Origin of the sequence: Lysobacter sp. GCM10012299 (assembly GCF_042649405.1) — a bacterium.
Classification (GTDB): domain Bacteria; phylum Pseudomonadota; class Gammaproteobacteria; order Xanthomonadales; family Xanthomonadaceae; genus Lysobacter_J.
In genome coordinates this window covers 57,672-171,520 of the sequence record NZ_JBHRZC010000005.1, presented here as the reverse complement: position 1 = coordinate 171,520, position 113,849 = coordinate 57,672, and the positions used below count along the sequence as shown (strand labels likewise).

Genomic DNA, 113,849 nt, shown 5'->3' with positions numbered 1-113,849 from the left:
CGACATCACCGAGTTCGTGCCGATCTCCTCGATCGACCCGGTCTATTTCGACCGGGCCTACTTCCTGGCCCCCGACAAGGGCGGCGCGAAGCCATACGCACTGTTCGCCAAGGCCCTGCGCGAATCCAAGCGCTGTGCGGTCGGCACCTGGGCCTCGCACGGCAAGCAGCACATCGTGATGATCCGCCCCGTCGACGACGGACTGGTCATGCAGCAGCTGCTGTATGCCAACGAGGTCCGCTCCATCGGCGACCTCGACATTCCCAAGACCGACGTCCGCGATGCCGAACTCAAGCTGGCCCAGCAGCTGATCGACCAGCAGGCCTCCAGCCGATTCGACCCGAGCGCCTACAAGGACGAAGTCAGCGAGCGCGTCGAAGCGGCGATCCAGCGCAAGGTCGAAGGCGAGCAGATCACCGTGGCCGAAGAGCCCGGCGGCGGCGCGCAGATCATCGACCTGATGGAAGCGCTGCGCGCCAGCCTCGAGAAGAAGGGCGCGGCAGCACCCGCGGCCAAGGGCAAGGCCGCAACGCAGTCGGCGACGCGGGCGCGCAAGCCGCCGAAGCAGGCCGAGGAAGAGGCGACACCGGCCAGGCGCAAGGCTGCCAAGAAGGCGAAGTAGCCGCACATGCACCACTACGGCATGCGCGATGTCGAAAAACTGCTCCGCCTGCCACGCAGTGCCATCCGTTCGCTGGTCACGGCGGGATTTGTCACGCCAATGCGTGGCCCGCGCAATGCCTGGTTGTTCTCGTTCCAGGACCTGATCGTGCTGCGCACCGCGCAGGCACTGGCCGCGGCCAACGTGCCGCAGCGGCGGATCCTGCGCTCGCTGAAGGAACTGCGCAGCCGCCTGCCCGAGGAGATGCCGCTGTCGGGCCTGAGCATCGGCGCGATCGCCGACCACGTGGTCGTGCGCGAAGGCGGCAGCCGCTGGCATGCCGAATCGGGGCAGTACCTGCTCGCCTTTGAAGGCGATCCCGCGCAGGGTTCGCTGCGGGTGATCGAAGCGGTTCCCGCCGCATCCGCCCTGCCCGCTGCGGATGCTGGCGCACACATCCAACCAGACGATGCCGAAGGTTCCCACCAGGCCGCCATCGATGCGTACCGGCGTGCCATCGCGGCCGAGCCGGCGCGCCAGGACGCGCGGATCAACCTCGGTCGCCTGCTGCACGAACTGGGGCGGTTCGAGGACGCCGAGCGCGTCTACCGCGACGCGGTCGCCCACGGCGGGGACGATCCGTTGCTGTTCTACAACCTGGGCGTCCTCCTCGACGACATGGACCGCAAGCACGAAGCGATCCAGGCCTACGAAGCAGCACTGACGCAAGACCCGGCACTGGCCGACTGCCACTACAACCTGGCCTTGCTGCACGAAGCGCTCGAGCAGCCGCGGCAGGCCATCCGCCACATGTCGCAGTACCGGCGCCTGACGTCCTCCCGCGACTAGCGTGCCGTTGCAGGGAACGTGCCAGCGGGCCTACACATTTCCTCGGCGTGATCGCCCCTAAGGTGCATGCGTTGTTGCGCATGCCACCCCCACCGGAGCGAGCAGGATCATGGCCATCTTCACCACGAAAGAAAACGTCGAGATCTACTACAAGGACTGGGGCAGCGGCCCGGTCGTCGTCTTCAGCCACGGCTGGCCGCTCAACGCCGACAGCTGGGAGTCGCAGATGTACCACCTGGCGAACAACGGCTTCCGCTGCATCGCCCATGACCGTCGCGGCCACGGACGCTCGAGCCAGCCCTGGGACGGCAACGACATGGACCACTACGCCGATGACCTGGCGCAGCTGCTCGACCATCTCGACGTCAAGGACATCACCATCTTCGGCTTCTCCACCGGTGGCGGCGAAGTGGCCCGCTACATCGGTCGTCATGGCACGAAGCGGGTCAAGAAGGCAGGCCTCATCTCGGCCGTGCCGCCGCTGATGGTCAAGACGGACGCCAATCCCGGTGGCCTGCCCATCAGTGTGTTCGACGGCATCCGCGCCGGCCTTATCGCCAATCGGTCGCAGCTCTTCATCGACATCCCCAGTGGCCCGTTCTTCGGCTACAACCGGCCGGGCGCAACGCCCTCCCAGGGCGTGATCTACGCCTGGTGGATGCAGGGAATGATGGGTGGCCACAAGAACACCCACGACTCGATCAAGGCGTTCTCGGAGACGGACTTCACCGAGGACCTGAAGAAGTTCGACGTGCCGACGATCATCATCCACGGTGACGACGACCAGATCGTTCCGATCGACGCCGCGGCCCGCGCATCGGCCAAGCTGATCAAGGACGCCAAGCTGATCGTGTATCCCGGCGCGCCGCACGGCATCACCGACACGCACAAGGACCAGTTGAACGCGGACCTGCTGGCCTTCGCCAAGTCCTGAGAAACGCAGGCGGGCACGGCGCCGGCCGTGCCTGCCTCACTCTTCTTCTTCCTCTTCTTCCTCCTCGTCCGCGCCGACGCCACCCTTGTGCAGGGCCTGCGCGGCAATCAGCACGAAACCGCCGACCAGGCCGGCGTGTTCGAGGAAGGCATTGAGCGTGTGCACGCGCTGCATCCCCGACATCGTCCAGTAGGAGTGGCCGATGATCGTGGCGACGATGGTGAACAACGCCAGCGTGATCGCACCGGCGGCGCGCCAGCGACCACGGCAGAACAGCACCAGCAGGCAGCCGCCCAGCTGGACGATGATCACGCCGGCGGCATAAAGCGACGGCGGCAGCAGGCCGAAGTGCGCCTGTTCGGCCACCGCGCCGGGGAAATCCAGCAGTTTCGATGCGCCGCTCCAGGCATACGGCAGGCAAAGGCCAATACGACCCAGCCACCACCAGCCCTTGGCAACGTGCATGCGGCGCTCCTAGCGGCAACGTGGCAACGACGTTGCTTCCTGCCTGCTCCAACGCCGAAGTCGGCCAATACCGGCACGCCACCCGAGGCCATCACGCAGGATTAACGAATCCGCCTACACAACCTCATTCGCTGCGGTCCGCCCACGGCGCTTTCTCGAATTTGCGGACGAGATGGTCGATCAACACCTGCACCCGGGCCGGTCGTACGCGCCCGGGCGGCGTCACGACATGCAACGCGATCGGCGGAGGCGCCCAGTCGGGCATCACCACCTCGAGCTTCCCGGCCTTGATCTCGCGCCACACCAGGAACTCCGGTTGCAGCGCCAGTCCCTGCCCTGCCAGCAACGCCGGATTGATCGCCTCCGCATTGTTGACGCGCAGCGGTGCCTGCACGCTGATCGAGAAATCGCCGTGGCGGCGATGCTGGAAGCGCCAGGCGTTGCCGAACCGCGACAGCGTGTAGAACAACGCACTGTGTTCGCCCAGTTCACGCGGATGGCGTGGCCGACCATGGGTGTCGAGATATTCAGGCGTGGCCACGAGCAGCACGCGCACCCCGCAGAGTCGACGGGCCAGCAGGCTTGAATCCGCCAGTGCGGAGATCCGCAGCGCGAGATCGAAGCCGCCGCCGACGAGATCCGCGAAGCCATCGTCGAAGTCGACTTCCAGGGCGATCTCCGGGTAGCGCCGCATGAACTCCGGCAGCACCGGCGACAGGTGCGCCACGCCGAACGACATCGGCACGGCCATGCGCACCAGCCCACGCGGGCTGCTTGCCTGGGCGGTGACCTCCGCTTCGACCGCCTCGCCTTCGGCGAGGATGCGGCTGGCACGTTCGAGTGCGCCACGGCCGCTCTCCGTCAAAGACATGCGCCGCGAGGTGCGGTGGAACAGCACCGTCTTCAGGCGCGTCTCCAGGCGGGTGATGGCCTTGGACACGGTGGCCTGCGACAGGCCCAGGTCGGCCGCCGTGCCGGCGAACGACCCGGTTTCCGCGACTTTGGCGAAGATCGCCCAGGCTTCCAGGTCCGGTAGTTTCTGCATGTCAGTTTTGGAAACGATCCTTTTCGATTGGTTCCATTCTAAACCTGTTCGGAGAGGACTATCTTGCCCGTCAACCAAAACCACTACCGGGCAATCCCTGATAAGGGCGCCCCCACAGGAGCTGCACAATGATCGAGCGTCGCCCCTTCAACGGCCTGGGTGGAGCCAACCACGGTTGGCTCGACGCCAAGCATCACTTCTCCTTCGCCAGCTACCACGACGCCGAACGCATGGGCTGGGGCGCGCTGCGCGTCTGGAACGACGACACCATCGCCGCCAATACCGGCTTCCCGCCGCACCCGCATTCGGACATGGAGATCATCACCTACGTCCGCGAAGGCGCGATCACGCACCAGGACAACCTGGGCAACCGTGGCCGTACCGAAGCCGGAGACGTGCAGGTGATGAGCGCGGGCACTGGCATCCAGCACGCCGAGTACAACCTCGAGCCCGGCACGACCCGGATCTTCCAGATCTGGATCATCCCCGACCAGCGCGGCGGCGCGCCGACCTGGGGTGCCAAGCCCTTCCCGAAGGGCGACCGTGCCGGCCGCTTCGTGGTCCTGGCCAGCGGCGCAACGGGTGACGAGGACGCACTGCCGATCCGTGCCGATGCCCGCGTGCTCGGCCTGACCCTGGCCGCCGGAGAAACGGCGCAGTACGAGCTCGGCGAGGACCGTTACGGCTACCTGGTGCCTGCCTCCGGCGTGGCCGAGGTCAACGGGGTCCGCGTGGAAGCGCGTGACGGCGCGGCGATCCGCAACGAGCGCACGCTCACCGTGACCGCTCTGGAAGACGTCGAGCTGGTGCTGGTCGACACCGCCGCCTGACCGCGGCCGGATGACGGCGGCGACGCCGTCATCGCCTGCATGGCAACCGCCAGCGGACTCGCTGGCGGTTATGCTGCACCTGCCGGGCGGCTCGCCGCCTCGTCCCGGGTCGGCCTCCGCCACGCCCGGGTTGCATCTGTTTTGCGTCCTTCCCACCGCAACTACAGAAAGGGTGTCGGCATGCTCAACATCACGCCTCTGGGCTGGATCCATACCGTTCTTGGACTGATCGCCGTAGTCGCCGGCTTTGCCGCGCTCATCGCTCATCGGCAGATCGACATGGCCTCGCGTCCCGGCCGCATGTTCTTCTGGTTCACCGTCGCCACTGCAGTGACGGGGTTGTTCATCTTCCGCCACGGCGGCTTCGGCGTTCCCCACGTGCTCAGCCTGTTGACGCTGGCGGTACTGGCGCTCGCATGGTTTGGCGAGCGTCGCGGTGCACGCGGCGGGTTCTGGCGATACGTCGCCGTGGTGTCGTACCTGCTTGCACTGTTCTTCCATTTCATTCCCGGATTCACCGAGACACTGATCCGCGTGCCGATCGGTGATCCGTGGGCCAGCGGTATCGAGGATCCGCGCCTGCGGCAGCCGATCGGTGCGGCATTCGTGGTGTTCCTGGTCGCCGCGGTCTGGCAGGTGCTGCGAGTGCGCAAGCGCTCGCCGCGGTCGGTTGGTGCCGGACTGACGTAACCAGCCTGACCTGGAATCGGAATGCAATGACTCCGCGCAGGTTGACCAGCCCCGATCGCGTCGTCTTCGAAGACGCCGGGATCACCAAGGGCGACGTCGCGGCCTACTACGCACTGGTGGCGCGTTGGATGCTGCCAGGCGTCGTGGGTCGCCCGCTGTCGCTGCTGCGCTGCCCGGATGGCGCCGGAGCCAGCTGCTTCTTTCAGAAGCATCACGCCGACTCGCTCGGTGCCGGCGTCCATTCCATCACCCTGGACGAAGTCTCGGGAACCGGCGAATACCTCTACATCGACAATGCCGATGGCCTGCTCGACCTGGTGCAATTGAACACGCTCGAGTTCCATCCCTGGGGCGCGCGAACCAGCGACGTCGAGCATCCCGATCGCCTCGTCTTCGACCTCGACCCCGACGAAGGCATCGCGTGGAGCGAACTGAAGTCCGCCGCGCGCGACATTCGCGACCGCCTGGCCGCTTTGAAGCTGCGCAGCTGGGTGCGGTTGTCCGGTGGCAAGGGCCTGCACGTTGTCGTGCCGGTACGCCCGAAGGCCGACTGGGCGCAGGCCAAGGCATTCTGCGAGGACTTTGCCGGACAGCTGGTAACCGAGTCGCCGAAGCGATACGTCGCCACCGCATCGAAGGCCAAGCGCGAGGGCCGCATCTTCATCGACTGGCTGCGCAACACGCGCGGCGCCACCAGTGTCGCCAGCTGGTCGCTGCGCGCGCGTGCGGGGGTGCCGGTATGCATGCCGTTGAGCTGGGACGAGCTGGCCCAGGTCCGCAAGCCCGGCGCCTATGACCTGCGCAAGGCCGCCAAGCGTGCCGAGTCGCTGAAGCAGGACCCATGGGACGGGTTCTCGCGCGTGCGCCAGACAGTGCCTTCGAGTTGATGCCGCGCCGCATCCTCATCGTCTGCAAGGGCAACATCTGCCGCAGCCCCATGGCCGTAGCCATGCTGCGCCGGCACGGAATTGAAGCAGACATCGAATCGGCGGGACTGGCGGCGATGGTGGGCAGCCCGATCGATCCCGCTGCGGAGCGGACATTGCTCGCGCATGGCATCAGTGCCAGTGACCACATCGCGCGCCAGGTCAACAGCGCGATCCTCGATGGCGCCGACCTGGTACTGGCAATGGAGAAGCGCCAGGTGGCTGCGCTGCTGGCGCTGTCGCCTGCATTGCGCGGCAAGGTATTCCTGCTGTCGCGCTGGTCCGGAGATCGCGATATTGCAGATCCTTACGGCAGATCGCAGGAAAAATTCGATCTCGCCTACACAACGATCGACGAGGCAATTCTGCAGTGGAAATCGCGCCTCCAGCGTGCATCGTAGTGGGATCGAAGTCACATCGCTTCATCGTTGTGCAAATGAAGTGAACCATTCATCCAACTGAATCCTTGCCCAGCGAACCTGAAGATTCAGGAGCGTAACTGCGCCTCCTTTCATCTCTCCGTCAACAACGCGCACCTAGATTCCACCCCGTACCTGGCGCGGTGGATCAGAAAGGACGCTCCCACGCACAAAGAGTTTCCCGCGCCAGAGCGATGTGGTTGTTGTGGGTGCGCATGCACACGGAATCAACACCCCGAGGCTCAACCGAGGTGCGTGCATGAAGGATCCAAAGTTAGTCGCAGCCAGCGCCATAGCACTGGCCGTCACCCTCTTCGCGATCTTCTCCATGCGCCCCTGGGCGCGCCGGATGGGGCTTGTGGACAAGCCCAATGGGCGCAAACACCATCGCGGACACATTCCGCTGATTGGCGGCCTGTGCTTCTTCATCGGCACCGTGGTGGGTCTGAGTTACCTGGGTTATTTCGACGGGTTCGTCACGAGCCTGATGGCGGCGTCGGCGCTGATCGTCGTCGCCGGGGCGCTTGACGATGCCAGCGATCTGAGCGTTCGCGCCCGGTTGCTGGTGGAAGCGGGCGCTACCGGGCTGGTGATCGCGATGTCCGGCTATTACGTCCACGACCTCGGGCAACTGATCGGCCCGGAACGGCTTGGCCTCGGCATGCTCGGCATCCCGTTCACGATCATCGCCGTGATCGGCCTGATCAACGCCTTCAACATGCTGGACGGCATCGATGGCCTGGCGGCGACGGTCGCAATGGTGAGCATCGGCGCGGTCATGCTCTTCGATGACAGCCCGTGGTCGATGCCGGGCGTGGTGTTCCTGCTGCAGGTGCTGTTCTTCGCGCTGATCCCCTACCTGTTCGTCAACCTGGGATGGCCCGACGGGCGCAAGATCTTCATGGGCGACGCCGGCAGCACCCTCATCGGGTTCCTGCTTGCGTGGAGCCTGATCTACATGAGCCACGAGCGCATCGAGCGGCTGGCGCCGGTGGACGTGCTGTGGTGCGTGGCTTTGCCGGTGATGGATACCGCCGCGGTCATGTACAGGCGCATGCGCGTGGGCCGTTCGCCCTTCCGCGCCGATCGCCAGCACCTTCATCATCTCCTGCTGGACGCCGGGCTCAAGCCCCGCGCCGCGCTGCTGGCCATGCTCGGACTGAGCGGCGTGCTGGTGCTGGTCGGCTATGCGCTGCGAAATGTCCCGGAAGCCGTGAGCCTGGCGGCGTTCTTCGCGGTCCTCGCCGCGCACGTCTGGGGCACGCCCGTGCTGCTGGCCAGGATCCGCACCCTTTGGGCTTCGCCGCTGCCCGGCAACGGCGTCGGCCTGGTGATGGCGTTCGGCGGCAATGACCACGAGCCGATGTTCGTCACCGAGCTTGCGCGTTTCGATGACGTCGACACGTCGGTCGAAGGTGGCAGCAACGAGTTCCATGCCGGGGCCGCCAACGACGGCGACGCCGCGCTGCCCGACCACGATGTCGCACCCGTCAGGACGCTTTGCGTCCTTGCCGATTCGCCCGACGCCGTCCATATCGCCCCGATCGCGCAGCAGCTGGCGCGCGATGACAGGTTCGACGCGACGGTATGCGTTACCTCGGTTCCCGATCAGAATGCCCATCAGGTACTGGGTCTGTTCGACCTGGTCGCCGATGTCGAACTCGAGGTAGTCCCGGGCGAAGACCCGGTCGAAACCACCTCGAACGCCCTGGGCGGCCTGCAGCGTGTCATGAGCGACCTGCAGCCCGACCTGGTGCTGGTGCCGGGCGACACGCCGGCGACCCTGGCGGCAACACTGGCCGCGCATTACCGCAACGTGCCGGTGGTGTGCATCGACGGCGGACTGCCAGGAGCGCAGATGGCCGGCGACGATCCGGGCCGCCGCATCGCGCGGTCCCTGGCTGCCCTGCACGTCGCCTCGAGCACGACCACCGGACGCCAGCTGGTCGCCGAAGGCGTGCCGGCGGATCGCGTGCTGGTCACCGGCAACACCGCCATCGACACCCTGCGCGCGGCCCTGTCGCACCTGCGTTGGGACGCCGATTGCCGTACTGACCTGCGGCAGCGTTACGCCTTCCTGCGCCGCGGCCATCCGCTGCTGCTGATGCTTTGCGACGGCGTCGCCCGCGAACACGTCGGGCGGGTGGCGCAGGCGCTGCAGTACGTGGCGATGGAGCGACCGGACATCGACGTCGTATGCGCCGAATCCTGTGCATGGGGCGGAACGACGCCGGCGCCGCCGAATTTCCACTGGATCGACCAGCCCGATTACCTGGCGTCGGTCTACCTGCTGGAGCGTGCACACATGGCTTTCGTCCATCGCGACATCGAGGTCGAAGCGATGGCGATGGCCGTGCCGTTGCTGGCACTGCAGACCGATCGCGATCTCCTGGGCAATGGTCGCGTCCACGTGCTCGGCACCGATCCGGCTTCGATCTGCAACAACCTGCTCCATCTGCTCGACCGCGAGCAGCCTCTTACTCCACCGGAGCTCAACGCCGGTGGACTCGACGAAGGCGACGCGTGCCTGCGCATCGCCGATGCCTTGGCGGTCCTGCGTCCTGCAGCTCCCATTACAAGAACCCTGTCGCGGGACGCAGGTTCGCCAAACCATGCAGGCCCGGCCCAGGCGAGCCCGGCATGAATACCCACTTCCTCCTCAACGGTGACGACACATGGCTACCCATCTGATAACCAGGGCGGAAAGCGCCCATCCGGTGCCTGCCACCACGATCCGGGAAGACGACATTGACATCCCGACCCTGGTGGGCACGCTTGGCGATCACAAGTGGTCGATCCTGTTCGGGACGATGCTGTTCTTCGCCGCCAGCGCAATCTACGTGCTGTTGGCAACGCCGCAGTACGAAGCCAACGCAGTGGTCCAGGTGGAAAGCCGGCCGCCGACGGTTCCCGGCCTCAACGCCGGCAACGCGCCGCAGGCGCCACCGTCGATCGATGCACCCGCGGCCACCGAGTCGCAGTTGCTCACTTCACGACGCGTGCTGGGCGAAGCAATGACCCGTCTGGACCTGGATCTCTCGGCCAAGCCTGTGCGCCTGCCGGTGATCGGCGACCTGGCGGCGCGCGCGCAGCAGCTGATGCAACCCGACACGCTGTCGGCGCCGCTGTTCGGCCTTGCCCAGTACGGCTGGGGTGGCGAGAAGCTCTCCATTGCCCGCTTTGAACTGCCCGACACGATGATCGACATGCCGCTGCAGCTCATTGCAGGCGATCGCAGCCGTTTCGTCCTGCTCGATCCCAACGGCAAGACCCTGCTGCAGGGTCGCGCCGGCCAGGGTCCCGTCAGCGGCGGTGGCGTCACCATCGACGTCAAGGCCCTCGCCGCCAACCCGGGCACTCGCTTCGAGGTCAAGCGGCTTAACCCGATGGCGATCATGGCCGACCTCAAGAGCAAGATCACCGTCACCGAACAGGGCCGCAATTCCGGCGTGATCGCCCTCACCTACTCCAACTCCGACCCGGTGCGGGCCAAGCAGGTGCTCGAGGAAATCACCCAGGCGTACGCGCGCCAGAACGTGGCGCGCAACTCGGCCGAAGCGGCCAAGCGCCTGCAGTTCGTCACCGAGCAGTTGCCCAACGTGCGCCGCGAGCTCGCCGACGCGCAGGCCGCACTGAACGACTTCCAGAGCCGCACCGGTACGCTCGATGTCGCTGTGCAGAACAAGGCCCTGCTCGACCAAAGCATCGCCCTGGATGCCAGCATCCAGCAGCTGCTGGTGCAGCGCGCCGACATCGCCAGCCGCTTCACCACCGAGCACCCGGTCTACGAGTCGCTGCAACGCCAGATCGGTCAGTTCCAGTCAGAGAAGGCCAGGCTGCTGTCGCGCCTGAGCCAGCTGCCTGACACGCAGCAGGGCCTGTTCCGGCTGAACCGCGATGTGGAGGTGACCAACCAGACCTATGCCAACCTGCTCGACCAGGCGCAGCAGCTCAACATCGCCCGCGCCAGTGCGATCGGCAATGCCCGCGTGATCGATCCGGCCGACGTCAACATGGATTCCCCGGCCTGGCCGAAGCCGCTGCTCGTCGTCGCCGGCGGCACCCTGCTCGGCGCCATGTTCATGGTTGCCTTCGTGCTGCTGCGGCAGATGTTCAAGCGTGGCGTCGAAGACCCGGTCGACATCGAGCTGCTCGGCTTGCCCGTGTATGCCTCGATCCCCTTCAGCGCCAAGGGCCACCAGCTCGCCACGCGTCCGCGCGGTTTCCGCCGCGACCGCCAGCGCCTGCTGGCGCTGCGCTCGCCCACCGACCTGGCGATGGAGGCGCTGCGCACGCTGCGCACCAGCCTGCACTTCGCCCGCCTGGAGATGAAGAACAACATCCTCATGATCACCGCGCCGAGCCCCGGCGTAGGCAAGACGTTCGTCTGTGCCAACCTCGCCGTGACCATCGCCCAGGCCGGGCAGACCGTGCTGCTGATCGACGCCGACATGCGTCGCGGCACGCTGCACCATGCCGTCGGCGTGCGCTCCGAGGGCGGTCTGTCGGAACTGATCTCCGGCCAGATCGACCTGGAGCAGGCACTGCGCAAGGTGCCGGGCACCGACAACATGACCTTCATCTCGCGCGGCGCGGTTCCGCCGAACCCGTCTGAACTCCTGATGCACCCGCGCTTCGCGACCTTGCTCGATCAGCTGACCGCGCTCTACGACGTTGTCATCATCGATACGCCGCCGGTGCTGGCGGTAACCGATGCGGCCGTGATTGGCCACCACGTCGGCAACTGCCTGATGGTCGTGCGCTGGGGCCATAACCAGCAACGTGAGATCGCCATGGCCAAGCAGCGACTGGAGCAGAACGGCGTCGATGTCCGCGGCGCGATCTTCAACGCCGTGCAGAAGCATGGCGCGGGCCAGTACACCTACAGTTATTACGACTATCAGCCGCTCCGCAACCCGACGGCGGCGAGGTGACCGATGGGCATGCAGATAACGATGTCGCCGTATTACGGCACGCCCGATTTCTCGCCGCTGGCCTCGCCGGCAGCCTCGCCACCCGTCGACCTGGTATCGGTGGCCGACCTGCTGCGCAACGCCTTCGTGTATCCGCCGTTCTCCATCCTCCAGGGCGTCAGGCTGGTCACGTTCGGCTTTTGCCCGCGCGACGACATGCACCACGCGCCGGAGTTCCGCTTCAAGTTCCGCAATGCCGGCGAGGTCCCCGAGGAGCCCAGTTCGCACCAGGACTGGGTGGGCGGTTACCACCGCCTGCTGTGTGATGCGGTCCGCCGCAGCTGCGCCGGGATGCACGCACCGTGGCTGCTGCAAAGCGGTGGCAAGGACTCAACCACGCTCGCCATCGCCATCGCCGAGGCCCGGCCCGACACCACGTGCATCACTTACCTCGGCGGTCGCGAGGAGAACGAAGTCGATTCGGCCGCCCGGGTTGCCCGCACCCTCGGACTGCGCCACGAGTCATTGGTGTGCGATCCGGGCCGGGCCTACGACCGCTATCTGGCAGTCGTTGACCGGATGCCGTTGCTGACGGCCGACTTCGCCCTGCTCTCCTGCATCGACCTTGGCACCGAAGTCGCCGCCCGCAACGGTGACGGCATCATCGACGGGCTCGGCGCGGACAGTTACTTCGGCACCCCGATGAGTCGTCGTCAGCACCTGCTGGCGCGACTGGCCCGCGACATCAACCTGTCGCCACGCGTGGCCGAACTGCCGCTGGTGGACCGCAGTTTCCGCCTTTGCTACCTGCTCAGCACACTGCAGATGAACCCGATCGAGCGGGTCTTCCCGGGATCGCGTTTCAGCGACGAAGAGGTCGACGAGATCTTTGGCCGCGACATTGCGCGACAGTCGCGGCAACGGCTTGACCTGTTCCTGGATGAGATCGGTTCGGCCACCAGTCCGGCCGAATGGCGCGACATGTCGACCTCGATCGCGGGTTCCGCCGGCGCGTTCGCCAAGGGCCTGTACACCGCCAGCGCCTTGTCGCTGCAGGCAGCGTATCCATTCTGCGACCTCACTTTGCGCGAATGGATCCATCGCGAGGTGCCGCGCTACGAGAAGGTCGACCCGAAGACCCAGATGAACAAGCTGCTGATCCGGCAGCACATCGCCACCCGCTTCGGCGACCTTCCGTACGTGCAGAGCAAGGGCAGCTTCCGTTTCGACCTTCGCGGCCTGGCGCAACAGCGCTTCGAGACGGTGCACGACCTCGCCGGGCGAAGCCGCGACATCCTGCCCGGCGCCAGCCTCTGGCTGGAACGCAACCGCAGGCGTCTCGACAACAAGTACCACGCGTCCAAGTTCTACCTGCTTGCGATCGTACTGCCGTGGCTGGAATCGCGGCGACGGGCGGCACTCCTGGCCGATACGCATGCGGCGCAGCACTGACATGGATCCTGCGCGACGACGGTTGCTTCGCAATTGCGTCCTGCCCCTGCTGGCACTGCCGCTGGCAGGCCTGGCGGCAGACGCCACGGTCCGCGCGCGCGGATCGGCCCGCATCGACGTGCGCGCCCATGGCGCGCTCGGCAACGGCAGCCGCGACGACACGCTTGCGTTCCAATCGGCGATCGACGCGCTCCCGGCCAGTGGCGGCACCGTGGCGGTACCCCCGGGCGACTACCTGATTGATCCGGTGCGCAGCGTTCGACTTCGCAGCCGGATGCACCTGCAACTTGCCCCGGGCGCACGCCTGATGGCAAAAGCCAATGCCGCCGAGCGCGCCTATGTGTTGACGGTGCAGGATGTCAGCGATGTCGAGATCTCGGGCGGACGCATCATCGGCGAGCGCGATTCACACCTGGGCACGAGCGGCGAATGGGGCCACGGCATCATGATCCGCGGTGCCTCGAAGGTAACGGTGCACGATCTTCATGTATCGCACTGCTGGGGCGACGGCATCTCCATCGGCGGCTCGAAGACCGGAGGTAGCATCGTCCCCAGTCGCGATATCGTCATCGTGCGTGTCCAGTGCGTCGGCAACCGCCGCCAGGGACTGACCATTGGACGCTCTCGCCAGGTGCGGGTGTACGACTCGAGCTTCACCGACACCGCCGGCACCCTCCCCGGCTGCGGCATCGACGTCGAACCCGATGCCGGCGACATCGCCAGTGACGTGGTCATCGCCAACTGCCTGGTGACGAGGAACCAGGGTGCCGGGATCCAGCTCTACAAGCGCGCATCCAACGTCACGATCCGCGATTGCACCATCGAAGCCAACCGCGGCCACGGCGTGCTCGCGATCGCTGCGGAGGATTGTGTGATCACCGGAAACCACATCCGCCAGAACGGACTGGGCGGCGTGGGCCTTCGACCGGGGACACGCAACGTCAGCGTCAACGGCAACGACTTCGCCCGCAACGGCCCGGCCTACAGCAAGAAGGCCAACAAGCCACTGGCGCGCAACCGGCATGTGTCGATCGCCGAGAAGACGCAATCGATCCGTGTCGGCGACGACAACCGCTACAGCAACTGATCGCCTGAACGGTCCAGTTCCGCGCATTCGCCGCGACAGGTTCCTGAATGAATCCGCAGTCATGAACTTGAATGCGGTTCAACATGAACAACGCGCGCCAATTTCCTTGCGCCCGCGCACAGTTACGGCAATCCACGACTGCAGTTAAGCATCGCTGCGCTAGATTCGCGCAAGTCACGAAAATGATCGTGACGTGACGAATCGGGCGCGCAAGCGTCGCCGACCACTCATCGAACAAAGGCCGGACAGGGGCTGGCCCAGGAACCCCACTACGTGAACGACAGACGATTCAATCGCGCCGCGCGCGCCACCACCGAACATGGCCACAACGGCCGCCGTGAATTCCTTCGCCGATCGCTGTTTGCCGCGGTCCCGGGCGTACTGACCGCAACCGGCATGTCGCGGGCCCTCGCAGCCACCGGCACCGACGCCACCGCCGCCTACAACCCGCCAGTGCGCGCTCGTGGTTCGGCGGTGCTCAACGTGCGCAATCGCGGCGCCTACGGCGATGGCGTCCATGACGACACTACCGCCATCCAGGCGGCGATCGATGCGTTGCCTTCCGACGGCGGCACGATCCTGATTCCCGCCGGCACCTATGTCATCGATCCGACCCGCAACCTGCGGTTGCGCAGCCGCATGCACCTGCAGCTCGCCGACGGCGCCATCCTGGCCGCCAAGCGCAACAGCGCCGAACGCGCCTACGTGGTGATGGCCTACAAGGTCAGCGACGTCGAGATCTCCGGCGGCCAGATCATCGGCGACCGCGACAACCACCTTGGCACCACCGGCGAATGGGGCCACGCGATCATGGTTCGCGGTTCCTCGCGCGTCACCATCCGTGACATCCATCTGTCCAAGTGCTGGGGCGATGGCATCTCCATCGGCGGCGCCATGGTCACCGGCAGCCCGACCATTCCTTCGCAGGGCGTGGTCATTGCCAATGTCGTGTCCACCGGCAACCGCCGCCAGGGGCTTTCAATTGGCCGCTCCAGCGAGATCAAGGTCTACGACTCCGAGTTCAGCAACAACAGTGGCGTCGCCCCGGGTTGCGGCATCGACATCGAGCCCGATGCCGACGACGCTGGCACCACCACCACGGTGCACATCGAGAACTGCCTGGTCCGCAAGAACCAGGGCAACGGCATCCAGGTCTACAAGCGCGTCACCGGTGTCACGATCAAGAGCTGCACGATCGAGTACAACGGCGGCTACGGCATCCTGACGATCGCGCCGGTGAGCGGCTACATCGCCCAGAACAAGCTCCAGCACAACTACCTGATGGGCGTGATGCTGCGCTCGGCCACCAAGGGCTACCAGGTCAGCGGCAATACCTTCCGCAACAACCACACGCGCATGCACGGCGTGAACACCGCGACCAATCCGCTGGTGTCGGTCACTGGCCTGGTGGGCGGCAACAATGGCAACGGCGCCCACATCCAGGCGACCACCGACTGCATCGATCTTCGCGTGACCACGAACCAGTACGCCAAGTAACTGCCCGGATGCGCTCTGATGACACGGCCGACAATTGTCGGCCGTGTCTTTTTTCAGGCCACGAAAGCGCCTGTTTCGTAATGTCTGCTTGCTTTCACCTGCCAATTCCGCGGTTTCGTTCATGCGCGGATGTGGAAAGTGATCGCATCGTTTACAGCCGGGTAAGGGGGCATCGATACACTCAAGACCCCTCATCGAACAGTGCCCCGCCTGCCGATGCGCATCGTCTTCTTCGCCAACACCGACTGGTATCTGTACAACTTCCGATTGTCTACCGCATTGCAGCTCAAGGCGCATGGCGCCGAAGTCGTGATGGTCTCGCCTCCCGGCGAGTTTGGCGAACGATTCGAGGAACATGGAATCGCCTGGTCCCAGCTGTCCATGGACCGCGCCAGCCTCAACCCCATTCGCGAGGCGCATACGCTGCGCGAACTGGTGATGCTGCTGCGGGCGCACAAGCCCGATCTGCTGCACAACTTCACGGTCAAGTGCGCCGTCTATGGCGCCCTGGCCGCACGGCTTGCGCGCGTTCCCGCGGTGGTCAACGCGGTGGCCGGCATGGGCTACGTGTTCGCAAGCGAAAGCCCCAAGGCGAAACTATTGCGGCCGGTGGTGAGCATGCTCATGCGGGCGACGCTTGGCCATGGCCATTCGCGCGTGATCCTGCAGAACCCCGACGATGCCCAGGCGCTGACCGATGCGCGGCTGGTCCCCGGCAGCAAGATCCGCCTGATCAGGAGCTCCGGGGTCGACACCGAGCGCTTCCAGCCCTGCCCCCGCGAAGACGCAACGCAACCGCTGCGCGTGCTGCTGGCGGCGCGACTGCTGCGCGAGAAGGGCGTGGCCGAGTTCGCAGAGGCATCCAGGCTACTGCGCCAGCAAGGACGAACGATCGAGTTCCTGCTTGCCGGCACGCCCGATCCCGGTAATCCGAACTCGGTGACGCGCGAGGAGGCGCAGGGCTGGCACGACCAGGGCCTGTTGCAGTGGCTCGGCCACGTCGAGGACATGCCGGCACTGCTCGCCACCGTCGATGTGATGGCCTTGCCAAGCTACTACCGCGAGGGCGTACCGCGCTGCCTGATCGAAGGCGCCGCAGCCGGGCTCGCCCTGGTCACCACGGATTTGCCGGGCTGCCGGGAGGTCGTCACCCGCGATGGCGAGGACGGTTTGCACGTGCCACCGCGCGATGCCGTCTCCCTGGCCGAGCTGCTCGCACGGCTCGATGACGATCGCGCCTTGCTGGCAGCACTCGGCGCCAGTGCCCGTGAGCGCGCGTTGCGCCACTTTGATGAACGCCTGGTCATCCGCCGCACCCTGGACGTTTACGAAGAACTGCTGACCGTGCCGCTGCAGGCACGAGCGTCCGTGGCGGGATGAAGTCGATGGTCGCGCAAGGCTGGCGTCCCGCCGCAATGGCGATCTCGATGCTCTGGCTGGCAACGCTGGCGGGTGCGGTGATGGTGTTCCTGGCCCAGGTCGTGCTGGCGCGACGGCTCGGCCCCGCCGAGTACGGCCTGTTCGCATCTTCGTTGGCGACAGTCACGATGATCGCACCATTGGCTGGATTCGGGCTCTCGCAGTTTCGCCTCAAGGCCTACGGCAGCGAGGGCTGGGCAGCGGATCGCTGGCTGCGGCCCGCGCTGCGTTTCTCTCTCGCCACCACAATCCTGGCTATTGCCGCCGTGGTGGGCTGGGCGCTGTGGGGCGATCGCGTCGATGCCGACACGCGTTCGACACTCCTGCTGCTCGTGCCGGTCATCATCGGCGTGTTTGCCGTTGACCTGCTGGGCAGCAAACTGCGACTGGAAGAGCGCCACCGTGCCCTCGCGGGATGGCAACTGCTGATGCCATCCGGCCGCCTCGCGGTGGCGCTGCTGGCGGTTGGCATCGGCGGCATCGATGCCCGCCAGGTGGCGTTCGGCTACGGCCTGGTGGCATTGCTGCTTGCCGCCACGGCGATGCCGCAGTTGGCTGCAATGAGTCGCGGCGAGATGAAACTGACCGGTCACGGTCCGCGCCAGGCGCCCATGACGGCAATTGCGACACCCGGGGCGTGGCAATTGTGGTCGCAGGCCTGGGCTTATGGGGTCGCGGCGGCGCTGTATCCGGTGTTCTTCCAGGTCAGCACGGTGTTGTTGAAGTACCTGGATGGAAACGCGCAGGCGGGCCACTACGGCGTCGCATTGGCCATCATGTCGGCGCTGTATCTGTTTCCCGCGACGATCTACCAGAAGTTCCTGCTGTCGCGGCTGCACCGCTGGGCCGTACACGACAAACCGCAGTTCTGGCGCGTCTATCGCCTGGGCAACCTGGCCATGCTGGCGATCGGTCTGCTCACCGGCCTGGTGCTGTGGCTGGTATCGCCGCTGCTGGTGTCGATCGCATTTGGCCCTGCCTATGCCGACGTCCCGGTGTTGCTGGCCATCCTCGCGATCTGCACGCCGATCCGGTTCCTGTCGACGTCGGTGGGGTCCGCGCTCCTCACCGAAAGCCACATGCGCTATCGCGTGGTCGCGATGCTCGCGGCGACCGTCGTCGCCGTTGCCCTGGCCTGCCTGCTGATCCCGCGTCATGGCGCGATCGGCGCGGCGTGGGGGACGGTGGTGGCGGAAGCAACCCTGCTGTTGCTCATGTACCTGGGCGTGCGCCGGATCGAGCGACCTGAAAGGACTTCCCCATGAACGAGGCCACCGTGACGGACGCGCTTCGGGTCGGTTTCACCGGCTACTACGGCATGCGCAATTTTGGCGACGATCTGTTCGGCGTGCTTTGCACCACCGCCGCCCGGTTGTACTGGGGCGCGGAACCCACCCTGGTCGGACCCGCACTCGCGGACCTGGACGGCGAAAGCACCTGGCCGCAGCGCTTGCCGCTCGACCTCTACGGCGCCACCGGAGCCGCGGGCAAGTGCAGCCGTCTGCTGAGCTTCATTCGCGGCGTGCACGGCAACGATGTGCTGGTGATGGGCGGCGGCTCGGTCATCACTGCGCGGGAGTCATTCCGCAAGCCACTGATGCTGTGGGCCAAGCGGCGACGGAGTCTGCAACTGGCAGCGGTCGGCGTGTCGATCGGCCCATTCGCGGACCGCGCCGACGAAGCCGTCGTGGCAGAGTACGCCCGTCATTTCTCGTACCTGTCGGTCCGCGACCGCCGCTCGTACGAACTGGCCCTTTCCCTCGGGCTCGAGCGCGTGACCCACCATGGGCGCGACCTTGCCGGCCTGTTGTCACTGGTGGTTCCGACCGGATCTGCCCGCGCCGGCATGATCGCAGACCACGGCAGGCCGCTTCGCATCGGCATCGCACCGTGCCGCTACACGCCACGCCCCGACCACCCTGCGCCGACGATGGATGCCTGGCAGGACGCCATGATCGATGCGCTGGCGGCAATAGCGCCGCGCGCGCCCCTGCAGGTCGAGGTATTCAGCCTCAACGGCCACCCCCATCACGGTGACCAGGCACTCGCGGAAGACATCCAGTCCCGGTTGCGTGCGCGCGGCATGGATGCGGAGCTGCGCCTGTACCGCGGGCATGATCCGCTCGCCGTCGTCCGCGACATCTGCCGTTGCGACGCGTTCATAAGTGCACGCCTGCATGGCGCGATTGTCGCCTACCTGTGCGGGGTGCCATTCACGATCATCGACTACCACCCGAAGTGTCGCGATTTCGCCGACGACATCGGCCTGCCTGCGTCGCTCCGCGTTGGCGGCACGTTGCGTGGCAGTGACGAGCTGGCGTCCGCCATCACCACGATGCTGAACGATCCCGGTGCGCGACCGGCGCTTTCACCATCCGTATACGCGCAGCAGGCACAGGACATATTCCAATGTGCACCTTGGTTCTCGGGATTCGAGAGGACAATGCTCAACGGGACGGTGCCATGAACCGCGAAGTCGCCTCGCCTTCCGTCGCACCCATCTGCGTGGTCGTGCCCTGCTACCGATGTGGGGCAACCATCGGCGACGCGGTGGCGTCGATCGCCGCGCAGACGGTCGCGCCGGCGCAGGTGTTGCTGGTCGACGACTTCAGCAATGACGGCACCCTCGAGCAGCTGCACTTCATCTCCGCCAATTACCCGCGGGGCTGGATCGAGGTCATCGCCCTGCCCGACAACGGTGGCCCATCACGTGCGCGCAATGCCGGCTGGCATCGCGCCCGCCAGGAATACATCGCCTTCCTGGACGCCGACGACACCTGGGCACCGACCAAGATCGAACTGCAGATGCAGGCCCTGCGCGCGGATCCGGAAATCGCCCTGCTCGCCCATCCGATGAAGGTGCGCGACCGCGCCGAGGCCGCACCACCCTCTCCCCGCACCGCACGGACGTCGATCGTCCCGCGTGCGCGGCTGTTGCTGAGCAATCCGTTTCCCACTGCTTCGGTCGTCCTGCGCCGCGACCTTCCCTTCCGTTTCAATGAGGACTTCCGCCGGGTCGAGGATTTCCTGCTGTGGGGGCAGATCGGATTTTCCGGCTTCCGTTGCGCCAAGCTCGACCAGACCCTGGCCTATTGGCACAAGGCCAACTATGGCGCCGGGGGGCTCAGTGAGGATCTCGCCGCGATGCACCGCGCCGGTCGCCAGGCGCGGCTGGAACTGCTGCGCCAGGGCCTGGTGACCCTGCCGGAGCATCTGTTCGCGCGCTCGGTGGGACTGTTCCGCAAGGCCCGCCAGCGCCTGTTTGCGGCGGTGCGGCGATGGCGCGCGCAGGGTGCTGCGTCATGAACTCGGTCGACGGGCTGACCACGTTCCATGTCCGCCAGCACAGGGCGGCCGATACTGTCGGCGCCACCGTGCTGAGCGTGCTGCTGCTGGCCGCGGTCGCGGCATTTGGCTGCTGGCTGGTTGGCACGCGTTCGCCGGATATCGGCACCGATACGCTGACCTACGCAGGATTCTTCGAAGCACTGGGCCGTGAGTCGATCGAAACGCGCCTGGAGCCTGGCTTCGTTTACCTGAGCATCGCGCTGTGGAAGCTCGGGCTTGGTGTGACGGGCTACCAGACGGCGCTGTTCGCGCTGATGCTCGGAACGGTCGTGGTGTCCACGCGGCAATACTTCCGCGCGCTTGGCGACGAGCGTGGCTACCTGACCTTCCTCAGCGTGTCGGTGATGTTGCTGTTCGTATCGCCGATGTTCGTCAACGCCTCGATCAATGCGGTGCGCCAGGGCCTGGCGGCACTGCTGGTGTTCACCGCCTTGCTGTCGTTCCAGCAGCGACGCTGGGGTGCGTTCGCCTTGTTCGGCCTGGTCGCCAGCAGCCTGCACATGTCATCGCTGCTGTACCTGGTGTTCGCGCCGGTCCTGTTGCTGGGGCCCAAGACGCAGCGACTGGTCGCCGTGGCCGGCTTCATCCTGTACGTCAGCGGCGTATCGATGGCGGCGGTCAGGGCCGCCGTGCCGGCGTTGTACGAACTGGTGATGACCTATACCGAGAATAGCCGCTTCCAGTCCGGCGTGCGCATCGACTTCGCCGTGTTCTCGATCTTCTGGTACGCACTTCCACACGCGCTGTCGCCGCTGGTCAAGCCGGAGTTCCGCGAGAAGATTCGCGACAGCACCGCCATCTACCTGGTGATGCTGCTGCCGTTCTTTGCGATTGGTTGGGGCTTCTTCTCCAACCGCTACCTGCTCCCGGCCTGGCTGTCGGTTTCGTTGATCGTGGCCGCCGTGATCTGCCACAGCCGCCTGCCCGCGCTGCGCCATCCGCTGCTGCTGAGGTTTGGCCTGGTCCTGTCGTGCGCGGTGTTCTACTACTACGTCAACAACGAGATAGTGATCTAGCCGCATGTCGCAATCCCTGCAGAAGCTCTTCGTCGGCCTGACCTATCCCCCTGCCCTGAGCCTGTGCCTGATCGTGGTCGCATTGGCCCTGCTGGTCCTGCGTCGTCGGCGCGGCGCGGCGGCGACGTTCGTCGCGGCGATGGCATGGTCGGCGCTATGGTCGATCCCGATGGCGTCGGACTGGCTGCGCGGCCGCGTCGAGCAACGTTATCCGCCGGTCGACGAGGCGGCGCTGCCGCGTGCCGATGCGATCGTCGTGCTCGGAGGCGGCATGCGTTACGGATGGCTCGACCGTCCCGATGTCCGGCCCGAGGATCTGGAGAACAGTCGCCTGGCAGCAGGTGCGCGCGCGTGGCTGGCAGAGCGCGCACCGATCGTCATCCTCTCTGGCGGCGGCGAGAACGGAGGCGAAGGCAGCGACGGCAGCGAAGCGCGGATGATGGCCATTGCCATCGCGCGCCTCGGGGTTCCTCCGTCGGCACTGGTGCTGGAAGAGCGCAGCCACAACACCCGCGACAACGCCCGCTATACCGCGCAGATTCTCGAGCGCAGGCAATCGCGCCACGTGCTGCTGGTCACGTCATCCCTGCATATGCCGCGCGCGATGGAGCAGTTCCGCAGTGAAGGAATCGATGCAGTCGCTGTGCCGGTGCCGGAACGCGCAAGACGCGTGACGTGGAAGCAGCGCTGGTTCCCGTCTCGCAGTGCGCTGTGGCGCAGTGGGCGTGCGTTCAAAGAAATGGGTGGTTTGTTGATGGTTCGTATACAGAACTGAACTGGAAACAAGTCACGCTTTAACGTTTTCTGTTTCGCGCGCGTTGAACACACTGAACACCGTCGCACCAGGCATCACCACAATCACGCCCCATGGTCGACGTGGCCATTAGGATCATCGATGTGGTTCGCAACGGATTGCGTTCTGTGCCTTCTTCTCCTGCGCTTGCCAACGACGTGAGGGCCAGTCTTTTGAACAGTCAATTCGTGAACATAATCGCAAAACGCGCCTTTGTAAGACGTGTTGCCCTTGCGACCTCCATAGCTTCGGTCGTTATCGCCGCTGGTTGCGTACCCGGCCAGCAGATGAGCCGGCAGTCATCCGGTGACATGCAGGTTGCCGGCGGCAGCGATGTGCGGATGGTGGCGATCACTGCGGACACCGTGACGCCGCAGCGTGCAGCGGTGCAGGTTCCGCAGGAACTGCTGAACTACCGCACCGAGTCGTACAAGATCCACCCGGGTGACACCATCCTGGTCACGGTCTGGGATCACCCCGAACTGACCAGCCCGGCAGGCAACCAGCAGCAGGCCGTCACCAACGGGCGACTGGTGCAGCCCGATGGAACGTTCTTCTATCCCTATGCCGGCAAGATCAATGTCACCGGCATGACCATCGAGGACCTGCGCAGCACGCTGGCCAGCCGCCTCGCGCAGTACCTTCGCAATCCCCAGCTGGACATCAACGTGGTCGGTTACGGCAGCCGCATTGCCGTGCAAGGCGCGTTCGAAGATACCGCGCCGCAGGAAGTCACCACCGTTCCGTTGACGCTGTCCCAGGCGGTCGGTCGCGCCCGCATCAACGTCGAGCAGGCTGACCTCGCAGGCTTCGTGCTGACGCGCGATGGCCGCGATTACCCACTCGACCTGGATGCGCTCAATCGCGACGGCAAGGTGGCTCCCGACATCTTCCTCAAGCCCGGGGACCGCCTGTTCCTTCCGTTCAACGACCGCAAGGAAGTCTACGTCGTCGGCGAAGTGCTGCGCCCGCAGGCGCTGACCTTCAAAACCACCGACATGTCGCTGACCCAGGCGCTGGGTCGCACCGGCGGCCTCAATCCGGTGACGTCGAAAGGTGAGGCGGTCTACGTGATTCGCGGCATCGAACAGATGGCGCAGACCCCAGCCACCGTCTACCACCTCGACGCCAAGTCGCCGGCCGCGTTCGCCCTGGGCAACCAGTTCTCGCTGCGCCCGGGCGATGTGGTCTGGGTCGGCCCGGCCGGCGTCACGCGCTGGAACCGCTTCCTGTCGCAGCTGCTGCCGCTGTCGGGCATCATCGCCAACGCCGCCGCGGCCGGCAACGACATCGGCAACTGACGCACGCTTGGCAATGCGCGTCACCGACTCCATGCGTCGGTGACGCGGCCGGCCCCGGGGCTTGAACGCCGGATTCCCAGGTGCGTTTACACCGCGCTTGCGGTATCACTGGCGGCACATCCTCCTTGGAACCGACATGGGCCATGCCATCGCTGGCAATGCTTGGCGAGCCGGGTGGTGGCTGCTGGCCACACTGCTGCTGTGCGCCTGTCGCAGCGTCGCAGAACGTCCGGCCGTTTCGCCGGCATCGACGGTCGACAGCGCCGACGCCAGGCGCGGCCTCGACTCGGCCCGCACCTGGGCGCGCCGGGCGGCCGCGAAGGAAGGCGGCAATGCGACGGATGCATGGACGCGGTGCGCGCTCGATGCGTATCCCTCCCTGGCTGACCGCGACACGGTGGTCGAAGCGGCCACGCTGGCCACGCACTGCACCGACGCCCTGCTCGCCCGCGTGCTGGACCAGCGAAGCGACGGCTGGGTAGCGGGGCTACAGACCATCGACGGCAGCGAATTCAAGATCGAGTTCCGAGGGTTGTCGCCCTATCTGGACGGACCGCTCAAACTCACCCGCGCCAGTGAAGTGCCGATGGACCTGTTTGGCGGTGCGCGGATGCACCGCGGAGGTTTTGGCGTACCGCTGGCCGTGCTGTCGCGTCGCTGCAACGACCGCCAGCTGTGCGAACTGCTGCCCCCGGAAGGCGTGTTCCGCAATGCCACCGCCTGGCTCGAACCGGGCGACAACGGCGAGGTGCGTCCGCGGCTTGTCATCGCCGACGCGAAGGGCCTCGACACCTTGGCCGTCGGCACGCAGCGTATCCGGCTTGCCTACGACACGTCGGCAGGCTTTGCCTCCGGCGCGCTCACTTCGAAACTGGATCGGCTGGCGATCTGGGGACTGCTGGGTGGCGATGAAGTCGGCCGCCGCGCCGGCGTTTACCTGCTCGAGGACTATGACCCCGGCAAGCGCCCGCTGGTGATGATCCATGGTCTGGGCAGCAGCCCGCTGACCTGGGCCCGGTTGTCCAATGCCGTCTGGGGCGCCCCGGACCTGCGCGATCGATTCCAGGTCTGGCACGTCGTCTACCAGACCAACGCGCCGCTGCTGGTGATCCGCCGGCGGGTGCAGCGATATCTCGATGAGGCCTGGAGCATCCTCGACCCGGAGCGCGACGATGCGGCACGCACGGACATGGTGCTGGTCGGCCATAGCCTGGGCGGCGTGGTGGCGCGAATGCTGTGCGTCGACAGCGGTGACGTGCTGTGGAACGCCGCCTTCGTATTGCCAAAGACGGCGCTCAAAGGCGACGCCGGGGACATCACCGGCGTCGACGAAATTTTCCACTTCACGCCGTATCCGGGCATCTCGCGCGCGATCTTCATCTCGTCGCCGCATGGCGGCAGCCCGAGCGCGACCCGCTGGTACGGGCGCCTGGCACGCGTGCTGATCGGGCGTCGTACGCCGGAACTGCAGTCGCTCAGCCGGATCGCCGACATCAACCCGGACGCAGTGCAACCGGAGCTACGTCAGTTCTACCAGCAGGCGCGGCTGAACAGCATCACCACGCTGCAGACGCAACAACCGGTTCGTGCCGCTGGCCAGGTGTTGATGCCGGCCACTGGCATCGCCTACCACACCATCGCTGGCGCGTTGCCTGGACGCAGCCCGCCGGGCGATGGCGTGGTGCCGCTGGAAAGCGCGGTCATCCCCGGAGCCGAATCGACACTGGTGCTTCCGCTCGGCCACGACCTTCAGGAGAGCGACGAAAGCGTGGCCGAAGTGCTGCGCATCCTTCGCGCGTCCGCCGACAGCGACTGACCGCGCAGACGCAACAGGGCCGGCGAGTTTCCCCGCCGGCCCTGCTTGACCCCAACCTCTGCGAACCTGTGCGGCCTTACTTCGCCGGTGCACTGCCCGGCGGGAAGGACGCGAACATCTTGTCGACGCCCGCCTGCACCAGCGTGTTGGCCTTCTCCACCGAGCTTGGCACCGTGGCCGAGGCGGTGCCACGCCAGACCGCCTGCTTGGTCTTGGTGTCGAACATGTCGACGACGAGCGTGCCGACGTCGTAGGTACGCACCGTCGTCGAAGCACTGCCCATGCCCATGCCGCCCCAACCCCAACCGCCCCATGCCGGGCCGTTGTAGAACGTGTCGATGCTCTGCTTCTGCGTGGTGGCGACATTGGCCACCAGGGCGATGTCAGCGGAGGACTCGGCCACCTGGCGCCATCCGCGCGCCTGCAGCTTCGCGTCCACGGCGGAGACGATGCGCTGCTGGATCAGCGGCGAGTTGGCCTCGGGCTTCTTCAGCCATGCATAGGTCTGGTAGCTGCCGAACTGCGCAGCCGGATCGTGGTCGGTGGTCACCGTCGGCGTGGTTGTGCAACCACCCAGCATTGCCGCCAGCAACATGCCCAGCGCAAGGTGTTTCATGGTCTTCTCCCGTGTGAGGCAAACGGTGGCTCGCCATTTTCCGGCGACGTACCGCAGCCGGCCTGGCCCGCGACGGCTGCGGTGTTTACGTGGAACGGGAATTAGCCCTCAAGGGCGTGAAATGGATGTGAAGCGCCGCCGCCACGAGCGATCGCAGGCCAAGGTGGCCTGCGATCGCGCGGACAAAAATCGTGATCAGAACGAGATCGGCACGCGAGCAGTGAAGGTCACGTCCGGGGTATCGCGGGTCACGCCGACGCCCAGTGCGACGTTGAGCGAGACCTTGTCGTTGAAGCGGTATGTGCCGCCCAGCAGCATCGTGCCCAGGGTCACCCGCACCGAACCTGGTGAATCCTTGCCGTTCTGTTCGGTCTTGCCGACCAGGCTGGTGTCGTAGCCAAGGCTGATCGATGCCTTCTCGTTCAACGCCAGGCCCATGCCGAGGTTGAAGCCCCAGATGTCGCCGGCCTTCACGTCGCCCAGGAATTCCTTGCCCGACAGCAGCACCGTGCGCGAGACGTCATGGCGCTCGAAGTTGTACAGGTAGCTGATGCTGCCGAAGAACACCACCGGGTCGGACGGATACAGCCAGGTCACGCCCGGCTGCAGCGATTCGAAGCCCGTGCCCGTAGGCAGCTCCAACGGCAGGCCCGTGCCGGTTGCGTTGGACACGCAGCGCGTCACGCAGTCGGTGACCACCTCGAAGATGTCCTTGCCCGTGCGGCTCTTGTAACGCAGCCAGCCGATGTAGAACGCCTTGTCGGGGCCACCACGATTGAGCTGGTAGCGCGCGGTTGCCTCGAAGTCGCCCATGCCGCGACCGCTGGCGTTGAACACGTTGTCCACCGCCGTGCCGGTGAAGATTTCGCGGCTGACGGTATCAGCGTTGAGGTACACGTACGGCACCTTGGCCTCGAGCTCGAATCGACCGCCGAAGCCGTAACGACCCGTGATGGTCGCCACGCCCGAGGTCGTCTTGACCTGGCGCACGTCGATCAGGCCGATCAGGATCGCCGGAATCACCGTGAAGCCGACCAGGGCGACGCGGTCGTTGGCGGAATAGCCGTGTTGCAGCGACGGCTCCAGGACGAACTTGCCCGCCGGCGTGAGCACGCCGGGCTGATCGAAGATCTGCGCCACTTCAGGTGGACGCGAAGCAGCCTCGGGGGCCTCGCCCACCGGCCTCTGTTGCTGTTGTTGCGCTACCGGCTGCTGCGGTTGCTGTTGCTGCTGTTGCGGTGCTTGCGCCTGCTGCGGCTGTTGCGATTGCTGCTGCGCGACCTGGGTCGGCGCCTGCTGCATCGGCACGGGCACGAAGGTCTGCTGCGAAAGCGACGGCACCATCCGGCTCGGGGTCACTCCTGCACCGCGTTCGCCCTCCAGCCGTTCTTCGTCGAGGGCACGCTGCAACTGGGCGACGCTTTGTTCCTGCTGCGCCAGCGTCTGGCGCAGTTCGCCCAGTCGCTGGGTCTGCTGGTTGATCTCGCGCTGCAGGGCATCCAGGCGTGCTTCGGCTGCTGCTACTTCTTCAGGCGTGGCAGGAACGAAGGTGGAGGCGGCCGCCGGTTTGGCCACTGACGTCGCCGGAGCTGCCTTGGCCGGGACCGGAGTCGGTTGGTTGGAAGCCGGCGCCTGGGCCGGCCCCAGTCGGGCGGCCGAAGCCGCAGCGGCCGCCAAGGCCGCGGTGGCAGACCTGGCCGCCGCTGGGTCGTGCGGTGCAGCTGCGTCAGTCCGGCTCTCCGACTGCTCCTGGGCACCGGCAACGCCGGCCATGCCCAGCAGCAGGCAGGGCGCGAGGATGAGGCGCTTGCGTGTAGATGGCGTCCTTTTCATGCGGCCTCCTGTGGGGGTCCTCGGGTAGAACGCAATCGGGGCGACATTCAGGGCGCCGGCATCAGGGCGGGAGTCTCAGGTGGCCGGTGTCACGGTGATGCGGCGGCGACGGTTGCGTTCTGCAGGGCCTGCTGCAGGTTCAAGTCCTGGAACGCGCTCAGCGTGTCGACCCCGACATTGACCGTGGTCAGCGCACGGATGTCCTGGTCGTTGCGCGTGTTCTGGATCAGCAGGCCGTTGAAGGTGCTGGATGGCTCGACAGTGTTGCCCTCGCCCACCTGGATCACCTGCCCCTGGTTGAAGCGGGCCAGTTCCTCGGCCTGGGCGGAGGTCATGTGGGTGATGTCGGGAATGTGCACCTGCGTGGCGGCCAGCAACTCGCCGTTGACATACACCACGCGCTCGATGCCGAACGACAACGATATGCCGCTGGCGGTCTGGAAACCGCCACGCATGTCCTCCAGCAATGCCGGGTCCACGGCCACCCATTCGGCGCCGAGCGGCGGCGGTTCGGTCGCGCCGGCCACTCTGGCATGCATGCCGGCGACGAGCGCGGCCGTGATCAGTCCGGTTCTCAGGAATGATGCCTTCGGGAACGATGAAGGAGAGCGCATGTCCCACCCCCTCAGATGTCGCCCGGCCGCTTGCGCGGCGTGACGATGTTGTAAAGGCTGTCGCGCGCGATGCCGGCATCCAGGGGAGCCGGTGGCGCGGTGCGCCAATCGCGGGCGAGATTGAATCCGGCGATTTCACGCCGATTGTGGATGACGAACAGGATCTTGTTGTCCCACAGCTCCTCGAAGCGCGAGCGCGGCATCGCGCGCGTGCCGCGGGCAGGATCGCCAAGCAGGATGCGGCCGTTGCGCAACCCCTTGACCACGACGAAATGCTTGTAGCCCCGATCGTTGAGCAGGACGATCGCGGGCAGGCCTTCCTGGAAGAGTTTGTCGAGCGGCTGTTCGAAACCGTCGGCCTCGAAGCCGCGCGACTGCAGGTAGCGGCGCATGTCCAGCAGCGAGAATCCGCGCTGTTTGATCTTGGCCTGGTCGCCGCGCTGGTACATTTGCATGAACACCTCGGCCTCGGTGACCGGGATGCCGTACTGGTAGGTCAGCAACGTCGCCGTCGCGGCCGAGCCGCAGCTGAAGTCGTACTGTTGCGGCACGGTGGTCTGGAACCTCGCCTCTTTCAGGCTGACCACCTGCAAGCGGTAGGGCGCGCCGTTGACGCGCACGTCCGCGTTACCGGCCTGGGCAAGGCCGGCGAAGAGGAACCAGGCCGATGCCGCCAGCACTGCACGGCTTCGGATGTTGCGGACGCTCATGGAGTCGGATCCGCGAACTGCACGTTCACGATCATCCCGTTCTGGATCAGCACATTCGCGCCGGTGTTCTGGATGACGGTGTTGATGCCGTTCGAATTGACGAACGAGCCGCCGCTCAGTGCGTTGTTGCCGGTGACGACACGATTGGCCGTGTTGTCCTCGACCCGGCCTTCGATCAGGACGTCGTTCTCGACGACATCGGCGCCACCGCGCATGTCGGCGAGCGTTGCCACGTCGATGGACTGGCCCATTGCGCTGTCCTGCGCCGGGGCCTCGACTGGTTCGGAAACGGGTTCAACCATCGGTGCGAACGCCAGCGGGTCGCTGGATTCGCTGTAGCTGGTTACGTCCTGGGCAGCCAGCGTGCCCATTGAAAACAGGCAGATCAGACCTGCAGTGCTTGCATGAACGATGGAGCGGTTCGGTCGCACGGTCATTCTCCTTTGCCAGCCCTGTCAGAAGCTTCCTGCCGGCGCTTGTGGCGCCGACAGGAATTCCAGAATGCGCAAACGACGTACCGCAGGCCGGGGCTTGCGGTACGTCGGGGGGAGCGCTTATGGGCCGACGGACAGGTTGGCCTGGACGGTCACACCCTGCTGGATCAGCGAGGAGAAACCGCTGTTCTGTGCAACCGTCATGATGCCGGCCGCCGACTGTCCAACACTGGTCATGTTGCTGGACATGTTGAACGTGCCTGCGTCGGCGACGTTCGAACCACCAGCACCGCCGGCACCGCCGACTGCACCGTTGCCCACGCCACCTTCACCGGTGCCACCGTTGCCAGTCCCTCCAGCACCGCCGGCGCCGCCTGCGGCACCTGCTGCACCGACGGCACCGTCACCGGCAGTGGCCGAGCCATTGCTTGCGCTGGCATCGGCATCGCCGTTGGTGGCTGCGCCACCGCCGCCGCCGGAACCGGCAGATGCGGTAACCGTGCCGCTCGCGCCGCCGTCACCGGCCGTTGCACCGGAAGTACCGGTGCCTGCGCCGGAAGTTGCGGACGAGGTCGAGGTCGAGGTCGACGTTGCAGTGGACGAACCACCTGCACCGCCTGCGCCGCCCGTGCCAGTGCCGCCGGCACCGCCTGCACCACCGTTGTCGTCGCCATCACCGCCAGCGCCGCCACCGTTGCCGCCGTCGTTACCGCCGCCACCGCCACCGCCGCCGCCGTCACTGCCGCCGGCAAGCGCGCCGGAGCCAGAGCCGGAACCGGAGCCGGCCAGGCTGGCACCGCCAGCATCGCCGCTGTCGTTGTCGGCATCGCCGCCGCGACCACTGGTGTTATCCCAGGTGTCGCCGCCACGGCCGCCACGGCCTGCCGTTGCATCACCGATGCTGGCATCGCCGGAGTTCGCGCTGCCGTTCTCGGCACTGCCGCCGCTGCCGCCGCTGCCGCCGTCGCCGCCGTCTCCGCCGTCGCCGCCGTTGCCGCCGTAGCCGTCGCCACCGTAGCCCTTGCCACCGTAGCCATCACCACCGGAACCGCCCTTTCCACCGTTGGCGCCGCCGAAATTCTTGGCGACGTTGCCGATGTCACTGGCGCCGACGTCGTAGACCGAGCCTTCCAGCTTGGTCAGGGCGACGATATGGCTGGAGGTCTTGGAGAAGGTGCTCGAATCGGTCCACGTGTTGGTGGCGGTACCACTGCTGGCGGCCGAAGCCGAGCCTGCGGCTGCACCGGAATCGCCGTTGTTTGCCGTGCTGCTATCGCTGTCGTTGTCCTGGCTGTTATCGGTAGCGGTGATGTTGGCGAGGATGTCATCGCCGCCATTGCCATCACCGTTAGTCTGTTGTGCCCAGGCCTGGCTGGTTAGACCAAGTCCCAGGAGCACTGCCGTTGCCATCAAGCTGCTACGAATGCGCATTGTTGTTCTCCTTTACGGTACGTCGATTGGCACCCGGGGGAGGCACCGGTAAACGACGCATGGAACTACACGCACAGGCGGTGCCAATGTTCGTTCAGCTGGGGCAAGTGGTTGATCGCCAATGCAATTCCGCCTGAATAAAAGGGGGTCGGCTGGAGATCGGCGCAACCGGGACCGCAGAAGGGCCCAAGGTGTTGCATAAATGAAACCGGGTTTAGTCGAATGACCTGTCGTCAATCGGCATTGGCATGCTGCAAACCATTGATCGGCGGTGCTCGCACCGCACCGGCCGCATATTCAGCCCGGTATTGCGAAACTGAAACGTCTGCCTTTACAGGCATCTTTCAGAAGCAATATTCCTGTTTCCACTCAACAGGTTGCATCGAAGAATTGCGACGCAGCTGGCGTTGCGAAGTGGCAACGCACGGAAACTGCTGGGATCACTCGTTGTCCTTGCTCACACCGCGCTCACGACGGGCAGCGTCGCGAACGGCACGCAGGCGGTCGAGTTTTTCCCTGAGTTTGAGCTCCAATCCACGATCGACGGGCTCGTAATACACCCGTTCGCCCATCGCATCCGGGAAGCCGGTCTGGTCCAGTGCGATGCCGCCTTCGGCATCGTGGTCGTACTGGTAGCCCTTCGAATAGCCGAGCTGTTTCATCAGTTTCGTCGGCGCGTTGCGCAGGTGCAGCGGAACCTCCTGGGTTCCGTACTCACCGACGTCGCGCTTGGCTGCATTGAACGCGGCGTAGCCCGCGTTCGACTTGGCAGTGCTGGCCAGGTACAGCGTCAGTTGCGCGAAGGCCAGTTCGCCTTCGGGACTGCCCAGGCGTTCGAAGGTGTCCCAGGCATCGAGTGCCATCTGCAATGCGCGCGGATCGGCCAGACCGATGTCCTCGATCGCCATGCGCGTGAGCCGACGCGCCAGGTACGAGGGATCGCACCCGCCATCGAGCATCCGCGTGAGCCAGTACAAGGCTGCATCGGGATTGGAACTGCGCACCGACTTGTGCAGCGCCGAGATCTGGTCGTAGAACTGCTCGCCGCCCTTGTCGAAGCGTCGCGTCCTGTCGGCGAGCACCTGTGCCAGTGTGGTCGCGGTGATTTCACCGCCTTCGCCTTCGGCCAGTTCCGCGGCGATCTCGAGCAGGGTCAAACCGCGACGGACGTCGCCGTCGGCGGCGCGCGCAATCTGTTCAAGCGCCTCGTCGTCGACCAGGATGCCGCGCCCGCCCAGGCCACGCTCCTCGTCGGCCAATGCCTGCTGCAGCGCCAGGCGGATGTCCTCGACGGAGACGGCTTCCATCACGTGCACGCGGCAGCGTGACAACAGTGCCGAGTTCAACTCGAATGAAGGGTTCTCGGTGGTCGCACCGATGAACAGGATCGTGCCGCGTTCGATGTGCGGCAGGAACGCATCCTGCTGGGCTTTGTTGAACCGATGCACCTCATCGACGAACAGCACGGTGCGGTGGCCATCGGCGAAGCGCAACGCCGCCTCGGCCAGGACCTGCCTCACGTCCGGCAGGCCCGACAGCACCGCCGAGATCGCGCGGAACTCGGCATCGGCATATTTGGCCAGCAACAGCGCCAGTGTCGTCTTGCCGCACCCCGGTGGCCCCCACAGCACCATCGAATGCACGCGCCCGGACTCGATCGCACGACGCAGCGCCGAGCGTGGCGACAGCAGGCGTTTTTGCCCGACCATCTCGTCGAGCGTGCGCGGACGCATGCGCTCGGCCAGCGGACGCATCGCGTCACGGTCGACCTGCAGCAGATCGTCGGAGCGCGTCAGGTCGGAGAGGGAATTTTGCGGGGAGTTGCGCCGGGCCACGAATTGGCAACCTTGCCTTGGACCCGCACACAATACCAAGACACTGCACCATGGCCGCTGACGGAGCCGCCTGCTTCAGCGACCGGCCACCGGCGGCAAGGCCACTTGCGGCGGTGTCGTCATGTCGTAGTCCAGATGCAGCCACTCGCCATTGCGGCGGTCGTAGAACGCGGCGATGCGGATGGGGCTGCTGCCGTCGATCCCGAAGTCGGCCAGGCCCCAGGCGTCGATCAGCAGGTAGTTCTGCCCGGTCTCGACCGACTCGATGCGATCGAGCTGCAGACGAACCGACGCGCTCCCCAGCTCGCGTCGCAGCGTATCGACGAGCTGATCATCGAGGCGTCGGACGATCGTCGTGTCGTTGGGGACCGGCCGGGCGTCGCCTCCTGCTCCCAGCACCAGTTCGGGCGTGCCGGCCTGCCCCAGCAGAACGTCGTATTGGGCGCGGAACCTGAAGCCTATCCACGCCGCCTCGCCGGTGAAGCGCATCTGCCCTTCGCCGCTGACCGAACGCCGGCCATCCTCGCCCGCCTCGTCGCTGATCGCACCGAAGCGTGCCTCGACCGGGCGGCCGCCGAACTGCGCGGCCAAGGCACCGACGACCACGCCTGCCACGGCCTTCTCCAGCGTAGGGCGATCGTTGCCTCGGGTCGCCTGCAGCGGCCTCGTCGGCGCCGACGCGGGTGCATCCGGCTCAACGGCGACGGCGATCGCGCAGTGCGAGAGCAGCAGCACCAGCGCCCATGTCCGGCAATGACACATTGGTCAGGCAGATCCCGCGGCCAGAAATTGGCCTGTGACCTGTCTGATAACGAAAAGGCCTGCCGAAGCAGGCCTTTGCGGGCTGGAAGCTTGCGCGCTCAGCCGCCGCCGATGACGTCCACGCCCTTGGGCGGCGTATAGCGGAAGGTACTGCTGCTGAAGGCCGGGTTGCGCTTCCAGCCGCTGAAGCTGATCTCGGTGCGCTGGCCCAGCGCGTCGACCACCTGCATCTTCGCCAGGCCGGCCGGGCTGAAGCCCAGGCGGGCGGAACGGAAGCCCGACTCGCCCTCGACCTTGGGCGTCAACGACAGCCATTCCAGGCCCTCGTTCGCGCCCAGCTCCTTGACGTTGAACTGTGCATCGAGCCGGCTCGGGTCGATCAGCGCCGACAGCGGGCTGTTCTGCTCTTCCTCGCCCTGCGGACGCACCGTCACCTGCTGCAGGTCGGGATCGTGGACCCAGACCTTCTTGCCGTCGGCGACGATCAGCTGCGGATACGGCTTGACGTACTCCCAACGGAACAGCCGCGGCGCCGACAACGCCACCTGCCCGCTCGAGTTCTCCTTGAGCTTGCCGTTGGTGTCGAACACCTGCTGCGTGAAGTCACCGCTCAGCCCCTTGAGCCCCTTGGTGAAGGCATTGAGGTTGTCGCGCGCGCCGGCAAAGGCGCTGGAGGCGGCCAGCAGGGCGACGAGGCCGGTCAGGTGGATCAAGCGCATGGGGGATTCCTGCAAGGTGGGGCGACGTACACGCGATGGGCGAAGTGTGCCGTCGAAAAGATGAATGGAGGCATGAACGGGGCTGGGCGCCCCGTCGCCTGACCGCGGCCGCCCTACTTGGGCGGCGGCGGGGCCAGCACGCTGCGATCGCCGTTGTGCTCGGGAGGCGTGACCACGCCGGCCATTTCCATGGCCTCGATCAGGCGCGCGGCGCGGTTGTAGCCGATCTTCAGGCGCCGCTGCACGCCCGAGATCGAAGCGCGCCGGGTCTCGGTGACGATGCGTACCGCTTCGTCGTAAAGCGGATCGGATTCGTCGCCGCCACCGCCGCCGCTTTCCGGCAGGCCGGTCGCGCCGACGACAATGCCGTCGCCCATCGTCTGCACTTCGTCGAGCACGCCCTGGATGTAATCCGGGCCGCCGCCGACCTGCTTGAGATGCTCGACCACGCGATGCACTTCCTCGTCGGAGACGAACGCACCGTGGACGCGCTCGGGCATCGCCGTGCCCGGCGGCAGGTACAGCATGTCGCCGTGGCCGAGCAGCGTTTCCGCGCCGGACTGGTCGAGGATGGTGCGCGAGTCGATCTTGCTCGACACCTGGAAGGCGATGCGCGTGGGGATGTTGGCCTTGATCAGGCCGGTGATCACGTCCACCGACGGACGCTGCGTGGCCAGGATCAGATGGATGCCGGCGGCGCGCGCCTTCTGCGCCAGGCGGGCGATGAGCTCTTCGACCTTCTTGCCGACGATCATCATCATGTCGGCAAATTCGTCGATGAAGATGACGATGAACGGCAACGTCTCCAGCGGCTGCGGTGCCTCGCCGAGTTCGGCGGCATTTTGATTGAATGCCGGCTTGAACAGCGGGTCCATCATCGGCTGGCCCGCTTCTTCCGCGTCCTTGACCTTCTTGTTGAAGCCGGCCAGGTTGCGCACGCCCACTGCCGACATCAGCTTGTAGCGGCGCTCCATTTCGGCCACGCACCAGCGTAGGCCGTTGGCGGCCTCCTTCATGTCGGTCACGACCGGCGCGAGCAGGTGCGGGATGCCCTGGTATACAGAGAGTTCCAGCATCTTCGGGTCGATCATCAGCATCCGCAGGTCCTTCGCGGAGGCCTTGTACAGCAGCGACAGCACCATCGCGTTGACCGCGACCGACTTGCCCGAGCCGGTGGTACCGGCCACAAGCAAATGCGGCATGCGCGCCAGGTCGGCCACCGTCGGGCGGCCGGCGATGTCCTTGCCCAGCGCCAGCGTCAGCGGGCTGGTCGACTTGTCGTATTCCTTCGAGCGCAGCAGCTCCGACAGGAAGATCATCTCGCGCGATGTGTTCGGCGTTTCCAGGCCAACCACCGACTTGCCCGGGATCACGTCGACCACGCGCACCGACTTCACCGACAGGCCGCGGGCGATGTCCTTGTCGAGCGAGCTGATCTGGCTGACCTTCACGCCCGGCGCCGGTTCCAGTTCGAAGCGCGTGATCACCGGGCCCGGATAGGCGCCGACCACCTGTGCATCGATGCGGAAGTCCTTGAGCTTGAATTCGATCTGGCGCGACAGCGTTTCCAGCGTGTCTTCGCTGTAGCCCTTGGGCTGCGGCTTCGGGTCGTCGAGCAGCGCCAGCGGCGGAATGCCGGTGCCGTCGCCGACGTGGAACAGCGGGATCTGCTGTTCGCGCTTGGCGCGCTCGCTCTTCTCCACCACCGGCGCCGGTGGCGGTTCGATCTTGACCGGGGCACGCTTGGCGCGCAGTTCCGTGTCGACCTTGCGTGCTTCTTCGCGCTCCTCGCGGAACGCGCGCGTCTGCTGCCACTCGGTCGCCTGCTTCTCGCCCTGGCGGAACAACTTGCTTACCGTCGGCCCGAGCGCCAGCACCCACTGGCCGATCTTGTCCATCACCGCGAACCACGACAGGCCCGTGGCGAGCGTCACCGACACCAACAGCAGTGCCAGCAGGAACAGGTTTCCGCCCACTGGACCGAAACCGAGATAGAGCGATTTGCCAACCAGCCGGCCGAGCATGCCGCCGCTGCCGGCCGAGAACGAATCCGGCGACGCGACACGCAGGTGCAGCAGGCCCGTGGCGGCTACCAGGAACCCGACGATGCCGATCAGTCGCAGTGCCGGCCCCAGGTCGGCATCACCATCGCCGTCCTCATCCATGCCGAACAAGGCGATCCAGGCGACCGCACCCAGCATCAGCGGCAGCAGGAATGCGACGTAGCCACACAGGTACAGGAGGATGTCCGCGGTGAAGGCACCGACGCGGCCACCGACGTTGTGCAGCGGCGCGGTGATGCTGCCCGCATGCGACCAGCCCGGGTCCGCCGGGGAGAACGTCACCAGGCTCGCAAGCAGGTACAGCAGCACGGGCGCGATGATGATCAGCGCGATGTCGCGCATGAGACGTTGCCGCCGCGGCGAAGGCGGCAGCTTTTCGGCCGTGACTTTCTTGCGGCTGGCTGTGGACGCTTGCGCCACCGTGATGTTCTGCCTTAGCTAGCTACTGTTAGTTGTTGAATATACGCCAGAAAAGATGCGAAAAGCGAGTCAACGGCACGGTTCTGGCGCCAAAGGATCCTAACCGAAGCCTTCAGGGACCGGAGGGACCTGCCCGCCGGAAACGAAACGGGGAGCGCCAGTCACCCGGCCCTCCCCGTTCGATGTCGCGATCTGGCTTGGCTTTAGAGCTTCATGTCCAGCAGCGCCGGGTGCACCAGCTTGCCGCCTTCGACGTTGATGCCGCGGACCAGCGCCTGGTTCTGGCGCCAGGCATCGCCCGAGGCCAGCTTGTTGACCCACGGCAGGATCGCCGCGCAGATCGCCTGCGAGCTCGTCTGCGGCACGGCGCCCGGCATGTTGGTCACGCAGAAGTGGGTCACGCCCTCTTCGACGTAGGTCGGCTCCTTCCAGGTGGTCGGACGCGAGGTCTCGAAGCAGCCGCCCTGGTCGATCGAGATGTCGACCACGACGCTGCCGTCCTGCATGCCCTTGAGCATCTCGCGGGTCAACACGTGCGGCGCGCGTGCGCCGGTGACCAGCACTGCGCCGACGACGAGGTCGGCCGAGGCCACTTCACGCGCGACGACGTCGGCGTACGGATAGAGCGTCGTGACGTTGTTGCCCAGGCGCATCATCTGGTCCATGCGGTCCTGGCGCATTTCGAACACGACCACATTGGAACCACCGGCCGCTGCCAGCGCCGCCGAGGCGCTGCCGGCCTGGCCGGCACCGAACACGACGACCTTGCCGCGCTCGGTCGACGGCAGGCCGCCGAGCAGCTTGCCCTTGCCGCCTTCGGGCTGGTGCAGCAGGTGCGTGCCGACCTGCACCGCGATCTTGCCGGCGATAACCGACATCGGCGCCAGCAACGGCAGGTCGCCGTTGGGCAGCTCGACGGTCTCGAAGGCGATGCCGGTCAGGCCGATGTCAAGCAGCTGCTTCGTCAGCGCCGGCTCGGCCGCCAGGTGCAGGTAGCAGAACAGCAGGTGGTCCTTGCGCAGGTGCTTGAGGTCGCCAGCGATCGGCTCCTTCACCTTCACGATCAACTGGCCCTTCTCGTACAGCTCAGCGGCATCGGCGGCGATCTTCACGCCCAGCTGGGTGTACTGCTCGTCCTTGAAGCCCGACTTGACGCCGGCATCCTTCTCGATCCAGACCTCATGACCGCGCTTGACCAGGTCGCCGGCGGCTGCCGGAACGAGCGCTACGCGCCCTTCGAGGGTCTTGGTTTCCTTGGGAACGCCGATCCGCATGTCTCTACCTTCAAATGTTGATGCAAGTGTTGAATCACCCAGGCGGGCATGCACGGGCGATCCGAGGGAATGACGCAAAAAAGCGCCGCAGGTGCGGCGCGTACCGCTATTGTCCTTCACAAGCCGGACAGGGCTCACGGCGCAGTGCAACATTGCGTCCGCAAAGCGATCCTTGTGTTGCCGGGATGCCGCCTCCAAGCTATGGGTTCAGCTACCCGACACACGCCAGCGTATGGCGGCAAGCTCGCCAACGCCTTTCAATCCATCAGCCCGCGATTATACCAATGACCCCATCGAAGCACTCCCACGTGATCATCCTCGGCTCCGGCCCGGCCGGCTGGACCGCGGCCGTCTACGCCGCGCGCGCCAATCTCAAGCCGCTGGTGATCACCGGCCTGCAAATGGGCGGCCAGCTGATGACCACGACCGAAGTCGACAACTGGCCGGGCGACGCCCACGGCCTGATGGGCCCGGACCTGATGGCGCGCATGCAGGCGCATGCCGAGCGCTTCGACACCGAGGTGGTCTTCGACCACGTCCATACCGCCGACCTTTCCTCGCGCCCGTTCAGGCTCGTCGGCGACAGCGGCGAGTACACCTGTGACGCGCTGATCATCGCCACCGGCGCGACTGCGAAGTACCTGGGCCTGCCGTCGGAGGAGATGTTCAAGGGCCGTGGCGTGTCCGCCTGCGCGACCTGCGACGGCTTCTTCTACAAGGAGCAGGACGTGGCGGTGATCGGCGGCGGCAACACCGCGGTCGAAGAAGCGCTGTACCTGTCCAACATCGCCCGCAAGGTCTACCTGGTGCACCGCCGCGACACGCTGCGCGCCGAGAAGATCATGCAGGACAAGCTGTTCGCGAAGATCCAGTCCGGCAAGATCGAACCGATCTGGCACCACGAGGTCGACGAAGTGCTCGGCAACGACGCCGGAGTGACCGGCCTGCGCGTGAAGTCGGTGCAGGACGGCTCGACCCGCGACGTGCTGATCCACGGCCTGTTCGTCGCCATCGGCCACACCCCGAACACCTCGCTGTTCGAAGGCCAGCTGGAAATGAAGAACGGCTACATCACCATCCGCACCGGTCTCGACGGCAACGCCACGCAGACGTCGGTGCCGGGCGTGTTCGCCGCCGGCGACGTCGCCGACCAGGTCTACCGCCAGGCCATCACCTCCGCCGGCTTCGGCTGCATGGCCGCGCTGGACGCGGAAAAATTCCTCGACAAGGAAGGTTGATCCTGCAGGACGGAGTCCTTGTGCCTGGCGCAACGGACTCCTTCCTTCCCGCCCCCGCATGGCTGCGCCGCGCATCATCGCTTCGCTGTCGGACATCCCCGCCTCGCAATGGGATGCACTGCACGATGGCGCCAATCCGTTCGTCAGCCATGCCTTCCTCAGCGGCCTGGAACAGCACGGCTGCCTGCGCGCGCAATGGGGCTGGACGCCGCAACACCTGACGCTGTGGGAAGGCGAGGAACTGGTCGCTGCGGCCCCCGCCTACCTGAAAGGGAACTCGCACGGCGAGTTCGTCTTCGACCATGCCTGGGCGCACGCCTATGCACAGCACGGGCTCGAGTACTTTCCCAAGTGGCTGTGCGCCGTGCCCTACTCGCCCGTCACCGGCCCGCGGTTGCTGGCACGCGACCCGGCCATGCAGGCCGAACTGGTCAAGTGCCTGGCAGCGCTGTGCGCCGGCAATGAACTTTCTTCGGTGCACGTCAACTTCCACCGTGACGACGAGGACGCGACGTTCGACCGCGAGTGGCTGTCGCGGGTCGACGTGCAGTACCACTGGCGCAACGATCGCGGCTGGAAGACGTTCGACGAATACCTTGCTGCGTTCGACCACAAGCACCGCAAGAACATCCGTCAGGAACGTGCGAAGGTCGCGCGCACTGGGGTGACCTTCCGCGTGGTCGAAGGTCGCGATGCAAGCGACGACGACCTCGCCGCGATGCACGGCTTCTACCTGCAGACCTTCGCCGAGTACGGCAATCGCCCTGCCCTGACGCTGGAATTCCTGCGCCATCTCGCACGCGCGATGCCGGCGTCGCTGGTGATGTTCCTGGCGATGCGCGACGGCGGCCCGATTGCCGGCGCACTTTGCCTGCGCGGCGGCGACACGCTGTACGGACGCTATTGGGGCGCCCACGAAACAGCCCCGGGCCTGCACTTCGAGACCTGCTACTACCAGGGCATCGACTATTGCCTCGCCAATGGGCTGACCCGCTTCGAGCCCGGCGCACAGGGCGAGCACAAACTGGCGCGCGGCTTCCTGCCGACCCTCGTGCGCAGCCGGCACTGGGTGGCGGACCCCCAGTTCCGCGCGGCATTGCGTGACTGGTGCGCGCAGGAGTCGGCCGCGGTACGCAGGTACGCGGCGACGCTGGTCGGGCATTCGCCCTTCAAGCCCATGGCCGATGCATCATCGCCACCATGACGGCCCTGCCCGCCCTGCTGCCAGACGATCCCGAGGCGCCCTTCCCGCCCGTCGGGCAGGCGTTGCGCCAGCCCGACGGGCTGCTTGCCGTGGGAGGCGACCTCACGCCGGCCCGTCTCCTCAATGCCTACCGGCACGGGATCTTCCCCTGGTACTCCCAGGGCCAGCCGATCCTGTGGTGGAGCCCGGATCCGCGCACGGTGTTCGCCACCGATGCCGTGAAGCTGTCGTCGAAGTTCCGCCGCGGCCTGCGCCACAGCGAGTGGACCGTGCGTGCCGACACCGCGTTTGAGGAAGTGGTCGAGGTCTGCGCGCGGATCCGCCGGCCGGGCCAGCGCGGCACCTGGATCACCCGGGAAATGCAGGTTGCCTATCGTCGCCTGCACGCGCTCGGCCACGCGCATTCGTTCGAAGTGTTCGGGGGCGAAACCCTCGTCGGCGGCATCTACGGCGTGGCGGTGGGCCGCATGTTCTTTGGCGAGAGCATGTTCAGCCACGAATCGGGGGGCTCAAAGGTCGCCCTCGCGGCACTTGCCTGGCACCTGCATCGCTGGGGCTGGCCGCTGATCGACGCCCAGGTCGAGAACCCGCACTTGTTGAGCCTGGGGGCCCGGTCCTGGCCGCGCGATGCCTTCGTCGCGCGGGTCGCAGAGATGGTGGCGCTGGAGGGCCTCCCTGGCCGCTGGAGCGCCCGCGTGGGCGACTGGGCGGCGCGGCAACTGGCCGGCCTGCTGCCCGATTAACCGTTTTTTTGCAACGGCGGCGCGCGCATGGCAAAATACGGGGCTTCGTTCCGTCCCTCATCCTGAGGCACGGGCGCTCCACGCATTTCAGGAACCACATGGCAAAAGACGACGTGATCGAATTCGAGGGCACGGTGGCGGAAACCCTTCCGAACACCATGTTCCGGGTGCGCCTCGAAAACGGGCACGAGATCATTGCCCACATCTCCGGCCGCATGCGCAAGAACTACATCCGCATCTTGACCGGCGACAAGGTGAAGGTCGAAATGACCCCGTACGACCTGACCAAGGGTCGTATCACTTACCGCATGAAGTAATAGCGGTAAGCCATTGAATGAAAAAGGCGGCCATGGGCCGCCTTTTTTGTTGCCCCTCTCCCTGGCGCCTTCGGCGCCTGCCCCTCTCCCACAAGGGGAGAGGGGAGCAGTCGGCCGATCAGACCGTAGCCGGGAGGAGCTTCTCCGGCTCGGCCTGCGCCTCGACCACCAGCTCATCGTCCTTGACGTCGATGCTGACGCGGCCGCCATTGACCAGCTTGCCGAACAGCAGCTCGTCCGCCAGCGGGCGCTTGATCTTGTCCTGGATCACGCGGGCCATCGGGCGCGCACCCATCAGCGGGTCGAAGCCATGCTGGGCCAGCCAGTCGCGCGCGGTCGGCGTCGCCGACAGCGTCACGTCCTTGTCGTGCAGCTGCGCTTCCAGCTCGATCAGGAACTTGTCGACCACGCGCAGGATGTGCTCGAAGCCCAGCGCCTGGAACTGCACGACCGCATCGAGGCGGTTGCGGAATTCCGGGGTGAAGCTGCGGCGGATCACTTCCATCGCATCGGTCGAATGATCCTGCTGGGTGAAGCCGATCGTCCTGCGCGAAGCCTGCGCCGCGCCGGCGTTGGTGGTCATCACGAGGATCACGTTCTTGAAGTTGGCTTCGCGGCCGTTGGTGTCCGTGAGCACGCCGCGGTCCATCACCTGCAACAGGATGTTGAAGATGTCCGGATGCGCCTTCTCGACCTCGTCCAGCAGCAGCACGCAGTGCGGCGTCTTGACGATCTTCTCGGTCAGCAGGCCGCCCTGGTCGAAGCCGACGTAACCCGGGGGCGCACCGATCAGGCGGCTGACCGAATGCGGCTCCATGTACTCGGACATGTCGAAGCGCACCAGCTCGATGCCCAGCTGCAGCGCGAGCTGCTTGGTCACCTCGGTCTTGCCGACGCCGGTGGGGCCGGCGAACAGGAAGTTGCCGATCGGCTTGTCCGGATTGCCCAGGCCCGAGCGGGCCAGCTTGATCGCCGAGGTCAGCGTGTCGATCGCCGGATCCTGGCCGAAGATCACCATCTTCAGGTTGCGCTCGAGGTTGCGCAGCACGTCCTTGTCGGAGGCGCTGACCTGCTTGGTCGGGATCCGCGCCATCTTGGCGACGATCGTCTCGATCTCCTCGACGTCGATCAGGCTCTTGCGGATATCGAGCGCGAGCAACCGCTGGCGCGCGCCGGCTTCATCGATCACATCGATGGCCTTGTCCGGCAACAGGCGGTCGCCGATGTGCTTGACCGACAGGTCCACCGCGGCCTGCAGCGCGTCATCGGCGTAGGTCACGCCGTGGTGCGCCTCGTACTTGGGCTTGAGGCCCTGCAGGATCTCGTAGGCCTCGCCCACCGTCGGCTCGACGATGTCGATCTTCTGGAAGCGCCGTGCCAGCGCACGGTCCTTCTCGAAGATGCCGCGGTATTCCTGGAACGTGGTCGAACCGATGCAGCGCAGGTCGCCCGACGCAAGCGCCGGCTTGATCAGGTTGCTGGCGTCCATCGTGCCGCCGCTGGCACTGCCTGCGCCAATGATGGTGTGGATCTCGTCGATGAAGAGCACGGCCTCCGGCAGCTTCTTGAGCTGCGTCAGCACGGCCTTCAGGCGCTTCTCGAAGTCGCCGCGGTACTTGGTGCCGGCCACCAGTGCGCCCAGGTCGAGCGCATAGATGGTGGCGTCGGCCAGCACGTCCGGGACGTCGCCGTCGACGATGCGCTTGGCCAGGCCCTCGGCGATCGCCGTCTTGCCGACGCCGGCCTCGCCCACGTACAGCGGGTTGTTCTTGCGGCGGCGGCACAGCACCTGGATGGTGCGCTCGACCTCGTCGGCGCGACCGACCAGCGGGTCGATCTTGCCGTCGCGGGCCAGCTGGTTGAGGTTGACCGCGAACTCGGCCAGGGCATCGCCCTTGCCCTCGCCATCGCCTTCACCCGGGGGCGACTCGCCCTCTTCCTGCGAACGCGCGGATTCCTCGCCACCCTGCTTGGCGATGCCGTGGGAGATGTAATTGACGACGTCGAGGCGGGCGACGTCCTGCTGGTTGAGGAAATAGACCGCGTGCGAGTCCTTCTCGCCGAAGATCGCCACCAGCACATTGGCGCCGGTGACTTCCTTCTTGCCCGAGGACTGGACGTGGTAGACGGCGCGCTGGAGCACGCGCTGGAAACCCAGGGTCGGCTGCGTGTCGCGGTCGACGTCTTCGGGCAGCACCGACACCGAGGTGGCGATGGCCTGTTCCAGGTCGGTGCGCAGGCGCGGGAAGTCGACCCCGCACGCCTTCAGCACAGCTTCGGCGGACGGGTTGTCGAGCAGCGCGAGCAGCAGGTGTTCGACCGTCATGTACTCGTGGCGCGCCTCGCGGGCGCGCTTGTAGCACTGGCCGATGCTGTATTCGAGATCCTTGCTGAACATGGGGCGAGAGCCTCCGGAAACTACTGCCGTCCTAGATGGGGGTGGGACTGGCGAATTCCATGCCGCCTGCAAGGCCCGCCGCAAGTCCCTTCCTTGACCGTTGGACCGGCCGCGGCAGCGGCAGGTTCCACCCTTCTTACTGGTCGAGACGTGCTAAGCAGAACTTTTAGGCCTTTTCCATCGTGCACAGCAAGGGGTGTTGGTTGAGCCTTGAAAATTCGTTCACCTGCGCCACCTTGGATTCTGCAACTTCGCGGGTGAAAACCCCGCACACACCCCGGCCGCGGGTATGCACGTGCAGCATGATCTGGGTGGCTTTTTCGGCGTTCATGGCGAAAAAGCGCATCAGGACCTCGACCACGAAGTCCATCGGGGTGTAGTCGTCGTTCAGCAGCAGGACGGAGTACAGCGGCGGTCGGGCGACCTCCGGCTTGCCGGTTTCCACCATTACGCCGTGGTGATGTTCGTGTTCGGTCTGTTTGGCCATGCCCGAATTATAGGGCCCGGGCGCATTGCGGTCGTGGACTCCCATGCCCGGGCGCCGGCACAATGCCGCTCAATCCCCGCCGGGGTCCAGGAGCCAAACTTGATGCGTCTGCTTGCTGCGTTGCCTGCCACGTTGCTGATGGCGCTTTCATCGATGCCGGCGATGGCCGCCGACACCGGCATGCCCGCCGGTGAAACGCAGCGTCCTGTTGCCGATGCGCTGGTCGCCCGGCACCTGGACAGCCTCAAGTACCGCTACGAGGTGGACGAGGACGGCGACTACAAGCTGACCTTCGAGGTCGACGACAAGCGCAGCCAGCTTGCCTACGTGCTGTCGGCGACCGAAAAGTTCGGCAACCTCCAGGTTCGCGAGATCTGGTCGCCGGCCTATCGCGCGACCGGACAGCAGTTCCCGGTCGACGTCGCCAACCGCCTGCTCGAGGACAGCCAGTCGAGCAAGCTCGGCGCGTGGGTCAAGCAGGGCGACATGGCCGTGTTCGTGGTGAAGATCGCCGCCGACGCCTCGGCAGGCGAACTCGATGATGCGCTCGACTTCGTCCTGCGCTCGGCCGACCAGATGGAAGCATCGCTGACCCAGGGCAAGGACGAATTCTGAGATGAGTTACCGCGAAGGCCGGTTCTGGCAACCCGACGTGACCGTGGCAACGGTCGTCGTCGATGGCGGACGGCTGCTGATGGTCGAGGAATCGGTCGGCGGGCAACTGGTGCTGAACCAGCCCGCAGGCCATCTGGAGCCGGACGAGAGCCTGTTCGAGGCGGCGCTGCGCGAAACGCTGGAAGAAACCGGCTGGGATGTGCGCCTGACCGCATTCGTCGGTGCCTACCAGTGGAAGGCGCCCGTCAATGGCGATGGCGGCGGCGGTCGGCATTACCTGCGCTTCGCCTTCGCCGCGGAACCGGTGAGGCACGATCCCGCGCGACCGCTCGACGAAGGCATCGTCCGGGCGCTGTGGATGACGCCCAGCGAGCTGCAGGCGGCCCACGGGCGCCACCGCAGCCCGCTGGTGTGGCGGGCGGCGGCAGACTTCCTGGCGGGGCGCAGGTACCCGCTGGAGCTGGCCCAGCACCTGGCATGACCTTGCTGATATGAGTGCGGCGCAGGCAAGAACCATCGTCGGCATGTCCGGGGGCGTCGATTCCTCGGTGGCCGCCCTGCACCTGCGCGATGCCGGCGAACCGATTGCCGGGTTGTTCATGCAGAACTGGGCCGATGACGGCAGCGGCGATTGCCGCGCCGAGGACGACCGCCGCGACGCGGTCGCGGTGTGCGGCCGGCTCGGCATCCAGATCCATTTCCGCGACTTCTCCGGCGAGTACTGGGCCGGTGTGTTCGAGCACTTCCTGGCCGAGTACGCCGCAGGCCGCACGCCCAACCCCGACGTGCTGTGCAACCGCGAGATCAAGTTCAAGCATTTCCTCGACGCGGCACGCGAGCTGGGAGCGGAGTTCATCGCCACCGGCCACTACGCCCGCGTCGAGGCGTCCGCCGGCCGCCACCTGCTCCTGCGTGCAGCCGACCGCAGCAAGGACCAGAGCTACTTCCTGCATCAGCTTGGGCAGTCGCAGCTGGCGGCGACCCGCTTCCCGCTCGGCGGGCTGCTCAAGCGCGACGTCCGCCAGATGGCGCTGGATGCGCGCCTGCCGACCGCAGCGAAGAAGGACTCCACCGGCATCTGCTTCATCGGCGAGCGTGATTTCCGCGAGTTCCTCGGCCGTTACCTGCCCGCACGCGAAGGCGAGATGCGCACCCCCGACGGCCAGGTGATCGGCCGCCATCCGGGCGTGTTCTATTTCACCCTTGGCCAGCGCGAGGGGCTGAACATCGGCGGTGTGCGCGGCTTCGAGCCGGCGCCGTGGTACGTGGTCGGCAAGGATGTGGCCGGCAACGTCCTGTACGTCGACCAGGGGTCCGACAGCCCCTGGCTGCTGTCACAAACGCTGTGGTCCGAGCCGGCGCACTGGATCGCCGGCGCACCGCCCTCGGCCCGTTTTGCCTGCACCGCGCAGACCCGCTACCGCCAGGCCGACGAGGCCTGCGAGGTGGGCGTGCGCGACGACGGCACCCTGGAAGTCCATTTCGCCCGCCCCCAACGTGCGGTTACGCCGGGGCAGTCGCTGGTGCTCTATGACGGCGACATCTGCCTGGGCGGTGCCGTCATCGCCGCCACCGACGCGCCGCTGGAAGAACGATTGAAGGCCCAAGCTGCATGAATCAAAGCAAATCCATGTCCACCCGTGTGCTGGCGCTGGCCGGGCTGGTCCAGGCGCTGGCGCAGGTGCGGCGCGTGGCCGATACCGGCCAGGCCAATGCCGCCATCCTCGGTACGGCGATGGACTCGGTGTTCCGGATCGATGCGCCCTCGCCCGCCGCGATCTACGGCGGCATCGAGGCGGTGCGCCCGGGACTGGCCCTGCTGCGCGACTATTTCAGCAACCAGCAGCGCGACGAGCAGTTGCCGCGCCTGGTACTGGCGGTGCTGCAGCTGGAGCGTCGCTTCGTGCGCGACGATGACATGGCGCAGCGCGTGCAGGCCGGTATCCGTGCGCAGGCGGGCAATGCCGAGCGCAGTGGCAGCAGCCACCCGGACGTGATGAATGCCCTGGGCAGTCTGTATGCCGAGACGCTGAGTCATCTGCGTCCGCGCGTGCTGGTGCAGGGCAATCCGCACTACCTGGGGCAGGCCACGGTGGTCGCCGAGGTACGCGCGATCCTGCTCGCCGCCGTGCGTTCGGCGGTGCTGTGGCGGCAGTGCGGTGGCAGCCTGTGGGATTTCCTGCTGCGCAGGCGCGAGCTGCTGGCGGCGGTCAAGGACCACCTGGGCTAACCGCACGCCTGGTTGGCGTGGCGCGCTCAGGCCAGCGGCAGGAGCGCTCCGCCGCTCTGTCCCCAGGCCCAGCACACGGCTGCGATCAAGGCGAGCGCGGCCATCCAGCGAAGCGTCTGTTCGACGCGATCCGTCCCCTTGTGCGTCTTCATGTTGTCCCCCTGACTGCGCGCGATGAAACGACAGTGCGCGGCGCAAGTCCTTGACTGTTGTCACGCACTGGACGCGCGGGGTCGGCCAGGTTCGCGGTTAGCGATGAACGGCACAGTCCGGGCCGTCATTCCCGCGAAGGCGTGGTCTTTTGGGCTGCCGAAGGGCAGCACTATCCATGGACGTCGCCTCAAAACAAAAGCCCCGGCATTGCCGGGGCTTTTGCTCAACGCAAGCCAGCCTGGATCAGGCCGCGACGGTCTCGGCTACCTGGCGGTAGTCCTCGATCTGGTCGAAGTTCATGTAGCGGTAGATCTCGGCACCCTTGGCGTTGATCACGCCGACGTCCGCCATGTACTCCTCGCGGGTCGGGATGCGGCCCAGGCGCGAGCAGATCGCCGCCAGTTCCGCCGAACCCAGGTACACGTTGGTGTTGCGGCCCAGGCGGTTGGGGAAGTTGCGGGTGCTCGTGGAGAACACCGTCGCGCCCTCGCGCGCCTGCGCCTGGTTGCCCATGCACAGCGAGCAGCCCGGCATTTCCATGCGCGCGCCGGCAGCGCCGAAGGTGCCGTAGTGGCCTTCCTTGGTCAGCTCGGAGGCATCCATCTTGGTCGGCGGCGCGACCCACAGGCGGGTCGGGATGTCGCGCTTGCCTTCCAGCAGCTTGGCGGCGGCACGGAAGTGGCCGATGTTGGTCATGCACGAGCCGATGAAGACTTCGTCGATGACCGCGCCGGCAACGTCGGACAACGTCTTCACGTCGTCCGGGTCGTTCGGGCAGGCCACGATCGGCTCGACGATCTGGTCGAGGTCGATGTCGATGACGGCGGCGTACTCGGCATCGGCATCGCCTTCCAGCAGCTGCGGGTTGGCCAGCCAGGCTTCCATCGCCTTGATGCGGCGCGCCAGCGAGCGCGGGTCGGCGTAACCCTCGGCGATCATCCACTTCAGCAGCGTGATGTTGCTGGTGAGGTATTCGATGATCGGTTCCTTGTCGAGCTTGACCGTGCAGCCGGCCGCCGAACGCTCGGCCGAGGCATCGGACAGTTCGAACGCCTGCTCGACCTTGAGCTGCGGCAGGCCTTCGATCTCGAGGATGCGGCCGGAGAAGATGTTCTTCTTGCCCTGCTTGGCGACGGTCAGCATGCCCTGCTTGATCGCGGCCAGCGGGATCGCGTTGACGAGGTCACGCAGGGTAACGCCCGGCTGCATGGTGCCCTTGAAGCGCACCAGCACCGACTCGGGCATGTCCAGCGGCATCACGCCGGTGGCCGCGGCGAACGCGACCAGGCCGGAGCCCGCCGGGAACGAGATGCCCACCGGGAAACGGGTGTGGCTGTCGCCACCGGTGCCGACGGTGTCGGGCAGCAGCATGCGGTTGAGCCAGGAGTGGATCACGCCGTCGCCCGGACGCAGGGAGATGCCACCGCGGTTGCTGATGAAGGCCGGCAGCTCGTGGTGGGTCTTGACGTCGACCGGCTTCGGGTACGCGGCGGTGTGGCAGAACGACTGCATCACCAGGTCGGCCGAGAAGCCCAGGCAGGCCAGGTCCTTGAGCTCGTCGCGGGTCATCGGGCCGGTGGTGTCCTGCGAACCCACCGAGGTCATCTTCGGCTCGCAGTAGGTGCCCGGGCGGATGCCGATGCCGTCCTGCAGGCCGCAGGCGCGGCCGACCATCTTCTGCGCCAGCGAGTAGCCCTTGCCGCTGTCGACCGGGTTCTGCGGCAGGCGGAACAGGGTCGACGGTGCCAGGCCCAGCGCTTCACGCGCCTTGGCGGTCAGGCCGCGGCCGACGATAAGCGGGATGCGGCCGCCAGCGCGGACTTCGTCGAACAGCACGTCGGACTTCACCGAGAACTCGGCGATGACCTGGCCGTCCTTGAGCGCCTTGCCTTCGTAGGGACGCAGTTCGACCACGTCGCCCATGTTCATCTGCGACACGTCGAGCTCGATCGGCAGTGCGCCGGCGTCTTCCATCGTGTTGTAGAAGATCGGGGCGATCTTGCTGCCCAGGCAGACGCCGCCGAAACGCTTGTTCGGGATGAAGGGGATGTCCTCGCCGGTGAACCACAGCACCGAGTTGGTGGCCGACTTGCGCGAGGAACCGGTGCCGACGACGTCGCCGACATAGGCGACCAGGTGGCCCTTGTCCTTCAGCGATTCGATGAACGCGACCGGGCCGCGCTTGCCGTCTTCTTCCGGCTCGATGCCGTCGCGGCGGTTCTTCAGCATCGCCAGGGCGTGCAGCGGGATGTCCGGGCGCGTGGTGGCATCGGGCGCCGGCGACAGGTCGTCGGTGTTGGTCTCGCCGGTCACCTTGAAGACGGTGATGGTCAGGCTGGCCGGAACTTCCGGACGGCTGGTGAACCATTCGGCGTCGGCCCAGCTCTGCAGCACGGCCCTGGCGTTGGCATTGCCGGCCTCGGCCTTTTCCTGCACGTCGTGGAAGGCGTCGAACATCAGCAACGTCTTCTTCAGCGCTTCGGCGGCGATGACGCCGACCTGGGCGTCGTCGAGCAGGTCGACCAGCGGATGGATGTTGTAGCCGCCCAGCATGGTGCCGAGCAGTTCGGTCGCGCGCTCGCGGCTGATCAGCGCGTTGACTTCGGTACCGAAGGCCACGGCGGCCAGGTACGAGGCCTTGACCTTGGCCGCGTCATCGACGCCGGCCGGGACGCGGTTGGTGATCAGATCGATAAGGAACTCACCCTCGCCCGCCGGCGGGTTCTTCAGCAGCTCGATGACGTCAGCAGTCTGCTGTGCGGTCAGCGGCAGCGGCGGGATGCCCAGCGCGGCGCGCTCGGCAACGTGGTGGCGGTAGGCTTCCAACATGGTTCTCTCCATAAAAACTGCGGCGTTGTGCTTGATGCGGTCAGACGAACTTGATGCCCCTACAAAGCTTTGGGCACGATGATCTTCAGACCCTTGAAGTAGTCGCGGAAAAACCCGGCGTCGCGGGTGATGAGGCCGGCGCACTGCAGCAATGCGTGGGCGCCCACAATGAAGTCCGGCACGGTGCGCGGGGAAATCTGGCCGCCCTGCCCCGTGGCCCGGCGCTGGTTGAAGCGGCGCTGCATCTCGCCTGCGCGGATCGCCGAACGGCGTTCCACCGGGAGGTAACGCATCCCCATCTCCTCGACCACGTCCATGATGTCGGTGCCGTGGCCCAGGCCGGCGGTGATCTCGCTGACCACGACGTCGCAGAGCACCACCGGCCCTTGCGCCAATGCGTCGCGAACGCATTGTTCGGCGGCATCGGCCATGCTCGCGTCTTCGCCGAGCAGGTCGATCAGCACGGACGTGTCGATGGCGATGGTGTTGCCGGCAGGCGTCATGCGTCAGACGTCCACCGGATCGCCCGGTGCGCGTCCGCGCAGCTCGCGCATGATGTCGTCGGTGGTCACGCCTTCGGGCAGCTTGAAGCGGCCGCGGGCGCGCGAGATGGCGTCGTCCACGTTCTTGCGCAGGATGATGCGACCGCCCTCGAGCTCCACCTTGAGGTGGGTGCCCTTGGTCAGTCCGAGCGCATCGCGCACGGCCTTGGGCAGGGTGATCTGGCCTCGTTCGGCAACAATGGCTTCCACGGCGCACCTCCTCGGACGGACCTGCTCGGACAGATCAGGTATGCATGAATGATACATACCTTCCCGCCCATACTCAATCGCGCGCCCCTTGGCAAGCGCACAATGGGGCCCGCGTATTCAGGATCCGGACCGTCGTCCGCCCGCCTTAACGCGAGCAGCGGATAATCGAGCGGTCTCCGAGCCAGAATCTCCATTCAGCCTCAGCACGCCAGTCACAGCACGCCAAGGAGCTTTCCCCCATGTCCCACGACTCCTTCTCCACCCGCCGCCAGCTTGTCGTCAACGGCCGCATCCTTACCTACAACAGCCTGCCGGCCCTGGGTGAGAAGTTCGACATCCGCAAACTGCCCTACTCGATGAAGATCCTGCTGGAGAACCTGTTGCGCCATGAAGACGGCGGCATCACGGTCGGCAAGGAGCACATCGAGGCCGTGGCGAAGTGGGACGCCAGCAAGGAGCCCGATACCGAGATCGCCTTCATGCCGGCGCGCGTGGTGCTGCAGGACTTCACCGGCGTGCCGTGCGTGGTCGACCTGGCGGCGATGCGCGATGCGGTCAGCAAGCTCGGCGGCAACGCAGGCCAGATCAATCCGCTGATCCCGTCGGAACTGGTCATCGACCACTCGGTGCAGGTCGACGTGTTCGGCCGCGCCGATGCGCTGGACCTCAATGGCAAGATCGAGTTCGAGCGCAACATGGAGCGTTACAGCTTCCTGCGCTGGGGCCAGAAGGCCTTCCACAACTTCAAGGTGGTGCCGCCCAACACCGGCATCGTCCACCAGGTGAACCTGGAGAACCTGGCGCGCGTGGTGGTCGAACGCGAGGTCGATGGCGAACTGCTCGCCTTCCCCGACACCGTGTTTGGCACCGACAGCCACACCACGATGATCAACGGCATCGGCGTGCTCGGCTGGGGCGTGGGCGGCATCGAGGCCGAGGCGGCGATGCTCGGCCAGCCGTCGTCGATGCTGATTCCGCAGGTGGTCGGCTTCAAGCTCACCGGCAAGCTGCCCGAAGGCACCACCGCCACCGACCTGGTGCTCACCGTCACCCAGATGCTGCGCAAGCTCGGCGTGGTCGGCAAGTTCGTCGAGTTCTTCGGCGAAGGCCTGCCGCACCTGCCGTTGGCCGACCGCGCCACCATCGCCAACATGGCACCGGAGTACGGCGCGACCTGCGGCATCTTCCCGATCGATGCCGAGTCGCTGACCTACCTGCGCCTGTCCGGCCGCAGCGACGAGCAGGTCGCGCTGGTCGAGGCCTACGCGAAGGCGCAGGGCCTGTGGCACGAGCCGGGCCAGGCCGAGGCAAACTACTCGGCCACGCTCGAACTCAACCTCGCCGACGTCAAGCCGTCGCTGGCAGGGCCCAAGCGTCCGCAGGACCGGGTGCTGCTGAGCGACATGAAGTCCAACTTCACCGAGAACCTCGGCGACCTCACCGCCCACCGCGTCAACGGCAGCGTGCGGCGCATGGATGCCGAGGGCGGCCACCAGCCGCAGGCCGAGCACCTGGCGGCACGGCCGAAGTCGAAGATCCATATTCAAGACCAGGATGCGGAACTGGGCGATGGCTCGGTGGTGATCGCCGCGATCACTTCGTGCACCAACACCTCCAACCCGGCCGTGATGCTCGGCGCCGGCCTGCTCGCGCGCAACGCGGCCAGGCTCGGCCTCAAGGCCAAGCCGTGGGTCAAGACCTCGCTCGGACCGGGCTCGCTGGTGGTCACCGATTACCTGAAGAAGGCCGGCGTCCTCGACGACCTGGAGAAGCTCGGCTTCTTCGTCGTCGGCTATGGCTGCACCACCTGCATCGGCAACTCCGGCCCGCTGCCGGACGAAGTCTCGCGCGGCATCGCCGAGAACGATCTTGCCGTGGCATCAGTGCTGTCAGGCAATCGCAACTTCGAAGGCCGCGTCCACCCCGAAGTGAAGATGAACTACCTGGCTTCGCCGCCGCTGGTGGTGGCCTACGCCATCGCCGGCACGGTCGACATCGACCTCACCCGCGAACCGGTCGGACACACCCCGGACGGCCGCGCCGTGCACCTGCGCGACATCTGGCCGAGCAACAAGGAAATCGGCGATGTCATCGCCGCCACGGTCGGACCGGAGCTGTTCGCGCAGAACTACGCCGACGTGTTCAAGGGCGACTCGCGCTGGAACCAGATCGCCTCGCCGGAAGGCGAGTCGTTCGCCTGGGACGCCGCGTCGACCTACATCAAGAACCCGCCCTACTTCGACGGCATGAGCATGGCCGTGGGCACGATCAACGACGTCCACGGCGCCCGCATCATGGGCCTGTTCGGCGACTCGATCACCACCGACCACATCTCGCCGGCGGGCAACATCAAGAAAGATTCGCCGGCGGGCCGCTTCCTGGTCTCGCGCGGCGTGCAGCCGGTCGACTTCAACAGCTACGGCAGCCGCCGCGGCAACGACGACGTCATGGTCCGCGGCACGTTCGCCAACATCCGCATCAAGAACCTGATGCTCGGCGGCGAGGAAGGCGGCAACACGCTGTACTACGCCAAGGGTGGCGCGGCGCCGGAGAAGATGTCGATTTACGACGCGGCGATGAAGTACAAGGCCGAGGGCGTGCCGCTGGTGGTGATGGCCGGCAAGGAATACGGCACCGGTTCCTCGCGCGACTGGGCAGCCAAGGGCACCAACCTGCTCGGGGTGAAGGCGGTGATCGCCGAAAGCTTCGAACGCATCCACCGCTCCAACCTGGTCGGCATGGGTGTGCTGCCGCTGCAGTTCAAGGATGGCGAGAACGCGCGGACGCACGGCTTGGACGGTTCGGAGGAGATCAGCGTGACCGGCATCGATGACGGCCGCGCCCGCACCGCAACCGTGACCGCACGCCGCCCCGACGGCAGCGAGAAGCGCTTCGAAGTGCGCGTGCTGCTGCTGACGCCGAAGGAAGTCGAGTACTTCCGCCACGGCGGCATCCTGCATTACGTGCTGCGACAGCTGGCGGCGAAGAAGCCGGCGTAACAGGACGTCATCCCCGCGTAGGCGGGGATCCATGGACGTTGGTTCTCACCGCCGACGCGAACGTCCATGGATTCCCGCCTTCGCGGGAATGACGGGTCGCGCTACAGCTTCGGCACCCACGTCGCACTCGTCAGCCGCCACTCCCCGCCTTCCTCGCGCCAGCCGGTCTCGACCTCATAGAGTTGAGCGGCGTCGGGCAGCACCTCGCCAGATCCGCCGGTCAATGCCGCGGTGAATCGCGCCGTTGCATGGCCAGGTTGAAGCTGCACCGATACCGGCCCCAGCTGCACACCGATCTGGCGATGGCGCAGGAACATCAGCCGCGCGATCCTGCCCGCGCCGTCGCGATCGAGCGCATCGGGGCCGATGAAATCCTCGGCGAGCATCGCGTCGAGCACCGAGGCATCGCGTAGTTCGATGCCCTGCTGCAACGATTCCACGGACTGTCGAAGGCGTTGCTCCGGCGGCGTGCGGCTGCAACCGAACGCCGACAAGACCAGAAGCATCAGTGTCACGCTGCACCGCACAAACGCGTTCGTCGTCCGCATGCCCTGCCCCATGGTGTTCCCTCGGACCATGCTGCCACGCCGTCGCGGGCACTGTCGTGTTGCCCGAACGCGCCTTGCCAGCCTTGGGGGCCTATGCTCCAATCGCTGGAAGCACCGTACGGCGGCGCATTCGACACATGTGCCGCCGAAGGCTATCAACTGCGATTGGAGAGGGGATCGCGCGATGAGTTTTGAACGTCCTTGGCTGGCCCAGTATCCGCAGGGGGTTGCGGCCGAGATCGATGTGGACGAGTTCCCGTCCGTCGTCGCCGTGCTGGAAAACGCGATCGAGAAGTATCGCGACCGCCCGGCCTTCGCCAACCTCGGCAAGACCCTCACCTACGCCGAAATCGACCAGCTCAGCGCGCAGTTCGCCGCTTACCTGCTGGGCGAGCTGAAGCTCAAGAAGGGCGATCGCGTCGCGATCATGATGCCCAACTGCCTGCAGTACCCGATTGCCACGTTCGGCGTGCTGCGTGCCGGCCTGACGGTGGTCAACACCAACCCGATGTACACCGCGCGCGAGCTGCGCCACCAGCTGGTCGACTCCGGCGCCAACGTGATCCTGGTGCTCGACAACTTCGCCCACACCGTGCAGGAAGTGGTCGCCGACACCCAGATCAAGCAGGTCGTCACCACCGGCCTGGGCGACATGCTCGGCCTCAAGGGCGCGGTGGTGAACTTCGTCCTGAAGTACGTCAAGAAGATGGTGCCGGAGTACAACCTGCCCGGTTCGATCCGCTTCCGTGACGCACTGGCCCTGGGCCAGCGCCACAACCTGCCCGAGGTCGAGATCTCGCCGCAGGACATCGCCTTCCTGCAGTACACCGGCGGCACCACCGGCGTGGCCAAGGGCGCGATGCTGACCCATCGCAACCTGGTCGCCAACATGCAGCAGGCGGCGATGTGGGTGGGCACCGGCGTCAAGTACGGCGAGGAGGTGATCATCACCGCGCTGCCGCTGTACCACATCTTCGCGTTGACGGCGAACGGCCTGGTCTTCATGAAGTTCGGCGGCCTGAACTACATGATCACCAACCCGCGCGACATGAAGGGCTTCGTCAAGGAGCTCAAGAGCGTGCCGTTCACCGCCATCACCGGCGTCAACACGCTGTTCAACGGCCTGCTCAACACGCCGGGCTTCGACCAGATCGACTTCTCCAGGCTGCACCTGACCCTGGGCGGCGGCATGGCCGTGCAGCGCTCGGTCGCCGAGCGCTGGAAACAGGTGACGGGCGTGACCCTGGTCGAGGCCTACGGCCTGACCGAGACCTCGCCGGCGGCCTGCATCAACCCGATGGACCTGAAGGACTACAACGGTTCGATCGGCCTGCCGATCTCCTCCACCGACGCCTGCGTCAAGGACGAGAACGGCGTGACGCTGCCGATGGGCGAAGTCGGCGAGCTGTGCATCAAGGGCCCGCAGGTCATGAAGGGCTACTGGCGCCGGCCGGAGGACACCGCCGCGGTCATCGACGCCGAGGGCTGGCTGCACACCGGCGACATGGCACGGATGGACGACAGGGGCTTCTTCTTCATCGTCGACCGCAAGAAGGACATGATCCTGGTCTCGGGCTTCAACGTGTACCCGAACGAGGTCGAGGACGTGATCGCGATGATGCCTGGGGTTTTGGAGGTGGCTGCCGTAGGCGTCCCGGACGACAAGTCGGGCGAGGCGGTCAAGGTGGTCATCGTCAAGAAGGACCCGTCCCTCACCGCCGAGCAGGTCAAGAGCCACGCCCGCGAGCACCTGACCGGCTACAAGCACCCGCGTTACGTCGAGTTCCGAACCGAGCTGCCAAAGACCAATGTCGGCAAGATCCTGCGCCGCGAGCTGCGTGACAGCCCGGCCGCGAGCCCTGCCGCAAGCCCGACCGCCCACTGAACCGGGCCGGGCCCCGGCCCGGCCATTGCCCGCCATTACGCCCGCAAGGCCCCACGGCCTTGCGGGCGTTTGCATTTACAGGCATAGAATCGAGCGGTCGGACGCACCCCCTTGATCGCATTGCCGTCCCGAACAGCGCGACCGGCCGGACGGTTATATCCACGGAGGATTCGCAATGTCAGCTGTTTATCCGTTCCATCGCACTGCAACCGGTCGCAACCTTCGCGTCGTCGAGGAAACCGAACGCGGCGTCTACTGGTGCCACATGCATGCCGGCGCGGTGCCGGGCCGCCGTGCCTGCTTCTCGATGGACCTGGTGGACGACATCATCCAGTACCAGCACGGCCTCGGTGATCGCCTTCGCGCGGCCGCCGCCAAGAACAACACCCTGACCCACGTGGTGCTGGCCTCCGACGCCGATGCCTTCAACCTGGGGGGCGACCTGGACCTGTTCTGCCGCCTGATCCGTGCCGGCGACCGCGACGGCCTGCTGACCTATGCCCGCCAATGCGTGCGTGGCGTGCATGCCTTCCACGACGGCCTCGGCGCAGGCGCGCACAGCATCGCGCTGCTCCAGGGTGACGCACTGGGCGGTGGTTTCGAAGCTGCGCTGAGCTGCCACACGATCGTCGCCGAGGAAGATGTGCTGATGGGCCTGCCGGAGGTGCTGTTCGACCTGTTCCCGGGCATGGGCGCCTATTCGTTCCTGTGCAAGCGCGTCACCCCGCACCTGGCCGAGAAGCTGATGCTGGAAGGCAACATGTTCAGCAGCCAGGAAATGCACAAGATGGGCCTGGTCGACGTGCTGGTGCCGCGCGGCGAAGGCGTGGCGGCGGTCGAGGACGTGATCCGCGCCAACCGTCGCATCCCGCATGCACGCGCCGCGATGCACCAGGTGCGGCAGATGACCCAGGCGGTGACGCTGGACGAGATGATGCGCATCACCGAAGTCTGGGTCGACACCGCGCTGCAGCTGGGCGACAAGTCGCTGCGGACGATGGATCGATTGGTGCGGGCGCAGGAACGTCGTGCAGCGAACGGGGCTGCCTGACAGGACAAGCCCGCAAGGCAAGGCAAGCCGCAAGGCAATGACTGATCGGGGAAACGCAGGAGCATCAGGCAGGTTCGCGCCCGCCTGACAGGAAGTACCGGCAAGACGTGAAAAACCAGGGGAACCAGCGCCCGCGGGAGGGGAAATCCGGCGGGCCGGATCCATTCCCTCAAATCCGCTTAGCGCTCGCCTTCTCCACGGGAGGCCCGCTGCCGCTCGCGCGCGTCGAGCGCGGCCCGGCCCTGCGCCATGCGCTCGCCCAGGCCGTTGAGCCGGGCCTGCCACTCGCGCGCCAGCTGCCAGTCCGGCAGCCGCATGATCTCGCCGCTGACGGCGGCCAGCTTGTTCAGCCCAAGGTTGCTGGCCACGCCCTTGAGCGCATGCGCCTGTTCGCGCGCGGCATCCCAGTGGGCCTGCTCGCCGGCCTTGCGCAGCTCGACCATGCAGCCGTCGGCGTCGCGCAGGCACTGGGCGATGAACTCGCGCTCGAAGCCTGCACCCATGCCCAAGGCGCCGAGCTCGTCCAGCACCGAACTGTCGAACGTGCCGTCACCCATGGGCAGCTCGCTTCGCAGCGCCACCAACGGCGCGCCCACGCGGGCGTTGGCAGCGATGTCGGCCAGGGTGTCGAGCAACCGCACCGTCGACACCGGCTTGGCCAGGAAGGCGCGCGCGCCGGCCTGTTCGCAGGCGCGGATCGATTCCGGAGTGACGTCGGCGCTGAGGATCAGCACCGGCGTGCGGCGGCCGCCACCGGCCTCCATCACCCGCAGCTGGCGCAGCAGGTCGAGGCCGCTGACGTCGGGCATGTGCAGGTCGGCGATGACCGCGTCGTAATCGGAGCCGGAAACCGCATCGAGCGCATCACCGCCGCCATCGACGCAGGTGACGCGGTGGCCGGCCTTCTGCAGCAGGCGTTGCAGCACCATCCGGTTGGCGACGTGGTCGTCGGCGACCAGGATGCCCAGGCTGCGGACGCGGGCGCGGTGGCGCAGGAACGGATCGGAGAAGGCAATGACGTTGGCCGAGCCGGCGTTTTCCGCACGTCCCGGCAACGAATCGTCGTGCGCGGCGTCGGCGGCATCGGCGTCATTGGCCACCCGCTCGAACGGCAGCTCCACCCAGAAGCGGCTGCCACGCTGCTCCACGCTTTCGAAGCCGATGCTGCCGCCCATGGCCTCGGTCAGGCCCTTGGCGATCGTGGTGCCCAGGCCGGTGCCGCCATAGCGACGGGCCAGGCTGACGTCGGCCTGCTCGAACGCTTCGAACAGGCGCTGGCGCATCGCCAGCGGCACGCCGATGCCGGTGTCGATCACGGCAAAGCGCAGTCGCACCTTGTCCGTGCCCTGGTCGACCACGGTCACTTCAAGGCGGACCGAGCCCTTGTCGGTGAACTTGATGGCATTGCCGGCCAGGTTGATCAGCACCTGGCGCAGGTGCACGACGTCGCCGCACAGGCTGCCGGGCACGTCGGCGGCGATCGCCGCTTCGTAGCGGATCTCCTTGGCGCGCGCCTGCGGCTGCAGGATCAGGCCGATGCTTTCGACCAGTTCCTGCGGAATGAACTCCACCAGGTCCAGCTTGACCTTGCCGGCCTCGATCGCGGAGATGTCGAGCACGTCCTCGACCAGCGCCAGCAGGCTGCGGGTGGACGCCTGGATGGTGCTCAGGCACTCGCGCTGCTCGGCATCCAGGCGCGTGGTGGCGAGCAGCTCGCTCATGCCGGCCAGGCCGTTGAGCGGCGTGCGGAACTCGTGGCTCATGTTGGCCAGGAAGCGGCTCTTGGCCTCGTTGGCCTTGCGCGCGTCATCGACCGCCCGGGTCAGGGCGTTGAGCAGCGAATCGAAGTACAGCGGCACCGCGCCCAGGCCCAGCAGCAGGCCCCAGGCCAGGTACGGATTGCTGCGCCAGTACGGCGAGATCAGGATCACCGCCAGGAACGAGGCGGTGGCCAGCGCCGTGGCGATGCGCAGGTAACGGCTGCCATAGCGCATGCCGTTGCCGATCGTCACCCACAGGTACACGGCATACAGCGGCGCGGCGGGCTCGCCCTGGATGCACATGATCGCGCCCATCGCCGAGTAGTCGGTGAGCATGCCGATCCAGCGCCGCACGTGCGAAACGCCGGGTGATACCAGGATCGCGGCCAGCAGGCCCAGCGCCACCAGCAGCTCGCCGAGCAGGATCATCCACGTCAGCGGCAGGGTGTTGTCGGCGCCGTCCAGGTGCAGGAAACGCCAGCCCAGGTACGTCGAGAACAGCGCCGTGATGACGATGCGGACCAGGTCCTGGGCGTGTTCGCTGTCCGGCCGTGCGGCCAGGCGCGTCTTCAGCTTGTTCAGGACCAGAACCATGGCTACTCCATGCCGGGGCGCGCGGAAACCGTTGAATAGCGGTTGCAGATATCCTCGAGCCGCTCGCGCGAGCGGATCAGGGCGTCGACGCAGCGCGGATCGAACAAGCGTCCCCGCTGCGCGTACAGGTAGCCAAGTGCCGCATCCGCGTCCCAGGCCTTCTTGTACGGTCGTGGCGAGATCAGCGCATCGAAGACATCCGCGACCGCCACTATCCTGGCTTCCAACGGAATTTCCTCGCCCACCAGGCCGTCAGGGTAGCCGCTGCCGTCGTAACGTTCGTGATGACGCAGGGCGATCAGCGCGCCGGCCTGGATGAAGCGGTTCTGGCTGCCGCTGAGCAGCTCGTAGCCGATGCGCGGGTGGCGGCGCATGACCGCGGTCTCGTCCTCGGTCAGCGGGCCGGATTTCATCAGCACCGCATCGGGGATGGCGATCTTGCCGATGTCGTGCAGCGGCGCGGCCATTTCGATGACGCGCACCTCGTCCTCGAACATGCCCAGCTGCTCGGCGATCAGGCCGGCGACATGGGCCATGCGCTCCAGGTAGGCACTGGTGCCGGCATCGCGGTACTCGATCGCGCGGGCCAGTCGCGACAGCGTCTCGCGCTCGCGCTCCTCGACCTCGTGCATGCTCGACAGCAGGCGCTGTTCCAGCGACAGCGCACGCTGCTTCACGTTCTCCGACTGCTGGCGCAGCTGCAACAAGTTGCGGCAACGGGCGCGCAGTTCGCGCGGGCGTACCGGCTTGACCAGGAAATCGATGACGCCCGCTTCCAGCGCGGCCTGTCGCACCGGCTCGTCGCCGACCACGGTCACCAGGATGATCGGGATGTCGCGGTGCATCGGCAGGCGACGGAAACGCCTGGCGAACTCCAGTCCATCCAGCGCCGGCATGCGGTAGTCCAGCAGCAACAGGTCGGGCTGGTTGCTCTCGCACCATCCCAGCGCCGCCTCGGGATCGCCGAAGTCCGAAACCCTCAGTTCGGACGATATGTCTTCAATGATGTGGCGCAGCATGGTGCGCGCAGAGGTTTGATCATCAACGATGACGACGTTCACACCGGACATCCATTAGAGCCGCCACCCCCTGTGGTGGCCTCGGTACCGAGGATACCCCGCGGCGCGCTCGTCCGCAGGGTTCGTGGCAACGGTCGTCCAAGCCGATGCTGTCGGTTCAGGCTCAGCCGCCCGTCTCGGGACGCATGTACGGGAACAGCAGGACGTCGCGGATCGACGTCGAGCCGGTCATCAGCATCACCAGGCGGTCGATGCCGATGCCCAGGCCGCCGGTGGGCGGCAGGCCCACCTCCAGGGCGCGGATGTAGTCGGCGTCGAAGTGCATGGCCTCGTCGTCACCGCCCTCCTTGGCCTCGACCTGGGCGCGGAAGCGCTCGGCCTGGTCCTCGGGGTCGTTGAGCTCGGAGAAGCCGTTGGCCAGCTCCTTGCCGTTGATGAACAGCTCGAAGCGGTCGGTCAGCTCCGGGTCGCGGTCGCTGGCGCGGGCCAGCGGGCTGACCTCGACCGGGTGGTCGATGATGAAGGTCGGCTGCACCAGGGTGTGCTCGACGGTCTTCTCGAAGATGTCCAGCAGCAGCTTGCCCCAGCCGTTGCCCGGCTTGGTCGCGATGCCCAGGCGGGCGCAATGCGCACGCATCTTCGCGACGTCGCGCAGGTCCTCGCGGGCGATCTCCGGGTTGTGCTCGAGCACGGCATCGGTCATCGACCAGCGGCGGAAGGCCGGGCCGACGTCGATGTCGTGACCTTCCCAGTGGAGCTTCGTGGTGCCCAGCACGCCCTGGGCGACGTCGCGGATCACGCCTTCCGTCAGGTCCATGATCTCGGTGTAGGTGGCGTAGGCCTCGTACAGCTCGAGCATGGTGAACTCGGGGTTGTGCCGGGTCGACACGCCCTCGTTGCGGAAGTTGCGGTTGATCTCGTAGACGCGCTCCAGGCCACCGACGACCAGGCGCTTGAGGTACAGCTCCGGCGCCACGCGCAGGTAGAGCTCCAGGTCGAGCGCGTTGTGGTGCGTGACGAAGGGCTTGGCCGCGGCGCCGCCGGGGATGTAATGCATCATCGGCGTCTCGACCTCGAGGAAGCGTCGGGCGTCGAGCCAGGCGCGCATGGCGCGGATGATCTTGGAGCGCTTGACGAAGACGTCGCGCGCCTCGGGCGTCACGATCAGGTCGACATAGCGCTGGCGGTAACGCTGCTCGACGTCCGCCATGCCGTGGAACTTGTCCGGCAACGGGCGCAGCGCCTTGGTCAGCAGGCGCAGGCTTTCGGCCTTGAGCGACAGCTCGCCGGTACGGGTACGGGTGAGCTCGCCCTCGGCGGAGACGATGTCGCCCAGGTCCAATTCCTTGAACACCTCGTAGGCGTCGCCCAGCAGGTCCTTCTTCAGCCACAGCTGCAGACGCCCGGATTCGTCCTGGATCTGCGCGAAACCCGCCTTGCCCATGTCGCGCTTGAGCAGCACGCGACCGGCGATGGCCACGCGGTGGCGCTTGCCGTCCAGCGCCTCGGCCGTCCACTGCTCAGCGTCGGCGTAGGCGTCCTGCAGGTCGCCGACAAAGTCGGCGCGGCGGAAGTCATTGGGGAACGCGATGCCCTGCCCGCGCAGCGCCGTGAGTTTGGCGCGACGCTCGGCGATGAGCCGGTTCTCGTCCGGCGCGGTGCCGTCGGTGTGCGTCTGGGGCGTGGGCTGGTCGGTCATGGGTTTTTGATCTTGCTGGGAGGTGGAAATGTAGATCAGACGGCGTCGGCGCGCTTGGAGCCCGCTTCCAGGCCCGATTTCAGGCTGGCTTCGACGAACTCGTCGAGGTCGCCGTCGAGGACCTTCTGCGTGTCGCTGCGCTCGATGCCGGTGCGCAGGTCCTTGATGCGGCTCTGGTCGAGCACGTAATTGCGGATCTGGCTGCCCCAGCCGATGTCGGACTTGGTCGCCTCGACTGCATCGCGTTCGGCGTTGCGCTTCTGGATCTCGAGCTCATAGAGCTTTGCGGCCAGCATCTTCATCGCGTTGTCGCGATTCTGGTGCTGGCTGCGGCCGGTCTGGCAGGCCACGACAATGCCGGTCGGCACGTGCGTGATTCGCACCGCCGATTCGGTCTTGTTGACGTGCTGGCCGCCGGCGCCGGACGAACGGTAGACGTCGGTCTTCAGGTCGGCCGGATTGATGTCGATGTCGATGTTGTCATCGACTTCCGGCGACACGAACACAGAGGTGAAGCTGGTGTGGCGGCGGTTGTCGGAGTCGAACGGCGACTTGCGCACCAGGCGGTGCACGCCGGTTTCGGTCTTGAGCCAGCCGTAGGCGAAATCGCCTTCGACGCGCAGCGTGGCCGACTTGATGCCGGCGACGTCGCCACCGCTGACTTCCATCAGCTCGGTCTTCCAGCCGCGCGATTCGCACCAGCGCAGGTACATGCGCAGCAGGATCTCGGCCCAGTCCTGGGCCTCGGTGCCACCGGCGCCGGCCTGGATGTCGACGAAGGCGTTGGCCGCGTCCATCTTGCCGGAGAACATGCGGCGGAACTCGAGCTTCTCGACTTCCTTGGCGTAGCGCTCGACGTCGTCGACCACCGCCAGCGCGGTGCCCTCGTCGTCTTCCATTTCGGCCAGTTCCAGCAGCTCGCCCGCGCCGACGAGACCGTCGGTGAGGTTGCGGATGCCATCGACGACCTTTTCCAGGGAGGAGCGCTCACGGCCCAGGCCCTGGGCACGCTCGGAGTCGTTCCAGATATCGGGGCTTTCGAGTTCGCGGTTTACTTCTTCGAGACGTTCGACTTTGCTGTCGTAGTCAAAGATACCCCCTGAGCGAATCCAGCCGACCGGTGAGGTCGGCGATTCGCTGGCGGACGGGATTGAGTTCGATCATGTCCGTGCGGTGCGGTCAAAGGAACCGCAAATTGTAGCAGCCCGGCATCTCCCGGGCGCAGGGGCAGCCGGGTCCCACCGGGCCCGCCCCCTGCCCCGCGTGCTCACCGACACTCGTCAGCGGAACTTGAACGGACCGGGCCGCCAGCTGTTGTCCGTGTAGCGGCTGACCGGGCTGCCGTAGCCGCTGCTGGAGCCGTAGCCCTGGCCGAAGCCCCGGCCGGACTCGCGCCCGCGGCGGCGGTGCATGCGTTCCTGGAGTTCGTCGCGACGGCCCTGCAGCCAGTCGGCACGGCCGACGGTTTCGGGCTGCAGGCCGCGCCGCTCGGCTTCGCGCTCGCGGAACTCGCAGAAGTCGTCATAGGCCTCGATCTCGTGCGACAGCTTGCGCGCGCACAGTTCGATCATCACCGCGTCGTCGAGGAAGCCGAACACCGGAATGTCGTCGGGAATGATGTCGATCGGCGCTGCCAGGTAATTGAGGGCGGCACGCACCCGGAGCGAATCCTCGTCGGACAGCGCCCAGGCCTCGTCGCGCAGCATCGCGATCAGCGTGCCCAGGGCCGGCAGGCGCTGCTTCACGAAGATCGGCGGATTGCCCTGCTGTGCCTTTTCCAGCAGCACGGTGGCGGCCGCCACGATCTCCTCGTTGCTCTTGCCTTCCGCGTCCTTTTTGGCAGCTTCGATCTGGCCGGTGAACCGCTCCAGGTCCTCGTCCGAGAAGTCGATCGTGAGAGTCAACGACATGGCTTGCTCCGTGGTCGGTGAAGGCGATCCACTCAGCCTAGGGACTTGTTTGTTGAATCCGCGTCAATGCCGGTCCCGCCGGCCGGTCGCTGGACCACCCCGCCGCCGAGGTGACGCGGGTACCGACCGTCCGGGTCACCCGTAGGGATGCTGCCGCACCCACTTGGTCGCGATCCACTTCTCGCCGCCCGCCACCGGCGCGCCACCGTGCAGGCTGGTGGTGTCCAGCCGCCCCTGGCCATCGCAGTAGGCGAAGTACAGCGCGCTGCCGCAACGCGGAACGAAAGCGGCGCCCGCCAGGGGGAAGATCGTTTCGCCACCCGCCTCGGGGCTGTTGAGGTAGAGGATCAACGAGGCCGTCCGCTGCCCGCCGCGCGCCAGGTGGCGAGCGCTGCCGGCCTGCTCCGGCGGGAAGTAGTCGTAGTGCGGCCGGTACTCGCCGCCGGTCCGGTAGCGCAGTACCTGCAGGCCTTCGCCATGGTCGACCGGGACCTGCATCAGCTCGGCCAGGCGCGCCTCGATGCCGGCGATGGTCTCGTCGTGGCCGCGGACGAAACAGGCCCCCTCGCTGCTGCGCGCTTCGATCTGCGCCATCTCGCCGGTGTCGGGGGACACCACCGTCGACGGCCGCATCTGCTTCTTCGACTGCGCGATGAGGTAATCGCACTCCCGCGCCGACAGCACGTTGTCCAGCAACACGGCGGCAGGCCGTTCGAGGCGGGCAATCACGCGCATCAGGCGTCCGCCGATCGTGGCCCGGTTGGCCAGGCGGAGGGCGAATCGATCGGGCCAGCATGGGGCTGTCGAGGTCCGGGCTATCCCAATCTCCGTCAGTGCCTGCGCCACCGCCTGGGCGGCTTCGTCACCGTCGATGCATTTGGCGATCATCGCCTGCACCAGTGAGTCGGGCGTGCAGCCGCGCTCGAGGTTCTCGCGCAGCCAAGAGGTCCAGTCAGCGGAAAGCATGTGTGGGCCTCCAGGAAGCGAGTGATCTCATCGCCGCATCCGTCCGGACGAGGGATAGTGGGTGAACTTCCATTCCTGGTAGCTGGACTTCATCGCGAAGCTGGCGTCCTGCGGCGGAAATCCCTGCTGCTTCAACGGCACGCCCGTGGCCGAACTGTTGACGCCGTAGATCTCGCCTTCCGGGCCGGTGATCAGCAGCCAGTCGCCGCCGGTCATGGGATCGGGGTAAAGCGCGCGCAGGTGATGGCGCGGATAAGGCACGCGCGGATCCACCAGCAGGTCCTCCAGGCGAGTCGGATAGCCGCCGCCCCCGTCGGCCATCGCATAGCTGCGGATGGCCTCGCGGATCGCATCGCCGTGGCGCAGCAGCTGTGCTTCCTTCGTCCGCTGCACCTGCAGGCTCCACAGGGTGCCCACTTCCATCAGGTAGATGCCGATCAACGCCACGCACAGCAGCGCGGCGAGGATGCCAAAGCCGCGCTGCGGCCTACCAGGTGCTGTAGTCGGTGCCATCCTTGCCCTTGCCCCGGGCGCCGCTGCGCACGTCGTAGATGCCGGCCTCGCCGTCCGCCGGCGCCACCAGCGTCCAGGTGGTGCGGCTGCCGGTGAGGGTATCGGTGGGGACCTCGCGCAGGTATCGGCCCTCGACCAGTTCCTGCAGCGTCTGCGGGTAGCGACCGCGGTCGGCGTGGAAGTGATCGATCGATACCCTCATCACGGTCAGGTTCTCGCGCAGCACCGTCTCCTTGGCCCGGTCGGCCTGCTCGAAGTAGCGCGGCACCACCAGCGTCAACAGCGCGCCCATGATGGCCAGCACCACCAGAAGCTCGATCAGGGTGAATCCCTGTCGCTCGGTGGCGCGCCTCACCACGTGCGATACGCCGTGCCATCCAGCGCGGCGCCCTCCGACCGTGAGTACACGTCGTAGACATCGAGCCCCTCGCCGGGCGAGTCCGGTGGACTGGCGTAGCTGCGCAGGCCCCAGGTCTGGGCATCGCCGCGACTGGGGCAATCGCAGGTCGGATCACGCGGAATGCGCCTGAGGAAGTAGATCCGCGCGCCGCCGGCGCTGCCCTTGTCGACCGCGCCTTCCACCAGCACGTCGAGTGTCGGCGGGTAGCCACTGTCGTCGACCGATTTGTCGACCCTGCCCTCGTCGGTCGCCGCCTTGTACGCGTCGATGGCATCGCGGATCTGCCACAGCGCACGCCGCAGTTCGTCTTCGCGCGAGCGCTGCGCCGCGACCTGGGTCAGCGGCAACGCCACCATGGCCAACGTCGCCATGATCGCGAGCGTGACCAGCAGCTCGATCAAGGTGAATCCGCGAGGTGCCATGGGCAGGCTCATCTGCGCCTGCCCTGCGGTGGCGACGGAGGCGGCGACGGAGGTGGCGATTGCGCCGCTGGCGTTGCACCAGGCGGTGGCGCGGCTGCAGCGCCTTTCTGCCCCGGCGAAGGCGTCGCGCCCCCCTGCATCGTCGCCGGGGCTGGTGCAGTGGCTGCCGCACCGTCGCGCTGCGTGACCAGGTGCGTCTCGGTGCCGGAATAGAAGTCGGTGATGCTGTCGACCGGAACGCCCTGGTTGCGCACGATGTGCGGCGTGAGCAGCAGGATCAGTTCGGTCCGCCGCTTGTCGCTGCCGCGCGTGCCGAAGATGCGGTCGAGGATGGGGATGCGGCTCAGGCCGGGGATGCCGGTGCCGCCGGCCTGCTCGTTGCGCTGCAGGAGGCCGGCCAGCGCCTGCGTCTGGTTGTTGCGCACGCTCATCACCGTTTCGGCCGTGCGCGTGCCGATCTGGTAGGCCACCAGCCCGGTGCTGGTGGTGATCGTATCGGTGACGCTCGACACCTCCAGCCGCAACTTGACCTGGACTTCATCGTTGCTGCTGATGATCGGTTCGGCTTCCAGTGACAGGCCGACATCCTGGTAGTTGATGCTCTCGGTGCTGAAGTTGTCCGACAGCGTGGTCGTCACCACCGGCAGGCGATCGCCGATCAGCACCTTGGCCTTCTCGCGGTTGCGCACGCGGATGCGCGGATTGGCCAGCGTGTTGGTCCTGCCTTCGCGCTGCAGCATGTCCAGGGCAAGCGAAGGCGCGCCCAGCCGCACCAGGATGTCACCGCTGTTGAGGCTCCTGAGCTCCTCCAGGGTCAGCAGTCCCGGCGTGTTCCGCCCGGGAATGTCGCTGCCGGCCGCGGGGCTCGCGGTGAACTCGATGCGATCCGGATACAGCAACCCGAACTGCAGCAGATCGGTCGCCGATACTTCCAGCACCTCGGCCTCCAGCACGACCTCGGCCGGTGTCACGTCCATCGCCGCGATCAGGCGCTCGGCCACGCCGATGGCCTCTTCGGAGTCGCGCATGATGATCGCGTTGGTGCGTTCGTCCAGCACCACATCGCGGGTCTTGACCATCTGCTTGAGCGCGGCGAGCACCTGCGGCGCCTGGGCGTTCTGGAGATAGAAGGTGCGCACCGTGAGGTCGCGGTACTCCATCTCCTTGTCCGGCCGGCGCGGATAGATGAGCAGTGCGTTGCCACTGACGACCTTGCTGGCCAGCTGGTTGGACTGAAGGACCAGCGACAGCACCTGCTTGATCGGGGTATTGGTGGCATAGATGGTGGTAGGCGCGGTCGATACGACTTCGCGATCGAAGGTGAAGTTCAGCCCGGTGATGTTCGACATCAACTCGAAGATGCTGATCAGCGGCTGGTCGCGGAACTGCACGGTGATCGGACGGTCGAGATCGCGCGTCAGCACGGGTCCGGACTTGCCGCCATCGGGCGCCTGGAGGGCGTCGCGCAGACGTCCGGCCTGCAGATTGCCCGGTTGCCTGGACAGCACCTCGCTGGCGATTGCAAGCGCCTCCTGCGGGCGTTGGGTCATCACCGATTCGGCGTACTTGAGCTTCGAGTCGATCTGCGCCTGGCGATCGATCCACTCCATCATCGCGCGCGGGGGCTGTTCGTCCGGGGCGATCGCGATGGCCTTGCCGACCCACTCCCTGGCCTGCACCGGGTCGCCGGCCTCGTATGCGGCTACTGCCTTGCGCAGGTGCTCGTTGACCACGTCCCGCCTGACCTGCAGGTACCTGCTGCGCAACGCCAGGTCATCGGGATGCGCCGCCGATTGTTCCGCAAGCCACGGCAATGACGTTTCCGGCGTCTGCTTCGCGAGCATCGAATCCATCTGCTCGTGGCGCATGTCGCTGGCGCAACTGGTCAACAATGCCAGCGCGGCGGATGCAACGAGGGACCAGACGGCTCGCATGTCATCCCCCCAACGACATCTGCTGCAGGCGCTTCATCGGCAGGTAAACGAACCGGACTTCCTGACTCGTCACTTTGTCGATCCGGTACGAGCCCAACAGGACGTCGCCTTCGCGGTAGAAGCCCGACTGACGGCACGCAACACACACGGGGAACTCCCGACCCTGGGCGGTAAGGACCGCGTAGAACCCACCGCTGTTGTCCAGCCACAACGCACCGATCGCGAACGGCAACGGTGGAGGTTGCGTGGGCGTTGGCAGTGCGTCCGTCACCTGCGGGGGCGGTGGCGGTGGTGGCGCCCAGTCCTGATGGGGGAAGAGATCGACGAATTGCGCCGGATCGACCTGCATGGGCGGAGGCGGCACTGCAGCCGCGCCGGGCCGCCGCGCTGCCGGCTTCACGGGCGCGGGCGACGCACCTGGCTGCACCATCTCCGCGCGGTCCCAACGGTCAACGATTCCCACCGCGCCAAGGACCACTGCAGCGAGCCCCAGCCAGGGCGCAGCACGCTTCACCCCTGGCCGCCACTGGCGGGCACGCTTCACGACACAACCTCCACCAGCAACGAACACTGGATCCGGATCGCAAGCTGCGTCTGGCCGATGTCTTGCCGCGACAGCGTCAGGTGCTCGATGCGAACCCCTGGAAGTTGCCGCAGGTCGGCGGTGAACGCACGGAACTGGCGATAGTCGCTGTTGAAGGATGCCTCCACCAGGTAACGACGCAGACGAGTGCCATCGGACGGCTCGGCCTGGTAGACGGCACTGGGAATGACGAGGCCATGACGGGCGGCGATGGCATGGAAGCTGTGCAGGAACACCGAGAAGCGCTGGTCGGCACTGGCCTTGTCGAGTGCCGCTTCCGGCAGCGGCGGCGGCGCATGGGCCATGGCGACGGTGCGCGCGTCCAACTGCTCCCCGCGTTTGGCCAGATCCACCTGTAACGGCCGTACTTCGACCCAGGCAATGACCCCTGCAATGACCAGCACAACGACGGCCAGTCGACCGAGATTGCCCAGCCGCCACGATGCACGACGCAGTTCCCATTCGATGCGTTTCATTGCCGCCCCGATGGCGACGTGCGCCAGATCACCTGCACGCGTGTCTCCACCGCACTGCCAGCCGCTCCCTGCTTGCCGGTCTGCCGCTTCACCAGCACGCGCTCGGCAGCGGCCTGCATTTCCAGCCAGTCGACGTAGGCCAGCGCTTCCTGCGCCGACCGGGATTCGAACACCATGTCGATCTGGCGCGTGTCGGTGGCCAGGTCCAGCAACAGCAGGGCGATGCCCGGATTCCAGCCACGTTCCATCAGGTCGCGCGCCGGTTCCATTGCGTACCGCTGCTTGGCCATCAGTTCGAGCGCGCGTGCGTCGGCGGCGCCGCGGTGCGCATTGCCAATGACGCGACGGGCGTCCTCGCTGCGCCTGATCGCGGCTTCACGCGCATCGAGTGCATGACCGCGACCACGCAGCGCGTCCAGGTACTGGACCGCGGCCACCAGCATCGCAACCGCCAACACAAGGCTGGCCGTGAGCGCTGCCTGACCCGCGCGATGGGTCTGGTGCAGGTCGAAGCGCTGGACCTTCATGGCATGTCCCCGGCATGCGAAGGCAACCAGTGCGCGTCGGCCAGGCCGGCCAGCGCCGCCTGCATCCGTGCCGGCGCGATCAGATAGGTACGCTGCAGCGGCGCGGCACGACAAAGAAGCGCTGCGTCGCGTAGCACGGGGCCGATCTGCGCGACCGCCGGCAGCGCGACATAGCCCGTCCACTGCTGCTGATCGCGGAAGCCGACATGGGCGACCGAACTACGGCCGGCGCGCTCCTCGATCTGGATGATCGCGATCGAACCATCCTCGATCCGCGCCCGATGAAGGGACACGTCACGCATGAAGCCCGGCTCGATCCGGCCCAGGCGCAGCTTGTGCTCCTTGCACAGCCGGGCGATTCCTGCACACAGCGCTTCCGGGGCGGCCGCAGCCATGCGCGAGCGCCCCATGGGCCGTCTTCGATGCTGAACCGCCACGACTCCGGCGCACCGAGGCCGTCGAGCGCGAACTTCGTCCGCGCCGCGGCCAGCCAGTCGGCCGGTCGCGGCAGCGCCGCCCAGGGCAGGACGATGTAACAGGCGAACCGACCTGAAACCACCACCTCGACGCGATGCAAGCCACGCCCGCGTGGCGCGGGAAATGCCCTCCCAAGCAGCGTTTCGACTGCCGCCAGGGCCGCCGCAACATCACAGCTCGTGGTCAAGGCAACCTTCACCGGCGCATGACCGGCCGCCGCGCGCAGGCAAACGCATTCGTCATCGATCCACAGCATTCGGCGGATCCATACCGCCTCCACCGAAGACGCCATCGCCGAAAGCTGGCCGGCGACCCTCGCCGGCAATGCGCGTGCCCTACTCCACCAGCGTGACACGGTTCACCTCCGCCAAGGTTGTGCGGCCGTCGGCCACTGCGCGCAGGGCAACCTGGCGGATGGGCACGAAGCCGCTCTCGTGCGCGGCCTGCCGGAGCTCCTGCAATGGCCGGCGTTCCATGAAGCATTGCCGGATCGCATCGTTGAAACGCAGCACCTCGGCGACAGGTTGCCGGCCGAGATAGCCGGTCCTGCGACACGCATCGCAGCCTGCGCCTTTGCGCCATCGCCAGTCGCGGACCAGTGAGGGCCTCAGCGCCGAGGCCTGCAGCAGGGCCTCGTCCGGCGGCGCCTCGCACAGGCAATGTGGGCAATTGAGCCGCATCAGCCGCTGCGCCACCGCGCCGAGCATCGACGCGACGAAGCTGTGCATGTCCACGCCCATGTGCAGGAAACGGTCCAGCACCGCGAACACACTGTTGGCATGCACCGAAGTCAGCACCAGGTGACCGGTCAGGGCCGCCTGCACGGCGATACCGGCGGTCTCGCCGTCACGGATCTCGCCGACCAGGATCTTGTCGGGGTCGTGGCGAAGGATCGAACGCAGGCCTCGCGCGAACGTCAGGCCCTTCTTGTCGTTGATGGGAATCTGCAGCACCCCGGGCAGTTCGTATTCCACCGGGTCTTCGATCGTGATGATCTTTTCCTCGCCCGTGTTGATCTCCGACAAGGTCGCATAGAGCGTCGTCGACTTGCCCGAACCGGTCGGCCCGGTGACCAGGATCAGGCCATAAGGCTCATGGGCGATGGCGCGGATCGCGCTGACTACGTCGGCCTCGTGCCCGATCGCGTCCAGCCGCAATGGCGCGGCGTCGCGTTGCCCGCGTTGCTTGTCGAGCACGCGCAGCACCGCGTCCTCGCCGTGGATCGACGGCATGATCGAGACGCGGAAGTCGATGTCGCGCTGGTTGATGATGGCGCGGAACCGCCCGTCCTGCGGGATCCTGCGCTCGCCGATGTCCAGGTCGGCCATCACCTTCAAGCGCGACAGCACCTGCTCGGCGACATCGCTGCCGGCGGCGGAACCGGCAGCCAGCAGCACGCCGTCGATCCGGTACTTGACCACCAGGCCCGAGGCCGTGCTTTCGACATGGATGTCCGACGCCCTTGCCTTGAGCGCGTCGTACAGCGACGAATTGACCAGGCGGATCACCGGGTGGACGTCGGCGGCCAGCGTGGCCAGCGTGATCTTCATCCCGTCGCTGCCGGCGGCCTGCGCGTGGCCCATGTCGACCTGGCCCATCGCCTGGTGCTCGACCTCGTGCGTGGCCATGTAGGCCAGCAGAACGCCGGGTACGCAGAAACCGAAGCGGAACGGCACGCGCACCCGCTGCATGGCCCACGAACGCTGGCGTGGATCGAACGGATCGGCCAGGACCAGCAACGCAAGCCCGTCGGCATCGCGCGCCAGCAGGCAGTTGCGCGGCATGGCCTCGGCGAACGGCAGCACGTCGAAGCAGGGCGTGAGGGCGTCCAGCTCTCCCGCGTCCAGGCCCTGCAGGCCGGTGAGACGACCGACCCGCTGCAGGTACTGATCCGGATCCTGCCCGGCCTCGTTCCACATACGCACCTGCAACGAGCCGTCGCCCCCCCAGGCAATGGCCTGTCCTGCGTCGCGCTCCTGCCGCTCGTTGGAGATGGTCGTCATTGCCCTACCCCACGCTTCCAGCCAGCTGGAATATCGGCATGTACAGCAGGAACACGATCGTGCCGACGATGGCGCCGACCACCAGCATCAGCACCGGTTCCACCATCCGCATCAGTGTGTCGATGGCACGGTCCAGTTCGTCATCGCAGAACTCGGCCGAGCGCGTCACCATGGCCGCGACCTCACCGCTCTGCTCGCCGACCCGTATCAGGCGCTCGGCCACCGGCGTCGTCAGCTGTGCGGCAGGCAGCGCGGTCGACAGGGCCTTGCCGGCGCTGATGTCGCCCAGTGCCTGCGACAGCGACGGCTGCATCCGCGACGGCAACAGCTGCGACGACAGCTCCAGCGACGCCACCACCGACATGCCACCGGAGAGCAGCAATCCGAGGGTCCGGTAGAAGCGGGTCAGCGCGAACAGGCGCTGGTACTGGTCCATGCGCGGCAAGGCCCAGACAAGCCCGATCAACTTAGCCCGTACCTGCGCACTGCGAAGCGACAGCACCGCCAGCACCAGTGCGGTCACCATCGCGGCAAACAGCACGACGCCGTGGGCGTGCACCGTATCGCCCCACCACAGCATCAATCGCGCGGCCGCCGGCAGGTCCTTCATCGATGCATAGACCTGGCTGAACTTCGGCACCACGTAGAACGCCAGGAACAGGATGATCATCGCCCCGGTCGCGATCACGACCATCGGGTACACCATCGACGAGACCACTTTCTTCCGCACCACCGCCAGCCTGGCATCGTAGTGGTGGTAGCGCTTGAGCGCTTCGGCGAGATGTCCCGTGCGCTCGGCCGAAGCGACCGTCGCCACGTACAGCGCGGGAAACGAATCGGGCTGGCGTTCCAGCGCCTTCGACAGCGGCAGTCCCTCGCACAGCGCGTCGACGATGCCGGCCAGCACGCTCCGGTTGACGCCCTCGCCGCTCTTGTCGCGCAGCGTCTCCATCGTCTCGATCAGGCTGAGGCCCGCCTCCAGCAGTGCGATCAGTTCCTGCGTGAACAGCGAGCGGTCGAAACGCGGCTTGCGCAGGGCCATGTCGTCGCCCCTACTTGGCGACGATGTCGGCGTCTTCGCCGGTTCCGCCGGGCTTGCCGTCGGCGCCCAGCGTCAGCAGGTCGTAGTCCTTTCCACCCTCGCCGGGCGTGCGGAACACGTACGGCGCGCCCCAGGGGTCGGGCGGCACCTCGTTGTTCATGTACGGCCCGGCCCAACCGCGCAGATTGCCGGGATCGTCCGAAAGGGCTTGCAGGCCCTCTTCGCTGGTGGGAAACCGTCCCGTGTCCAGTCGATAACGGTCCAGAGCGTCGGCAATCGATTTCATCTGCGACGCCGCGGTCTTGCTCCTTGCCTTGCCGATCTCGCCGAACAGCTTCGGCCCGACGTATCCCGCCAGCAGCGCGATGATCAGCAGGACCACCAGCAATTCCAGCAAGGTGAAACCGCCGGCTTTGTGGCGAAGGGAGGCTGCGGGGGAAGGAGCAGCGTGCATGGTCGACTCCGGTGACGATGGCCGTGGCTACTTGTTGATCTCTCCCATCACCTTGGTCAGCTCCGCGCCTTCGGCGTCACCATCAAGCTCCCAGCTGAAGACACCGCGCAGGTTGTGCTGGCGCACGTAGTCGAGCTTCTCGCGCACGGTGGCCGGCGTGTCGTACGACCAGAAGGTCGTGCCGTCGTATTTCCACGCCTGCTTGCTGACCGGATGTTCGCGCACGATGCCCGGTGCGTTCTTGAGGATCTTGTAGTCCTCGATGCCCGCTTCGTAGCTGCCCGGGGCCTGCTTGCTGGCCGGTTGGTACAGCCCGTCGCCTTTCGGCCCGGCCGCCACGCCGGTCCAGCCGCGGCCGTAGAACGGAATGCCGACGACGATCTTCGAAGGCGGCACTCCGCCCTTCAGCAGCGCCTGGATCGCGCTGTCGACGTTGAACGTTGCACCGTTGCCCTTCGCGTTGGGGCTGTCGGGATCGAGATGCAGGTTGGACTGGAAGTCCGTCGGCCCCGTGGCCTCCCAACCACCGTGGAAGTCGTAGGACATGACATTGATCCAGTCGAGCGACTTGCTGTATTCGCCCGGTTCGGTGTTGGCGATCTTGTCGCCGCCCGACCCGATCGCCACGGTCAGCAGGTAGTGCTTTCCGTTCTGCTGGCCGATCGCATCGAGCTGCTTGCGGAACTCCGCCAACAACAGCGTGTAGTTGCGCTTGTCGTCGGGATCGACCGCGTTGTAGGGCATTCCACCACCACCCGGGAACTCCCAGTCGATGTCGATGCCGTCGAAGACACCGGCCGCGGCCGCGTCGCCGCCGGCATTGCTGGCCTGGTCGAACGGCAGGTTGCCCTTGATGTAGACATTGATGCACGAGCTCGCCAGTTGCTTGCGCAGCGCATCGGTCGCCGCCGCCTTGGCGAACCACCGCGACCAGGTCCAGCCGCCCAGCGAGATCATCACCTTCATCCCGGGATGCTTGGCCTTGAGCTTCTTGAACTGGTTGAAGTTGCCCTTGAGCGGCCCGGCTTTGCCGGTGCGCGGATCGTCCCAGGCCAATCCCCACGAATCGGCTACACCGTCTATGGACTCGGATGCGGTAAAGCCCTTCTGGTAGTCGGCCCAGCCGTCGCCACCGCTACCGGCTTGCGGGCTGTTGGAATCGCTCGGTTCGGCCTTGGTGATGATGTCGCACTCGTAGCCACCGTTCTTGGGGTAGAGGTTGCCGAAGGCATAGTTGACGAACGTCAGGTGCTGGGCCGCGCCACTGCTGGCGATGTCCTTGACCTGGTAGTTGCGCCCGTAGATGCCCCACTGCGCGAAGTAGCCGCCCACTTCCTTGCCGGACGACGGACCTGTTCCGGTGACAGGGCCTGGAGCCGGTGTTGGTGCCGGCGCCGGAGCTGGCGTTGGTGCCGGTGCCGGTGCCGGTGCCGGTGCCGGTGTTGGTGCCGGTGTTGGTGCTGGTGCTGGTGCGGGTGCGGGTGCGGGTGTTGGTGTTGGTGTTGGTGCTGGTGCTGGTGTTGGTGTTGGCGTTGGTGCCGGTGCCGGTGCCGGTGCCGGTGCCGGCGCTGGTGTTGGTGTTGGTGTTGGTGTTGGTGTTGGTGTTGGCGTAGGCGCCGGTGCCGGCGCCGAAGTGCCTCCACCACTCGAGCATGCCCCCATGTCCTGCCACACGCCCCACTCACCGGACTGCGCGGGGTTGTCGCCCTGGGTCCACCATTTGTTCTGGAAGATGCGGCCACCGTGCGTGACGCGCGTGCCCGCGTTTGCATATGTCGCGCCGGCGGACCAGGCAGCGCCGCAACTTCCCGATGAAGGACTTGGTGTCGGCGACGGCGACGGCGACGGTGAGGGTGAGGGCGACGGTGCCGGTGCCGGCGCTGGCGCACCGGTCGCGGCGCCGATGTCGCGCCATAGCGTCGGGCTGGCGTTGGGCGTCCAGCCGGCACCGGAGTAGGCCGTGTGTCCCTGCAGCGCCTGGTAGGTCCGCCCCTGGTAGGTGACCGTCGAACCGGCGCCGTAGGTAGCGCCTTCGCGCCACTCCGCGGAGATCGCGGCAGAGGAATAAGCCGCCAGCAGCGCCGCTGCGAGCAGTGACGCACGATACCTTTCCCGATTCATGGATACCCACCCGCCGCGGGTCGCAGTGCCTGAACAAGCGTTCAGCTTCGGCGCAAACGCTATAGGCCGGTACTTCGTCAGTCTTTAAGAATTGTCTGAAATTCCTGCAGGCACGACGGCGGCGAATGTCGTCTTTCTGCCGGCCGCGACGAGGTACCCGGATGGAAGTCGTCGAACCCGGGGCCGTCCCTGCGACGACCTTCCACGACAGCGCTGCGATCGCGCGTGCCGACGGCGGGCGCGTTCACGGCCACTCCGCAGTGCCACCTCGCGCAACAGTCAGGAGAGAAACATCCGCATGGACACCAAGCAGCGCGTACTGACCGCTTCGATCCTCCTCGCCATCGCTACCACCGCCACCACCGCATGGATGAAGTACGACCGGGATGCAGGCCCAGCTGCACCCGTTGCCAATGACACCCATCTCATGGACACCGGTACGCCTAGAACCTCACCGGCCACTTCGTCCGCGCACACATCGACCGCGCGCCGGCTCGGTTCCGGCTTCGTGCCGACGATCGTCGCTTCGGGGACGACGGCACCGGCGGAACTGCAACAGCACCCGGTGGTCGAGCAGGCACGCGAGCTGCTGCGCAAGCAGAAGCTCGCCTCTGCAGCCGCCGCCAACGGCGGACTGCCGGGCAGCGACGAAGCGCTCGCCGCCGAGGTCTATCGCGCACGTGACTTGATCATCGAAGCCGATGGCAGCCAGTACGTCCGCTTCGACCGGCAGTTCCAGGGATTGCCGGTGATCGGTGGCGGCATGGTCGCGCACATGAAGGACGGACAGCTGCGCTGGCTCAACAAGACGATGGACCTGCAACTCGGCGACGGTACTGCGCCCGCGCCGGCGCTTTCCGCCGACGACGCCATTGCCGACGCCTCTGCCTTCTTCATGGGGAGCACCCAGCAGCGACCCGAGGCCCGGATGGTCTACTTCGCCGAAGACAACCAGCCCAGGCTGGCCTACGAGGTGGCGTTCCGCGGTACCGACGAAGCGCAGCGTCCCGCACACGAACTTGTCTATGTCGACGCCGACAAAGGTGGCTTCCTCGGCAAGGACGCGCTGATCGTCAGCGCCACGCCGGCCACCGGCCGTGGCTTCACCATCGGCCGCGGCCAGGTTGCGCTGTCGACCAGCAAGGTCAGCGCCGCCGAGAGCGATGGACGCGGCAGGGGCTTCCTGTTGCGCGATGACCGTCGCGGTGGTGGCACCGTCCACGACCTGGCCGGTGCAAACGTGAATGCCGAAACCGCCGGCAACCACTTCCCGCAGCCGCCGATGTTCGACCTGGACAACCTCTGGGGTGACGAACGCACTGGCAATGCCGGCCGTTCGGCAGCAGAAGTGCACTACGGCGTCTCGGCCACCTGGGACTACTATCTCCAGCAGTACGAGCGCCACGGCATCCATGGCGACGCGACGGGCGTGAAGAGCTATGTCAACGGGAAGTTCGTCGGCGACGGTGGCGAAGCACTCAGCAACGCCAACGCCTTCTGGGACGGCAGCCAGTCGCACATGGTGTACGGAACCGGCGAGCCCGGCGTCACCCACCCGCTGGTCGCCATCGACGTTGCCGGCCACGAGATGACCCATGGCGTGACCGACGCCACCTCCAACCTGTTCTATTCGGCGGACGCCGGTGGTCTCAACGAATCCTCGTCCGACATCCACGGCACGCTGGTCGAATTCTTCGACAACAACGCCAACGATCCACCGGACTACCTGATGGGTGAAGGCGTCAGGATCGACGGTTCACCGTTGCGCTACCTGTTCAAGCCGAGCCTCGACCGGCGCTCGTTCGATTGCTATCCGGCCGGTGGATTCAAGGGTGACTTCATCTCGGTACGCGTGCTCGGCCACGACCCGCACTACACGTCGGGCGTCGGCAACCACTTCTTCTACCTGCTCGCCGAAGGGCAGGTCGTGCCGGCATCGCATCGCGCGACGGTGCGCACGTCCGACCTGACCTGCAACGGCGCGGTTGGCCTGGAAGGCATCGGTCGCGATGCCGCTGGAAAGATCTGGTACCGCGCCGGCCTGGCGATGACCGAACGCTTTACTTATCCGCAGGCGCGACAGGCCACGCAGGTCGCGGCGCAGGAACTGGTCGACAAGGGCCTGATGGAGGCAACCGTCGTGAACGCCGTCGCCTGTGCGTGGGAAGCGGTGTCGGTGCCCCTGCCCCGCGGTTCGTCGGCGGCGCGCTGCCTGAACTGATGCAACGCCTCCATCCCGCGCCGATCCTGGCGCGGGGTGGAGCTTCAGCACTACACCGGTTCGCTGTGCACGACCACCAGCTGCACGGCATCGCCGCCACGGTAGTCATCGGCTTCGAGACGATAGGCGATGCGCAGCCGCGACGGTGGCGGTTCACCCGACCAGCCGCCGAACTCGATGGCGTTGAGGCGAAGTCCGGCGAATCCGAGCACGAGCTTGAGGTGGCGTTCGCCGACGACACGCCAGCTGACCACTTCGAACTCGCCGTCGAATTGCGGCTCCGGGAATCCCTGCCCCCAGGGGCCACCGTCGCGCAGCGCTTCGGCGCTGGCGCGATTGAAGTCTGCCGCGCCCAGTTCGCCATCACTGAGGATGTCGGCCTGCAGCAGTTCCGGCGTCAGCGTGTCCTGCGCACATTGCTCGAAGGCCCTGGCAAACGCCGGGTATGCCTCGGCGCGCATCGACAATCCGGCCGCCATGGCGTGGCCGCCGAAACGCTCGATCAGGGTCGGATGGCGCGCGGCGACATCGGCCAGGGCATCGCGGATGTGGAATCCCGGAATCGATCGCGCCGATCCGCGCAGCGTGTCGCTGCCTGGCTCGGCCGGAGCGAAGGCAATGACCGGGCGATGCAGCCGCTCCTTCATCTTCGAGGCCACGAGGCCGACGACGCCGGGATGCCATTGCGCGTCGTACAGGCACACCGCGGCGGCAGCGACCTGACCCGGCAGATCAGGCGACGGCACGCGCGACAGTGCGAGCTCCGCTTCGTCGGTCATCTGCTGCTGCACCGCGCGGCGCTCGCTGTTGATCTCGTTCAAGGTCGCGGCGATGTCGCGCGCCCGCGCCAGGTCGTCGGTGAGCAGGCATTCGATGCCCAGTGACATGTCTTCCAGGCGCCCCGCGGCGTTGAGCCTCGGCGCCACGGCATAGCCGATGTCGGCAGCGGTGAGGCGGCTGGGATCGCGTTGCGAAACTTCGATCAGGGCGCGAAGGCCGACGCTGCCCTGCCCTGCGCGCAACCGGCGCAGGCCGGCTGCGACCAGTGCGCGGTTGTTCGCGTCGAGCGGCACCAGGTCGGCCACGGTGCCGACCGCGACCAGGTCGAGCAGCGTCGTCAGGTCCGGCCCCTGGCCGGTGAACGCCCCCTGCGTGCGCAGATGGCGACGCAGCGCCAGCAGCACGTAGAACATCACGCCGACGCCGGCCAGCACCTTGCTCGGGAACGCATCGCCGTGCAGGTTCGGGTCGACGATGGCATCGGCCGGCGGCAGCTGCTCGCCGGGCAAGTGGTGATCGGTGACGAGCACTTGCCAGCCACGCGCCTTTGCGGCGGTGATGCCGGCATGGCAGGCGATACCGTGATCGACCGTCACCAGCAGCTCGGGCTGCAGCATCGCCAGTTCGTCGACCAGCGCCGGAGACAGCCCGTATCCGTGGACCATGCGATTGGGCACCGCATGCGAGACACGGCGCGCACCGAGCATGCGCAGGCCACGCACGCCGACGGCGCAGGCAGTCGCACCGTCGCAATCGAAATCGCCGACGACGACGATGTGACGGTCTCCCGCTATCGCGGCCGACAACAGCGCCACGGCAGCATCGAGGCCGCCGAGGTCATCGGGTGCCAGCAAGTTGGCCAGTCGCGGCTGGGCCTGGTCGATGCTGGTCGCGCCGCGCGCCGCGTACAGGCGACGCAGCAACGGCGACAAGGTCTCTGGCCACTGTCCGGCCTGCTCGCAGTCGCGGCGGCGCAGCCTGGCGTGCGGCCTCATGCGGCGCTGCTTCCCGCAGCGGCCACGAACGAATGCAGCGGCTTGCGCCAGAAGCGCCAGCGCTGGCTGCGTGCCAGGTCGTAGCGTGCGCCATCGGCGAAGTCGAACTGCACGCTGTCGAGCTGGCCCTTCGCCAATGCGGCCAGCAACGGTGCGAACCAGTCGCGCTCCAGCAGTGCCAGGTCGCGACCGTCCCGCAGATCGAACAGCGCATCCTCGGCATTGCCGGGCCACGACATCGGTCGCGTATCGACCTGCGCACCGGACAGCGCGGCCAGCGCCGTCACCGCCTCGTCGTCACTGGCAATGCGGGCAAAGCGCGTGCGCACGTGATCAGGCAACACACCGGCGCCCCAGAACCACAGCGAGTTGACCGGCGCCAGGCCGGCCGCGATGCGGCGGGCGTTGAGCGGATGGTTGTGCAGCACCACCTGGGCTTCGCTCAGCAAGGCACGCCAGCGTCGACCTTCGTTGCCTTCGGGCAATTGGTCGAACATGTCGGCGCCCAGTGCCTGCTCGGGCGAGGTGAACTCCGGAAGCTTCGCACCCGGCGGCAGGCGCAGGTACCAGCGCGAGGGCACCGGCGCGTCGATCGGGAAGCCGGTGTCGCCAAACAGTGGCTTGAGCGGGCGCAGCAACTCGGCTGCATCCGCGGCGGTGAGGCCCAGGGCCTGGCCGTAGGACAGCAGGCGTGCGCCGTTGATGTCCGGCTGCACGTAGGCCGGATCGGCACGCAGCCACACCGCGTTGATGGCGTCGCCAGCATCACGCTGGCGTGCCGCCGCGGCGACGGGCAAGCCGCGCGGAAGCACGTCGAGCACGCGCGCGATCTGCGCGCGACCGTCAATGGAGGGATCGGCTGCCGCCTGGCTGCGGTCCGCGCGGGCCAGGGCCTTGCCTGTGGCGGGCGAAAGTCGCTGACCGCCGAAGCGTTCGCGGGCCGGCAGGAGCAGCGTGATCGTCAAGGCGCGATCGTCAGGAGCGTGAGCATCAGCCGGCGTAACTGACGCCGACGATCTCGTACTCGCGGATGCCACCCGGTGCTTCGATGGTCACCGTGTCGCCTTCGTGCTTGCCGATCAGCGCACGCGCCACCGGCGACGAAATCGCGATCAGGCCCTGCTTGATGTCCGCTTCCAGGTCGCCAACGATCTGGTAGCTGCGCTCTTCGTCGGTCTCGCTGTCGGCCAGGTCGACCTTGGCACCGAAGACCACGCGCGAACCGGCATTCAGCGATGCCACGTCGATGATCTGCGCATGCGACAGCTCGGCTTCGAGCTGCTTGATGCGGCCCTCGATGAAGCCCTGCTGCTCGCGCGCGGCGTGGTACTCGGCGTTCTCCTTGAGATCGCCATGGGCGCGCGCCTCGGAGATCGCATTGATCACGGCCGGACGCTTGACCGACTTGAGTTCTTCAAGCTCGGCGCGCAGGCGCTGGGCGCCGTGCAGGGTGATGGGTGCTCGCATTGCAGTTTCCTTTGGATCCGGCCCAACGGCCGGCTACGGCTTCGATAGCCGGATTCTGTATCAGATGGTATCAAGCCGTCATCCCCGCGCAGGCGGGAATGACGGTCTTCGGTACGGGCTTACGCCGCGCCGTCGATTTCCTTGTGCAGTTCCTGCAAGGACCACACCGGACCCGTGCCGCGGTACTCGAGCGAGTTGACCAGTGCACGCGCGCCGGACACCGTCGTCGAATAGGTCACGCGATGCTGCAGCGCTTCGCGGCGGATCGAGAACGAGTCGTTGATCGCCTGGCGGCCTTCGGTGGTGTTGACGATGTAGACCAGCTCGCCGTTCTTGATCAGGTCGACCACGTGCGGGCGCCCTTCGGTGACCTTGTTGATGCGCTCGCAGTGGATGCCCTGCGCGGTCAGGAAGGCGTGCGTGCCCTCGGTGGCGACCAGGCTGTAGCCACGCTTGACCAGGTCCTGCGCGACCGGCAGCACGCGGCTCTTGTCCGGATCGCGCACCGACACGAACACCTTGCCGCCCTGCGGCAGCGCCTTGATGCCGCCGGCTTCCTGCGCGCGCGCCATCGCCGCGCCGAAGTTGCGGCCAACGCCCATCACTTCGCCGGTGGAACGCATCTCCGGTCCGAGGATCGGATCCACGCCCTGGAACTTGGCGAACGGGAAGATCGCTTCCTTGACCGAGTAGTACTCGGGAATGATCTCCTTGGTCGCGCCCTGCTCAGCCAGGGTCTGGCCGACCATGCAGCGCGCCGCGATCTTGGCCAGCGCCATGCCGGTCGCCTTGGACACGAACGGCACCGTGCGCGAGGCACGCGGGTTCACTTCGATCAGGTAGATCGTCTCGTTGCCCTGCTCGTCGAAGGTGATCGCGAACTGGGTGTTCATCAGGCCGACGACCTTGAGCGACTTGGCAAGCGCCCGCACCTGGTCGCGCAGCTTGTCCTGCACGGCCGGCGTCAGCGAGTACGGCGGCAGCGAGCACGAGGAGTCGCCCGAGTGCACGCCGGCCTCTTCGATGTGCTCCATCACGCCGCCGATCAGGACGTTGCCATCCTTGTCGGCGATGACATCGACGTCGACTTCGACGGCGTTGTCGAGGAAGCGGTCGAGCAGCACCGGCGAGTCGTTGGACACCTTGACCGCGTCGCGGATGTAGCGCGTCAGGTCGGAATCGCCGTAGACGATTTCCATCGCGCGGCCGCCGAGCACGTAGCTCGGGCGCACCACCAGCGGGTAGCCGATCTGCGACGCCAGCAGCAGCGCCTCGTCCGGGTTGCGCGCGGTGCGGTTGAGCGGCTGTGCCAGGCCCAGGTCCTGCACCAGCTTCTGGAAGCGCTCGCGGTCCTCGGCCAGGTCGATGCTGTCCGGGGTGGTACCGACGATCGGCACGCCATTGGCTTCCAGCGCACGCGCCAGCTTGAGCGGGGTCTGGCCGCCGTACTGGACGATCACGCCCTTGGGCTTCTCCAGGTCGGCGATCTCGAGCACGTCCTCGAGGGTGAGCGGCTCGAAGTACAGGCGATCGGAGGTGTCGTAGTCGGTCGAGACCGTCTCCGGGTTGCAGTTGACCATGATGGTTTCATAGCCGTCCTCGCGCAGGGCGAGCGCGGCATGCACGCAGCAGTAGTCGAACTCGATGCCCTGGCCGATGCGGTTGGGACCGCCGCCAAGCACGATGATCTTGTCGCGGTTGGTCGGGTTGGCTTCGCACTCGTCCTCGTAGGTCGAGTACATGTAGGCGGTGGTGGTGGCGAACTCGGCCGCGCAGGAGTCCACGCGCTTGTACACCGGACGCACGCCGAAGGCGCGACGCAGGGTGCGCACGGCGGTCTCGTCGGTGCCGGTCAGCTGCGCCAGGCGCGCGTCGGAGAAGCCCATGCGCTTGAGTGCGCGCATGCGGTTCTTGTCGAGCGCCGACAGGCCGGCTTCGGCGACCTGCTTCTCGGCGGCGATGAGTTCTTCGATCTGGTCGAGGAACCACGGGTCCACGAATGACATCGCATGGACGTCTTCGACGCTCATGCCGGCACGGAAGGCGTCGCCGATGAAGAACATGCGCTCCGGGCCCGGCTCCTTCAGTTCGCGGCGCAGCGTTGCCAGGTCCTGCTCGCTGGACAGGTCCAGGCCCGTGGGGTCGAGGCCGACCTTGCCGGTTTCCAGGCCACGCAGGGCCTTGTGCAGCGATTCCTGGAAGGTGCGGCCCATCGCCATCACCTCGCCCACCGACTTCATCTGCGTGGTCAGGCGGGCGTCGGCCTGCGGGAACTTCTCGAAGGCGAAGCGCGGGATCTTGGTGACGACGTAGTCGATCGTCGGCTCGAACGATGCCGGGGTGGCGCCGCCGGTGATCTCGTTGCGCAGCTCGTCCAGCGTGTAACCGACGGCGAGCTTGGCGGCGATCTTGGCGATCGGGAAGCCGGTGGCCTTGGACGCCAGCGCCGAGGAACGCGACACGCGCGGGTTCATCTCGATGACGACGACGCGACCGTCCTTGGCGTTGATGCCGAACTGCACGTTGGAACCGCCGGTGTCGACACCAATCTTGCGCAGCACCGCAATGGAGGCATCGCGCAGGCGCTGGTATTCCTTGTCGGTCAGGGTCTGCGCGGGGGCCACGGTGATCGAGTCACCGGTGTGCACGCCCATCGCATCGAAGTTCTCGATCGAGCAGACGATGATGCAGTTGTCCGCCTTGTCGCGGACCACTTCCATCTCGAATTCCTTCCAGCCCAGCACCGATTCCTCGACGAGGATTTCGTGCACGGGCGACAGCTCGAGGCCGCGCTTGGCGATCTCCTCGAACTCTTCCTTGTTGTAGGCGATGCCGCCGCCGGTGCCGCCGAGGGTGAACGACGGACGGATGATGGTCGGGTAGCCGACGCGCGTCTGGATGTCGACGGCCTGCTCGAAGCTGCGCGCGACCTCGGCCTTCGGGCACTCCAGGCCGATCTCGGCCATGGCGACGCGGAACAGCTCGCGGTCTTCGGCCATGCGGATCGCGTCGCGCGAGGCGCCGATCAGCTCGACGTTGTACTTCTCCAGCACGCCGTTGTCGGCCAGGTCGAGCGCGCAGTTCAGCGCGGTCTGGCCGCCCATCGTCGGCAGCAGCGCGTCCGGGCGTTCCTTGGCGATGATCTTCTCGACCGTCTGCCAGTTGATCGGCTCGATGTACACGGCGTCGGCCATGTTCGGGTCGGTCATGATGGTCGCGGGGTTGGAATTGACCAGCACCACGCGGTAACCCTCGTCACGCAGGGCCTTGCATGCCTGGGCGCCTGAATAATCGAATTCGCAGGCCTGGCCGATCACGATCGGGCCAGCGCCGATGATCAGGACGGTCTTGATGTCGGTGCGCTTGGGCATGGTGTCCTCAGTAAAGTCGTTCCTGCCACGCGGGGGGCGCGAGCCAGGTGATCTGCTCGGCGGATCGGGCATCGACCGCGCCGTTGTGAATCGCAGCAAGCACCGCCTGCTGCATCGAATTCCAGCTGCCGGCGGTGGCGCCGATGCGCGCACCAATCCGGTTGTTGTGCGCATCCATCGCACGTGCGGCATTTCCCTGCCCGCCCCGCTCCATCACCTGCGTCACCCAGTCGACGCAGCGCGGCGACAGCGTGTAGGCCACGACCGCGCTGGCCAGCGTGTGCCGGTAGGCATCGGCCGGGCCGTTGCGACCGCCGGGAAGGCCGACCGCGAAGAACTGCGCGTACACGGCGACCATCACGAACACCGGGTACGCAGCCAGCACAGCCGCTGCCAGGAACCAGCGACGCCAGCGGCGACGCACGGTGCTCGCGACGACGTTGCTGGCGGCGACGGTGCCCATCACGCCTTGGGCAACTCCACACCGCACTGCGACTGCACCTGCTTCGCCAGCGTTGCCTGCAGGTCCTGCGGCAGGTCCACTTCCGGGAAGTCGTGCTTGAGCACGGCCGCCGCCGGACTGGACATGAACCTGGCCACGTCGTTGAGCTGCTCGGGCGTCAAACCATCCATGAACGCTTCCGGCTCCGGGCGCGGTTGATTGCGCACGGTGGCAACGACGCCACTGCGGACGAACTCCATGAAGCGTGCACCGCCCGGCGTCTGCGCGAAGCGCTCCCAGTCCTCGACCACCGCGGCATCGCCGAACAGGTCACGGAAGGCGTTGTTCAGCGCACCGGCGAAGGCCGGCCGGACCAGGCCGCTCACGCAGCTGCGTTCGCGGTCGCTGTAATGGGACAACTCCGGCGAGCGGTCGAACTTCTCGTCCATGGTCAGCGCGAACGCTTCGTCGAACCCCAGCAACTGCTGGACCCGCACCACCTGGCTGTCGGACGGCACGGCTGCCGCGGCCACGACGGGCAGCAGCATCAGTGCGACCGCAGCCACGCGGCGCAGCGCATGCGTCACTTGGCCTGCTCCATCATCGCCACGAAGCGATCGAACAGCGGAGCGACGTCGTGCGGGCCGGGGCTCGCTTCCGGGTGGCCCTGGAAACTGAAGGCCGGGGCATCGGTCAGGGCGATGCCCTGGTTGGTGCCGTCGAACAGCGAGCGGTGGGTCACGCGCACGTTGGCCGGCAAGGTCGGTTCATCGACTGCGAAGCCGTGGTTCTGCGAGGTGATCATCACCCGGCCGCTGTCGAGGTCCTGGACCGGATGGTTGGCGCCGTGGTGGCCGGTGCCCATCTTCATGGTCTTCGCACCGCTGGCCAGCGCCAGCAGCTGGTGGCCCAGGCAGATGCCGAAGGTCGGGACCTTCGCCTTGATGAACTCACCGATCGCCTTGATCGCGTAGTCGCACGGCTCCGGATCGCCCGGGCCGTTGGACAGGAACACACCGTCGGGCTTGAGCGCGAACACGTCCGCGGCCGGCGTCTGCGCCGGCACCACCGTCAGGCGGCAACCGCGCTCGGCGAGCATGCGCAGGATGTTGTGCTTGACGCCGTAGTCGTAGGCGACGACGTGGAAACGCGGCGGTGCCTTGACGAACTCGTTGCGGTCCAGGTCGAGCTGACCGTCGGTCCACTCATAGGACTTGGCCGTGGTCACTTCCTTGGCCAGGTCCATGCCCTTGAGGCCGGGGAACTTGCGTGCGGCTTCCAATGCCTTCTCGACGTTGATCTCACCGGCCATCAGCGCGCCGTTCTGCGCACCCTTCTCGCGCAGGATGCGGGTGAGCTTGCGCGTGTCGATGTCGGCGATGGCGACGATGCCGCGCTTGGCCAGCCACTCCGGCAGCGACACCTGGCTGCGCCAGTTGCTCGGGCGGCGCGGCACGTCGCGCACGATCAGGCCGGCAGCCCAGGCCTGTGCGGCTTCGTCGTCCTGGTCGGTGCAGCCGGTGTTGCCGATGTGCGGATACGTCAGCGTCACCATCTGGCGCGCGTACGACGGGTCGGTGAGGATTTCCTGGTAGCCGGTGATGGCCGTGTTGAACACGACTTCGCCGACCGAAAGGCCAGGCGCGCCTACGGAAACGCCCTCGAAGATGGTGCCGTCTTCGAGTGCGAGGATTGCGGGTTGGGTCACGGGGATCGCCTTGGCTGCCGGGGGGTGCTGACACCCCCACCGCTGCGCAGATGCCGGCGTGCCTGGATCGGCAAAAACCGGCCTGCAGCAAAGCGCGGACGCGGTGCGGGACCGGTCCGACGGAAGGGGTTCAGGCGAGCGGGAATTCTAGCGGTCCGCGGCCCCGGACGCCAGCCTTGGATGAATGGCGGCGGGAGAACCTTCAGGCTTGCAGCGCTCCGGCGAGGCCCCGTAGCGGGGCCTGCGCGCCCTCGGGGCGCTCATTCCCGCCACTGTCGGCTCAGAGCAGATCGCGCAGCCGGTACTGACCAGGCCCCTTCGCCGCCAGCCTGGCCGCCGCATGCAGCGCGCCGCGGGCGAAGATGTCGCGATTGGTCGCCCGGTGCACCAGTTCGATGCGCTCGCCGGGCGCGGCGAACTGCACCAGGTGCTCGCCAACGATGTCGCCGGCGCGCAGCGATGCATAGCGCGGCTGCGCCCCGCCGTGTTCCGCGCTCGCACCCAGTGCCAGCGCGGTGCCCGACGGCGCGTCCTTCTTGTGCACGTGGTGCGACTCGACGATGTCGCAATCCCAGCCCGGCAGCGCGGCCGCGGCCCGCTCGACCAGTTCGCTGAGCACCGCCACGCCGAGGCTGAAGTTCGCGGCCCACAGCAGGGCGATCCGCGTGGCCGCGTTGTCCAGGGCGTGGCGCTGCGCGTCCTCCAGGCCGGTCGTGCCCGAGACCAGCGCTGCACCACGGTGCGCGCACAGGTCGAGGATCGCGTCGAAACCCTGCGGCAGGCTGAAATCAATGGCGACGTCGAACGGCGGCACGCCCGGCAGTTCCGCTGCGGCGAAATGCGGCACGCCATCGACCACGCGCTGCGCCGGCTGCGAACGCGACACCGCGGCAACCACGATGACGTCGTCGCGCTCGGCGGCAAGGCGCAGCAGGGCCTGGCCCATGCGGCCGGTGACGCCATGGATCAGCACGCGGATGGGGGAGTTCGAATCGTTCATGCGCGCAGGCTAATCGCAACACGGGCGCGTGGACAAGCGAACTGCGCGAACGGCGACTGCGTATGGCGGCGGGGATTGGTAATAATCGGCCCGACGCGTCAATGCAGGAGCACGACCGTGCCGTCATCCCGTGCATTGCTGGTGGGCGAAGCCTTTTCGCCGTGGACACAGAAGGCAGGCTGGGCGCTGGAGGCCTGCGCTGTCGGCTTCGCGTACCGGGAGTACACGCCGACCCTGAGCGAACCCTGGCTGCGCTGGCGGATGCGGCAGTGGTCAGGGCCGGTGTCGGTGCCGGTGCTTCTGGCCGGACCGGACGTGATTCGCGGATCGTGGGACATCGCCCGCTTCGCCGCAGCATCGGCCGGCGACGACCGGCTCGGCGACTTCGACGCCATCGCGCCGTGGAACGAACTCAGCGAGGCGGCGCTGGCCGAAGCACGCACCCGCGTCGTGCGCTGCGTGCTGGCCGATCCACAAGCGCTCGACGAGGCGTCTGCATCGGTGCTGCCACGGCCGCTGCGACAGCCATTGCGTTTCGTCGCTCGCGACGCCGCACGCCGGCTCGATTGCAAGTATCGGCACCTGCTGGTGCCTGGATCGCTGCGGATTGCATTGCAGCGCACGCGTGATGGCCTGCAGGCGTCGGGTTGCGATTTCCTGCTGGGCCGCTTCAGCTACGCCGACATCACCATGGCCGTCGTGCTGGAGGGCATCGCTCCGGCCGCCAGGATCGATCCGCCGCTCGGCCCGGCGACGCGCCGCTGCTGGAGCGACGCGGCGCTGGCGGCGGAGTTCGAGGATCTGCTGCGATGGCGGCAACGGCTGGTGGCAGGGACTTCACGCTGAAGCCCCTGCCGAAGTGGATCAGGACGTCATCCGGTCCCAGAAGCCCTTCACTCCGTCCAGAAAGGTGGAGGCGCGCGGCGAATGTCGACGGGCTCCCTCCCCGACGAACGTCGCTTCGAACTTCTCCAGCAGCTCGCGCTGCTCGGGGGTCAGGTTGACCGGCGTTTCGACCACGATCCGGCAATACAGGTCGCCGGTGGAGCGGCTGCGCACCGATTTGACGCCCTTGTCGCGCAGACGGAACAGCTTTCCGGTCTGGCTCTCGGCCGGGATGCGCAGCTCGACATCGCCATCGAGCGTAGGCACGCGGATCGTGTCGCCCAGGGCCGCCTGCGAGATGCGCACCGGCACTTCGCAGTGCAGGTCATCGCCGTCGCGCTGGAAGATCTCGTGCTCGCGCACGCGCACGTCGACGTAGAGGTCGCCCGGCGGCGAACCGGCAGGCCCTGCTTCGCCTTCGCCGGTGAGGCGGATGCGATCGCCGTTGTCGACGCCGGCGGGGATCTTGACCTGCAGGGTCTTGGTGCGCTCCACGCGTCCCTGGCCGTTGCAGTCGGCACACGGATTGGCGATGGTCTTGCCGCGGCCGCCGCAGTGCGGGCACGCCTGCTGCATCGAGAAGATGCCGCGCTGGAACCGCACCTGGCCACGGCCCTGGCAGGTCGAGCAGGTCTCGAGGTTGCCATCGGCCGAACCGGTGCCGTCGCAGGTGTCGCATTCGTCGAGCGTCGGGATCTCGATCGTCTTCTCGATGCCGCCGACCGCTTCTTCCAGCGTCAGCTCCATCACGTAGCCGATGTCGGCGCCGCGACGCGGGCCGCGCGCACCGCCGCCTCCGCCAAAGATGTTGCCGAAGATGTCGCCGAAGATGTCGCCCATGTCGGCGTAGCCGGCACCGCCACCACCACCGCCCATGCCGTGCTCGAAGGCAGCGTGGCCATGCTGGTCGTAGGCGCGGCGGCGATTGCCGTCGGTGAGGACCTCGTAGGCCTCCTTGCATTCCTTGAACGTCGCCTCGGCGGCGGCGTCACCCGGATTGCGGTCCGGGTGGTATTTCATCGCGCAGCGGCGATAGGCCTTCTTCAGGTCTTCATCGCTGGCGTCACGGGCCACGCCCAGGACTTCGTAGTAATCGCGCTTGCTCATTTGCCGGGGTTGACTCGGTGACTCGGTAAGGGGAAATCGTCAAAGCGAAGATCGCAGACAAGAAAGGGGAACCGGTTGCGGAAGCACTGCCATGGGCTGCGCTGTCCTCATTCCGGCTCCCCGTTCTCCGGTTTCCGCCTTACTTCTTGTCGTCCTTGACTTCAGTGAACTCAGCGTCCACGACGTCATCGGACTTCGGCGCGCCAGCGCCACCTTCCTGGCCCGGCTGCGACGCGGCAGCGGCAGCGGCGAACAGCGACTGTGCCGCTTCCTCCAGCACCTTCGACTTGGCCTCGATCTGGCCCTTGTCGTCGCCCTTCATCGCCGTCTCCAGCTCGGCAATCGCGCCTTCGGTGCGGCCGATCACGTCACCGCCGACCTTGTCGCCGTTGTCCTTGATCGCGCTGCGGGCGTTGTGGATCAACGCATCGGCGTGGTTGCGGGCCTGCACCAGCTCGTGGAACTTCTGGTCCTCTTCGCGGTTGGCTTCCGCGTCGGCGACCATCTTGGCGATCTCGTCCTCGGACAGGCCGGAACCTGCCTTGATCTCGACCTTCTGTTCCTTGTTGGTCTTCTTGTCCTTGGCCGACACGTGCAGGATGCCGTTGGCGTCGATGTCGAACGACACCTCCACCTGCGGCATGCCGCGCGGCGCGGCCTCGATGCCGGTCAGGTCGAAGCGGGCCAGCGACTTGTTGTAGCGGGCCTGCTCGCGCTCACCCTGCAACACGTGCACGGTCACCGCGGACTGGTTGTCCTCGGCGGTGCTGAAGGTCTGCGAGGCCTTGGTCGGGATGGTGGTGTTCTTCTCGATGATCTTGGTGAACACGCCGCCCAGGGTCTCGATGCCGAGCGACAGCGGGGTCACGTCGAGCAGCAGCACGTCCTTGACGTCGCCGGCCAGCACGCCGCCCTGGATCGCGGCGCCCACGGCCACGGCCTCGTCGGGGTTGACGTCCTTGCGCGGTTCCTTGCCGAAGAACTCGGCCACGGCCTGCTGCACCTTCGGCATGCGGGTCTGGCCGCCGACCAGGATCACTTCGCTGATCTCGCTGGCACGCAGGCCGGCGTCGTTCAGGGCGATGCGGCATGGCTCGATGGTGCGCTTGACCAGGTCTTCGACCAGGGCTTCGAGCTTGGCGCGGGTCAGCTTGATGTTGAGGTGCTTCGGACCGGAGGCGTCGGCGGTGACGTACGGCAGGTTCACCTCGGTCTGCTGCGCGCTCGACAGCTCGATCTTGGCGCGCTCGGCCGAGTCCTTCAGGCGCTGCAGGGCCAGCGGATCCTTGCGCAGGTCGATGCCCTGGTCCTTCTGGAACTCTTCCACGAGGTAATCGATGACGCGCTTGTCGAAGTCTTCGCCGCCGAGGAAGGTGTCGCCGTTGGTGGCCAGCACCTCGACCTGCATCTCGCCGTCGACCGACGCGATCTCGATGATCGACACGTCGAACGTGCCGCCGCCGAGGTCGTAGACCGCGACTTTGCGGTCGCCGCCCTTCTTGTCCATGCCGTAGGCCAGCGCGGCCGCGGTCGGCTCGTTGATGATGCGCTTGACGTCGAGGCCGGCGATCTTGCCGGCGTCCTTGGTCGCCTGGCGCTGGCTGTCGTTGAAGTAGGCCGGCACGGTGATCACGGCCTCGGTGACCGTCTCGCCCAGGTAGGCCTCGGCGGTCTTCTTCATTTTCGCCAGCACTTCAGCGGAGATCTGCTGCGGCGCCATGTTCTTGCCGTCGGCCGTGGCGACCCAGGCGTCGCCGTTCTCGTGCTGCACGATCGAGTACGGCACCAGGTCGAGGTCCTTCTGGACTTCGGCGTCGGTGAACTTGCGGCCGATCAGGCGCTTGACCGCGAAAAAGGTGTTCTTGGGGTTGGTGACGGCCTGGCGCTTGGCCGAGGCGCCGACCAGGACTTCGCCGTCCTTGGTGAAGGCCACGATGGAAGGCGTGGTGCGGTCGCCTTCGGCGTTTTCGATGACCTTGGCCTTGCCGCCTTCCATGATCGCGACGCACGAATTGGTCGTGCCCAGATCGATACCGATGATCTTGCCCATGTGTATAGCTCCCTCGCTAATGCTTGAAATGGTGTGGCGCCGAATCTGTGCTAGCGCCGATGTGCGTTATCTGGGGGCCGGCTGCGGGCTCTTCAAGCGACCGCGTTGGCAAAGCGCCTCGCCCGGCGCTGCCCTGCCCCCACTGTTCAGTCGTGCTTGGCCACCACCACCAGCGCAGGGCGCAGCAGGCGGTCGTTGAGCAGCCAGCCCTTCTGGTAGACCTGGACCACATCGCCCGGCGCGTGCCCGGCGCTCTCGACCATGGCCATGGCCTGGTGGTGCTCCGGGTTGAAGGCCTTGCCGGCCGGATCGATCGCGACCAGGCCGTTGTCGGTGACCACCTTGAGCAGCTGGCGCAGGGTCAGCTCCATGCCTTCGCGCAGGTGCTGGGCGGTGTCGGCCTGGATGGTGAGGCCGGCCTCGAGGCTGTCGATCACCGGCAACAGGTCGCCGAGCACGCGCTCGTTGGCGAACTTGCGCGCCATGTCGATGTCGCGGGCCATGCGCTTGCGCTGGTTCTCGAGCTCGGCACGCTCGCGCAGCGAGTCCTCGCGCAGCTGCGCCAGCTCGGCGCGGGCGGCCTGCAGTTGCGCCGCCAGCGAATCGCCGCCGTCGGCGTCGTTGGCAAGGTCGAGGGTGTTGTCGGGGGTGTCTTGCGGATCGATCTGGGTCATGTGGTGCTCCATCCCTGCGCCAAGGGCGCCAAACAATTCGGAAATCCGCGCTCATTGGCGCGACAGGGCAGCAATGGGGCCGCCCCGCGAGGTTTCAAGACGAGGTGAGCCGGCGGCGCCGGCCAAGGGCCCGAAAACCGACCGGGGCCGGATTACGAGGGGTCAGGACTCGGAGTGGATGGCCGCCCCGAGCGCATCGGCGGCGGCCTGCACCACCGGGATCACCCGCTCGTAGGCCATCCGGGTCGGTCCGATCACCCCCAGGACCCCCAGCACCTGGCCGCTGCCGCCACCGGCCACGTAGGGCGCGGTGACCAGCGACATCCCCTCCAGCGGGGCCAGGCCGGTTTCCTCGCCGATGAAGATGCGCACGCCAGGCGCCTGCACCGTGCGTTCGAGCAACTGCAGGATCTCGCGCTTGCGGGCGAAGGCGTCGAACAGGTCGCGCAGGCGGTCGAGGTCGGCCAGCTCCTGCACCCCCATCAGGCGTGTCTGCCCCGCCAGGACCATGTCGTCGCCGCCCGGGGCCAGGGCCTGCTCGGCCAGCTCCACCGACTGCGTCAGCAGCGACTGCATCTCGGTCTGGGCACTGCGCAGCTCGCGCAGCAGGGTCGAACGGATGTCGGCCACGGTGCGCCCGGCGAAGTGGGCGTTCAGGTAGTTGGCCACGCGCTCGAGCTCGCCCGCGTCGAACGGACGACGGGTCTGGACGATGCGGTTCTGCACTTCGTTGTCGGCGAACACGAGAATCGCCAGCACCCGCGCGCCGTCCAGCGGCACGAAGTCGATCCGGCGGAAGGCGAACTGCTCGCGCCGCGGCACGCTGACCACCCCGACGAAATGGGTCATCGCCGACAGTAGCTCGGAGGCGCTGCCGAGCAGGGCCTGGGTGCCGGAGCCGGCCGGCAGCTCGCCACGCAGGCGCGCCAAGTCGCTATCGGGCAACGGTCGCACCTGCAGCAGCGAGTCGACGAACAGCCTGTAGCCCTGGGCCGTCGGGATGCGTCCGGCCGAACTGTGCGGCGCACTGAGCAGGCCGGCATCCTCGAGGTCGGCGAGGATGTTGCGGATGGTCGCCGCGCTGACGTCGAGGCCGGCATGGCGCGCCAGCGTCTGCGAGCCGATCGGTTCGCCGCTGTGGATATAGCGGCCAATCAGGGTGCGCAACAGCTGCCGTGCACGCGGGTCGAGGCTGGGATCGGCAGGTTTGCGGTTCATGACGGGCATATTGATAGGTCGCGGCCCGATCCGGTGCAAGGGTTTTCGGTGCGCCTCGTCCCAGGTTGCGCTCGCGATCTGAACCTGCGAGACGCGCCCCCGCTATCACGCCGCAACCTACACAAGGCACAATCGCGGTCCATGCTCGTCCACCTCTCCCTCAAGCAGTTCGCCGTGGTCAGTGAAGCCGAGCTCGGCTTCGGTCCCGGCCTGACCGTCATCTCCGGCGAGACCGGCGCCGGCAAGTCGTTGCTGGTCGATGCGCTGGGCCTGATCTCGGGCCTGCGCGCCGACAGCGGCGTGGTCCGCCATGGCGCCGACCGCGCCGAACTCGTCGCCGGCTTCAGCCTCGACGACGTCCCGCTGGCGCACGCCTGGCTGCGCGACAACGAACTCGATGAGGACGAGTCCTGCCAGATCCGCCGCGTCATCCGCGCCGACGGCGGCTCGCGCGCCTGGGTCAATGGCCGCCCGGTCACCCTCGGCCAGCTCAGCGAGCTGGCCGCCCTGCTGGTCGAAATCCACGGCCAGCACGAGCACCAGGCGCTGCTGTCCCGCCCGAGCCAGCTGGCGCTGCTCGATGCCTTCGGCCGCACCCAGGCCGAACTCGGCGCGGTTGCGGCCGCGGCGACGCGCTGGAGCGCCCTGCTGGCGGAGCGCGACGAGCTATCGGCCAAGGGCGACGTCTCCGACCGCATCGGCTGGCTCGAACACCAGCATGGCGAACTCGACCGCGAAGACCTGGAAGCCGAAGCCATCGCGCGCCTGCAGGACGACCATCGCCGCCACGCCCACGCAGCCGACCTGATCGCGGCCTGCGAAGGCGCCTTCGCCCGCCTCGGCGGCGAAGAAGGCCCGTCCCTGTCGCGCAGCCTGCAGCAGGTCCGCGGCGACCTGCAGCGCGTCGTCGAACACGAACCACGCCTGGGCGATGTCGACGGCATGCTCGATGCGGCCGCCATCCAGGTCGACGAGGCCCTGGCCCTGCTCGATCGCGTGCGCAGCGACCTCGACCTCGACCCGTCCGCGCTGGAAGCCATCGAGCATCGCCTCACCCGCATCCACGAACTGGCGCGCAAGCATCGGGTTCCGCCCGAGCAGTTGGGCGCGCAACGCGATGCGATTGCGGCAGAACTTGAGACGCTGCAGGGCGCCGGGGTGCGCCTGGCCCGCCTCGACACCGAGATCGAAACCGCGCGCCGCGACTGGCGCCAGGCTGCCGACGTCCTCGGCCGCCTGCGCCGCGAGGCTGCGACCAGGCTGTCGTCCAGCACCACCGCATTGATCTCCGAACTGGGCATGGGCGGCGGCCGCTTCGACGTCCAGATCGAACCGTCCGAGACCGATCGGCCCGATCCGCAGGGCGGCGAACGCGTGGAGTTCCTGGTCGCCGCCAACCCGGGCCAGCCGGCGCGGGCGCTGCGCAAGGTCGCCTCCGGTGGCGAGCTGTCACGCATCTCGCTGGCGATCGAGGTCGCCGCGCTCGGACTGGACGCGGTGCCGACGATGGTGTTCGACGAGGTCGACACCGGCATCGGCGGCGCCGTGGCCGAGATCGTGGGCCAGAAGTTGCGGGCACTGGGCGCCAGCCGCCAGGTGCTGTGCGTGACCCACCTGCCGCAGGTCGCCGCGCAGGGCCATGCCCACTACCGGGTCAGCAAGGCCGCCAGCAAAGGCGTCACCCAGAGCGCGGTGCAGTTGCTCAATGCCAAGCAGCGCGAGGAAGAACTGGCGCGGATGCTCGGCGGCGTGGAGCTCACCCGCGAAGCGCGTGCGGCGGCGAAGCGGCTGCTGGCGGACGTTTAGCGCGGGTGTCGACCCGGGTGCGCTTCGCTTACCCGGGCTACGTGCCGATGCGTTGCCGACTTGGGCCCGGGTGCGCTGCGCTTACCCGGGCTACGTTCTGGCGTGGGTAGCCCGGGTAAGCGCAGCGCACCCGGTTCGCGCCAACCTACTTCAGCGGAACCCGGTCTTCGATGGCCTTCTTGCGCAGTGTCGACTGCAACACGGCCACGATCAGAGCCACCGACCAGCCGGCAAGCAACACGCCGACCAGGCTTTGCAGCGCACCGACCAGGCGCCATTCCGGCGGCAGCAACACATCGCCATAGCCAAGCGTGGCGTAGCTGACCACCGAGAAATACAGCGACGTGTTCCAGTCCCAGCCGGCGTTCTTCCACTCGTAGAAGGCCGCCCAGACTATGGTCTCCGCGCTGTGCAGCAGTATCAGCTCGATCACCACCCGGACCATGAAAAAATGCAGGTAGCGGCCTTGGCGCGGCCGCTGCTGCCTGGCGAGCAGCTTGATGGTGATGGCGCTGTAACCGCTGTGCATGACCACGGTGATCGCGGTCAGCAGCAACGCCCAGAGCAACTGGTTGAGCATGGCCTTCTTCCTTGTGGTTGGCCGCTCCTCCGGGATCGGAGGCGGCGGCGATGCGTGCTCTTCGGGCCTGCCCTGGCCCGGACTTCAACGACTCAGCGCTTCTTGCGCACGTACAGCACCAGCGAGTGCTCTTCGATCTCGTAACCGTGCTTGGCGGCGATCTTGCGCTGCAGTTCCTCGATCTCCGGGCTTTCGAACTCGGTGATCTTGCCGGTGTCGACGTCGACCATGTGGTCGTGGTGGTGGCCGCGGTCGAGTTCGTACACCGACTGCCCGGCCTCGAAGTTGTGCTTGAGCACCAGGCCAGCTGCCTCGAACTGGGTCAGGACGCGGTAGACCGTGGCCAGGCCGATGTCCTCGCCGTGCTCCAGCAGGTGCCGATAGATGTCTTCGGCGGTCATGTGGCGGGGCTTGGACTGCTCCAGCAGCTCCAGGATCCGCAGTCGCGGATGGGTGACCTTGAGTCCGGCGTTGCGCAGGTCTTGCGATTCCATCTGGGTTCCTCGGGTCACGCTGTCAGTCGGGCTCTGCCGGTTCGGGTCTGGCGGCCACGGGCGGGCCTGTCGGCCGGGCGCCGGAACGCCCGATGAACGCCGCCGGGACGCCGCCGCCTGCGTCCGCGCTTGGTGGATGCGGGCTTCAGTGTATCATCGCCGCGTTATCCGCCTGTCGCAGACACCGATGCCGAAGCACACGATGCACAAGCTCCTGTTGGTCCTTTCCATCGCCATGGTCACCGGCGGGTGCGGCATCCTCTACAAGCAGCCGATCTACCAGGGCAACCTGCTGGAAAAGGCCAATGTCGACCAGCTGCAGACCGGCATGAGCAAGCAACAGGTATCGCTGCTGCTGGGTTCGCCGTCGATCGAGGACCCGTTCCACCACAACCGCTGGGACTACACCGCCACCCAGCGCACCGACCGCGTCGGCCACACCGAGATCAAGAACCTCACCCTGTGGTTCGAAGGCGACACCCTGGCGAAGTGGGAAGGCGATTACTTCCCCGAGCAGGACGAAGACCTGGCCAAGTCGGCGCCGAAGCAGTTCGGCCGCAACCTGCCCAAGGAAAAGGACAAGCGCCGCGGGCGCTGAGTCCGGTCGCAGCGCGGCAACCCGCGCTGCTCCCCTGCTCCACCCACCAACTTCGGGTTGTCTACTTGCGTGGCGCCTGCTGCGCTCGCCGGCGGCGTGATTCTTTCGGGTCCGCCTGCAGCGGCCTGAGCAACTCCAGCCGATCGCCGTCGCGCAGCCGCGTCGCGGCATCCGCGCGCACGCCGAACACGGCATAGCCGGTCGTTTCCGGATCCGACTCCAGGCCCGCTTCGCGCAGCGCATCGGCCACGCTGGCGCCTTCCGGCAATTCCAGCTGCACGGCCTCGAAGCGATGCGGCCAGGCGCGGATCACCTCGACCTTCATGCGCCCTGCCTGACCTCGTCGCCGCGGTCGGCCACCTTGATGAAGTCGTCGACCATGCGGTCGGCCAGCCCCTGGAAGCCGATCGCCATCGCCGGCCCCAGCAGCTTCACCTTGGGCTCGAACGTCAGCGTCAGGGTGACCTTGCAGGCCGACTCGTCCAGGGCATGGAACTCCCAGCGCCCGCCGAGGCTGCGGAAGGGCCCGTCGACCAGCTTGAGCTCGATGTGGTGCGGCGGCGACATCGTGTTTTCAGTGGTGAACCACGTGCGCAGCGCGCCGAAGCCGATGTCCAGGCGCGCAACCTTGCGACCGGCCTCTTCCTCCAGCACCTGCGCCGCCTCGCACCAGTCGAACCGCTGCGGATAGGCGGCCACGTCGTTGACCAGCGCGAACATGCGCGCAGCGGAGTGTTCCACGAGGGCGGTGCGGCGAATGGTCTGCATGGTCTGGTTAGCGCCTGGCTCTGGCTGGTATCGCCCGGGCCCCGCTTCGGGGACAATGGTGCGATGTCCAAGAATTCCAACAACAAGACCGGCAAGGATAAGGGAAAGGGCGGCGCCGGCGGCACCATCGCGCTTAACAAGCGCGCCCGCCACGACTACCTGCTCGAGCAGAAGTTCGAAGCCGGCCTGGCCCTGCAGGGCTGGGAGCTGAAGGCGATCCGTGCCGGCCGCGCCAACATCGTCGAAGGCTACGCGATGGTGCGTAATGGCGAAATGTTCCTCCACGGCGTGCAGATCACCCCGCTGATCTCGGCTTCGACCCACGTCGTCCCCGAGGAGCGGCGCACCCGCAAGCTGCTGATGCACCGCCACGAGATCGACAACCTGATCGGCCGCATCCAGCGCGACGGCTATACCGTCGTACCGACCGCGCTGTACTGGAAGGGCAACAAGGTCAAGTGCGAGATCGTCCTGGCCAAGGGCAAGCAGGCGCACGACAAGCGCCAGGCCAGCAAGGAACAGGACTGGCAGCGTGAAAAGCTGCGCGTGATGCGCGGGCACAACAAGAACGCGTAACGCCTCGCCCGTCATCCCGGCGAAAGCCGGGACCCATCTTGCCTTTGAGCAGCACGAGCAGGATCAACGTGGATCCCGGCGTTCGCCGGGAAGACGGCCAGGAGCCTCAGTCGATCAGCTTCTCACGCGGCAGCGTGAACCAGAACGTCGCGCCGCGACCCACTTCACCCTCGGCGCGGATCGTGCCGCCGTGGCGCTCGACGATGCGCTTGACCGAGGCCAGGCCGATGCCGTGGCCGGCGAAGTCCTCGTTCTGGTGCAGGCGCTGGAACGGCCGGAACAGTTTGTCGACGTACTCCTGCGAGAAGCCCGCGCCGTTGTCGCGGACGAAGTACTCCGGGCCGCTTTCGCGATGCACCGCGCCGAATTCGATCTGCGCACCGACGCGGTCGCGGGTGAACTTCCAGGCATTGCCCAGCAGGTTGCCGAGCAGGTTGCGCAGCAAGGTCGCGTCGCCGATCACGAACAGCTCCGGCTCGATCTGGATCTCGACCTGGCGATTGCCATCGCCGACCCTCAATTCCTCAAGCACTTCGCTGGCGAGACGGCTGAGGTCGACGCGCTCGAGCTTCAGCTCGCCGCGGCTCAGGCGCGACATCTTGAGCAGCGCATCGATCAGCTCGCCCATGCGCGCAGCGGCGCGACGCACGCGCACCAGGTATCCCTTGCCGGCATCGTCCAGGGCGACGGAATGGCGTTCGACCAGGATCCGGCTGAAACCGTCGATCGCCCGCAATGGCGCGCGCAGGTCGTGCGAGATGCTGTAGGCGAAGGCCTCCAGTTCCTGGTTGGCCTGGCTCAGTTCGCGCGTGCGCAACGCCACGCGCGCCTCCAGCGTGCGGTTGAGCGCGTGTACGCGAGCCTCGGCGCGCAGGCGCTCGGTGACGTCCTCGACCTGCACAAGGCCGGCAATGTCCTGGCCGATGTTGCCCGGCACCGGCGAATAGGTCAGCTGCGCCTGGCGCGGCTCGCCGCCTTCGCGGTGCAGGCGACGGGTTGCGCGGTGCACGCCCTGTGCATCGGTACTGCCAGTCGCATGGGCAATCATTTCCGGCTCGTCGCTTTCGAACAGCGCATCGAAGCGCACGCCCACCAGCGCCTCCGGCGTGAGTCCGACGATGGTCGCCAGCGCCGGATTGGCCTCGACGATATGGCCTTCGCTGTCGAGCAGCGCCTTGCCGATCGCCGAGTACAACATTGCGCTGCGGAAGCGCGTTTCACTGCGGCGGAAGTCCTCGGTCATCCGCACCGCGATTCGGTACGCCTGCGCCTCGGTGCGCGCCAGCATCCAGGCGATGGCGTACAGCAACAGCGACGAGAACAACCCCAGTGCAAGCAGGTTCTGCAGGCCCTGCAGGCGCGGTGCGGCCACGGCCAGCGGCGCCGATTCGTAATCGACGCGCCAGCGGCGCCCGTACTGGTTGAAGCGCTCGCTGTGGCGGAACGCAGGCGGACGCTTGTCGCTGCCCTCGGTCGTGGTGAACAGCAGGCGCTCTTCACCGCCTTCGTCGAAGACCTGGAAGCGGCCACTGCCGTGCACGGCGCCGAGGGCATTGCGCACGAAGCCGTCCATGCGCAGCGGCACGTAGGCCCAGCCCTGGATCCCCGCCCTGCGCAATCCGGTCGTCGCCGGGCGACTGCCGCCGCGATAGACCGGCAGGTACAGCAGCAGCCCGGTGCCCTGGATCGGGCCGTCCTGGATCAGGTGCACCGGGCCGGACAGATAGGTATTGCCGGTGTCCATCGCGGCCGTCATCGCCGCCCGTCGCACCGGCTCGGCGAACATGTCGTAGCCGACTGCGGCGACGTTGGCCGGCGTCTTCGGCTCGAGGTAGAGGATCGGGCCATAGTCCGCGCGCTCTCCGCGCGGCCAGACCTCGAGCATTCCGTAGCCGGCATCGCGCCAGGCCAGCTGCAGTTCCGGCAAACGCGTGGCGGTCACGTATTCGGCGAAGCCCAGGCCGACCATGCCAGGAAACCGTTCCTGGATGTCCATGCCGTCGACATACGCTTTCCATTGCGCCGGCGTGGGCCGCTCGCGCGACACCGATGCGAACAGCGACACGCCGCCGCGCGCGACCAGTTCGTACTTGATCATGCCCTGGCGCAGCAGCTCGGTGACTTCGGCGCTCTTGCTGATGAACTCCGCCTCGGCCGCGCGAAGCTCGCGCTCGCGTGCCGCGCGCCAGGCCGTGAACACCAGCACCAGCGAACCGACCAGCACGATCAGCGCCAGCAGGTAGCCCCGCCTGGGCGACAGTTCCGCAAGTTCGGGGGTACGGGGGCCGGCGGCGTCGGTCATTGCCCCAAGCATACAAAGCCCGGGCGCCCAGCGGAGGATTGCCACCGCACCCTCCCGCGGCCCCTGCCCTCGCCGCCTGCTTGAATGGCAGCTGCCTGCGGACCCATGGCGGCGCTTGTGCGGCGGGAATGCGGCCCTATACTGGCTGAGTCAGCGAACAGCTGTCCCCGGGGGTGCACTGGCTTCGACGGGGGTTGCGAAATCGCCTGGTGCATGCCGAGGGGGTAGCTTTCCTCGTAAATCCAGCTGCAAACTTCTAGTTGCCAACGACGACAACTACGCTCTCGCCGCTTAAGGCGTAAGCCCCGAAACTGCTTGTGTCCGTGTTCGCAGCGTAGGGTCATCATCACGGAATCGCCGGGGACGGTTGCCTGTCAGTCCCTGGTTAACCCAAAACAGGCTGGTTCCCGGATGCGCTTTGCGCGCCGTGCTGTCCGGGGACGAGATCTAACGGAGCGCTAAGCATGTAGTGCCGGGGATGGAGTGCCTTCGGACGGGGGTTCAATTCCCCCCACCTCCACCATTCAAGCAAAAAGCCCGCCTCGCGCGGGCTTTCTGCTTTTTGATCCTTGCGAAGCCCTCAGCGAGGACGAGCAGATGGCAGATCGCTCCTGCTCCTTGCGAACACGAGCGGCGGCAAGTCGAGCACGGCATCGCTGACCGGACGGCCCGCCAGGAAGCCGGCGATGTCCTCGGCAATAGCCGCCTGCCCCAGCCACATCTCGTTGTCATGGCTGGCGCCACGCACCAGCAAGGACCTGCTGTTGCTGAAGCCGGGTCGCAGCGCCTCGGCGTTGGCCGGCGGCGTGCGTCCGTCCAGCGTGCCGCTGATGAACAACACCGGCACGTCGCTGCGCAGCGGTCCGCGGAATGCCTCGCCGAGATCGGCGAGGCCGAGGCCGTCACCAATCGCCGGGAACGGGAAGTTCAACGCGTCGCCGAACAGGCTCCTGCGCGCCTGCGCCTCGACCAGCGCCCGGCGCTGCGGGCTCTGGCCCGATGCCACGTCCATCGCCAGCGACATGGCGCCGAACCCGCTGAACTCCGAACGCACCAGCAGCACGAGATCCGCCAGCGGACCGTAGTCGCCGTGTTCGGCTTCGCGCAGGACCAGCGGCAGCCACTGCTGGGTCGTGCGCCGCCCGAGCGAAGCGGTGATGACCAGTTGCGCGTCGAACTCGCCTATCGTCACCTGCCTGCCATCGTGCATGGCACTGCGAGCCTGTTGCGGCTGCTTGCGCAGCGCTTCGAGCACGCGCCTGGCCGATCCAGTCAGGTCGTCGAAGCCGGCGTCTTTGGCGAGCACGCCCAGGTCTGCCAGCAGGGCATCGGCCGCCAGTGGCAACTTCAACGTGTCGTCCGGGCCCTCAGTGCCCATCAGCACGACGTGGTCCAGTCCCGCCCCATGCAGGCGGATAGTGGCCAGCGCCAGGTGCGTGCCGTAACTCATGCCCCACAGGCTCAGCTTGCGAATACCGAGCGCGCGCCGCAGGTCCTCGATGTCCCCTGCACTTTCGACGGTCGTGTAGGCGCCCAGGTCGACACCGGCCTCGCGCCAGTAGGCAACGCATTGCGAAGCCGTGGCGCGCAGCGCGGTCAGCGCGGCATCGCGGAGCAAGGGCTGCGCGTCGTCGAAATGCTGTTCGTGCGGGCACGCCGCGGGCGGCTCGGAGAGGCCGGTGCCACGCTGGTCGAGCAGCAACACGTCGGTCTCGCGCCGGACGCGGTCGAACACTGGCCATCGCGGACCGCGCCCGGTGCCGATACCTGAGCCTCCCGGGCCGCCGGACAGGTACACCACCGGTGCGGCGCGGCCACCGCCACCGGTCGCCGGCAGGCGCACCACGCGCAAGCGCATGCGCGGGCCGCCGGGCTCGCCATGCCGACGCGGCACCTCGAGGAAAGCGGCTTCGGCCGCGATCGTGCCGTTCGCCTGCGTTTCGAACGCATACGGTGAGAACACCAGCGGAGCTTGCGCTTCAGCCGCCAGCACCGGCACCGCAGCGGCAAGTGCCAGGCACATCGTCGCCAGTCGCCCGGCAGTGGGATGAAGGCAGGAAAGGATGGATACACGGGACATGACGGACTCCGGTGGGAGGAAGTGCGAACCGGTGCGATTGCGCAACGGCGCATGCAACACGCCGTCAGCTTCTCCTCCGCCACAGCGATCGAGGCGAGCCCGTCCGGCGAACATCTCCAACCGGGGGCCCAGTGTCTCCGCGCAGTCGATAGGATGGCGCATGCAGATCTCGCGACCATTGACCGCCCTCGCCGTTTTGCTCGGCGCTGTATTCCTCTGGCTGGCGCTCGCGGCGCCTCCGCCAGGCACGTCGTATGCGCAGGCGATGGAGATGGCGCCGGCCTCGATGACGACTTCCGGGACGCTGCCGGTGCGGCCCCCGGCCCGGCTGGACTGGCGCCCGCTCGACCAGCGCGAACTGGCCGGATGGCGCGATCCCTACTGGTTGCGCTGGCGCTTGCCTGCGCAAGTAACTCACGGCTCCGCCGACCGCGGGATGCGCCTGTCGCTGCGCGCGGCCAGCCAACTCTTCTGGAACGGACAGCCGCTCGCGGGCAATGGCACGGTGGGCCGCACTGCAAAGGAAGAGCTACCCGGCCTGGTCGACATCGTCCGCGTTCTGCCGCCCTCCTCTCCCACAGGCACGGACGAACTCGTCGTGCTGGCATCCAGCCATCACCAGTGGTTTCGCCCGCGCAGCGCGGACGCTTTCATTGTCGTGGGCCCGGTCGAGTCGATCTACGGACATCCCATCGGGCCCTGGCTGATCGCGGCCCTCGCCACGGGCGCGCTCGGCGCGGCCTGCCTTTACTTCCTGGCGGCACAGCGCGGCCGGTCACGCGTGCCCGGTGCCCGCCTGCTGCTCGCGCTCGGCGCGGTCGGACTTGCGCTGCCCACCGTCGAGGCCTGGCGCCCGTTGCTGGGCTATGCCTACCCGTGGCACGGCCCACGCCTGCTGGCACTGCAACTGCTGCACCTGTCGGCTGCCGTCCTGTTGCCGGCCTACATCGCGCGCCGCTTCGGTGTTGCGACGGCCACGGGCTCGCGTATCGCCTACCTGGCGACGCTCCTGGCGGTGTCGGTGTTCGTGCCGGGTTTCGATGGCCGCGGTGCCGCGCTGCTGCTGATCAGTTTGTTGGCTTCGGCATGGCTGCTGCTGCGCGCGCGCGTCGAGCCGGAAGAGCGCTGGCCGATCCTGATGCTGGTACTGGCTGGCGCGCTGGCGATCCCGTTGACTGGCGGCGCCTTCCTCGACGGTCCCTACTTCCTGTTCCTGGCGGTGCTGATGGGTTTCCTGCTGCTGCGCCACGCTGCGCAGTTGCGTGCCCTGGACCGGCATAACGCGTTGCTGCGCGAAGAACGCGCCCGGCTGTCGCTGCAATTGCTGCAGCGGGGCATCCAGCCGCACTGGCTGATGAACACCCTGACCTGCCTGCAGGAACTGATCGAACAAGCACCGATGCGCGCCAGCCGGCTGGTGGAATCGCTGGCCGAACAGTTCGACCACCTGCGCGAAAGCAGCTCCCGCCAGAGCGTTCCGCTGGAGGACGAACTGGCGCTGTGCCGCAACCACCTAGACATCGTCGGGCTGGCCCTGGATCGCCACATCCATTTCGAGGTCGACGCCGAGGACTCGGGCTTGTGGCTGCCACCCGGCGTCCTGCATGCCCAGGTCGAGAACGCGCTGACCCATGCCGGCGCTGTTGCCTGCGCAGAGAACCCGTTCCGCCTGCGCGTGCGTCGCGAGCTCGACCGCTGGACCGTGGAACTGCGTGGCGCGTGCGGTACGAAACGGCATCGCGGCCAGGGAACCGGCACGCGCTACATCGAGGCCAGCCTTGCCGCGGCCTGTCCGGGCGGCTGGCACTTCGCCCAGGGCGCAGACGGTGCGGACTGGTACGGCCGGATGGAGCTGGCAGCGCATCCTGATCGTCGAGGACGAGCTGCTGGTTCGCCAGCGCCTGTTGCGCCTTTGCATCGAACTGGTTGGCACGCGTGCACGCTTCGATGCTGTCGCCGACCTCGAGGCGGCCGGCGATCGCCTCCAGCGCAGTGTCTACGACGGCCTCCTGCTCGACCTCAACCTGGGCGGCGAAGACGGATTCGAACTGCTGCGACGCGCGGTCGCAGGTCGCTACCACTGCGTCGTGATCTCGGCCCATCGCGAGCGTGCGCTGCAGGCCTTCGAGCATGGGGTACTGGATTTCGTCCCCAAGCCCTTCTCGCGCGAACGCCTCGGCATGGCACTGGAGCGGCTGCTGGATGTTGGCCGTTACCGTGCCGGTGGTGCCCGCTACCTCGGCATCTGGCACGCCCAGGGCACGGCGCTCGTCGAGCTGACGGACGTGCTATGGATCCGCGCCGACGGCGACTACAGCCAGTTGCGAATGCGCGACGGCCGCAGCGAACTGCACGACAAATCCCTGTCCAGCCTGACCGCCGTGCTGCCACCGGATTTCGTGCGCTGCCACCGCTCCTACCTGGTCAATCTGCGCCATGTCCGCACGCTGCACGCAGGCTCGGGCAGCCGTTACTGGCTGATCCTGAACGACGGCACGGAGCTGCCCGTTGGCCGGGCCCACGTCGCAGCGCTGCGCGGCGAACTGACCCTGGCCACCTAGGTCGAGTAACGGGGTCGAGTACGGGCGCTTCACCCCCGCAGTGCACTATGTGCCGTTGCTCACGCCCAACCCGCCGGTGACGCCATGTTGGAGTTGATCAAGGTAGTGGGAATGGGGCTGGCCATGGTGTTGCCCCTGGCCAATCCGATCAGCACGGTCGCGGTGATGCTGGGGCTGTCGAAAGGCATGTCCGAGCAGGAGCGCAGGCGTCAATCGCGGCTGTGCGCCTATTACGTGTTCGCCATCATGACGGTGGCCTACTACACCGGCCAGCAGGTGATGAGCGTCTTCGGCATCACCCTGTCCGGGCTGCGCATCGCAGGCGGCCTGATCGTGGCCTTCATCGGCTTCCGCATGCTGTTTCCGGGCGACCATCCGGAAGACGATCCGGAAGTCGAACAACGACTGGATGAGCAGGCGGGCAAAGCCAGGCGTGACATCGCGTTCATCCCGCTGGCCATGCCCACCACGGCAGGCCCCGGCACCATCGCGCTGCTCATCAGCACCGCGGCGATGATGGAAGACGAAAAGCCGTTCGCGCCGTGGGTGATGCAGCTCGGGCCTGTACTCGTGTTCTTCCTCTCTTCGGTCATCGTCTGGCTGTGCCTGCGCAGCGCCAACACGATCATGCGCTGGCTGGGCCACAGCGGCGTGGAGGCGCTCTCGCGGCTGATGGGTTTCCTGCTCGTCTGCATGGGCGTGCAGTTCGCCATCAACGGCGTGCTGGACATCATCGAAGGCTATCCGCTGACGACCTGAGTCTTGAGCCGCGTGGAGCACGGTGGCACGATCGCGCACGTGACCGGAAAACCCTCCGATGCAGTGCACCTGCGCGACCTCGCCCGGCTTCGCCGCGTCCGCGACCGCATCGACCGCGAATACGCCAAGCCATTGGATGTCGAAGCCCTCGCCCAGGGCGTCCACATGTCGGCCGGGCACCTGAGCCGCCAGTTCCGCCTGGCCTACGGCGAATCGCCCTACTCCTACCTGATGACCCGACGCATCGAGCGCGCGATGGCGATGCTGCGCGGCGGCGAGCTCAGCGTCACCGAGGTCTGCTTCGCCGTCGGCTGCTCGTCGCTGGGCACCTTCAGCACGCGCTTCACCGAGCTGGTAGGCGTTCCGCCCAGCGTCTACCGGCGCCAATTGGCGGACGCGGAACCGGGCATTCCGTCGTGCATCGAGAAGCAGGTGACCAGACCGGTCAGGAATCGAGAAGCGAAGGCCACCGACCCCGACCTAGCATGACCGCTCCAACCACCACGGACGACTGCAATGAACATCACCATCCACGCGAGCTTCCTCCCCCATAACGATCCGGACGCCGCGCTGGCCTTCTACCGCGACACCCTCGGCTTCGAGGTGCGCAAGGACGTCGGTTACAACGGCCTGCGCTGGATCACCGTCGGCCCGCCCGGCCAGCCCGAAACCTCCATCGTCCTGCACCCGCCGGCCGCCACCCCCGGCATCACCGAGGACGAGCGCCGCACCATCGCCGAGATGATGGCCAAGGGCACGTACGGCATCATCCTGCTGGCCACCCGCGACCTCGACGGCGCCTTCGAGAAACTGCAGGCCAGCGGCGCCGAGATCGTCCAGGAGCCGACCGACCAGCCGTATGGCGTGCGCGACTGCGCGGTCCGCGATCCGTCGGGCAACATGATGCGGATCCAGCAGCTGGCCTGAGCCTTCGCATTCCGGCCCGGACCCACGGTCCGGGCCGTGATCCTGCCGTAACGCGGTGCCAGCGCAGAATGTCGCCTCCCCACGCATGGACGGCGACCATGTCCGACGAAACCGACGATACCGGCACCCTCAAGGCCCTGCTCGACCGGCTGAACACGTTCCGCCTGCCACGCACGCTGGCGGTGAAGAAGCGCGTCGACGCAGGCGAGCGCCTGACCGACGAAGACATCACCTTCCTCAAGGGCGCGCTCGAAGATGCGCAGCGCGGCCAACAGGTGTGGGCGCGAAATCCGGACATGCACAAGATCGCCGTGCAGATCGTCGAGCTCTACAACGACATCATCACCAAGGCCGTCGAGAACGAGGGCAAGGCCTGACGATAGCCGGAGCCAGCCATGAAAGCCGACACACACGACCAGGCGCCCACCGAACCGGAACGGATGAAGCGCAAGGAGTACGAGGCGGAGCTGGAGAAGCTGCACGTCGAGCTGGTCAAGCTGCAGATGTGGCTGGTCGCGAAGAAGATGAAGGTCTGCGTCGTCTTCGAAGGGCGCGACACGGCCGGCAAGGGCGGCACGATCAAGGCGATCACCGAACGGGTCAGCCCGCGCGTGTTCCGCGTCGTGGCGCTGCCGGCACCGACCGACCGCGAGAAGAGCCAGATGTACTTCCAGCGTTACATGCGCCACCTGCCGTCGGCAGGCGAGTTCGTGATCTTCGACCGCAGCTGGTACAACCGCGCCGGCGTGGAACGGGTGATGGAATTCACCTCCGAAGCCAACGTGCGCAAGTTCCTGCGCACCACGCCGCTGGTGGAAGCGGCCATCGTGCAGTCGGGGATCATCCTGCTCAAGTACTGGCTGGAAGTCAGCGACGAGGAACAGACCAGGCGCCTGAAGGAACGTGCCACCGACGGGCGCAAGCTGTGGAAGCTGACCCCCATGGACCTCAAGTCGTATGGCCGCTGGTACGACTATTCGCGCGCACGCGACGACATGTTCGCGGCCACGGATTCACCGCAGGCGCCTTGGTACGTGGCGCGCACGGACGACAAGCGCCGCGGGCGGCTCAACATCATCCGCCACCTGCTCGACAAGATTCCCTATGAAGAGATGCCGCGCGAGAAGTTCCGCCTGCCCAAGCGGCAGAAGCGCGGCGACTATGTCGAGCCCGACTATCCCTTCAAGTTCATCAAGGAGCAGTACTGACAGCGCGACCTCGGCGAGAATGCTCGCCATAGGCCTGACCCTACAGGCATGACCAGCGACCACAGGGAGCTCGCGGATGAACGGCTGGATGCGTTGGCTACCCGGGCTGCAGACCGCAAGGCGCTACGAAGCCGCCTGGTTTCCGAACGACCTGATGGCCGGGCTGGTGCTGACCACGATGCTAGTGCCCGTCGGCATCGCCTATGCCGTCGCCTCGGGCGTGCCGGGCATCTACGGCCTGTACGCCACCATCGTCCCCCTGCTCGCCTACGCCCTGTTCGGGCCGAGCCGGATCCTGGTGCTGGGGCCGGACTCGTCGCTGGCTGCGGTCATCCTCGCGGTGGTGCTGCCGCTGTCGGCCGGCGATCCGGCACGCGCCGTGGTCGTGGCGAGCCTGATGGCGGTGGTGTCGGGGCTGGTGTGCATCCTGATCGGCGTGTTGCGCCTGGGCTTCGTCACCGAGCTGCTGTCCAAGCCCATCCGCTATGGGTACATGAACGGCATTGCGTTGACGGTGCTGGTCAGCCAGTTGCCCAAGCTGTTCGGGTTCTCGATCGACAGCGCCGGACCGTTGCGCGATCTCGCCAACACCTGGCGTGGAATTGCCGGCGGCCAGGCCAACTGGACCGCGTTCGCCGTGGGCGCAGGCACGCTGGTGCTGATCCTGCTGCTCAAACCGTACAAGCGGATCCCCGGACTGCTGATCGCCGTCGTGGCAGCGACCTTCGTGGTCGGTGCGTTCGCCCTCGACGACAGCGCCGGCGTGAAAGTGCTCGGGCAGCTGCCGCAGGGGCTGCCTTCGTTTGCGCTGCCGTGGATCGAGCCTGCCCACCTCGCCCAGGTCGTGATCGGCGGCTGCGCCGTGGCGATGGTCGCGTTCGCCGACACAAGCGTGCTGTCGAGGACGTATGCGGCCAAGACCGGGACGGTCGTCGACCCCAACCAGGAAATGATCGGCCTGGGTGCGGCCAACCTGGCGGCGGGATTGTTCCAGGGGTTTCCGATCAGCAGCAGTTCCTCGCGCACTCCCGTGGCCGAAGCCGCCGGCGCGAGGACGCAGCTGACCGGCGTGGTCGGCGCGGTGGCGGTGGCGCTGTTGTTGCTGTTCGCACCCAACCTGCTCGAGCACCTGCCCAGCAGTGCGCTGGCGGCGGTCGTCATCGCCGCTGCGATCGGCCTGTTCGAGTTCGCCGACCTGCGCCGCATCTACCGCATCCAGCAATGGGAGTTCTGGCTTTCGGTCGCCTGCTTCGTCGGCGTCGCCGTGCTGGGCGTGATCCACGGCATAGGCATCGCGATTGCCATTGCGGTGATCGAGTTCCTCTGGGACGGCTGGCGGCCGCACTACGCCGTGATGGGCCGGGTCGAGGGCATCCGTGGCTTCCACGACATCCGGCGCTACCCGCAAGCGCAGCTCGTGCCGGGCCTGATCCTGTTCCGCTGGGATGCGCCGCTGTTCTTCGCCAACGCCGAGCTGTTCCACCAGCGCGTGCTGGAGGCCGTGGCGCAGTCGCCGACCCCGGCGCGGCGGATAGTGGTTGCCGCCGAGCCGGTCACCAGCATCGATGTCACGTCGGCGGACATGCTGGCCGAGCTCGAGCGGTCGCTGGGCGAAGCCGGTGTCGAGTTCCGGTTTGCCGAGTTGAAGGATCCGGTCAAGGACAAGCTGCAGCGCTTCGAGGTGCTGGAACAATTCGGCCCGATCTACCCCACCATCGGCGCGGCCGTCGATGCCTACCTCCAAGAGCAATCCCTGGACTGGCAGGCGCCGGAGGACGACAGCGACTGACCTCAGCGCGCCTCGCGGTGGGCGCGCTTCAACAGCCGCAGCGCCGCCTGCTCCCATTGCCGCGCGCCGCGCGCATTGGCCGTGGCGCGTTGCAGGCGGCCATCTTCCCAGCACGCGAACACGGCCGGGTCGATGTACGACTTGCGACATATCGCAGGCGTATTGCCGAGCACCTGCGCGACTTCCTTGATCACCGCGTTGCGGGTCGAGACGATGCCCTGGGCATCAGGTTGACCATCGTCCTTGCAGGGCACTTCGCTCGCGGCCAGCAGGCGCACCGCCAGCAGCGTGCCGCCCCAGGTGCGGAAATCCTTGGCGGTGAACTCGCCTCCGGTGGCTTCACGCAGGTAGTCGTTGACCAGTCCCGAATCGACCGGTTGCACCGTGTCGTCCTCGTCGCGGTACTGGAACAGCATCTGCCCCGGCAGCTGCTGGCATGTCCGCATCAGCCGGGTCAGTCGCGCGTCGTCGAGGATGACGTCGTGCTCCAGGCCGCTCTTGCCGCGGAAGCGGAACTGGGCCCGTCCGCCGCGCAGGAATTCGACATGGCGGTTGCGCAGCGTTGTCAGGCCGTAGGAACGGTTGCCGCGCGCGTATTCGTCGTTGCCGATGCGCAGCAGGGTGTCGGCGAGCACCGCCACCACTATCGCCGATACTTTTTCGCGGCCGAGGCCACTGCGCGCAAGGTCACTGCGCAGGCGCCGCCGCAGGCGCGGCAGCGATGCGCCGAAGGCGACGATGCGATCGAACTTGTCGCTGTCGCGGACCTGGCTCCAGTCCGGGTGGTAGCGGTATTGCTTGCGTCCCCGGGCATCGCGGCCCGTCGCCTGGATATGGCCGTTGGCGCGCGTGCAGATCCACACGTCGCGGTAGGCCGGCGGAATGGCGAGGGCACGGATCCGCGCCAGCGTCGCGGCATCGCGGATGCGCCGGCCTTGGGCATCGACGTACGAGAAGCCCTTGCCTGCACGGCGCCGCCGCAACCCGGGGTCGGCGTCACTGACATAGACCAGGCCGCCGGCGGCAGCCGATTGTTCGGCCGAGCCGGTCCGTACCGCAATAGTGGTGCGCTCGCGGGCTGCCATGCCCGCAGCATCCCGGCGCGGAGATCAAGGCCGCGTCACCGTCGCGGCGGTTCGTTCATGCAAGGCCCCGTGCTGGCGCGATCATGTCGGGCATGGCTTTGATACGCACCGCCGATCCCGATCGAACCCGCGCCAGCAGCGAAGGGGCGAGCTACCTGTACGTCCTGCCGTGCGCGGGCGAGGACCTGCTCAAGCTCGGCTTCTCGCGCCACCCGCTGCAGCGCATGCAGGCGCTGCACACCCGCTACTTCGAGTTCTTCGACCTCGACCGCGCCTTCCTGGTCGAAACCGAAACCGTGCGCGATGCACGCGACCTCGAGCTGGCGCTGGGGCATGCGATCGCCCTGCATTCGGCGCCGATGCCGCTGCTGGTGCGCGAAGCGGCCGGTGGCCACAGCGAGTGGTACCGCGGCGCCGGCGAAGTGCTCGCAAGCGAAATTTCTGCCCTCGCCGTCCGCGGATACACCGTCCATGACCCGTTGCGGCCCTGGCTGCGCCGCGAACTCCTGCGCGGCCGCGAAGACCTGTTCACCTGGGCAAGCACCCTGCTGGACGGACTGGCTGGCGAGCCGGAATGGCTCGACCAGCCGCAGACTGCGGCATTGCGCCAGCATGCGCTCGACACGCTGGACGCCTATGCCGCAGTCGACATTCCCGTGGCCGATGTGTTGCCCGACCTGCTGGCGCGCTGGTACCGCGATGCAACCGGGAATGCTGGACGCGGCGGTTAGCGCGCGCGGCCGCGGGTGAACAGGTTGACGATGGCCAGCAGCACGATCGCACCCAGCAACGAGAGCAGCAGGCCGCTCATGCTGAAGTTGCCATCGTTGATGTCACCGCCGCCCAGCCCCAGCACACCGCCCAGCCAGCCACCGATGAAGGCGCCGATGATGCCGACGATGATGTTGAGGAAAATTCCCTGTTGGCCGTCGCGACGCATGACGAGGCTCGCGAGCCAACCAATGATGCCGCCTACGATCAACCAGATAATGAAGCCCATGGCATGTCCTCCGTTTAGGTGCGACCGATCCTAGGAAGGGATGCGTGACGCGCATGTTATTGGCCTGGCGGCCGGTCGTGACGCCGTCTATACATCGCCTGCCCTTAGGGTGAATGGATGGACTGGACCCTGCAGCTGGTAGTGCTCGGCGACACCGCCATTGCCATGGTGCTGGGCGGCGCCATTGGCTTCGAGCGCGAACTGAAGAACCGCCCGGCCGGCTTCCGCACCCACATGCTGGTGGCCGGCGCCGCCGCCCTGCTGGTCGGCCTGGGCCAGCTGGTGATCACCGACCATCGCCTCGATGGCGAAGGCCTGACCCTGGATCCGTTGCGTCTGGTCGAAGCGGTGATCGCCGGCGTGTCGTTCATTGGCGCCGGCACCATCTTCGGCCACCGCGGATCCCATGTGGTGGCCGGCATCACCACGGCCGCTTCGATCCTGATGGTCGCGGTGATCGGCGTGATGGCCGGGTTCCGCTACCACCTGCTTGCGCTGGCGGCGACGGTGTTGACGCTGCTGGTGCTGGCCGCGGTCGGCGCGATCGAGCGGCGGATGCTGGCGAAGGTCAAGGACAACGGCAACGGCGCGGAGAAGTGACGGCCGCCGGCGTTGATCAACGGAAGTCGCGCGAACTCGTATCCAGCTCGCCCAGCAGCTCGGCGTAATTCTCCAGCCGCTGCGCGATCACGTGCTGCACGCCATCGACGCGCTCCAGCCGCCCTTCCACCGCCAGCAGCTGCGACTCCAGCAGCACCCGCCGCTGGCGTTCGGCCAGGTGCTTCCAGACCACGACATTGATCGTTCCCGACTCGTCTTCCAGAGTCACGAAGATCACGCCGCTGGCGGTCTGCGGTTGCTGGCGGCCGCGCACCAGCCCGGCGGTGCGCACGTTGCGGCCATGGGCGACCTGGTCGAGTTCGGTCGAGCCCTTGCA

107 protein-coding genes, 1 other RNA gene and 2 pseudogenes (2 of these 110 cut by a window edge) are annotated in these 113,849 nt (G+C 66.8%); 49 read left to right on the top strand and 61 right to left on the bottom strand.

The window, feature by feature from the left end; all coding sequences use genetic code 11:
* The 3 genes from ACFOPO_RS14810 to ACFOPO_RS14800 form a co-directional block, all read left to right on the top strand.
* Positions 1-622: the 3' portion of a Ku protein gene (locus tag ACFOPO_RS14810; protein ID WP_386704122.1), read on the top strand. 278 nt of this gene lie to the left of the window's left edge; the window shows 622 of its 900 coding nt (coding positions 279-900); its start codon lies beyond the left edge, outside the window; the stop codon is at positions 620-622.
* A 6-nt stretch (positions 623-628) separates the two neighbouring features.
* Positions 629-1,450 carry a tetratricopeptide repeat protein gene (locus ACFOPO_RS14805; RefSeq protein ID WP_386704121.1) on the top strand — a complete coding sequence of 274 codons (822 nt, stop codon included), beginning with the start codon at positions 629-631 and terminating at the stop codon, positions 1,448-1,450.
* Positions 1,451-1,559: 109 nt separating this feature from the next.
* A complete protein-coding gene (locus ACFOPO_RS14800; RefSeq protein ID WP_386704119.1) occupies positions 1,560-2,384 on the top strand; it encodes an alpha/beta fold hydrolase in 825 nt (274 codons plus the stop codon).
* A gap of 36 nt (positions 2,385-2,420) precedes the next feature.
* Here the strand turns inward: ACFOPO_RS14800 and ACFOPO_RS14795 are convergent, their stop codons facing one another.
* Together ACFOPO_RS14795 and ACFOPO_RS14790 are read right to left on the bottom strand one after the other, a co-directional pair.
* Positions 2,421-2,849: a DoxX family protein gene (locus ACFOPO_RS14795; protein ID WP_386704118.1), complete on the bottom strand. Its 429-nt coding sequence runs from the start codon at positions 2,847-2,849 to the stop codon at positions 2,421-2,423.
* A 124-nt stretch (positions 2,850-2,973) separates the two neighbouring features.
* Complete coding sequence (locus ACFOPO_RS14790) at positions 2,974-3,894, bottom strand: LysR family transcriptional regulator (RefSeq protein ID WP_386704117.1); 921 nt, start codon at positions 3,892-3,894, stop codon at positions 2,974-2,976.
* A 128-nt stretch (positions 3,895-4,022) separates the two neighbouring features.
* Here ACFOPO_RS14790 and ACFOPO_RS14785 point away from each other — a divergent pair, with 128 nt between their 5' ends.
* From ACFOPO_RS14785 to ACFOPO_RS14705, 17 genes are all read left to right on the top strand, one after another.
* Positions 4,023-4,724, top strand: a complete 702-nt coding sequence (locus tag ACFOPO_RS14785) for a pirin family protein (protein WP_386704116.1) — start codon at positions 4,023-4,025, stop codon at positions 4,722-4,724.
* A gap of 180 nt (positions 4,725-4,904) precedes the next feature.
* Complete coding sequence (locus ACFOPO_RS14780; RefSeq protein WP_386704115.1) at positions 4,905-5,414, top strand: hypothetical protein; 510 nt, start codon at positions 4,905-4,907, stop codon at positions 5,412-5,414.
* A gap of 26 nt (positions 5,415-5,440) precedes the next feature.
* Positions 5,441-6,301 carry a non-homologous end-joining DNA ligase gene (gene ligD, locus ACFOPO_RS14775; protein WP_386704113.1) on the top strand — a complete coding sequence of 287 codons (861 nt, stop codon included), beginning with the start codon at positions 5,441-5,443 and terminating at the stop codon, positions 6,299-6,301.
* Positions 6,301-6,741 carry a low molecular weight protein-tyrosine-phosphatase gene (locus ACFOPO_RS14770; protein ID WP_386704112.1) on the top strand — a complete coding sequence of 147 codons (441 nt, stop codon included), beginning with the start codon at positions 6,301-6,303 and terminating at the stop codon, positions 6,739-6,741. Before ligD ends, ACFOPO_RS14770 begins: the two co-directional genes overlap by 1 nt.
* Before the next feature lie 277 nt (positions 6,742-7,018).
* The gene (locus ACFOPO_RS14765; RefSeq protein ID WP_386704110.1) at positions 7,019-9,403 is read left to right on the top strand and encodes a UDP-N-acetylglucosamine 2-epimerase; all 2,385 of its coding nucleotides are present in this window, start codon (positions 7,019-7,021) and stop codon (positions 9,401-9,403) included.
* A gap of 31 nt (positions 9,404-9,434) precedes the next feature.
* The gene (locus tag ACFOPO_RS14760) at positions 9,435-11,693 is read left to right on the top strand and encodes a polysaccharide biosynthesis tyrosine autokinase (protein ID WP_386704108.1); all 2,259 of its coding nucleotides are present in this window, start codon (positions 9,435-9,437) and stop codon (positions 11,691-11,693) included.
* A 3-nt stretch (positions 11,694-11,696) separates the two neighbouring features.
* Positions 11,697-13,124 (top strand): asparagine synthase-related protein, encoded by a 1,428-nt coding sequence (locus ACFOPO_RS14755; RefSeq protein WP_386704106.1) that lies wholly within the window; start codon positions 11,697-11,699, stop codon positions 13,122-13,124.
* 1 nt (position 13,125) lies between these two features.
* The gene (locus ACFOPO_RS14750; protein ID WP_386704105.1) at positions 13,126-14,211 is read left to right on the top strand and encodes a right-handed parallel beta-helix repeat-containing protein; all 1,086 of its coding nucleotides are present in this window, start codon (positions 13,126-13,128) and stop codon (positions 14,209-14,211) included.
* A 273-nt stretch (positions 14,212-14,484) separates the two neighbouring features.
* Entirely contained in the window at positions 14,485-15,708 is a 1,224-nt protein-coding gene (locus ACFOPO_RS14745; protein WP_386704103.1) for a right-handed parallel beta-helix repeat-containing protein, read from the top strand.
* Positions 15,709-15,909: 201 nt separating this feature from the next.
* Positions 15,910-17,088, top strand: a complete 1,179-nt coding sequence (locus ACFOPO_RS14740) for a glycosyltransferase family 4 protein (RefSeq protein ID WP_386704101.1) — start codon at positions 15,910-15,912, stop codon at positions 17,086-17,088.
* A gap of 80 nt (positions 17,089-17,168) precedes the next feature.
* A complete protein-coding gene (locus ACFOPO_RS14735; RefSeq protein WP_386704100.1) occupies positions 17,169-18,392 on the top strand; it encodes a lipopolysaccharide biosynthesis protein in 1,224 nt (407 codons plus the stop codon).
* A complete protein-coding gene (locus ACFOPO_RS14730) occupies positions 18,389-19,594 on the top strand; it encodes a polysaccharide pyruvyl transferase family protein (RefSeq protein WP_386704099.1) in 1,206 nt (401 codons plus the stop codon). The genes ACFOPO_RS14735 and ACFOPO_RS14730 overlap by 4 nt, the downstream gene beginning before the upstream one ends.
* Entirely contained in the window at positions 19,591-20,433 is an 843-nt protein-coding gene (locus ACFOPO_RS14725; protein ID WP_386704097.1) for a glycosyltransferase family 2 protein, read from the top strand. Before ACFOPO_RS14730 ends, ACFOPO_RS14725 begins: the two co-directional genes overlap by 4 nt.
* On the top strand, positions 20,430-21,491 hold the full coding sequence (locus ACFOPO_RS14720; RefSeq protein ID WP_386704095.1) for an EpsG family protein: 1,062 nt from the start codon (positions 20,430-20,432) through the stop codon (positions 21,489-21,491). The genes ACFOPO_RS14725 and ACFOPO_RS14720 overlap by 4 nt, the downstream gene beginning before the upstream one ends.
* Before the next feature lie 4 nt (positions 21,492-21,495).
* The gene (locus ACFOPO_RS14715) at positions 21,496-22,266 is read left to right on the top strand and encodes a YdcF family protein (protein WP_386704094.1); all 771 of its coding nucleotides are present in this window, start codon (positions 21,496-21,498) and stop codon (positions 22,264-22,266) included.
* 305 nt (positions 22,267-22,571) lie between these two features.
* Complete coding sequence (locus ACFOPO_RS14710; RefSeq protein WP_386704093.1) at positions 22,572-23,585, top strand: polysaccharide biosynthesis/export family protein; 1,014 nt, start codon at positions 22,572-22,574, stop codon at positions 23,583-23,585.
* Between the two features lie 136 nt (positions 23,586-23,721).
* A complete protein-coding gene (locus tag ACFOPO_RS14705) occupies positions 23,722-25,401 on the top strand; it encodes an esterase/lipase family protein (protein ID WP_386704091.1) in 1,680 nt (559 codons plus the stop codon).
* Positions 25,402-25,477: 76 nt separating this feature from the next.
* Here ACFOPO_RS14705 and ACFOPO_RS14700 read toward each other — a convergent pair whose 3' ends face one another.
* The 11 genes from ACFOPO_RS14700 to ald form a co-directional block, all read right to left on the bottom strand.
* The gene (locus ACFOPO_RS14700; protein WP_386704089.1) at positions 25,478-26,017 is read right to left on the bottom strand and encodes a DUF4136 domain-containing protein; all 540 of its coding nucleotides are present in this window, start codon (positions 26,015-26,017) and stop codon (positions 25,478-25,480) included.
* 195 nt (positions 26,018-26,212) lie between these two features.
* A complete protein-coding gene (locus ACFOPO_RS14695) occupies positions 26,213-27,850 on the bottom strand; it encodes a transporter (RefSeq protein ID WP_386704087.1) in 1,638 nt (545 codons plus the stop codon).
* Positions 27,851-27,939: 89 nt separating this feature from the next.
* Entirely contained in the window at positions 27,940-28,464 is a 525-nt protein-coding gene (locus ACFOPO_RS14690) for a hypothetical protein (protein ID WP_386704086.1), read from the bottom strand.
* Positions 28,465-28,475: 11 nt separating this feature from the next.
* Entirely contained in the window at positions 28,476-29,174 is a 699-nt protein-coding gene (locus tag ACFOPO_RS14685) for a C39 family peptidase (protein WP_386704085.1), read from the bottom strand.
* Positions 29,171-29,605 (bottom strand): hypothetical protein, encoded by a 435-nt coding sequence (locus tag ACFOPO_RS14680; protein WP_386704084.1) that lies wholly within the window; start codon positions 29,603-29,605, stop codon positions 29,171-29,173. The genes ACFOPO_RS14685 and ACFOPO_RS14680 overlap by 4 nt, the downstream gene beginning before the upstream one ends.
* Positions 29,606-29,728: 123 nt before the next feature.
* Positions 29,729-31,006 carry a hypothetical protein gene (locus ACFOPO_RS14675; RefSeq protein ID WP_386704082.1) on the bottom strand — a complete coding sequence of 426 codons (1,278 nt, stop codon included), beginning with the start codon at positions 31,004-31,006 and terminating at the stop codon, positions 29,729-29,731.
* 473 nt (positions 31,007-31,479) lie between these two features.
* The gene (locus ACFOPO_RS14670; protein ID WP_386704175.1) at positions 31,480-32,793 is read right to left on the bottom strand and encodes a replication-associated recombination protein A; all 1,314 of its coding nucleotides are present in this window, start codon (positions 32,791-32,793) and stop codon (positions 31,480-31,482) included.
* A 156-nt stretch (positions 32,794-32,949) separates the two neighbouring features.
* Positions 32,950-33,609, bottom strand: a complete 660-nt coding sequence (locus ACFOPO_RS14665) for a hypothetical protein (RefSeq protein WP_386704081.1) — start codon at positions 33,607-33,609, stop codon at positions 32,950-32,952.
* 125 nt (positions 33,610-33,734) lie between these two features.
* Entirely contained in the window at positions 33,735-34,355 is a 621-nt protein-coding gene (gene lolA, locus ACFOPO_RS14660) for an outer membrane lipoprotein chaperone LolA (protein ID WP_386704080.1), read from the bottom strand.
* Positions 34,356-34,468: 113 nt separating this feature from the next.
* Entirely contained in the window at positions 34,469-36,838 is a 2,370-nt protein-coding gene (locus tag ACFOPO_RS14655; RefSeq protein WP_386704078.1) for a DNA translocase FtsK, read from the bottom strand.
* Positions 36,839-37,041: 203 nt separating this feature from the next.
* Positions 37,042-38,112 (bottom strand): alanine dehydrogenase, encoded by a 1,071-nt coding sequence (gene ald / locus ACFOPO_RS14650; protein ID WP_386704077.1) that lies wholly within the window; start codon positions 38,110-38,112, stop codon positions 37,042-37,044.
* A 284-nt stretch (positions 38,113-38,396) separates the two neighbouring features.
* Here ald and trxB point away from each other — a divergent pair, with 284 nt between their 5' ends.
* The 4 genes from trxB to infA all read left to right on the top strand — a co-directional run bounded on the left by trxB (position 38,397) and on the right by infA (position 41,614).
* Positions 38,397-39,350, top strand: a complete 954-nt coding sequence (gene trxB / locus ACFOPO_RS14645; protein ID WP_386704075.1) for a thioredoxin-disulfide reductase — start codon at positions 38,397-38,399, stop codon at positions 39,348-39,350.
* A 58-nt stretch (positions 39,351-39,408) separates the two neighbouring features.
* Positions 39,409-40,554: a GNAT family N-acetyltransferase gene (locus tag ACFOPO_RS14640; RefSeq protein ID WP_386704074.1), complete on the top strand. Its 1,146-nt coding sequence runs from the start codon at positions 39,409-39,411 to the stop codon at positions 40,552-40,554.
* Positions 40,551-41,297 carry a leucyl/phenylalanyl-tRNA--protein transferase gene (gene aat / locus ACFOPO_RS14635; protein ID WP_386704073.1) on the top strand — a complete coding sequence of 249 codons (747 nt, stop codon included), beginning with the start codon at positions 40,551-40,553 and terminating at the stop codon, positions 41,295-41,297. Before ACFOPO_RS14640 ends, aat begins: the two co-directional genes overlap by 4 nt.
* Before the next feature lie 98 nt (positions 41,298-41,395).
* Entirely contained in the window at positions 41,396-41,614 is a 219-nt protein-coding gene (infA, locus tag ACFOPO_RS14630) for a translation initiation factor IF-1 (RefSeq protein ID WP_031372296.1), read from the top strand.
* A 118-nt stretch (positions 41,615-41,732) separates the two neighbouring features.
* Here the strand turns inward: infA and clpA are convergent, their stop codons facing one another.
* Positions 41,733-44,012 carry an ATP-dependent Clp protease ATP-binding subunit ClpA gene (clpA, locus tag ACFOPO_RS14625; RefSeq protein WP_386704071.1) on the bottom strand — a complete coding sequence of 760 codons (2,280 nt, stop codon included), beginning with the start codon at positions 44,010-44,012 and terminating at the stop codon, positions 41,733-41,735.
* Between the two features lie 166 nt (positions 44,013-44,178).
* Entirely contained in the window at positions 44,179-44,499 is a 321-nt protein-coding gene (gene clpS / locus ACFOPO_RS14620; protein WP_386704070.1) for an ATP-dependent Clp protease adapter ClpS, read from the bottom strand.
* Positions 44,500-44,637: 138 nt separating this feature from the next.
* Between clpS and ACFOPO_RS14615 the strand changes: the two genes are divergently transcribed.
* The 4 genes from ACFOPO_RS14615 to hflD are packed head-to-tail and all read left to right on the top strand — an operon-like array spanning position 44,638 to position 47,344.
* A complete protein-coding gene (locus tag ACFOPO_RS14615; RefSeq protein WP_386704173.1) occupies positions 44,638-45,114 on the top strand; it encodes a hypothetical protein in 477 nt (158 codons plus the stop codon).
* A gap of 1 nt (position 45,115) precedes the next feature.
* Complete coding sequence (locus ACFOPO_RS14610; RefSeq protein ID WP_386704068.1) at positions 45,116-45,595, top strand: NUDIX hydrolase; 480 nt, start codon at positions 45,116-45,118, stop codon at positions 45,593-45,595.
* Between the two features lie 10 nt (positions 45,596-45,605).
* Positions 45,606-46,730, top strand: a complete 1,125-nt coding sequence (gene mnmA, locus ACFOPO_RS14605) for a tRNA 2-thiouridine(34) synthase MnmA (protein WP_386704066.1) — start codon at positions 45,606-45,608, stop codon at positions 46,728-46,730.
* Between the two features lie 14 nt (positions 46,731-46,744).
* Positions 46,745-47,344 carry a high frequency lysogenization protein HflD gene (hflD, locus tag ACFOPO_RS14600; RefSeq protein WP_386704064.1) on the top strand — a complete coding sequence of 200 codons (600 nt, stop codon included), beginning with the start codon at positions 46,745-46,747 and terminating at the stop codon, positions 47,342-47,344.
* A gap of 26 nt (positions 47,345-47,370) precedes the next feature.
* Here hflD and ACFOPO_RS14595 read toward each other — a convergent pair whose 3' ends face one another.
* The 4 genes from ACFOPO_RS14595 to ACFOPO_RS14580 all read right to left on the bottom strand — a co-directional run bounded on the left by ACFOPO_RS14595 (position 47,371) and on the right by ACFOPO_RS14580 (position 51,078).
* On the bottom strand, positions 47,371-47,496 hold the full coding sequence (locus ACFOPO_RS14595; RefSeq protein WP_267902957.1) for a hypothetical protein: 126 nt from the start codon (positions 47,494-47,496) through the stop codon (positions 47,371-47,373).
* Between the two features lie 244 nt (positions 47,497-47,740).
* On the bottom strand, positions 47,741-50,326 hold the full coding sequence (acnB, locus tag ACFOPO_RS14590) for a bifunctional aconitate hydratase 2/2-methylisocitrate dehydratase (RefSeq protein ID WP_386704062.1): 2,586 nt from the start codon (positions 50,324-50,326) through the stop codon (positions 47,741-47,743).
* Positions 50,327-50,385: 59 nt separating this feature from the next.
* A complete protein-coding gene (locus ACFOPO_RS14585; protein WP_386704060.1) occupies positions 50,386-50,829 on the bottom strand; it encodes a type II toxin-antitoxin system VapC family toxin in 444 nt (147 codons plus the stop codon).
* A 3-nt stretch (positions 50,830-50,832) separates the two neighbouring features.
* Positions 50,833-51,078, bottom strand: coding sequence for an AbrB/MazE/SpoVT family DNA-binding domain-containing protein (locus ACFOPO_RS14580; RefSeq protein ID WP_158730873.1), 246 nt, complete (start codon positions 51,076-51,078; stop codon positions 50,833-50,835).
* 239 nt (positions 51,079-51,317) lie between these two features.
* On the opposite strand from ACFOPO_RS14580, the gene acnA reads away from it, so the two are divergent.
* Positions 51,318-54,077: an aconitate hydratase AcnA gene (gene acnA / locus ACFOPO_RS14575; protein WP_386704059.1), complete on the top strand. Its 2,760-nt coding sequence runs from the start codon at positions 51,318-51,320 to the stop codon at positions 54,075-54,077.
* Positions 54,078-54,178: 101 nt separating this feature from the next.
* Here the strand turns inward: acnA and ACFOPO_RS14570 are convergent, their stop codons facing one another.
* Positions 54,179-54,625 (bottom strand): nuclear transport factor 2 family protein, encoded by a 447-nt coding sequence (locus ACFOPO_RS14570; RefSeq protein WP_386704058.1) that lies wholly within the window; start codon positions 54,623-54,625, stop codon positions 54,179-54,181.
* Positions 54,626-54,809: 184 nt separating this feature from the next.
* Between ACFOPO_RS14570 and ACFOPO_RS14565 the strand changes: the two genes are divergently transcribed.
* Both ACFOPO_RS14565 and ACFOPO_RS14560 read left to right on the top strand, forming a co-directional pair.
* Positions 54,810-56,510, top strand: coding sequence for a long-chain fatty acid--CoA ligase (locus ACFOPO_RS14565; RefSeq protein WP_386704056.1), 1,701 nt, complete (start codon positions 54,810-54,812; stop codon positions 56,508-56,510).
* Between the two features lie 175 nt (positions 56,511-56,685).
* On the top strand, positions 56,686-57,561 hold the full coding sequence (locus ACFOPO_RS14560) for a crotonase/enoyl-CoA hydratase family protein (protein WP_386704055.1): 876 nt from the start codon (positions 56,686-56,688) through the stop codon (positions 57,559-57,561).
* A 179-nt stretch (positions 57,562-57,740) separates the two neighbouring features.
* Here the strand turns inward: ACFOPO_RS14560 and ACFOPO_RS14555 are convergent, their stop codons facing one another.
* The 18 genes from ACFOPO_RS14555 to ACFOPO_RS14470 all read right to left on the bottom strand — a co-directional run bounded on the left by ACFOPO_RS14555 (position 57,741) and on the right by ACFOPO_RS14470 (position 75,672).
* Entirely contained in the window at positions 57,741-59,915 is a 2,175-nt protein-coding gene (locus tag ACFOPO_RS14555; protein WP_386704053.1) for an ATP-binding protein, read from the bottom strand.
* 2 nt (positions 59,916-59,917) lie between these two features.
* Positions 59,918-60,985 (bottom strand): HD domain-containing phosphohydrolase, encoded by a 1,068-nt coding sequence (locus ACFOPO_RS14550; RefSeq protein WP_386704051.1) that lies wholly within the window; start codon positions 60,983-60,985, stop codon positions 59,918-59,920.
* 112 nt (positions 60,986-61,097) lie between these two features.
* Complete coding sequence (gene lysS / locus ACFOPO_RS14545) at positions 61,098-62,633, bottom strand: lysine--tRNA ligase (protein ID WP_386704049.1); 1,536 nt, start codon at positions 62,631-62,633, stop codon at positions 61,098-61,100.
* A gap of 35 nt (positions 62,634-62,668) precedes the next feature.
* Positions 62,669-63,797 (bottom strand): peptide chain release factor 2 gene (gene prfB / locus ACFOPO_RS14540; protein ID WP_386704048.1). Its coding sequence is split into 2 segments (ribosomal slippage): positions 62,669-63,721 and positions 63,723-63,797, totalling 1,128 coding nucleotides; the frame shifts between segments, so codons are not numbered across the junction.
* Positions 63,798-63,913: 116 nt separating this feature from the next.
* Complete coding sequence (locus ACFOPO_RS14535; protein WP_386704046.1) at positions 63,914-64,543, bottom strand: DUF1232 domain-containing protein; 630 nt, start codon at positions 64,541-64,543, stop codon at positions 63,914-63,916.
* A gap of 135 nt (positions 64,544-64,678) precedes the next feature.
* Entirely contained in the window at positions 64,679-65,509 is an 831-nt protein-coding gene (locus tag ACFOPO_RS14530; protein WP_386704044.1) for a 2OG-Fe(II) oxygenase, read from the bottom strand.
* A gap of 27 nt (positions 65,510-65,536) precedes the next feature.
* Positions 65,537-66,022: a type II secretion system protein gene (locus ACFOPO_RS14525; RefSeq protein WP_386704042.1), complete on the bottom strand. Its 486-nt coding sequence runs from the start codon at positions 66,020-66,022 to the stop codon at positions 65,537-65,539.
* Entirely contained in the window at positions 65,997-66,380 is a 384-nt protein-coding gene (locus tag ACFOPO_RS14520) for a type II secretion system protein (protein WP_386704040.1), read from the bottom strand. Before ACFOPO_RS14520 ends, ACFOPO_RS14525 begins: the two co-directional genes overlap by 26 nt.
* Complete coding sequence (locus ACFOPO_RS14515; protein ID WP_386704039.1) at positions 66,374-66,856, bottom strand: type II secretion system protein; 483 nt, start codon at positions 66,854-66,856, stop codon at positions 66,374-66,376. Before ACFOPO_RS14515 ends, ACFOPO_RS14520 begins: the two co-directional genes overlap by 7 nt.
* Entirely contained in the window at positions 66,853-68,778 is a 1,926-nt protein-coding gene (locus tag ACFOPO_RS14510; RefSeq protein WP_386704038.1) for a secretin N-terminal domain-containing protein, read from the bottom strand. The genes ACFOPO_RS14515 and ACFOPO_RS14510 overlap by 4 nt, the downstream gene beginning before the upstream one ends.
* Position 68,779: 1 nt before the next feature.
* Positions 68,780-69,322, bottom strand: coding sequence for a hypothetical protein (locus tag ACFOPO_RS14505; RefSeq protein ID WP_386704037.1), 543 nt, complete (start codon positions 69,320-69,322; stop codon positions 68,780-68,782).
* On the bottom strand, positions 69,319-69,837 hold the full coding sequence (locus tag ACFOPO_RS14500; protein ID WP_386704036.1) for a hypothetical protein: 519 nt from the start codon (positions 69,835-69,837) through the stop codon (positions 69,319-69,321). The genes ACFOPO_RS14505 and ACFOPO_RS14500 overlap by 4 nt, the downstream gene beginning before the upstream one ends.
* Positions 69,834-70,364, bottom strand: coding sequence for a hypothetical protein (locus tag ACFOPO_RS14495; RefSeq protein WP_386704034.1), 531 nt, complete (start codon positions 70,362-70,364; stop codon positions 69,834-69,836). Before ACFOPO_RS14495 ends, ACFOPO_RS14500 begins: the two co-directional genes overlap by 4 nt.
* Positions 70,361-70,759, bottom strand: a complete 399-nt coding sequence (locus tag ACFOPO_RS14490) for a hypothetical protein (protein WP_386704032.1) — start codon at positions 70,757-70,759, stop codon at positions 70,361-70,363. The genes ACFOPO_RS14495 and ACFOPO_RS14490 overlap by 4 nt, the downstream gene beginning before the upstream one ends.
* 417 nt (positions 70,760-71,176) lie before the next feature.
* Positions 71,177-72,844, bottom strand: a complete 1,668-nt coding sequence (locus tag ACFOPO_RS14485) for a GspE/PulE family protein (protein WP_386704031.1) — start codon at positions 72,842-72,844, stop codon at positions 71,177-71,179.
* A gap of 4 nt (positions 72,845-72,848) precedes the next feature.
* Positions 72,849-73,886 carry a type II secretion system F family protein gene (locus ACFOPO_RS14480; protein ID WP_386704030.1) on the bottom strand — a complete coding sequence of 346 codons (1,038 nt, stop codon included), beginning with the start codon at positions 73,884-73,886 and terminating at the stop codon, positions 72,849-72,851.
* A gap of 10 nt (positions 73,887-73,896) precedes the next feature.
* Positions 73,897-74,340 carry a type II secretion system major pseudopilin GspG gene (gene gspG, locus ACFOPO_RS14475; RefSeq protein WP_386704029.1) on the bottom strand — a complete coding sequence of 148 codons (444 nt, stop codon included), beginning with the start codon at positions 74,338-74,340 and terminating at the stop codon, positions 73,897-73,899.
* A 27-nt stretch (positions 74,341-74,367) separates the two neighbouring features.
* Entirely contained in the window at positions 74,368-75,672 is a 1,305-nt protein-coding gene (locus ACFOPO_RS14470) for a glycoside hydrolase family 18 protein (protein ID WP_386704172.1), read from the bottom strand.
* Positions 75,673-75,725: 53 nt separating this feature from the next.
* Between ACFOPO_RS14470 and ACFOPO_RS14465 the strand changes: the two genes are divergently transcribed.
* Positions 75,726-75,953 (top strand): hypothetical protein, encoded by a 228-nt coding sequence (locus tag ACFOPO_RS14465; RefSeq protein ID WP_386704179.1) that lies wholly within the window; start codon positions 75,726-75,728, stop codon positions 75,951-75,953.
* A 143-nt stretch (positions 75,954-76,096) separates the two neighbouring features.
* Complete coding sequence (locus ACFOPO_RS14460) at positions 76,097-76,297, top strand: hypothetical protein (protein ID WP_386704177.1); 201 nt, start codon at positions 76,097-76,099, stop codon at positions 76,295-76,297.
* 14 nt (positions 76,298-76,311) lie between these two features.
* On the opposite strand, the pseudogene ACFOPO_RS14455 reads toward ACFOPO_RS14460, so the two are convergent.
* Positions 76,312-76,461 (bottom strand): annotated as a pseudogene (locus ACFOPO_RS14455) (carbohydrate-binding protein); the annotation flags it as partial.
* Between the two features lie 298 nt (positions 76,462-76,759).
* Between ACFOPO_RS14455 and ACFOPO_RS14450 the strand changes: the two are divergent.
* Complete coding sequence (locus ACFOPO_RS14450; protein WP_386704028.1) at positions 76,760-78,682, top strand: M4 family metallopeptidase; 1,923 nt, start codon at positions 76,760-76,762, stop codon at positions 78,680-78,682.
* 50 nt (positions 78,683-78,732) lie between these two features.
* Here ACFOPO_RS14450 and recJ read toward each other — a convergent pair whose 3' ends face one another.
* The 8 genes from recJ to dapB all read right to left on the bottom strand — a co-directional run bounded on the left by recJ (position 78,733) and on the right by dapB (position 88,445).
* Complete coding sequence (gene recJ, locus ACFOPO_RS14445; protein WP_386704027.1) at positions 78,733-80,457, bottom strand: single-stranded-DNA-specific exonuclease RecJ; 1,725 nt, start codon at positions 80,455-80,457, stop codon at positions 78,733-78,735.
* Positions 80,454-81,422, bottom strand: coding sequence for a phosphoglycerate mutase (locus tag ACFOPO_RS14440; RefSeq protein ID WP_386704026.1), 969 nt, complete (start codon positions 81,420-81,422; stop codon positions 80,454-80,456). The genes recJ and ACFOPO_RS14440 overlap by 4 nt, the downstream gene beginning before the upstream one ends.
* 25 nt (positions 81,423-81,447) lie before the next feature.
* Positions 81,448-81,924 carry a transcription elongation factor GreA gene (gene greA / locus ACFOPO_RS14435; RefSeq protein ID WP_386704024.1) on the bottom strand — a complete coding sequence of 159 codons (477 nt, stop codon included), beginning with the start codon at positions 81,922-81,924 and terminating at the stop codon, positions 81,448-81,450.
* 119 nt (positions 81,925-82,043) lie between these two features.
* Positions 82,044-85,295: a carbamoyl-phosphate synthase large subunit gene (gene carB / locus ACFOPO_RS14430; protein ID WP_386704022.1), complete on the bottom strand. Its 3,252-nt coding sequence runs from the start codon at positions 85,293-85,295 to the stop codon at positions 82,044-82,046.
* 7 nt (positions 85,296-85,302) lie between these two features.
* The gene (locus ACFOPO_RS14425; RefSeq protein ID WP_386704020.1) at positions 85,303-85,758 is read right to left on the bottom strand and encodes a DUF6973 domain-containing protein; all 456 of its coding nucleotides are present in this window, start codon (positions 85,756-85,758) and stop codon (positions 85,303-85,305) included.
* Positions 85,758-86,324, bottom strand: coding sequence for a hypothetical protein (locus tag ACFOPO_RS14420; RefSeq protein WP_386704019.1), 567 nt, complete (start codon positions 86,322-86,324; stop codon positions 85,758-85,760). The genes ACFOPO_RS14425 and ACFOPO_RS14420 overlap by 1 nt, the downstream gene beginning before the upstream one ends.
* Positions 86,321-87,445: a glutamine-hydrolyzing carbamoyl-phosphate synthase small subunit gene (gene carA, locus ACFOPO_RS14415; RefSeq protein WP_386704017.1), complete on the bottom strand. Its 1,125-nt coding sequence runs from the start codon at positions 87,443-87,445 to the stop codon at positions 86,321-86,323. Before carA ends, ACFOPO_RS14420 begins: the two co-directional genes overlap by 4 nt.
* Before the next feature lie 280 nt (positions 87,446-87,725).
* Positions 87,726-88,445: a 4-hydroxy-tetrahydrodipicolinate reductase gene (gene dapB, locus ACFOPO_RS14410; RefSeq protein WP_386704015.1), complete on the bottom strand. Its 720-nt coding sequence runs from the start codon at positions 88,443-88,445 to the stop codon at positions 87,726-87,728.
* 117 nt (positions 88,446-88,562) lie between these two features.
* Here dapB and ACFOPO_RS14405 point away from each other — a divergent pair, with 117 nt between their 5' ends.
* Entirely contained in the window at positions 88,563-89,291 is a 729-nt protein-coding gene (locus ACFOPO_RS14405; protein ID WP_386704013.1) for a hypothetical protein, read from the top strand.
* Between the two features lie 18 nt (positions 89,292-89,309).
* On the opposite strand, the gene dnaJ is transcribed toward ACFOPO_RS14405, so the two are convergent.
* From dnaJ to hrcA, 4 genes are all read right to left on the bottom strand, one after another.
* A complete protein-coding gene (gene dnaJ, locus ACFOPO_RS14400; protein ID WP_386704012.1) occupies positions 89,310-90,437 on the bottom strand; it encodes a molecular chaperone DnaJ in 1,128 nt (375 codons plus the stop codon).
* 139 nt (positions 90,438-90,576) lie between these two features.
* Complete coding sequence (gene dnaK, locus ACFOPO_RS14395) at positions 90,577-92,487, bottom strand: molecular chaperone DnaK (protein ID WP_386704010.1); 1,911 nt, start codon at positions 92,485-92,487, stop codon at positions 90,577-90,579.
* 146 nt (positions 92,488-92,633) lie between these two features.
* On the bottom strand, positions 92,634-93,173 hold the full coding sequence (grpE, locus tag ACFOPO_RS14390; RefSeq protein WP_386704008.1) for a nucleotide exchange factor GrpE: 540 nt from the start codon (positions 93,171-93,173) through the stop codon (positions 92,634-92,636).
* Between the two features lie 150 nt (positions 93,174-93,323).
* Positions 93,324-94,379: a heat-inducible transcriptional repressor HrcA gene (gene hrcA / locus ACFOPO_RS14385; protein ID WP_386704006.1), complete on the bottom strand. Its 1,056-nt coding sequence runs from the start codon at positions 94,377-94,379 to the stop codon at positions 93,324-93,326.
* 141 nt (positions 94,380-94,520) lie between these two features.
* On the opposite strand from hrcA, the gene recN reads away from it, so the two are divergent.
* Positions 94,521-96,185, top strand: a complete 1,665-nt coding sequence (recN, locus tag ACFOPO_RS14380; protein WP_386704005.1) for a DNA repair protein RecN — start codon at positions 94,521-94,523, stop codon at positions 96,183-96,185.
* A gap of 145 nt (positions 96,186-96,330) precedes the next feature.
* Here recN and ACFOPO_RS14375 read toward each other — a convergent pair whose 3' ends face one another.
* Complete coding sequence (locus ACFOPO_RS14375) at positions 96,331-96,765, bottom strand: potassium channel family protein (protein WP_386704004.1); 435 nt, start codon at positions 96,763-96,765, stop codon at positions 96,331-96,333.
* A gap of 92 nt (positions 96,766-96,857) precedes the next feature.
* Positions 96,858-97,259 carry a ferric iron uptake transcriptional regulator gene (gene fur, locus ACFOPO_RS14370; RefSeq protein WP_200605112.1) on the bottom strand — a complete coding sequence of 134 codons (402 nt, stop codon included), beginning with the start codon at positions 97,257-97,259 and terminating at the stop codon, positions 96,858-96,860.
* A 202-nt stretch (positions 97,260-97,461) separates the two neighbouring features.
* Between fur and ACFOPO_RS14365 the strand changes: the two genes are divergently transcribed.
* Positions 97,462-97,857: an outer membrane protein assembly factor BamE gene (locus ACFOPO_RS14365; protein ID WP_386704002.1), complete on the top strand. Its 396-nt coding sequence runs from the start codon at positions 97,462-97,464 to the stop codon at positions 97,855-97,857.
* Positions 97,858-97,918: 61 nt separating this feature from the next.
* Here ACFOPO_RS14365 and ACFOPO_RS14360 read toward each other — a convergent pair whose 3' ends face one another.
* Both ACFOPO_RS14360 and ACFOPO_RS14355 read right to left on the bottom strand, forming a co-directional pair.
* A complete protein-coding gene (locus tag ACFOPO_RS14360) occupies positions 97,919-98,182 on the bottom strand; it encodes an RnfH family protein (RefSeq protein ID WP_386704001.1) in 264 nt (87 codons plus the stop codon).
* Positions 98,179-98,625, bottom strand: coding sequence for a type II toxin-antitoxin system RatA family toxin (locus ACFOPO_RS14355; RefSeq protein ID WP_386703999.1), 447 nt, complete (start codon positions 98,623-98,625; stop codon positions 98,179-98,181). The genes ACFOPO_RS14360 and ACFOPO_RS14355 overlap by 4 nt, the downstream gene beginning before the upstream one ends.
* A 63-nt stretch (positions 98,626-98,688) precedes the next feature.
* Here ACFOPO_RS14355 and smpB point away from each other — a divergent pair, with 63 nt between their 5' ends.
* On the top strand, positions 98,689-99,201 hold the full coding sequence (smpB, locus tag ACFOPO_RS14350; RefSeq protein ID WP_386703997.1) for an SsrA-binding protein SmpB: 513 nt from the start codon (positions 98,689-98,691) through the stop codon (positions 99,199-99,201).
* Between the two features lie 106 nt (positions 99,202-99,307).
* Here smpB and ACFOPO_RS14345 read toward each other — a convergent pair whose 3' ends face one another.
* Entirely contained in the window at positions 99,308-101,503 is a 2,196-nt protein-coding gene (locus ACFOPO_RS14345; RefSeq protein WP_386703995.1) for a CHASE domain-containing protein, read from the bottom strand.
* 169 nt (positions 101,504-101,672) lie between these two features.
* Between ACFOPO_RS14345 and ssrA the strand changes: the two genes are divergently transcribed.
* Positions 101,673-102,026, top strand: a transfer-messenger RNA (tmRNA) gene (gene ssrA / locus ACFOPO_RS14340).
* Between the two features lie 57 nt (positions 102,027-102,083).
* Here the strand turns inward: ssrA and ACFOPO_RS14335 are convergent.
* Positions 102,084-103,583 carry an alpha/beta hydrolase gene (locus ACFOPO_RS14335; protein WP_386703994.1) on the bottom strand — a complete coding sequence of 500 codons (1,500 nt, stop codon included), beginning with the start codon at positions 103,581-103,583 and terminating at the stop codon, positions 102,084-102,086.
* On the opposite strand from ACFOPO_RS14335, the pseudogene ACFOPO_RS14330 reads away from it, so the two are divergent.
* A pseudogene (locus ACFOPO_RS14330) lies at positions 103,567-105,054 on the top strand (histidine kinase); the annotation flags it as partial. The gene ACFOPO_RS14335 and the pseudogene ACFOPO_RS14330 overlap by 17 nt on opposite strands.
* 42 nt (positions 105,055-105,096) lie before the next feature.
* Here the strand turns inward: ACFOPO_RS14330 and ACFOPO_RS14325 are convergent.
* The gene (locus ACFOPO_RS14325; protein WP_386703993.1) at positions 105,097-105,321 is read right to left on the bottom strand and encodes a hypothetical protein; all 225 of its coding nucleotides are present in this window, start codon (positions 105,319-105,321) and stop codon (positions 105,097-105,099) included.
* 88 nt (positions 105,322-105,409) lie between these two features.
* Between ACFOPO_RS14325 and ACFOPO_RS14320 the strand changes: the two genes are divergently transcribed.
* From ACFOPO_RS14320 to ACFOPO_RS14290, 7 genes are all read left to right on the top strand, one after another.
* Positions 105,410-106,144 carry a response regulator transcription factor gene (locus ACFOPO_RS14320; protein ID WP_386703991.1) on the top strand — a complete coding sequence of 245 codons (735 nt, stop codon included), beginning with the start codon at positions 105,410-105,412 and terminating at the stop codon, positions 106,142-106,144.
* Between the two features lie 84 nt (positions 106,145-106,228).
* A complete protein-coding gene (locus tag ACFOPO_RS14315) occupies positions 106,229-106,903 on the top strand; it encodes a MarC family NAAT transporter (protein WP_386703989.1) in 675 nt (224 codons plus the stop codon).
* A gap of 39 nt (positions 106,904-106,942) precedes the next feature.
* Positions 106,943-107,392: a helix-turn-helix transcriptional regulator gene (locus ACFOPO_RS14310; RefSeq protein ID WP_386703987.1), complete on the top strand. Its 450-nt coding sequence runs from the start codon at positions 106,943-106,945 to the stop codon at positions 107,390-107,392.
* 27 nt (positions 107,393-107,419) lie between these two features.
* Positions 107,420-107,830, top strand: coding sequence for a VOC family protein (locus ACFOPO_RS14305; RefSeq protein WP_386703985.1), 411 nt, complete (start codon positions 107,420-107,422; stop codon positions 107,828-107,830).
* A gap of 98 nt (positions 107,831-107,928) precedes the next feature.
* Positions 107,929-108,207, top strand: coding sequence for a hypothetical protein (locus tag ACFOPO_RS14300; RefSeq protein ID WP_386703983.1), 279 nt, complete (start codon positions 107,929-107,931; stop codon positions 108,205-108,207).
* An 18-nt stretch (positions 108,208-108,225) separates the two neighbouring features.
* Positions 108,226-109,038 (top strand): polyphosphate kinase 2, encoded by an 813-nt coding sequence (ppk2, locus tag ACFOPO_RS14295; protein WP_386703981.1) that lies wholly within the window; start codon positions 108,226-108,228, stop codon positions 109,036-109,038.
* An 88-nt stretch (positions 109,039-109,126) separates the two neighbouring features.
* A complete protein-coding gene (locus tag ACFOPO_RS14290) occupies positions 109,127-110,827 on the top strand; it encodes a SulP family inorganic anion transporter (protein WP_386703979.1) in 1,701 nt (566 codons plus the stop codon).
* Positions 110,828-110,829: 2 nt separating this feature from the next.
* Here ACFOPO_RS14290 and ACFOPO_RS14285 read toward each other — a convergent pair whose 3' ends face one another.
* Complete coding sequence (locus ACFOPO_RS14285) at positions 110,830-111,912, bottom strand: DNA topoisomerase IB (RefSeq protein ID WP_386703977.1); 1,083 nt, start codon at positions 111,910-111,912, stop codon at positions 110,830-110,832.
* Positions 111,913-112,004: 92 nt separating this feature from the next.
* Between ACFOPO_RS14285 and ACFOPO_RS14280 the strand changes: the two genes are divergently transcribed.
* Entirely contained in the window at positions 112,005-112,643 is a 639-nt protein-coding gene (locus tag ACFOPO_RS14280; protein WP_386703975.1) for a GIY-YIG nuclease family protein, read from the top strand.
* On the opposite strand, the gene ACFOPO_RS14275 is transcribed toward ACFOPO_RS14280, so the two are convergent.
* A complete protein-coding gene (locus ACFOPO_RS14275; RefSeq protein WP_386703973.1) occupies positions 112,640-112,912 on the bottom strand; it encodes a GlsB/YeaQ/YmgE family stress response membrane protein in 273 nt (90 codons plus the stop codon). The two genes, ACFOPO_RS14280 and ACFOPO_RS14275, sit on opposite strands and share 4 nt — an antisense overlap.
* Before the next feature lie 117 nt (positions 112,913-113,029).
* On the opposite strand from ACFOPO_RS14275, the gene ACFOPO_RS14270 reads away from it, so the two are divergent.
* Positions 113,030-113,512, top strand: coding sequence for an MgtC/SapB family protein (locus ACFOPO_RS14270; protein WP_386703971.1), 483 nt, complete (start codon positions 113,030-113,032; stop codon positions 113,510-113,512).
* Between the two features lie 16 nt (positions 113,513-113,528).
* Here ACFOPO_RS14270 and ACFOPO_RS14265 read toward each other — a convergent pair whose 3' ends face one another.
* Positions 113,529-113,849 carry the 3' portion of an error-prone DNA polymerase gene (locus tag ACFOPO_RS14265; protein ID WP_386703969.1) on the bottom strand. It continues 2,772 nt past the right edge of the window, so only the last 321 of its 3,093 coding nucleotides appear in the window; the start codon falls outside the window, past its right edge; the stop codon is at positions 113,529-113,531.

Bases quoted from the DNA above. Each gene is read 5' to 3' on its own strand.
- fur (WP_200605112.1), bottom strand. From the start codon at position 97,259: ATGGAATCGCAAGACCTGCGCAACGCCGGACTCAAGGTCACCCATCCG.
- ACFOPO_RS14805 (WP_386704121.1), top strand. From the start codon at position 629: ATGCACCACTACGGCATGCGCGATGTCGAAAAACTGCTCCGCCTGCCA.
- ACFOPO_RS14610 (WP_386704068.1), top strand. From the start codon at position 45,116: ATGAGTTACCGCGAAGGCCGGTTCTGGCAACCCGACGTGACCGTGGCA.
- ACFOPO_RS14355 (WP_386703999.1), bottom strand. From the start codon at position 98,625: ATGCAGACCATTCGCCGCACCGCCCTCGTGGAACACTCCGCTGCGCGC.
- ACFOPO_RS14735 (WP_386704100.1), top strand. From the start codon at position 17,169: ATGGTGTTCCTGGCCCAGGTCGTGCTGGCGCGACGGCTCGGCCCCGCC.
- ACFOPO_RS14685 (WP_386704085.1), bottom strand. From the start codon at position 29,174: ATGAGCGTCCGCAACATCCGAAGCCGTGCAGTGCTGGCGGCATCGGCC.
- acnB (WP_386704062.1), bottom strand. From the start codon at position 50,326: ATGTTGGAAGCCTACCGCCACCACGTTGCCGAGCGCGCCGCGCTGGGC.
- ACFOPO_RS14765 (WP_386704110.1), top strand. From the start codon at position 7,019: ATGAAGGATCCAAAGTTAGTCGCAGCCAGCGCCATAGCACTGGCCGTC.
- ACFOPO_RS14570 (WP_386704058.1), bottom strand. From the start codon at position 54,625: ATGCGGACGACGAACGCGTTTGTGCGGTGCAGCGTGACACTGATGCTT.
- ACFOPO_RS14595 (WP_267902957.1), bottom strand. From the start codon at position 47,496: ATGAAGACGCACAAGGGGACGGATCGCGTCGAACAGACGCTTCGCTGG.
- trxB (WP_386704075.1), top strand. From the start codon at position 38,397: ATGACCCCATCGAAGCACTCCCACGTGATCATCCTCGGCTCCGGCCCG.
- ACFOPO_RS14750 (WP_386704105.1), top strand. From the start codon at position 13,126: ATGGATCCTGCGCGACGACGGTTGCTTCGCAATTGCGTCCTGCCCCTG.
- ACFOPO_RS14375 (WP_386704004.1), bottom strand. From the start codon at position 96,765: ATGCTCAACCAGTTGCTCTGGGCGTTGCTGCTGACCGCGATCACCGTG.
- lolA (WP_386704080.1), bottom strand. From the start codon at position 34,355: ATGCGCTTGATCCACCTGACCGGCCTCGTCGCCCTGCTGGCCGCCTCC.
- ACFOPO_RS14710 (WP_386704093.1), top strand. From the start codon at position 22,572: ATGAGCCGGCAGTCATCCGGTGACATGCAGGTTGCCGGCGGCAGCGAT.
- ACFOPO_RS14425 (WP_386704020.1), bottom strand. From the start codon at position 85,758: ATGGGCACCGTCGCCGCCAGCAACGTCGTCGCGAGCACCGTGCGTCGC.
- greA (WP_386704024.1), bottom strand. From the start codon at position 81,924: ATGCGAGCACCCATCACCCTGCACGGCGCCCAGCGCCTGCGCGCCGAG.
- ACFOPO_RS14305 (WP_386703985.1), top strand. From the start codon at position 107,420: ATGAACATCACCATCCACGCGAGCTTCCTCCCCCATAACGATCCGGAC.
- ACFOPO_RS14790 (WP_386704117.1), bottom strand. From the start codon at position 3,894: ATGCAGAAACTACCGGACCTGGAAGCCTGGGCGATCTTCGCCAAAGTC.
- ACFOPO_RS14785 (WP_386704116.1), top strand. From the start codon at position 4,023: ATGATCGAGCGTCGCCCCTTCAACGGCCTGGGTGGAGCCAACCACGGT.
- ACFOPO_RS14780 (WP_386704115.1), top strand. From the start codon at position 4,905: ATGCTCAACATCACGCCTCTGGGCTGGATCCATACCGTTCTTGGACTG.
- ACFOPO_RS14700 (WP_386704089.1), bottom strand. From the start codon at position 26,017: ATGAAACACCTTGCGCTGGGCATGTTGCTGGCGGCAATGCTGGGTGGT.
- ACFOPO_RS14555 (WP_386704053.1), bottom strand. From the start codon at position 59,915: ATGGTTCTGGTCCTGAACAAGCTGAAGACGCGCCTGGCCGCACGGCCG.
- ACFOPO_RS14285 (WP_386703977.1), bottom strand. From the start codon at position 111,912: ATGGCAGCCCGCGAGCGCACCACTATTGCGGTACGGACCGGCTCGGCC.
- ACFOPO_RS14770 (WP_386704112.1), top strand. From the start codon at position 6,301: ATGCCGCGCCGCATCCTCATCGTCTGCAAGGGCAACATCTGCCGCAGC.
- ACFOPO_RS14360 (WP_386704001.1), bottom strand. From the start codon at position 98,182: ATGAAGGTCGAGGTGATCCGCGCCTGGCCGCATCGCTTCGAGGCCGTG.
- ACFOPO_RS14530 (WP_386704044.1), bottom strand. From the start codon at position 65,509: ATGCTTTCCGCTGACTGGACCTCTTGGCTGCGCGAGAACCTCGAGCGC.
- ACFOPO_RS14365 (WP_386704002.1), top strand. From the start codon at position 97,462: ATGCACAAGCTCCTGTTGGTCCTTTCCATCGCCATGGTCACCGGCGGG.
- ald (WP_386704077.1), bottom strand. From the start codon at position 38,112: ATGCGGATCGGCGTTCCCAAGGAAACCAAGACCCTCGAAGGGCGCGTA.
- ACFOPO_RS14725 (WP_386704097.1), top strand. From the start codon at position 19,591: ATGAACCGCGAAGTCGCCTCGCCTTCCGTCGCACCCATCTGCGTGGTC.
- dnaK (WP_386704010.1), bottom strand. From the start codon at position 92,487: ATGGGCAAGATCATCGGTATCGATCTGGGCACGACCAATTCGTGCGTC.
- ACFOPO_RS14565 (WP_386704056.1), top strand. From the start codon at position 54,810: ATGAGTTTTGAACGTCCTTGGCTGGCCCAGTATCCGCAGGGGGTTGCG.
- ACFOPO_RS14345 (WP_386703995.1), bottom strand. From the start codon at position 101,503: ATGACCGACGCCGCCGGCCCCCGTACCCCCGAACTTGCGGAACTGTCG.
- ACFOPO_RS14760 (WP_386704108.1), top strand. From the start codon at position 9,435: ATGGCTACCCATCTGATAACCAGGGCGGAAAGCGCCCATCCGGTGCCT.
- carB (WP_386704022.1), bottom strand. From the start codon at position 85,295: ATGCCCAAGCGCACCGACATCAAGACCGTCCTGATCATCGGCGCTGGC.
- ACFOPO_RS14280 (WP_386703975.1), top strand. From the start codon at position 112,005: ATGGCTTTGATACGCACCGCCGATCCCGATCGAACCCGCGCCAGCAGC.
- ACFOPO_RS14670 (WP_386704175.1), bottom strand. From the start codon at position 32,793: ATGCGTCCGCTGGCCGAGCGCATGCGTCCGCGCACGCTCGACGAGATG.
- infA (WP_031372296.1), top strand. From the start codon at position 41,396: ATGGCAAAAGACGACGTGATCGAATTCGAGGGCACGGTGGCGGAAACC.
- ACFOPO_RS14705 (WP_386704091.1), top strand. From the start codon at position 23,722: ATGGGCCATGCCATCGCTGGCAATGCTTGGCGAGCCGGGTGGTGGCTG.
- ACFOPO_RS14525 (WP_386704042.1), bottom strand. From the start codon at position 66,022: ATGGCACCGACTACAGCACCTGGTAGGCCGCAGCGCGGCTTTGGCATC.
- ACFOPO_RS14690 (WP_386704086.1), bottom strand. From the start codon at position 28,464: ATGCGCTCTCCTTCATCGTTCCCGAAGGCATCATTCCTGAGAACCGGA.
- ACFOPO_RS14720 (WP_386704095.1), top strand. From the start codon at position 20,430: ATGAACTCGGTCGACGGGCTGACCACGTTCCATGTCCGCCAGCACAGG.
- ACFOPO_RS14315 (WP_386703989.1), top strand. From the start codon at position 106,229: ATGTTGGAGTTGATCAAGGTAGTGGGAATGGGGCTGGCCATGGTGTTG.
- mnmA (WP_386704066.1), top strand. From the start codon at position 45,606: ATGAGTGCGGCGCAGGCAAGAACCATCGTCGGCATGTCCGGGGGCGTC.
- ACFOPO_RS14585 (WP_386704060.1), bottom strand. From the start codon at position 50,829: ATGACGCCTGCCGGCAACACCATCGCCATCGACACGTCCGTGCTGATC.
- dnaJ (WP_386704012.1), bottom strand. From the start codon at position 90,437: ATGAGCAAGCGCGATTACTACGAAGTCCTGGGCGTGGCCCGTGACGCC.
- ACFOPO_RS14275 (WP_386703973.1), bottom strand. From the start codon at position 112,912: ATGGGCTTCATTATCTGGTTGATCGTAGGCGGCATCATTGGTTGGCTC.
- ACFOPO_RS14535 (WP_386704046.1), bottom strand. From the start codon at position 64,543: ATGTCGTTGACTCTCACGATCGACTTCTCGGACGAGGACCTGGAGCGG.
- recJ (WP_386704027.1), bottom strand. From the start codon at position 80,457: ATGAGGCCGCACGCCAGGCTGCGCCGCCGCGACTGCGAGCAGGCCGGA.
- gspG (WP_386704029.1), bottom strand. From the start codon at position 74,340: ATGCACGCTGCTCCTTCCCCCGCAGCCTCCCTTCGCCACAAAGCCGGC.
- ACFOPO_RS14335 (WP_386703994.1), bottom strand. From the start codon at position 103,583: ATGTCCCGTGTATCCATCCTTTCCTGCCTTCATCCCACTGCCGGGCGA.
- aat (WP_386704073.1), top strand. From the start codon at position 40,551: ATGACGGCCCTGCCCGCCCTGCTGCCAGACGATCCCGAGGCGCCCTTC.
- ligD (WP_386704113.1), top strand. From the start codon at position 5,441: ATGACTCCGCGCAGGTTGACCAGCCCCGATCGCGTCGTCTTCGAAGAC.
- ACFOPO_RS14730 (WP_386704099.1), top strand. From the start codon at position 18,389: ATGAACGAGGCCACCGTGACGGACGCGCTTCGGGTCGGTTTCACCGGC.
- clpS (WP_386704070.1), bottom strand. From the start codon at position 44,499: ATGGCCAAACAGACCGAACACGAACATCACCACGGCGTAATGGTGGAA.
- ACFOPO_RS14500 (WP_386704036.1), bottom strand. From the start codon at position 69,837: ATGAAACGCATCGAATGGGAACTGCGTCGTGCATCGTGGCGGCTGGGC.
- ACFOPO_RS14795 (WP_386704118.1), bottom strand. From the start codon at position 2,849: ATGCACGTTGCCAAGGGCTGGTGGTGGCTGGGTCGTATTGGCCTTTGC.
- ACFOPO_RS14325 (WP_386703993.1), bottom strand. From the start codon at position 105,321: ATGCCGTTTCGTACCGCACGCGCCACGCAGTTCCACGGTCCAGCGGTC.
- ACFOPO_RS14490 (WP_386704032.1), bottom strand. From the start codon at position 70,759: ATGGCTGCGGCCGCCCCGGAAGCGCTGTGTGCAGGAATCGCCCGGCTG.
- ACFOPO_RS14300 (WP_386703983.1), top strand. From the start codon at position 107,929: ATGTCCGACGAAACCGACGATACCGGCACCCTCAAGGCCCTGCTCGAC.
- clpA (WP_386704071.1), bottom strand. From the start codon at position 44,012: ATGTTCAGCAAGGATCTCGAATACAGCATCGGCCAGTGCTACAAGCGC.
- acnA (WP_386704059.1), top strand. From the start codon at position 51,318: ATGTCCCACGACTCCTTCTCCACCCGCCGCCAGCTTGTCGTCAACGGC.
- ACFOPO_RS14755 (WP_386704106.1), top strand. From the start codon at position 11,697: ATGGGCATGCAGATAACGATGTCGCCGTATTACGGCACGCCCGATTTC.
- ACFOPO_RS14800 (WP_386704119.1), top strand. From the start codon at position 1,560: ATGGCCATCTTCACCACGAAAGAAAACGTCGAGATCTACTACAAGGAC.
- ACFOPO_RS14640 (WP_386704074.1), top strand. From the start codon at position 39,409: ATGGCTGCGCCGCGCATCATCGCTTCGCTGTCGGACATCCCCGCCTCG.
- ACFOPO_RS14515 (WP_386704039.1), bottom strand. From the start codon at position 66,856: ATGAGCCTGCCCATGGCACCTCGCGGATTCACCTTGATCGAGCTGCTG.
- ACFOPO_RS14480 (WP_386704030.1), bottom strand. From the start codon at position 73,886: ATGGCCCTGCGCAAGCCGCGTTTCGACCGCTCGCTGTTCACGCAGGAA.
- ACFOPO_RS14550 (WP_386704051.1), bottom strand. From the start codon at position 60,985: ATGTCCGGTGTGAACGTCGTCATCGTTGATGATCAAACCTCTGCGCGC.
- lysS (WP_386704049.1), bottom strand. From the start codon at position 62,633: ATGACCGACCAGCCCACGCCCCAGACGCACACCGACGGCACCGCGCCG.
- dapB (WP_386704015.1), bottom strand. From the start codon at position 88,445: ATGAACGATTCGAACTCCCCCATCCGCGTGCTGATCCATGGCGTCACC.
- ACFOPO_RS14510 (WP_386704038.1), bottom strand. From the start codon at position 68,778: ATGCGAGCCGTCTGGTCCCTCGTTGCATCCGCCGCGCTGGCATTGTTG.
- ACFOPO_RS14450 (WP_386704028.1), top strand. From the start codon at position 76,760: ATGGACACCAAGCAGCGCGTACTGACCGCTTCGATCCTCCTCGCCATC.
- recN (WP_386704005.1), top strand. From the start codon at position 94,521: ATGCTCGTCCACCTCTCCCTCAAGCAGTTCGCCGTGGTCAGTGAAGCC.
- ppk2 (WP_386703981.1), top strand. From the start codon at position 108,226: ATGAAAGCCGACACACACGACCAGGCGCCCACCGAACCGGAACGGATG.
- grpE (WP_386704008.1), bottom strand. From the start codon at position 93,173: ATGGAGCACCACATGACCCAGATCGATCCGCAAGACACCCCCGACAAC.
- hrcA (WP_386704006.1), bottom strand. From the start codon at position 94,379: ATGAACCGCAAACCTGCCGATCCCAGCCTCGACCCGCGTGCACGGCAG.
- ACFOPO_RS14290 (WP_386703979.1), top strand. From the start codon at position 109,127: ATGCGTTGGCTACCCGGGCTGCAGACCGCAAGGCGCTACGAAGCCGCC.
- ACFOPO_RS14615 (WP_386704173.1), top strand. From the start codon at position 44,638: ATGGCGCTTTCATCGATGCCGGCGATGGCCGCCGACACCGGCATGCCC.
- ACFOPO_RS14715 (WP_386704094.1), top strand. From the start codon at position 21,496: ATGTCGCAATCCCTGCAGAAGCTCTTCGTCGGCCTGACCTATCCCCCT.
- ACFOPO_RS14485 (WP_386704031.1), bottom strand. From the start codon at position 72,844: ATGACGACCATCTCCAACGAGCGGCAGGAGCGCGACGCAGGACAGGCC.
- hflD (WP_386704064.1), top strand. From the start codon at position 46,745: ATGTCCACCCGTGTGCTGGCGCTGGCCGGGCTGGTCCAGGCGCTGGCG.
- ACFOPO_RS14695 (WP_386704087.1), bottom strand. From the start codon at position 27,850: ATGAAAAGGACGCCATCTACACGCAAGCGCCTCATCCTCGCGCCCTGC.
- ACFOPO_RS14560 (WP_386704055.1), top strand. From the start codon at position 56,686: ATGTCAGCTGTTTATCCGTTCCATCGCACTGCAACCGGTCGCAACCTT.
- smpB (WP_386703997.1), top strand. From the start codon at position 98,689: ATGTCCAAGAATTCCAACAACAAGACCGGCAAGGATAAGGGAAAGGGC.
- ACFOPO_RS14270 (WP_386703971.1), top strand. From the start codon at position 113,030: ATGGACTGGACCCTGCAGCTGGTAGTGCTCGGCGACACCGCCATTGCC.
- ACFOPO_RS14495 (WP_386704034.1), bottom strand. From the start codon at position 70,364: ATGAAGGTCCAGCGCTTCGACCTGCACCAGACCCATCGCGCGGGTCAG.